We start from the raw sequence: 115,343 nt of genomic DNA on the forward strand, positions 1-115,343 counted from the left end.
TCGAAGTAAGAATCCAAAGTCTGGTCGTTCACCAGGTCGCACCCTTTAAAGGTGACGACCTGGTTTTTCTTCAAACGACTCTTGATACCATCCAGGATGGTAATTGTCTGTCGTGGAGTACCATTATAGTTTCCCCACATCATCGGTTCGTTATCCACATTTGGTCCGATGAAAGCAATCTTCTTTAGCTTTTTATCGAGAGGTAATACCTCATTATTGTTTTGGAGCAGCGTCATGGTCTGCAGAGCCATATCGAGCGAGAGCTGGCGATGTGCCTTGCTGCAAAGCACAGATACAGGAATCTTCGACCATGATACTATCTTGTTGTCATCCATCTCACCCAAGTCGAAACGACCTTCGAGCAGACGAATCACATGCTTATCAACTTCTTCTTCAGTCAGGGCACCATACTTCACAGCCTCAGGCACTGATTTATATACATAATTAAATCCACATTCTACATCGGTTCCAGCCAATACACCCTTAGCTGCTGCATTTCTGGCATTGCTCGAAACCTTATGGTTCTCCCAGAAATCAGTAACAGCGCCACAGTCGGAAACTACCAGGTACTTGAATCCCCACTCATCCCTGAGAATCTGCTGCAAAAGGCGGGTGTTGCCGCAGCATGGTTCATCATCCCAACGCTGATAGGCACACATCACCTCACGCACCTTGGCATCCTGCACAAGTGATTTGAAGGCGGGCATATAAGTTTCCCAAAGGTCGCGCGGTGTAACATCGGTAATATTGTCTGTATGGCGAGCCCATTCTGGTCCGCTATGAATTGCATAGTGCTTGGCACAAGCCCAGAGTTTGCGGTATTTCGTATCTTCAGGTCCCTGCAATCCGCGCACCACGGCACATCCCATCCTACTGGTAAGATAAGGATCCTCACCATAGGTTTCCTGTCCACGTCCCCAGCGAGGATCACGGAAGATATTCACGTTTGGAGTCCAGACAGATAAAGCATGGAAACGGGTTACATCTCCTCCCTTCTGCTGCAGTTCATTCCATTTGGCACGCATCTCATCAGATGTTGCATCAAAGACTCTATACACCATTCTGTCGTTAAACGAAGCTGCCATTCCGATAGGTTCCGGAAAGACGGTTACATCTCCCATGTTCGCCACACCATGCAGTGCCTCGCTCCACCACTGGAATCTCTTGATTCCCAATCGTGGGATAGCCGGCGAATCATCCAGCATCAGAGAAGCTTTCTCTTCCAAAGTGAGACGACCACATAAATCTACCGCTCTCTCATGAGCCGAGAGGGCTGGATTCTGATAAGGAAACTGCTGTGCAGAAACATTGCCGGAGGACATAGTTACCACAAACATCAAAGCTGCGTATATAACATTCTTGTTCATTGTAATTACTATTAAGCTATTAGTATATTAAATTGTTATTTGTGCTGCAAAGATAAACAAAAAAGCAGAATACTACTTTATTACAAGTATCAAATACTTTATATAATGTAACACTTACAGCTGTATCTTTACAGCTTTTCCGTCATATTCCACACTCTTGCTTGCCTGCATAGGCTGATCGCCCGCACCACTATTGGTATCCACCAGTACGATATGGAATCTGCGATGCTGGAGCATTCCCTTATAGCTGCCCTTGCGTGGAGCGATGCTCAGAGTTCTGTCAGCTTCATTCCAAACAAACTGGATTTCCGAGAATTTACCCTTCTCATAGTTGTAGTTGTCGCCCTCATCCTCATAGAGCGTAAATTTACCATCAGCACCAGGATAGACACGAATTTCCAGCTCATCCCAAGGTTTCTCTGAACTATACAGCACTTCAGGACCGAATGGCAGGATGGTACCAGCCTTGATGAACACAGGCATGATGTCGATAGGACAAAGGCGTTGGATATCCTGACCGCCCTCATACTGGGTGTTTCTCCAGAAATCATACCATTTATTACCCTTTGGCAAGTAAACATTCACAGGCGCAGCTGCCTTCCTTACATCAGGATAGATGGTATGTCCCTTCTTCTCCTTATCCTTCCAGGTGTATAAAGGATCGGTTACCGGCTTCACCAGGATGTTGCGGCCGAAGAGATACTCATCGTTCAGACGGGAAGCCTTCTTGTCTGCCGCATAATCCATTACCAAAGCACGCATCATGCTTCCGCTATTCTGTACACAGTCGCCAGCCGTACTGTAGATATAAGGCAAAAGGCGATAGCGCAGCTTGATGGCCTTAATCATAGCATCATAAGCCCAGTCGCCCTGCTTTCCGAATTCATACAGTTCGCTTACCATCGGCGAAGAACAGTGGTTGCGCATCAATGGCATGAAGGTTCCCCACTGCATCCAGCGGGTCTGCAATTCCTGAATGGCTGGATTCTTTGGATTCTGTTCAAACTCCCAGTAGAAGAAACCACCCAGGTCGGTGTTCCAGAATGGGATACCGCAGAGCGAGAAGTTCAAGCCCGATGGAATCTGATTCTTCATCTCGTCCCAGGAAGCCACCACATCACCGCTCCAGCAGATGGTGCCATAATGCTGAATACCGAGACTGCCGCTTCGAGTCATCTGGAGCGAACGCTTTGTGTTGCCCTTCATCGCTCTCTGGTGCTCGTAGATGCTCTTGTTGTGCAACAATGGGAAGGCGTTCTTCACGCCCAACCATGAACCATCGAAGGTCTGATAGTTCTCATCGCCCGGCTTCTCAAAATGGTCTGGCTCCGTAGAATCGGTCCACCAGGCATCAAAGCCCATCTGGTAGAGATGAGTAAGATACTTCCAGTAGAGGTTGCGAGCCTTCGGATTGAAGACATCGTATGGCATCACGCCACTGTTTCTTGGCCACGTTTCAAAAGGAAGGAGGGCATTCATCTTCTTCAGTTCACGATACTGCTCTGTCCAAGGACCGAAACTTGCCCAGATGGAAATCATCAGATGGGCATCGTTCTTATGAACATACTTCACCATCTCTTCCGGACTCTTCAGGCGGGGTTCTCCCTGTACCTTCATCTGCTTCATATCGGTAGGAAGATACTTGGCATAGGCTGGGTCGCCCACCTTATTTATATAGTATGGGTTCTGGAACTTCATCGCATTCCAGTTGGAGTCGCATCCCCAATACTGCCAGTCCTGTACGATGGCATCAGTAGGAATCTTCAGTTCGCGATACTTGTCCAACACGCCAGCCAGTTCATCACTGGTCTTATAGCGCTCACGGCATTGCCAGAAGCCCATCGCCCATTTCGGGAACATGGTAGCCTGTCCGGTGAGTTCACGGATGCTGGCGATGACTCCATCTTGCATACCATCCTTATACATGAAATAGTAGTCGGCGCAGGTTCCCACTTCACTGGTAAAGGAAGTGCATGATGGCTGGTTGCCATTATTCTTGGATGCTACGATATCATTGAAATAGGTTTTTCCTGCATTGTCCCAGTAAAGACCATAGCCCTTCTCACTGGTGAAATAAGGGATGGCGATATAAGTATTATTGTTCCAGAGTACGATATTCTGTCTACCACGCTGATTCATGTAAACATCGCGCAACTGTCCCAGACCATAGATGGCCTCGTCATCAGCAAGACGGAAGTCCTGCTCTATACGGTACTTGCCCTTGTTGGCTTCATCCTTGCGAGCTTCCAGACGGGTCTTCGTATCAGTAAGCAGCAGCTTTCCATCCTTCGAAAGGAAGCGGATTTCGCCAGTCTGCTGATTCAGTTCAACGGAAATAAAACTAGAATTGATTTTTACAATATCACCGTTTTCCTGTATTTGAACGCCCTTCATCTGCTGAGGTTTCAAGATGACAGAATAGCTTTTCTTCTGAACAGGAGCACCAAGTCCGGCATCAGATTTCAAGATGCGGACGATGGATGGAGAATAGAATTCGATGGTTACATTCTGCTGAGCCACCTGACGGGTGATAGACTTGGCAGCCGCACCTTTCTGGGTGCCTGCCACCTTTACATTCTTGGCGCTGAGTTCACTTGGAAGGCCAACGACAGCGATGCCCAAAAGGGCAATGAAAGATAAATTCTTTAGCATACTTCTGTTTATTTTATTAGAGGGTTTATGATTGGGACGCTTCTCGATTGTCAAATCATCATGAATTTATTGTTGTCTGAAATTCCATTTAGAATTATCGCTATTGAAATCGAAAGGAGCCAAGCCTGGGGTACAATCGCCGAGTGAAACCAATGCCAGTTTCTCTTCAGTGCCTGGCACTGCCTTAGGCATGATGCGATAGGTACCATCGGTGAGCTGTTCGATACGCCAAAGCTGGGCATCTTCACCCGTAAACTCAGGTTTGGCAATGACATCATGCAGAGCGGTTGCGGTAAGATAGCGAGTAGTGCCTTCTATGCAGATTTTATAATAAGGACCACCCAGATAACCACCCTTTCCGGCAGGCATGATACTCCACTTCTGATGAGGACGGAACATATAATCGTTCATTCTTACCTTTACCTCGCCCTTAGGCCATTCTGTCTCTACCTCCTTCAAGGTCTGAGGCTCAATATTCTTCAGAGGCTTGGTCGGCTTAATCCAGAAAGGTTCGATATCCCGCTGCATTCTCACGAAATCTACGGCAATCTCCAGGGCATAGCCTCTTCGTTCCGATTCTATCTCGTAGGTTCCGGCATGAAATTCATCACCAGCCACAGGCCAGTCGTTCTTCCACAACAAAGGACGGATGGCCAACACGCTTCGTCCTCCCTGTCTGAAATCAGACTCATAGTGGAACGACATCTTTTCTACACCCTCTTCCTCAATATAGCGGCCGAAGTGACCGGGACCCGTCTTCAGATTGTTGGCAGCAATCACCATTTTTCCACCGCCCTGCAACATCTCTCTGCCCACATTATCTACGTATGGACCGGTTATCTTTCGCGAACGTCCCACAACGATATTGTAGGTAGAATTAGGACCATCGCAACAGGTGCCATGGGTGCCGAGAAGATAATACCAGCCGTTGCGGTAAATCAAATCAGTAGCCTCGCAGTCGATGGCGATATTGACGGGTTCGTTGCCTTCCATCCGCTTACCAGTCTTCGGATCAAGTTCTACCAGACGGATAAATCCGAAATAGGTACCATAGCTGAGCCAGAGTCTGCCGGTAGTAGGGTCGAGCAACAAGCCCGCATCAATGGCATCACAGTCTTCATCATCCAATGAAGAAGCTACCACCACCGGTTCAGTATATTTGAAATCAGGCGATTTCGGATCAAGCGTTTTGTTCCACATCGTCAGGACATCACCGCGATGACTGCCTCCCAATCCACCGCCCGTAGCACTGTAGGCTACAAGATAACGGTCGCCAATCTTCAACACATCAGGAGCCGCTCCTCTGCCGGGACGAACAGCACCACCCTGCCAGGTCCAGCCATCCTCCGACCAGATTCCACCTTCACCCGTTCCAAAGGTATAATACTTTCCATCACACAGGGCAATGGTAGAAGGGTCATGAATGAAAGGTTCGCCCACCTGGGCTTCTGCCTCGTAAGCAGAAGAAGACAACAAGGCAACCAAAGCAGCGGCATAAAGTTTCTGCTGAGCAGCAACCGGGCTAAAATATCTGAAAAATATATTGTTCTGTTTCATAACTTTCTTTATTGATTGCACTACTTCACGTGAATAGACAGGTTTCTGACAGGCTTGCCCTGTCCGTCGATGAATCGGACACAGAAGTCGCTCATACCAGGACCATTGATTACTGCACCACGAAGAATATTCCTACCTTTCTTCAAGGTAAGCTTCTTGGAAACCACATCATCGCGAACCATTCTTCGGTCGCCTTCGAGCATCACCGCCTCCTCGCCATTGAGCCACCACATGGAAGCACCATTCGAGCCAACAGACAAGCGGACGTCTTTCATCTCCTCAGGGCAATCGATAATGGTAACCGCCCAGAACAAGACACCATACTTGGGCTTCTTAAACGAAGTAGCAAAACGGAAGAGCTTCACATTAAACAGTTTACTGTCCAGCGCATGCCATTTCAGTTTTTCCTTGCCCACCTTCACGACGGCTCTATCCTTAGGAACTGTTTCCATCTGTTTAGGGAAATACTGCGTATGGAATATCTCCTTCAGATAAGAATCTGTAAAAACGACATTGCTCTTGACCGGCATAGAGATTGGCTCCAGGAGCAACCATCTCTGAATAAATCCAGCCGCATTAGGCATGGCAGCCTGCTTGCCGACTGGTCCGAAATAAGGATTGATGTCTTCAGGTAAATTCCTATTTTGGGCATCCGCAGAGGAATGTCCAAAAAGGAATATACATAAACAAAACAATCTAACTATTTTATTGAAAATATTGTACATAGACTATTCATTATTATTGAGGTTCGATAATCTGATAACGGCCACTCAGATGCATGAAGGCGAAGAGACGCAACAGTCCGTCGTAATAGCCATCGAAGAAACCTTCCTTGTCTGGCTCATGCTTGGCATTCCAGAAATGACTGACGAATTCCCTGCCCTTCACATGATTGCTGACCAATGAAGCCGCAGCCGCTGTAGCAACAAAACCGATAGAATGGCGGAGTGCCTTAGGAGCTGTACCTGCCGGCAGAATATCTTCTACCATCGTTCCATCTACATTATACTGGTCCAGGAAAGAATCAATGCCCTTACTATACAGGAAGTTCTGCAGCGTATTGGCATATTCCTGCTGCCACTCCTTATCCTTGCAAGCCCAGGAATAATCGAGCGCTATGTTCATTGGCACTCGCCATGAGTCATAACGGAATGCATCACCCAACAACCGACCGGTCTTCATCAGACTGCCATCATAGTTGCAATAGTCCGGGTTCAAGCCCGTCTTCTCATTGATACACTTATGCAGGAACTCACGGCTTTTCTCTGCACACTCCTTCCAGAACTGGGAACGTCCGTCGTTAGCCCATTTCGCCCAAACCTCGTAAAAGGCAGGGAGATGGTAAGAAGGGTCGGTAAACTTCCCGCCCCAATGATCGGGCGTAAAGGTGATGAGCTGATGTTCAAGATTGATGAGCGGAGCTGTGCGGTCCATTCCCGCCTTCTGCATGCTGCAATCCAGAATATGCTGCGCTTCCTTCAGATAGTTGATGCCCGTATCATTGCCCCATCGGTTGGATGCAAAGATGAGCGAAGTTACGAAATAGAGTTCACCATCCGATGCGGCTCCCTGCGCATTTCTCGTTCCATCAGTCTTGCAGCTCCATGCGAAATAGCCCTTATAAGGTCCTTCCTGATGCTGCATGTATTTCTTGCTCCATCGCCAGAGGCGGTCGAAGATGTCCTTCTTGTCAAACTGCACGGCAGCCATCATTCCATACGACATGCCTTCGGTTCTCACATCATTGTTCTTTATATCGCTGACATATCCCATGGAATCGCCCACCTCGAAATAAACCTTGTTCTTACCGTAGAATACATCATTGAACACTTCGTTCACCTTCCTGTCAATATCAGCCTGCTTATAGCCCATCTCGGCAAAGAGATTACGATACTGGTGAGTTTCAAAAGCTCCCTTTTCCCAAGGCAACGCATCGAAGCCCAGCCAGTCTACCTCTACGTCGGCACCACTCTGCAAGGATACGTGGAGAGCATGAACGCCCTGAGGAGCATGAAGCACCTGGGCACGGATATTCTTCCAGACAGCCGACTTTGGAATCTTCACCTTAGCGATGATATTACCCTTCTTGCCATCGGCTCTGACTACGAGCACACCGCCCTTTGAAGACTTGGCACGAACGGTGATTTCTTCCACCTTCTCATTACCGAAATCCACCTTATTATATATAAGGGCAGTATTCGATTTAGAAAAGAGAGTCTTCCAGCCGGCAAAGCAGTTGTTCTTATCCAGATATTCAATACCAATACCCTTGCCTTGCAGCGCAGAATAGCGGTCAATCTGAATATGCGAACGAGCGTTCGTCAATCCCACACCTCTTAGCGTAGGTATCACCTTCTGTATCGTTCCATCGGGATTGAAGTTCAGAGAGTCGATTCGCACCGAGCGGTTCTTGTCAAACTTAGGCGAATAATCATTATGATGATAGAAGAGATACCACTGTCCCTGATATTCCACGATGCTATGATGATTGGTCCAGCACTTCGTAGGTGACTCATCCATGATGATACCCTTGAATGTGAAAGGTCCCATCGGATGGTCAGCCATGGCATAAGCCAGCGTTTCGGTTCCATCCTTTTCACGTACCCAAGGGAAGGTGAAATAATACTTGCCGTTACGCTCGAAGGCAAATGGTCCTTCCTTGAATCCCTCAGGCAATCCCTCTACCAGTTTGGGTTCCGAGGCAAGTTCCGTCATGTTTGGTTTCAGCTTAGCCATGTGCAATCCTGCTCCAGCCCAGTAGATATAAGCCTGTCCGTCCTTATCTATCAGCACACAAGGATCTATGCCGTGCACACCCTCTATGGGTTTCCACATCGGCATAAACGGTCCTTCAGGCTGGTCGGCAACCGCCACACCTATTCCGAATCCCTTCTCCTCCCCTTTCGGAGCGGCAGGGAAATAGAAGTAATATTTTCCGTCTTTCTCTACACAGTCAGGAGCCCACATCGTATAACTGTCGTCCTGTACCCAAGGTACTTTATCCTGCGAAACGATGACTCCATGATCCTGCCACTCCGTAAGATTAGTGGAAGAGAAAACGTGATAATCTGCCATGCAGAACCATTCCTTCAGTTTCTCAATAGGACTCGGAATATCATGAGAAGGATAAAGATATACCTTCCCGTTGAATACGCGAGCCGTAGGATCAGCAGAATACTGTCCGCTGATAATCGGGTTCTGAGCCGAAGCTCCTGTCGATAACGCCAGCATCAAGGCACACATCCATGTTTTCATACGTAAATTCCTTTAAAGAAGAAAAAAGGGAGTGCTTTTTTTCAAAACACCCCCTAATTGTCAAACAATCTATAGTTCTTTAAACTTAAAACACTATATTAACAAAACAACTTCATGATTACCAACCAGGATTCTGCTTTAGGTTAGGATTCTTATCCATCACGGTCTGTGGATAAGGGAAGAACTCATGCTTGCCCTTCTTGAAACCTACCTTGAAATTAGTCTCAGGAGTGTTGGTCGTATAGAAACGGCTGTTTGCTTCTGTTCCATGCTCCCAAGTTACATTCTGGTCGTCTGCCTTTGGAGCTCTGAAAACCTTATCAAACAAATGTGGCACGACTGTACCAGCCTTAGTCAAACGCTCAATGGCCTTTGTATCATTCCATCGCATGATATCGAACCAACGACAGCCTTCAAGCCAAAGCTCATATGACTTTTCTTTCTTCAACACATCCATATCAACAGTTTCACTGATTGTCTTGGAACCAGCACGTTTCTGAATCATGTTGATATATTTCTTAGCTTCAGCCTGATCGCCTGTCTGAAGACAAGCCTCTGCATAATTGAGTAAAACCTCAGCGTAACGCATGACAAGATAATTATTCAAGCGAATGTTATCACCATATTTCTTGCCTTCAGTATCAGAAGCTCTCATTATTTGCTTGAACGCCAACCAGGTAGAGTTGCCGTAGAGTCCCTGAACAGGGTCATTGATGCCAATCTTGTTACTGGTTTTCTTCTGCTCGTCAGTCATATTATCGATTTCATCCTTGCCGTAAGACATATGATAAACCGCATCATCAATATGCTTTAAAGTAGCCTTCAAGCGATAAGAGTCACCATCATTTTTATAGAACTCGTCACCAAACCACTGAGGCACGCCAAGGCCACCCCAGCCATCAACACCGCCACAATAAACCTTGTTAGGAGAAACAACAAAGTGATCAGCACGCCAATCCCAATAGTTGGTTTCCATCCAGCTAGAACGCTGAATCATACCACCCCAATCGGTCTTACCTGCATTATACTCGAAGTTGACTTCAAATACCTTCTCCTCGTTGGCATCACCCTCGATATGGAAGTTGTCAGCATATTTCTCACCAGGAACAAGATCATACTTGCCCGAGTCTATAACCTTTTTAAGGGCAGTTTTAGCCTTGTCATACTGACCGGCAAACAAATAAGTCTTTCCGGCAAGAGCATATGCAAAGCCCTTGGTTACCTTCACTGCTCCATCCTTGTCATCCTTACTTTTACGCTCATCCAAATCGTTGGCAGCATTCTCACATTCCTGCGCAATCCACTCTATCAACTGTTTGTGATCCATAGGATGCTCAGGATCCTTATCACAATTAAAAGGCAGTGCAGAAGCATCCAGAACATGAGTTACCAATGGTGGAGTACCCCAGAGATTAGCCAACAGGAAATAATCATAAGCACGAAGCACACGAGCCTCTGCGGCACAACGTTTCTGCACAGCGGTAGTAGCATCGGCAAAGTGATCGAGTACAAGGTTACAGGCATATACAGAGTGATAGAGGCCTGTGTACATAAACTTTGGCACCTCAGCCTCAGCATCATAATAGAACTGATTGAGCATGATACCAAACGTATTATCACCAGAGTTGGCACCTGCTGCCAACACATCGTCTCCACACTCATTGACTATCAGTTTCAATGGAGTATAAATACCTGGGCCACCACCATCGTGGTTACGTCCCATCACATTACACATAAAGCTTTCGTATGCAGCAACGAGGGCTGACTCTGCATCAGCATCGGTCTTATAGAAGCTCTCGGTAGGTATTACACCCTTCTGCTCAATGTCAAGCTGATCCTCACAAGATGTAGTGAGCGTCATTGTTCCTGTGGCAGCAAGAGCCAATATTGTTGAAAATAATATTTTCTTCATTGTTTTTGAATATTAAAGGTTAGAATGTTACATTGATACCAAATACCACCTTCTTGGAAGTTGGATAAGTACCATTATCAAAACCACGAGAGGCGCCACTGTTGATAGAAGCGGTCTCCGGATCAGCACCAGGATACTTGGTGATGGTGAAGAAATCATCCAGTGAGCAATATACACGAAGATTGCTGATACCTGCCACGCTAGTGATAGCCTTTGGCAATGTATAGCCCAACTGAATCTGCTTGATCTTGAAATACGAGCCACTGAACACTGCTGCATCAGAACTGAAGAACTTCCAGTCTGTAGAAACCTTTTTCATATCAGGATACTTAGCATTGGTGCGGTCTGCTCTCCAAGAATCCTTCCAGTAGGTATCAATTCCATTGATCAACGGACGGTCTGCAGAAACCATCAAGTTGTAAATCTTGTTGCCAGCAGAGCCTGTTCCAAATACGGTGAGGTCAAAGCCCTTATATTCTGCATTAAGAGTAATACCATAAGTAAACTTAGGAATACCTGAGCCCAAATCCTGCTTATCTTCATCGGTTGGAGCTGAAGTTGTTTCGCCATTCTTATTATAATAGAGAGCGCTACCATCTTCGGCTACACCTGCATACTTGTAACCACGGAAATACCATACCTGATGGCCAGCCTCGAATGTAGGCTTAAGCTGGTTATTGAATCCATCAATACCTATTTCGGTCAAACGGCTTACAAGGTTAGAAACCTCCTTCACCTCATTCTTCAGAGTTGAACCATTTACGGTCACACTATACTTAAAGTCCTTGATGTGATCTCTCCAACCCAACTCGAAATCAAGACCAGAGTTAAGTACCTTACCTGTATTAACAACTCTCTTGTTTACACCAATCTCTGGAAGAGGAGCGATTTCAATCAAGAGGTCCTTGGTTGTCTTACGATACCAGTCTAAGCCCAAAGTCAAGCGGTCGTTAAGGAATCGCGCATCAAGTCCAAGGTCAATCTGCTCTGAAGTTTCCCACTTCAAGTCTGGGTTAGCAAGTCCAGAAGGCTTAGAACCAAAAGTCAGCTTACCATCTCCAATAGAAGGATTATACTGATAGAAACTCTGATTAAGAGCTAAGGTAGAAGCATAACGATAATTGTTCAAGATATTGACGTTACCATTCTGACCCCAAGAACCACGAAGTTTCAAGAAAGAAATGGCATCACGACTTATATTGTCCTTGAAGAACTTCTCATTGCTGATAGCCCATCCTGCTGAAACTGATGGGAAATTACCCCAACGTGCCTTCTTTGAAAGTTTTGATGTATCGAAAGCATCACGACGGAAGTTAACCTGCATGAAGTAACGGTTGTCATAGCTGTAAGATACACGACCAAAGTAAGATAACTCTGTAGCATCTGAAGGAGCGTTACCTACATTCTTGGTTGCATTAGCCAACAAGTAGTCGATGTAATGGAAGTTTGGCTCATAAGATGTGAGTATGTTACCTCCTGTAGAACTGATGGAACTATTGTCCCAATGATTCTTGGTAAACGACATACCTGCCATGGCACCAATAGTGTGCTTGCCGATTGTTGTCAAATAGTTGGCAAAGTTCTCCCACTGATAGTACAAGCCATTATTGGTTTTCGCTTCAATGGTATAGTTTTCACTATGTGCCATAGATGATAACCAATATGGAGTCTCGTAGTTATGATAGTTACTCTGAGTGATACGATAACCTAAGCGAGAAGTAAATGTAAAGCCCTTGAATGGCTTGATATTGGCAGCAACGGTACCACGTACATTGATACCAGAAGTCCATGTGTCATGACGGTCGCGCTGATAGAGAGGGTTACCAGTAGCATCATCTACATATTTAGAAGTACCATAGTAGTCATTGTTATGGCTTGGATCTCTTGGAACTGGGCCACCGGCTTCTACCTGGGCCTTCATGCCAGGAGCCAAATCCTCCACATTACTGATATAAGCTGGAGTCAAAGGATCGATAGAAACCACAGAGTTCAGCAATGAACCATAACCTTTAGTTACACCTTTGGTCTTCCACTTTTCAAAAGATGTATTAGTAGTCACGTTCAACCACTTATAGATATCATAGTCGGCATTGATCTGACCAGTGAAACGCTTATAAGTATCCTTGCTACCTTTAACGATACCATCATTGTTCAGGATATTCAAGCTGGCGAGGAAACGGCCCTTGCCATTGCTTGCCTGCACGGTGAGGCTATGCTGATGAGCCAGACTGTTCTCAAATACCTCGTCATACCAGTTGGTGTTCTGACCATTATAGTTGTTCTTCTTCAGAAGTTCATCGGTCAAGTCGCCCAAATACTTGTGATACTCGATATACTCAGGAGCATCAAAGATTTCAGCCTTCTTTCCCAACGACTGGATGGTGAACTTGCTGCTGTAAGAAATCTGTGCCTTACCGCCATTGGCAGCACCCGTCTTGGTTGTGATGATAACGACACCATTACCCGCCTGCGCACCATAGATGGCAGCAGAAGCGGCATCCTTCAATACCTCCATGCTCTCGATCATAGATGGATCCAGGTACTGGATGTTATCCACCTTCAGACCATCGACAATGAGCAACGGACCGATATTACCACTATTGGAAGAATAACCACGGATACGGATATCGGCAGCCTCACCCGGACCACCCGAGTTGATAATCTGCACACCGGCAGCCTTACCCTGGAGGGCAGCACCGGCATCGGTAGCTGACAAACCCTTGATGTCATCGCTCTTGATAGATGCAACTGCACCAGTCAGGTCGCTCTTCTTCTGAACGCCATAACCGATGACAACGACATCATTAAGAACTTTTGAATCGTCCTTCAAGGTAATGGAAAGTGTTTTACCAGCCTCAGCTTTCACGGTCTTAGGCTCCATACCCACATAGGTAATTGTCAATGTTGCATCAGGTGCAGCATCAATGCTAAACTTACCGTCCAAGTCGGTAACAACACCCAGTTTGCTACCATCTACTTTAACAGTAGCACCAATCACAGGTTCTCCACTTGGATCAGTCACTATACCTTTTACTATGCTCTGAGCCGAAACTCCCAAAGGAAGCAAACAGAGCAGGAATAGCAATACAAACGGCTTTTCAATCATTCCTTAATTCCGCAACACTATAGTTTAACATTATTTATAAGTGCCTGAGCAACAAAAAGTTGCCCAGGATTTTGCCATGTCAGAATTTTCACTTACCTTAGTGTTGCGAAAAGAAGACAAGCAAAACTCTAATATGACATGGCAAAGATACAAATAAAATCTGAGAAACTCACTCCTTTTGGAGGAATTTTTTCTATTATGGAGCAATTTGATGCTCTTTTAGCTCAAACCATAGATTCCACCTTGGGATTGAGATGCACTATGTTTGGTTATCAATATAGCGAAATTCTACGCTCTCTGATGTGCGTATATCTTTGTGGCGGCTCATGTATTGAGGATGTTACAACTCACTTGATGAAACATTTGTCTCTTCATCCAACTCTTCGCACTTGCAGCGCAGACACCATATTGCGTACTATCGAAGAACTGACTTGTAAGAACATCACCTATAAATCTGCTTCTGGCAACTCCTATGATTTCAATACTGCAGACAAGATGAACTGCTTATTGATCAAAGCCCTGCTTGCTACTGGTCAATTGAAATCCGGTCAAGAGTATGATTTTGACTTTGACCATCAGTTCATTGAAACAGAGAAGCATGATGCAAAACCAACCTACAAGAAGTTCCTGGGCTATAGTCCAGGTGTGGCAGTCATTAACGACATGATTGTCGGTATTGAAAATAGAGACGGCAACACAAACGTGCGCTTCAACCAAAGAGAGACTTTGGAAAGAATCTTCAAGCGACTGGAGGCATCAGAAGTATATATATCCCGTGCCCGCATGGATTGCGGCTCATGCTCGGAGGAAATCGTAGATATGGTAGAGGCTCATTGCAGGCATTTTTATATTCGTGCCAACAGATGCTCTTCCTTCTACGATTCCATGTTTGCCTTGACTGGATGGAAAACTGTTGAAATCAACGGTATTGAATTTGAGCTGAATTCCATCCTTGTTGAGAAATGGAAAGGAAAACCGTATCGTCTTGTCATACAGAGACAAAGGCGAATAGATGGAGACCTTGACATTTGGGAAGGCGAATATACCTACAGATGTATACTGACTAACGATTACAAGTCGAGTGCAAGAGACATCGTGGAATTCTACAATCTTCGTGGTGGCAAGGAACGCATCTTCGATGACATGAACAATGGCTTTGGCTGGAATCGATTGCCAAAATCGTTCATGGCACAGAATACTGTATTCCTGCTTATGACAGCTCTCATCAGAAACTTCTACAAAGCTATTATGCAGAGATTGAAAACCCATGAATTTGGATTGCGTGCCACCAGCAGAATCAAGACCTTTGTGTTCAAGTTCATCTCTGTTCCTGCAAAATGGATTAAGACGTCACGTAGGCATGTATTGAACATTTATTCAGACAACTATGCTTATGCCAACCTGTTCAAGACAGACTTTGGTTAAAGGCCATGCTTTTCTGGTTAAACCGGCGTATTACCTCAAGTCGCTTTATGGGGTAAGGGAATTTTGTGTCTGCGACATTTCTGTTGTGCAAGAAATATGTACAATAAAATGAATTTTGTCGCTTTGCAAGCAAAATCCCACTAAACCCTATAGGTTGCGGATTTGAGGTCATTTTAAAATTTATCATCTTAAAAATAGATTAATAGTTATACTTACTTGTCAGTTGCTAAATACTACATTATTATATTCTACATCCTAAATTCTCAAAAATTTCATTAAAGATGCTGAAACACGTCGCAAAAATAGATAAAAACATTAAAACGCATTTTACCTCAAGTAACAAATACTTTATCAAACATAACATCTACCCCAAAAGAAACAAAATGAAACATATTCTGAGACCTGAGAAAAAAGAATCACCTTATTATATAACAAAGGGAAAAGTTATTGATATATGAGACAAAGCACGTATGGAAATCTTTTCATAACTTTGCAAACAGAACAGAAGATGAAAATCAATCTAATAATTTAATTAAATATAAACTATGAAGAGATTATCAATCTTAGCATCGATGCTCGCGATGGCGTGCCTACCTATGATGGCACAGAAAACGGGCAGTAAGATTCAGGAAAAGCCTGATCCTAATTTTCAGATTTATCTCTGCTTCGGACAGTCGAACATGGAAGGAAATGCGGCTATCGAAGACATCGACCGAACCGGCGTGAACCCGAGATTCCAGGCTATGTATGCCGTGGATGATAAAAAGGCGGGATGGAAGAAGGGACAATGGCACACCGCCGTGCCGCCACAGGCAAGACCCTCTACAGGACTGACTCCTGTTGACTATTTCGGAAGAAAGATGGTGGATAACCTGCCAGACAGCATCAAGGTGGGAACCATCACCGTGGCCGTGGGCGGAGCCAGCATCGACCTCTTCGATAAGCGTACCTATAAGGCTTATCTCAAGAAACAACCCGACTGGATGAAAAACTTTGCATCCCAGTACAACGGAAATCCATACGCCCGACTGATAGAACTGGCAAAAATAGCCAAGAAGCAGGGTGTTATCAAGGGCATCCTCCTGCATCAGGGCGAAACCAACAACGGCGATGCCAACTGGCCTAACCGTGTAAAGACTGTTTATAACGACATCTTGAAGGATTTGAATCTGAAGGCAGAAGACGTACCTCTGCTCGTAGGCGAAACCGTACAGAAGGATATGGGCGGAAAATGCTGGGCACATATCGCCATCGTTGATGATATTGCCAAGACCATTCCTACAGCCCACGTCATTTCTTCAAAGGGCTGTCCACAACGTGGCGACGGTCTCCACTTCATCGCAGAAAGCTACCGCACCATGGGCAAGCGCTATGCAAACATGATGCTCGCCCTGCAGGGAATCATTCCAGACAGCAACTATCCGCGTGTAGATAAGGACCGCAGAGCTTATGTAAAGCTCCATGCTCCTGAGGCAAAGAAAGTAATCTTCGACATCTGCGGCAAGCAATATGAGATGAAAAAGGATTTGGATGGCGACTGGTACGGCGTGAGCGATCCGCTGGTAGTAGGATTCCACTACTATTTTCTGAATGTAGATGGCGTGCAGGTAGTTGACCCTGCCAGCGAAACCTACTTCGGCTGCTGCCGTGAAGCAGGCGGTCTGGAAGTTCCAGAAGGAGCAGAAGGCAACTACTACCGTCCTCAGCAGGGCGTAGCCCACGGTCAGGTTCGCTCAGTATCTTACTATGCAGCCTCTCAGAAACAGTTCCGCCGCGCCATGGTTTACACCCCTGCCGAATATGAAACCAACACCACCAAGCGCTATCCTGTGCTCTATCTGCAGCATGGCATGGGCGAAGACGAAACGGGCTGGAGCAAGCAGGGAATGATGCAGCACATCATGGACAACCTGATAGCAGAAGGCAAGGCTGAGCCTATGATTGTGGTCATGGAGAGTGGCGATGTAAAGAAGCCTTTTGTTGCCCGTCCAGGCAAGAATGTAGATGAAGAGCGCAGCCACTATGGAGCTTCTTTCTATGATGTGATTATCAAGGATCTGATTCCGATGGTTGACAAGACATTCCGCACTTATACCGACCGCGAGCATCGTGCGATGGCAGGATTGTCATGGGGCGGTTGCCAGACATTCAACACGGTATTGCCTCACATGGATAAGTTCTCTGCCCTTGGCACCTTTAGCGGTGCACTCTTTGGCGTGGATGTAAAGACCTGTTTCAATGGAGTTTTTGCCGATGCAGAGAAATACAACAAGAACATTCATTATATGTTTATGGGCTGCGGTTCGGAAGAGAACTTCGGTACCGAGAAGATGGCACAGCAGTTGAAGGAGCTGGGCATCAAGCTCGATGTTTATGTATCACCAGGCACTCATCATGAGTGGCTCACCTGGCGCCGCTGCTTCAAGGAATTTGTTCCTCACCTCTTTAAATGGTAAACAAACTATCAGACACAATAAATCCCAGAACTGCTTGGAAGAGCGATTCTGGGATTATTTATATACTTCTTGCCATTGAATTCCCGCACTGAAATTACGTCACGACGTATCTTTTACTACGTCCGGACGTAACTTTTGCTGCGTCGGGACGTAGCAAATCCCTCAAAAACACCGTTATTTTGCTGATTTTATGCCAAAAGTGGTAATAGGTGGCAATAAGGTGACAATAAAAACACCCCTTATTGCCACACGTTATCCTCTAATAATCAAAGAGTTAAGTATAAGTGTGACAAATGTGGCATTAAATTAGAAAAAAATACACATGTAATACTACAGGATACTGATATAGCTCAGTCAGCTAACTCAAGTAGTTCAATCAGCTAACCCAAGTAGTTCAGTAAGCTAACTCAAGTAGTTCAATCAGCTAACTCAAGTGACTCAATCAGCTGACGCAGATATCTCGACAAGCCGAAGGATACGTCTCCGTTAGCCTACGGAGTCGTATCCGTAACCCAACGGAGTCATATTCTTAACCCAATGCAGTCATATTCTTAACCCCACGCAGCCATATCTGTAGGCAAACGGAAGCACATCATGGCAAACTATCAGACATAATAAATCCCAGAACTGCTTGGAAGAGCGATTCTGGGATTTTTTATACCATTTGTTTAATATTTATATTATATAGATTAATTCGTTACTGAAGTTTCGCATGTAAGCCCCACACGCCCTTTCAGGGCGTGTGGGTAATTTCAACCGTACAGGTCGAAAAGTTTTAGAAAAAGTTATCAGATAGTATTGGGGATAGCAAAATCTTTACTTTTTTACCTTTTTACTTTTTTACCTTTAAAAATCCCAGAAATCTCTTGCAGATATGAAAATAAAGTCGTAACTTTGCGGCATGGATTTTTAATACAGATGATTATGAAGCAGGTAGAAGAAAGATACATCAGCTTGCTGACCGACTTCGGTTTCAAGCGAATTTTTGGAACAGCAATGAACAAGGATTTGCTCATTTGCTTCCTCAACAGCTTGTTTAATGGCAGACAGGTTGTGAAGGACGTGAAGTATCTGAACCCAGAGCACGTAGGAGATGTCTATACTGACCGCAGAGCCATCTTTGATGTATATTGCGAGGGCGAAAACGGTGAGAAGTTCATTGTAGAAATGCAGAATGCGTACCAGACGTATTTCAAGGATCGCGCCCTCTTCTACTCCACCTTCCCTATCCGAGAACAGGCGCCCAAGGGGAATGAGTGGGATTTCAAGCTCAATCATATCTATACCGTTGCCCTGCTCAACTTCAGCATGAACGAGGATGCATTCGACAAGGAGAAAATCCGCCATCATGTGCAGTTGTGCGACACTGCTACCCACAAAGTATTTTACGACAAGCTCGAATATATCTATGTAGAGATTTCCAAGTTCAACAAATCCCTGGAACAACTGGATACGCTCTACGAGAAGTGGCTCTATGCACTGAAGAACCTCTATAAACTTACCCAGCGCCCTAAAGAACTGTGCGACAAGGTCTTCGACCGCCTCTTCGAGGAAGCCGAAATAGCCAAGTTTACTCCGCAGGAAATGAGGGAGTATGAGACCAGCAAGATGGCATATCGCGACATCAAGAATTCCGTAGACACTGCTAAGCGTGAAGGCAAACAAGAAGGTCTTGCGGAGGGTATAGAAATAGGCAGGGAAAAGGGCATGAAGGAAGGTATGGAAAAAGGTATGGCGAAAGGCATGGAGAAAGGTATGGAAAAAGGTAGAGCAGAAGGCAAGCATGAGGCCTACACAGAAACAGCACAACGATTGCTGGCAATGGGACTTTCTGCCGAACAGGTTTCCAAAGCTACCCAGCTACCTTTGGAAATCATTAAGAATCTGAGCAATACATAAAAAATATAATAGCGGAGATATTGATGACAAATATCACCATAATAAATCCCAGAACCGCATGGAAGAGCGATTCTGGGATTTTTTATACCATTTGTTTAATATTTATATTATATAGATTCTACATCATCGTACACATTATTATATATAGTACGATGCGAGCATTGTAAAACGTCTCATCTATTACTTGATAACCATCTTTTTACCATTCTTGATGACAACGCCCTTATAGTTCTTACCTACCTGCTGACCAGCGAGGTTGAAGCACTTGCCATCCTTAGCTACCTCAAGATTCTCTACCTTAGAAATACCGGTAGGTGTATCAACCAACCAGGCACCGAGCACAGAAACCTTTGCTGGATTATTTTCTTGGTCGGTATACTGGATACCCACGTTCTTGATGACAGCACCTTCCTTGGTGGTGAAAGTAACCTCATCGCTGCCTCCGAATGAAGGCCACTCATGACTATCATCCTCGTAATCTACACACATCTGAACATTTGGGGTTGGCTCAGCCAATTTCACCTTGACTGTAACATTACTCTTGCCAGCCAAGCCATTGATAGCAAGCTGCTGCCACAATTTATCGAAAGAAACTATACCCTTATACTTATAAGCAACTGTGTTATCAGTACCAGCCCAATCGGTGAAGGAGGCATAAACCTGCTTTTCAGAATCGTCGGCACCCACCAGAGTCAGCTTCTTCACCTTCAGGTTCACCTCCTCTTCATCGGTATGCTGCACGCTTACACCTACGATGTAAGGATGCTCCTGGTCGAAAGAAAGCTCAAACTTCTTGGTAGTTCCATCGCCCACAGCACGACCATAAGCAGGAGTAGCCTCACCTTCAGCATCAGCAGAAGCCTTCCAAGTATAGTTTACTTGGCAGTTGGCAGGAAGCGGATCTTCGAACTCGAGGATATACTTAGGATAATCTGCAGAGTTGACATTGCAAGCAAACTCTGCTGCTCCATACATCTTGGAGATAGTGAAATCATAAACATCAGCATCGTAGGCAAAACCTGCATTCCAGCCACCACCCAAAACAAGAGGAGTCTCTGTCTGAGCATTCACACTTACAGCCATGAAAGCTGCTACAATCAAAGTAAATAACTTTTTCATAAGCTTTACAATTTGTTATTAAGTTAATAAATCCAGTTATAAAATTGAGAAGTTTCTCAAATCTGATGGCAAAAGTAACAGAAAAGGCTGAAAAAGACTTTGCGGGGTGTAACAATTACTTTGTGAGAAATACCAAATAGGTTTGATAGCCAACATTATAACGAAAATGATACACCATCAAACCTATTTGAAGAGGAAATCAGGAAAAGTCAAAGATACCAAATATTCCAGATTCCCCAAATGTTTTTGCCCAAAATGTTCCAGATTCCCCAAATGTTTTTACCCAAAATATTCCAGATTCCCCAAATGTTTGGTCAAAACAGAGGAAAAATATACAGATTTATCAACATCATTACGTTTGAGCAGCGTTTACATAATTTATGGAATATTCCCTCATAAAAGTATAGTAAGAAACGAGAAAAACAACAAACAAACGTTAAAAACAACATTTAAACGTGCGGAATGTGTTTTTTTAATCACCTTCCGCACGTTGTAAGCAATATTTTTAGTAATTTTGCAGCGAATTCCCTCATAAAAATGTATGGACAGCAAGCTGATTCCCTCATAAAAATGTAGGAAAAGCAACAATATTCCCTCATAAAAATGTAAACAGCATGAAAAGAGAAATATATAACAAACTAAAAGAGTGGCAGTTATCTAGCAATAGAAAACCACTCATTATGTACGGAGCAAGACAAGTAGGCAAGACGTACATCATCATAACCCTGTAGCCACAAGGCAAATACAACAGAACATCTTGGCTGCATACGAAGCCGACATCAGCAAACATACTGCAGAGCAAACTCAAAGAGTGAGAATGGTCTGGGAATCCATACCTGCTCAGTTGGCAAAGGAGAACAAAAAGTTCATCTATGGCGCAGTGAGAAAGGGAGCAAGAGCCAAAGACTTTGAGATAGCGATACAATGGCTCATAGACGCAGGGCTCGTACACAAGGTAGAGCGAACTAGAGATGTCAAAGTGCCTTTGAAATTCTATGCCGACATAGACGCATTCAAGCTATATTTGCTAGATATAGGTCTCTTAGGAGCACTTACACAGACCCCATCCGACCAGATTCTCATAGGCGACAACGTATTCAGCGAATACAAGGGAGCATTCACCGAGAACTTTGTCCTCCAACAACTGAAAACACTGGTCAATCTACCTATATATTATTATAGCAAGGACAATTCCACCCAAGAAGTAGACTTCATAGCCCAGGCTGGCAGCAAAATATTGCCAATAGAGGCAAAGGCAGAAGATAATGTAAAAGCCAAGTCATTGGCAGCATTCATAACCCACGATTTCGCTTCCTATCACCTGAAAGGCATCCGCTTCTCCATGTTAGGCTTCAGAGAGCAAGACTGGATGGAAAACGTTCCCCTCTATGCAGCCAGAGCCTATGTGAAAGATTTTGGCACGAAAACGCACTTTTTCTCGAAAAAAAAGTGAGAAAAAGTGCGTTCTCGTGCCATTTTAAGCAAAAAGGTTGACCGTGTCATCACAACACAGCCAACCTTAACGACTAACATCTTTTTTCGGTTAATCTTTGTATGATAAACCTAAAACTAATGTCTTTTAGAGTAATTACTTGGCGTTGTTCCAATATTCAGGAGCACCAAGACCTGCTGCAAAGCCACCATAGGTGTGCTTGCGATAATAATCCAAATCCCAGAGACCTACTGGCAAACCAGCACGCCAACCACTATTGGCAGGACTGTCAGTAGCACACCACTGGCAGATACCCCACTGCTGATTCTCAGGAACAATCTCAAGATACTTCTTGACGATAAACTCGTAGTAAGCACGCATTTTCTCGTGCTGTTCCTCGGTCATATCAGTAGTATTTACAAGGTTGCCGTCCTTATCCTCTAAGCCCATATCCAACTCAGAGATACGAACCAACTTATGTGAATCAACCATCAGGTGGAGCATGTTCACGTAAGCTTCCTCATTTTTCTTCTGCTTAGCAGGATCCATGTTGTAAGTAACGTGCATCTGACTGCCAATACCATCAATCTTGGTAACGCCGTCCTTCTCCCACTCCTCAATCCAGTGAATCAAGCTCTTGAGCTTCTTATTCTGGTCGTAAGCAGTTTCGAGGTTATAATCATTGATGAAGAGCTTCAACTCATCAGGATTTCCACCAGCATCAGCAAAGCCCTTGCGAGCTGCAGCTACAGCAGTGCGAACATAATCAAGGTCACCCAGGTAATCCTGCCAGTAGAAATTGTTCTTGGCATCATCGGCAGAAACTGTACCACGTGTGGCAGACTGGAGAGGGTAGAATTCGCTACCATCTTTACCAGAGATAGCCTCGTTCACAACATCCCAAGCCTTCACCTTGCCCTCGGTAGCTTCCATCATGCCGTAAATCCAATTCTGCAAAACAGGAGTAAGTGCTTCCTTCTTTTCCTCATCTGTAAGAGGAATGGTATTTGAAGACTTCGTGTAGTAAACTTCAAAATCATCAATATAGAGGGTACCCGCATATTTACCGATATTCAGCAGCAGGCGCAAGGCATTGTCACCATTACATGTGGTAGTCACATCAACTTCCTTCCAATCAGTTGTAACGTTGATGGTAGGGAAGTCACCACAGCCTTGGTATCCTTCAGGATTCTGGAATACAGCACCAAATTCACCAGCTACAGAACCCTTGATTTTCATCTTCAAGTGATAGGCTTTACCATTCTCAAAAGCGAAACCTGGTTCATAGTTAACTTGTGAATCCCAAGGATTCGCCTTGGCTGCGTTGTTACCAACCTCATAAACACCATTTACAATCTTTGGCGCATTATCCATACCCCATCCACCAAGGTTCTTACCATCATCAAAGGTAAGATGCCCAACACTTACAGGGATTTCAACCACTTGACTTTCGGCCACTTCTTTAATTTCTGTAGTTACCGTATGCCAGGAATAAGGTTTATTACAAGGAACTTCGTCCCCTTTTATGTCACCATTTACGATCAAATTATTGGTAGAACCTTCTTCACAAAGACTTAAAGACTTGATGTCCAGTTCACCGCCCAGTTTACCTGCAGCAAAAACAAAGTTCTCATAATTGGCTGCCGGAGTAAAGTTAACGGTATATTCATTCCATTTAGTACCTACTGAAATCGAGCCTAAATCTGCATCACCTGGGGCTGCCCATAGAATTAAGTCAAAAGGAGCAGTAGCTTTTGCATTCATTTTAAAGACATACTTTTTCCCTTTAGATAACTGAGCAGGGAAATATAATTGAGCATCCCAATGATTACCAGCCTCTGCATTCTTAATGACCAAGCAACGTGTGACATTAGAAGAAGGAGGTAACTCCTTATCTGCAATCAGTTGATTGAGATACTTGTTAGGCTGCTGAGCATGCCAAGCCAAGGTATGGCCATAAACCGAAAGGCCTGCATCGGTAGCATTCTTAACATATTCACTTACTTTATCAAAATTCATGCTACCATCATCAGCAACACAAGAAGACATCTTCATGGCGTTGCCGGCTACAGTCTCGTTAAAGTTGCTGTTGGTCAAAGCATACACCAGTTCCTTCTTGTTATATTCATCTACAGCAGTTCCGATTCCGAGGTGGAAGTTTGGACGGTCCTTGATGTATTCCTTCAAGGCATCATACTGCTCCAGATAACCATACTGCGCTTCCTTATCAGGACGTACGGTCTCGAAATTCTGGTCGAAGTGGTCTGCACAAGAGGCCAAAAGCATGGCCCCGAGTGCAGATACTAATATTTGTTTATTCATAACTTATGCGATCATTAATTATTATAGGTATAAGAGAACTCCTCTAAAGTTACTCCACTACGCCACCAGACGAGTTTCTCGTTCAAACTCTTCTTTACACCACCAGCGAAGGTGATTTCGGCGTTGAGTTCCATCAGGTCACGATCCTTGTTATTCCACGAATGGATACCATCGTCAGCCCAAGAGCCTGAGCCTGTAGCCGTAACACCATCGGTGAGCGAAGTGATGGTACACTTTTCGTTGGCATCGAAGGTGAGCAGGAGGTCTGCCTTGTAGATGGTACTGCCCTCCTGGAACTCTACTGAATAAACAGAGCTGTTCAGGGTGCGGGTAGTAATCTGAACCTGTGAAGCCTTCTCGATGTTGTCGGTGCTTGTATTGTGATTTGTCAACCACCAGCCACTATACTTGTTCTGATACTTCACGCAGTACATCACGTAATCCTTAGGAGCTGTTTCCCAGATGGATGCATTGGTACGAGAGCCTGTAGCACCTTCTTTCAGAGTACCGGCAGAGATTCTGTCGAAGCCCTGCTGATCGGTCATCACCAGAGGAATCACGTAGGTATTCTTCACGGCATCAGGGTCGTTGAAGAAAGCATCAGTCAGCTGCACTACTGTCTCACCCGTCATTCCACCCTTGAAATCGAGTTTGTTGGTAGAAAGAGAGTAATATTCTGCAGGCATTGCCTTTACAGGAGTACCATCGGCAAAAGTAAGATGATCGCACAGACTGTTATCCACAGCTACGTTCACATAACCTTTTCTTCCATTGTAAGAGCCGGCAAAAGTTGCCTTGATTTTGCATTTATGCTCCTTATCGAGAGAGGTATCGTATTCATCATCGCCCAAGACGATGGTACGAACCGGACTCTGATAAACGAACATGGCAGTGGTTCCACCCTCGTAATCATCGAAAGCCTGGTCTCCATTCTCACATGCCGTGAAAGAAGCCATCAGTGTCAGAAGGGCTGCCACCATTTTGATATATCGTTTCATAATCATTAGTCTTTATTTATAATATTAGCCGTTTATTATTTCCAACCATCGTTCTGCTTGAGGTTGCTGTATTTCAGAATCTCAGAGTATGGGATAGGACCATAGTACATATAGTCTGAATAGTTGCGTACCTCAGCGTCGAAAGTCTTGTAGATGTATTTGCCTGTTGTGGCATCTGTCGTGATGTTGATACCCTTGGCAGCCTCATTGAGATTAGCGAGATTAACCTTCCAGCGGCGCAAATCCCAGAAACGATGGTTCTCGAAGCAAAGCTCCAGGCGGCGCTCGTTGCGGATCAGCTCACGCATCTTGTCCTTGTTCTGTGCGCACTCCTCCAAGTATGGATCCTCGCCAAACTCGCCAAGTCCGGCACGCTCACGGATTGCCTTGATTACATCATAGGCAGAATAGTTGGCACCGCCCACATTTGCCTTAGGACCCTGAGCCTCATTGGCAGCCTCAGCATAGTCGAGCAAGATTTCCGTAGTACGGATACGAGCTGGCAGATGCTTCTGCTTGGTTGCAGAGCTTGGGTTGAGGTTCACATCAGGACGGAGCAACTTGCGGAGATAATAACCAGTCTTGGTTGATTTTCCATTCTCCTTGTTCAAGCCATCCAGAGTCTTGGAATCGGCAGCTGTATTTACCACTCCATCAGTAGCACCGATTTTATCGCCATTTACAAGAATGTAGGCAGCGAGACGTGGGTCACGGTTCTGATATGGATTCTTGGCATCGTATTCTGCATTGGCATCAGTAATAGGATAACCGTTTGCCATAGGGAACGCATCCACCAGGTTCTGGGTTGGATTGATCTTACCGCTACCATAGAGCGAAGGAGGATAGTTATCTGTCTCCAGAGTGTTGCTTTCATCAACGTTTCCACGCCAGATAATCTCCTTAGGATTCTCGGATGTAGCACCCAAACCGTCTATGAGCGACTTATTGCAGAACCACTTCCATCCGTCAAGATCCACTGCATCCAAACCACCAAACTCGCTCAGGCAGTTGGCAGCATATTTGGCAGCATCCTCATAAGAGGCTACTTCGGCAGATTTATAAGCAGGAGAAGCGGCGAGGATGGCGAGCTGAGCCTTGAAAGCCGAGATGATGCGACCGTCAATCTTGCCACGATGGTTGGTACCGAAGGCACGATTGTACTCTGCATTGGTAGCACCCTTCTGGGCATACTTGGCAGGAACCTTATCCTCATCCACATCGGCATACTGCTCAGGCAAATACTTCAGAGCCTCATCAAAATCAGACATAATCTGATCGTAGCACTCCTTGAAGGAGTTACGTGGAAGATTGAAATCAGACTTTGAATCTTCTGAAGAAAGATGGATAGGCACACCCATCAACTGACCATCTACCATTCCGGCATGAGCACGGAGCAGGTACATCATGTGTAAGCCACGCAAAGCATAGGCATTACCCTTGTAGTTGTCGCAATACATCTGATTGAGAATCTCACTTGAGTAAGACCACTCAACCTTATCGCAGTTTTCCAACATCAAGTTGCAGTACTGGATGGCATGATAACGTCCATCCCACTGTGAAACTGGGTTCATATTGGCAGCCCAAGAACCTGTAGCCATCTTCTTATGGTTGAAATAGTCGCCTGAGTTTTCGTTGGTGACAGCATCATCTGTAGCCACATCAGTATATGGAGAGGTGCTATATGGCAGAGCCAGGTAAGCATTGTCAAGAATACCACGGGCAAACGTAGGATCCTTATACATCTCGCTGATATCTTGGTTATTTTCCAAGGCAGGCTCAAACAGGTCGTCACAAGAAGTGAGCGATACTAAGACTGCACTTATCAATAATAATCTTGATAATTTCATAATTTTAATTCTTTAATTAATTCTAGAATGAAACCTTAGCACCGATGCTATAGAAGCGGTTCAATGGTGCCGAGCCTGAATTGTTAACATTCATCTCCATGAGCTTGCGCTCCTTGGCTATGGTGAGCAGACTGTTGCCGTTGACAAAGAGCTGAAGTCCGCGTACGAAACTCTTCATGAACATCGCCTTAGGGAAGTCGTAGCTCAACTGCACCTTCTGAAGGTCGATGCGGTCGGTAGAGTACATCCAGAAGTCTGATGTCTGATAGTTATTCGTACCTGCCTCTGTGGTCAGACGTGGGAAGGTGGCTGTGGCTGCAGTCTCCTTGGTCCATCTGCCTCGCATCTCTGCTGTATATTTGGCACTACCGCCTACCCAGAAGTAGGTGGAATTCTTCACGGCATGAGCACCGAAGTTTCCTGTGCCGAGCATGAAGAGGGTGAAGCCCTTATATTTCAGAGTGAGGTTCATACCGATAGTGGTAGGAGTTCCATACCAGCCACCCTTGCCCAGGTAAACCTGGTCCTTGCTATCGATAACGTTGTCGCCGTTCTGGTCCTTGTACTTCAGGTCACCCGGACGGATGGTTCCGCCGATAATCTGAGTTGGAGAGTTCTTAATATCATTCTCATCCTGGAAGAAGCCCAGGCACTCATAACCCCAGATAGCATCGAGTGGCTGACCCTGGCGATACTGATAGGTATCAGCATACTGCGAATCATCTCGCTTGGTTGCCTCGGTGGTGTAGTAAGTTACGTTGGCTCCTACTCCGAAACCGAAATCACCAAACTGCTTCTTGTAGTTCACAGCAAAGTCGAAACCGCTGCGCTTGTCCTCATTAAAATTAATGTAAGGAACGAAAGAAGACTCAGGATAGTAGCTGAACAGATAGCTAGGCACCTGATTGCGAGCCTCCAGAATTCCGTTGGTCCACTTAGAGAGGAAGTAAGATGCATCGAAACTCAAAGCCTTGTTGAGCACCTCTGCATGAACCGTGGCAGAAATTTCCTTGCGGTGCAGGTAGCTGAGTTCGTCATTGCTACCACGCTTAGACTGCATAGCTGAGTGACCGGAACCACCATTCCAATCCCACCAGCCACCGCTCTGATAGGTTCCGAGATACATGTAGTAATCGTCGATACCCAAATCGGTCTTCATATCGGTGTAGCTTGCGCTGAGGGTCAGATCATCGAAGAATGAATTCTCCATAAACTTCTCCTTAGAGAGGCGCCAGCCCAGAGTGACAGATGGAGATACACCCAATCGCTTGGCTGATGGCAACTTGGCAGACCAAGGTGTAGCCAGAGCGAAATCGGCATAATACTTATGATCATAGTTATAAGAGAGCTGCAAGCCCAGGTTGGCGTTGCTCACCTTATGATACTCTGCAGACTTACTCTGCTGATAACCGTTGGCCACCAGCATGGCACTTACGTTGTGCACATCGTTGAAGGTGCGGTTGTAATCGAAGTGCGCATTGAATGCGATGGTCTGGTTATCGGTAGAACCAGAGATATTCTGAGCACCCGATTTCTTGTCCACCGTACCATTGTTGTTCAAACCTACAATAACATCCTTGCCGTTGTAGTTAGCCCATGTAGGCTGGAAGGTGGCGTAGGAATTGTTGAACGATGTTGTGTATGCCGTAGCATAGTCGATGGCTACCATGGTGTGGAAACTCAAGCCCTTGAGTACAGAAGAGAGGTCGAAGTTCAAACCTGCATCAAACTGGAACTGACGGCTGTGATAGACATTGGTACCCGAAGCATAAATATCGCCGAACACATTGGTGAGGTCGGCAGAAGAACCACCCAGGAAGTACTTGCCATCAATGATGTTGCTGGTAGCCCCAATCATAGTCAGCGCCGACTTGGCATTAGGGTCAATCATTTCCACAGGAATCAGCGGAGCCACACGGTTAGGGCGGAAGGTGCGAGCCTGCTCCCAGTAGCTGCTATTGTTAGTGTTAGCCGACTTAGCCCCGTAGAAGGTAGCATTCGCATTTACGTAGGCATTGATGGTGCTGCTCAAGGCGAAATCCACATTACCTCTTACATTGAATCGGTCGGTATAGTTCTTCTTAGCCTCGCCGAAGTTCAAGTTGTCACCGTTGCGATAGTAACTCACGTTGGCATAGAAGCGCGCCTTCTGGTTGCCACCTTCTATTTCGGCAGAAACCTCCGAGCGGTTGAACGCCTTCTTGATGTAATCAGAAGAATAGAAGTCTACGCTAGGATAGCGATATGGATTCTTTCCGGATGCATAGTTGTAGATGGTCTCTGCAGAATATGGCAGGTTGTTTACATCACCGCCATCATTGAGGAAAGCCTCGTTGTAGAGAGTCATGTACTCAGCCGAACCGAGATACTCAGGGAAAGCCTTGGCTACGTTCCAGCCCGTATTGGCATTCACCTTTACCGACAAGCCATCGTTAACCTTACCACGCTTGGTGGTAATGAGAACCACGCCATTGGCAGCCTTGCTGCCATAGAGTACTGTAGCCTGGGCTCCCTTCAGAAAAGAGATATCCTCAATCTCGTCGGGGCGAACATTACTGGCTTCACGTGGCACACCGTCGATGAGAACGAGTGCATCGGAATAACCCCACATACCACTGCCATTATAACCGGATACATAACCCTGCATGTTGTCAAGGCTGTAGGTATTATAGTTTTTCTCTGTCAATTCTCTGACGTTGACGGTGCTCACGCCACCGAGCACATCGCTCTGGTACGCCTTCTTGAACGCCACGTTAACCATTGCGCTATCAGCAGATTCCTGAGCCGAAGCAGGCAACTGTGCCAGAAGTGCAGTAACCACTGTCAGAGCAGAGTATATTGTTTTCTTATTATTTTTCATATATAATATGATTATTTCTAAGTTTATGCTTTTTATATATCACATCTCCGGGTGATTACCATCCAGGATTCTGACCAAACTCAGGATACAGATAAACATCGCTTTCCTTGAGTGGCAAGAGATAGTGTTTCTCTGAGAAGTCGCGGGTCACGATGGTCTTCTCGCTCCATCCTGTCACCTCGGCATCACGTGGATCGTTCTTGGTATAATCGAAATTACCTACACGTTTGAATTCCTGTGAAGTCTTGATATTATAAGGATATTCTGTGAGAAGCAACCAGCGCTGCAGGTCGTTCCAGCGGAAGCCCTCAAAGGCAAGCTCTACGGCACGCTCGCGGCGAACTTCGTCCATAAACTTCTTCTGGTCGTTCATAAACTTATCTGCCACATGACCAGCTCCTACTCTATCGCGAAGCACATTGATTGCTTCAGCAGCGGTGAGGTTGAGCTTTGAGCTCTTGTAGTTGGCTCCCTGAACGGCAGCACCAGCCTCAGCATACATCAGATAGAGGTCGGCAAGACGCATGTAAGGAAGGTCGCACTGCAAGGCACCACCCCATTCGTACATGCCATCATACTTATTTGCCTGGTGAGGAACCAGCTTCTGAGTATAGTAACCAGTGCGGCATCCCTGACTTGAAGAATTTCGCAATTCACTACCAGAATACATTGGCATATACTGCAATGCTGCAACCTTTGGTTCCTTTACTGCATCAATGGTTGTATTGATATACTTAAAACCATCGAAGACGATGTCATGATAGAAACGTGGATCACGATCCTTGAATGGATGCTTTGGATCGAATCCGGAATCAGGATCATTCAAAGGCAGACCATTAGCCATACCATAATAGTTTACATAGTTGGCTGTCGGCTGGTGAATCACAGCATCGTGTTGTACGATATCTTCCATCTTAGGTCCCCAAAGTTTGGTGAAGTTCCAGTTTGATGAATTCTCGCCAATATATGGACCGCGCATGATTGCCTCTGTAGAACCTGGTTGTTTCCAATTCTTACCTGTAGTACGGAAGATATCAGAAAAGTTGTTTGTAGAACCAGACTTTGCTACATGATTATAAATATCAGAGTAGTCATAGGTACACAATGCATATGGAGTTTTGCCTGAATTTACCTGAGCAATAGCCTCTGCCAAAGCATCAGCAGCCTTTGTGGCAAGCTCTGTATTATACTTATAGGTATCGCCATTCTTGGAAGCCCCCATCTCTGCACCGATATTATTCAATGGAGAAGAAGCCCAAAGCAACACTTTACCTAAGTAGCCCAAAGCGCAAACTTTTGTAATACGAAGTTCATTCTTGCCCAAAGTTTTCTTACCTATAGTTGTCTTGTCCCAATCATTAGGAAGTAACTCTGCAGCAGCCTTAAAATCTTCGGCACATTTCAATGCGCACTCCTGATAAGAAAGACGAGGCAAAGTCAAAGCTGATGCACCATCCAATACGGTGTCTACGTATGGCATACCGCCAAAGAAAGCTATCAACTCCTCGTGCCACCATGCACGGAAGAACAACAACTGTCCCTTGATGAAGTTCTTCTCTTCCTGGGTACAGTCGGTCATCAGGTCAAGGTTAGCAAGACCCAAATTACACTTGCGGATGCAATACCAGGCATGCTCCAAAGAATGAGCAAATTTATTGGTTGAAGTCGGATCAAGGAACTCACCAGGATTTCCATAAGTTGGTCTGTGCAAGAAACTTTGATTATTGTCATACCAGTTACGGTAGTCGCCTAAATCAAAATGAGCAGTCACATGATCATCTCCCAAGCCAGTATTCATGATTTCATCTTCACCCCAGTTGAATGAGGTACAATACATATTCGACTCCTTACTTGGAATACAGTTGTAAATTTGCTCCACATATCCCTGGAAATTGGTGAAGTTCTTGAACGCTTGTTCTGCACTCACGTCTGTATCAGGGCTCTTATCTAAGTAATCTGTACAAGAAGCAAATCCGCAAGTGAGGCTCAGCGCACAAAATATTTTTACTAAATTATTTTTCATTTGTTATGCATGTTTAAAGATTAAACTTGACACCGAAGTTCACACGCTTCATTGTAGGGTAAGCTCCATAAGCTCCACCGTTACTAGAGAAGTTTGACTCTCGGTCGTCTGGCATTCGGGTCCAGAGCCAGAGGTTGTTACCACTTACGTAAACCTTGAGGTTGTTCAAACCGAGTTTCTTGATCCAACCGCCGTTCCAGGTATAGGCTATCTCTATGTTCTTCAAGCGAATGTAAGAACCATCGCAAAGATATTGAGTGCCATAGTAAGCCGCATTCGACATTGGCTTAGAGTTGAAACGTGGAGTGATGACATCGCAGTTGTTGTGATTGTCGCTCCACCAGGTTCCCTGGTCATAAACATTGGCAAGCATTGGGTCAACCAAACTAATCATGGTTACGTCACGGGTTACGTTGGTTACACCATAGAACTGAGCGAAACAGCTGAAGCCCTTGTACTCATAACCGATTGTTGCATTGTAGGAGTTCTGTGGAGTACCGGTATAACCGTAAGGAACTCTATCGTTCACATTATCCACCTTACCGTCGCCATTGAAATCTACGATGTAGTAGTCACCTGGAAGACGCTGGCCATCGTTGGAATCCATCTTCGGAGAACCATATATATCATCATAGTTCTGGAGAATACCCTTATCAAGGAAGGTGTAAGTCTGGTTGATAGCATGACCTGCAGCCTTGCGGTAAGATGGGAGCAACGCCGCATCATCCTTGATTTTTACCTCATTTACAGCATGGGTCATATTGAAATTTGCCCAGAGACGCATCTTGTTGGCAAAAACCTTGTTGAACTTCACTTCCAACTCATAACCGCTGGTAGTTACTTTACCCAAGTTGGCTGTAGGAGCAGTCTGACCGAAGTAAGAAGGAACGGAACGATCTGAACCACTAACCAGAATGTCTGAACGAGTATCATGGAAGAAATCCACAGCACCAGTAATCAAACCACCCAAAAATCCATAGTCAATACCGAAGTTTACCTTCTTCACTTTCTCCCAATGTACGTTAGGGTTACCTACTGCTGACTCACGATACCATGTATAAATAGACTCCTTATCACTGGAAGTCGTACCCAACTGAGTCTTGCCGCCATATGCCCACTGAGTCATATAGAGGAAGCGGTCTCCTACATTATCATCACCGATTTCACCATAAGATGCACGGAGTTTCATCATATCCACTATTTTATGCTCTCGCAAATATTTCATGAAAGGCTCCTCCGATATCATCCATCCTAGAGCTCCAGAGCTAAAGAAGGCAAAACGGTTATCTGGAGAGAACTTCTCTGAACCGTTGTAAGCACCATTATACTCGAAGAAGTAACGGGAATTCCAATCATAAGTGGTACGGAACACCCAGTCTTCACGATAAGAAGGAATCATGTAACCTGTTGCATATTCCTGGCGACCGAAAAGTCCCATGGCGCTTACGCTGTGCTTGCCAAAACTGCGAGCCCAGTTGAGCTGAGCCTGATAGTTCAGGTTGCGCTGTGTAAGTTTATTGTCAACCTCACCACCATTCACGGTCCACTGGTTTCCCATAGCATAATCGAACTTATCGTATGCTTCGTATGGCTTCTTGTAAGAAACGGCTCCTGTATGAGGATCTATCCACTTCAGCTGAGGATCATGGTTCATATCATTAATACCACGATTCTTCTCTACAAAAGTATTGTCCCACGAAATCATACCTCGTGCAGAAAGTCCCTTGGTAATGAAATCAAGTTTCTGTTCCAACACGAAATCAGTAGTGATGCGAGTAGTGGTAGAAGTCATGGTACCACCCAAAGAAACCTGCTGGGCAGAGTTGGTTACATTAGTAGATCCTGGCAAATATCCCCAAGAGCCATCGCTATACTTAGGCAAGAAAGCATCTGGAGAAATATTATATGCACCAGCCCATTGCTGGCTGACCTGCCAATCGCTATAACCATCAGAACTATTTACCCAAGGAGCCTTGCGCTGACCGTTGGAACCGGCAAGATTCATCTTGAACACGGTGGTCTTTGTGATGTTGAAGTCGAGATTAGAACGAACATTCACACGATTGTAGTCATAACCTGAACTATAGTTACGACCATTGCCGAAATCCTTATAAAGGTCACCCTCGCTCACGAAATCCACACCTGCAAAGTACTTCACAACCTTGGTACCACCCGATACATTCACATTGGCATTGTATGACATGGTGTAATCCTTGAAGAGTACATCCTGCCAATCTACGTTCGGATAACGCTCACGCTGCTCCAGTGTAGTCTGGTTGCGATAGTTCTCGATGAAACTCATCGGTTCCATCTTGTCGAAACTGCCTGGAGAAATGTTCAACTCATGTTCGATAGCCTTGTTGCGGGCAATAAGCGCATCGTAAGAATCATATTTATCAGGCAACTTTGAAGGAATCTTCATTACAGCATTGGCAGTAACGCTAATCTGAGCCTTGCCTTCAGAACCACGCTTGGTGGTAATCAGGATGACACCATTCGCACCCTTCACACCATAAACGGCGGTGGCAGAAGCATCCTTCAATACAGAGATGGTAGCCACAGACTGCATATCAACACTTGACATTGGTCGTTCAATACCATCCACCAAAACGAGAGGAGAAGAGTTGTTCCAAGAAGAAGCACCACGAATCTGAATCTGAGGTTCCTCTTCACCCGGCATACCACTGGATGCAGTGGTAACAACGCCAGGAAGGTTACCTGTCAGAGCTGCTCCGATATCACTGATACCCGCAGCACGCTCCAGCGTTTTTCCTGTGGTCTGGGTGATGGCACCCACGACAGAAGCCTTCTTCTGCTGACCATAACCAACGACTACAACTTCGCCGATGGCGTTGTCGTCTTCAAGAGTAAGTTTGAACTCTCTCTTCGTACCAATCTTTACTTCCTTGGTCTTCATACCTACGTATGTAAATACGAGGATAGAATTCTCAGAAGGAACACTGATGCTGAAATTACCATCTAAGTCGGTGACCGCACCGACGCTGGCATTACCTTTCACTTTTACAGTGGCACCTATCAGAGGCTCACCTGTACCGTCAACAAGATTACCCTTGACCTGGATATTCTGTGCCTGAGCATTCAGGCTGCAGAAAGCTCCCACCAAGCATAAGGCTGCTGTCCGTTTCATTGTTAACACTTGTTCAATCATGTTCTATTCATTTTTGATTTATGCTTTAAAAATTTAGGCGTGCACAAAAACTGTTTATTCACGGCGGCAAAGGTATGGATTTCTTTCGAAACATACTTTGCGTGGTGTAACAGAAAGTTTATCATTTCAGAAAAACCTTGCGAGAACGTATTTTTCCATTACTTAACAGTTGTTTTATTATATAAACACCTGCAGTTGGCTTTTCAACTTCTTTTCCTTCTATATTATAATATAAGGTGGAAACCACGTCTGCTTGAGTTTCTGTTTGTTTAATTCCTGTTGTATTTTGTTTCAAATACCATTCCTTGTACCATTTAAAGCAAGCTTCGCCGCAAGCCTCGTCTACTCCCTTGAACGCAGGCTCCACAACCTTGTCCTTGAGATAAGTGTCGATGTCGAAGTAGAGTCCTGAGCCTTGAAGCGTCATGCTGATATTGCCCAGTTTGTCGTGGATATACTTCCATCCTTCACCAAAACCTGATGTGGTAGCGGTGCCCCAAGTGCCATAGTTGCTCTCCACCCAGTTGCCCTGCTCGTCCTTGTGACCTGAGCCTGGCTTGTATGGGCTCCAGTCTATCTCGGTCACGATGATAGGATTGGTCTTCGCCACTGGCACAGCATCCAGGAATGCATTGTAGAATTTCTCCTTGTTGGTATTGTCATTGTTGCCCGAGCCTGAGCTATACCAGCCTGGATAGCAGTGAACGGCATAACCCAGATTGTTTTGCGAGTCTACTATCGGATGCTTTACATAGTCACGATAGTTTTGCTGCCAAGTGGTGCCCGGCACCCAGATGATGCCATTGAATCCATCGCGGCGAATCCTGGTCACGACAGGCTGGAAGAATTCCTTCATAGCTCCATTGTCAGAACTGCCATTCCACGTGATGGAGATTGGCTCGTTGGCTAGCTCAATGGAAATCTGTCCGGAATGTTCCTGGATATATGGATCGGAAGCAAACTCATGCCATATATTGAGAAGATAATACAGATAGCACTTCCTCTTGGTGGCGGAATTGTTATATTCCTCTACTGTGAGCTTTGGAGGGCAAACCCCAGGAGGGCGAACCACTACATAAAGTCCGTGTGCCAAAGCCTGCTTGATGAGCGGAATATAGAGTGACTGGAGATACTTCCTATAATAAGGTAAGTAAAACTTGGTGATATTTGCCTCGCCAGTAGTCTCGTGACCATTATTTTCATAATAGCTCATATAGCCAGAGTTCAGGCTCTCGGTACCCGCAACCCAGCAAGGATCCATGTGCAGACGGAACACATCACAGTAAGCGCCCTGTGAATGATCGGTGATGGCAGTAAAGATCTTCTCGAAATAATCGAGACAAGGCTTCACATCAGCATCCGTATAGTCAGCCTTCCACGCCTGCCATCTCCAATTGTTGAAGTAACGGTTTGGTGTATCCATCACACCATGCAAGACAACGGTCTTACCATTGGCATCCATCAGGTTCTTACCCTGCACACGGAGTGCCGGCAGATTATCTGCAGCCAGCCCCGCCATTGACAGCATAACCATAGCGAGTGATATTAACAATTTCTTTCTGTTCATTGTTACAATTATTTTTAGATTTATCATTTATTGTCAGTCACCTTATTATATTATGAAGAATTGCCAGGTTCTAGTTTACAGAAAAGGATGCTGGTCTTTTAAAATAGAATGGCGCGTAATCACTACGCACCAATCCCGAAACCAATTAATCATGATTCTATATAAAAACCATAATATCAAAATCTTTTAGAAATTCTAAACCTATTCTACAAACTATTATGTATAAACCTAACTAACCTAAATATACTAAATATATACAACTTAAAAACCGATGCAAAGATACTTCTAATCTATCATATATACTTTATAATAAGTAACCAATAGTTTTTCTCTCGTACCACATGTAACATTATCTTTACCCTACGTAACATTTTAACATCTTTTTTAATATATTCTCGTAAAAAACATACCTTATCATGCATTATTCTCCCATTAATTTTGTATTTTTGCAAACGAATATAAAAAAGCCAAAAAAGACAATGAAACCAAGAATCATGATGATTTCCATGAAATCAAATCTCAGAACAATGAGATACATCGGTCTTTTACTGATGTTTATCTTCTGTCTCACTGCGCAGAACATGATGGCGCAGCGAGGAAAACTTTTCAATTCAGACAACCAGCTTTCGAGCAACCTTGCCACTCAGGTGTTCCAGGATTCAAATGGTTTTATTTGGATTGCCACCCGTAACGGCTTGAATATCTATGATGGCTATAACTTTATGGTCATCAGAAAAGCCTACAACAACAGTAACGGGCTCAACAGCAACTATATCAACTGTATAACACAGGATGAAAAGGGGCGTATTGTGCTGGGAACAAACAAATCGCTACTTATACTTAATGGTAAAAGGTTCTGCAACGTACCTATGCTCGATTCAAGAAATAAGCCTATAAACACTTACGTTACCCAGGTAAGCCGTTTGCACAATGGCGATATTGCTGTCGTTACCTCCGGTTACGGCATCATGACCAAGAAAACAGATGCAAACGCCTGTTACACCATGAAAGGAGAAGTGGAGAACCTGAAATACATACATAAGATTCTGGAAGACAAACAAGAAAGGCTCTGGATTATCCTGGAAAACGGAAAGCTGTTACGGAAAGAAAAGAACGGCAAGCTTGTTTCACGCATCATGGGAACAGAGCAACTTAACACACAAGATATCAGGCAAGACGACAAGGGCAACATTTATCTTGCTACCAAGAATGAAGGTGTTTACCTTCTCAAGGCTGGTTCAACCGCCTTCACCAAGATAGCCGGCATTGGCAATCTTCCTATTGACAACATCTATATCAGCCGCGACCAGCGCTTGTTTATCGGTTGCGATGGTATGGGTATCTTCGTGTATAATCCTGTAACAGGATTCTTGCAAAATAATCCTCTGTTCTGCCATGAAGTAAATCTTGCCAAGAGCAAGATTACCAGCATTATAGAAGATTCTACGGGAAACATCTGGGTGAGTATGCTCCAGAAGGGCGTATTCATGCAGTCGCAGGCTCAATGCGATTTCAACTATATGGGCTACCGTTTGGACAGCCGCAACGTAATAGGCGAAAACAGCATCACAAGTCTGTGTGCCAATCAGGGCGATCAAGTCTGGGTGGGCACCGACAAGGATGGTCTTTACCTCTTTGACATAAAAACCGGTAGCATCAAGAGCCATTTATTAAACAACACCACGGTACTGGCACTCTGCAAAGACAAGAAAGGCAGAACATGGGCAGGAACCTATACTGACGGCATCGGATTGATAGATGCGGGGGGATCTTTCCATCCATTCAGCCTAGGCATTGGCAACCAGGCGGGCATCTTTGATATCAAGGAAGACCCGCAGGGCAATGTATGGTTTGCTACCATGGGCAAAGGACTTTTCCGCCTTTCTCCAGATGGAAGCATCAAGCATTGGAAAACACAAGATGATGCCGACAACAACCTGAAAAAAAACAGTATTCCTAATGATTACCTCATAAATCTTAGCATCTCAAAAGATGGTAAGCGGGTTTTCGTAGCCACTTCTGTGGGTCTGGCTTGCTATGACCAGCAAAAAAACAGCTGGACTTCCACTTTCGGTGGCGTCAACTGTCTGAGCAAGGGCAGTTTCTCTCATTGCGTTTATTCTGACAGCAAGAACCGCGTATGGTTTGGCACTGAAGACGGCGCAATCTGCTATGATCCGAAGAAGGGATATGCGCATCCGAAGATTTATAACACTGAACTTGGACTTTCTGACAACAGCGTAACCAGCATCATAGAAGATTACAAGGGCAGAATCTGGATAGGAACTACCTGTGGTTTAAACCAGATAGATACAGAAAAAGGTACCATCAACAAGTACTACTCAGACAATGGCTTGCAGAGCAATGAGTTCAGCGATGCAGCAGCCTGCACGCTCTGGGGAGGAAAGATGCTGGTGATGGGCGGAACCGGCGGTATCAACTGGTTTGATACGGACAAGGTGAAACAGCATCCTTGGCAGGCAAAAGTTACCATATCAGGACTTTTTTTGGGCAACGAACCTATATACCAGGATATGGAATCGGGCATCTATACTATCACCGACAAAAGTGCCTACAACAGCGACAAGTTCTCCTTATCTCATGAAGACAACACCTTCACCATCCACCTGTCTACTCTTACATATAATAATGTAGAGCAGATCAGTTACGCCTACAGCATCAATGGTGAGGATTGGCGAACCATACAGTCTGGCATGAACGAGCTGTCATTCTCACACATGCCAGCAGGTACCTATAAGTTCCGTGTCAAGGCTATCTGCAACGGATACGAAACACCTGTCAAGGAGTTCTCCATCATCGTTCACCCAGCCTGGTACGCCAGCATCTGGGCAAGAATCTGCTATCTGCTTGCCTTCCTGGGGCTCTGTCTGCTCTATGTCAAGCACCGCAAACGCAAGATGGAAGACCAGCTCATATTGCAGCAGCATATCCATGCGGAAGAGATGGGCGAAGCAAAACTGAAGTTCTTCATGAACATCAGCCACGAAATCCGTACCCCATTGACCCTTATCCTCACTCCGCTGTTCACGCTGATTAAGGAAGACAAAGACGCTCACCGTCAGGGCATCTACGATATGATGCGCAAGAACTCGGAACGAATCCTGCACCTGATTAACCAGATGATGGACCTGAGAAAGATTGACAAGGGACAGATGGTGATGCACATGAGCGAAACCGATATGGTTGCCTTTATTGGCGATGAATACAAACTCTTCTGCCAGCAGGCGATAGCCAAGAGCATCCACTTCACCTTTGAGCACGAAGATGAAACTCTCCCGGTATGGATAGACCGCGACAACTTTGACAAGGTATTGATGAATGTCCTGTCAAACGCCTTCAAGTTTACTCCTGCAGGCGGCAGAATCCGTATCACCCTCTCCCACTCGCCTCATCATGTCCGCATCGCCATCAAGGACAGCGGCAAGGGCATTCAGGAGGAAAAGCTCGAAACGATTTTCCAGCGCTTCTATCAGAGTACCACCGCTTCCAATGACCGGAATGTAGGTACGGGAATCGGTCTCGACCTGACCCGCTCGCTCGTGGAACTGCACTACGGAACCATTACAGCCGCCAACAACAAGACACTTGATGAAGCCGACTGGAAGGAAGGAAGCCAGTTCCTCATCACGCTGCCTCTGGGCAACGAGCATCTGAAACCGGAAGAAATGATAGATGCACCGGAGCCACAGACTGCTGAAGACATCAAGGAACTGGAAGAAAACATGGAGGAAGGAAACGAAGAGAATGCTGCCGATACAGCCAATGACGCCGAAGAAGATTTCAAGAGCAAGGTAAAGAGCACCATCGCTGTGGTAGAAGACGATGAGGCAATACGTAATTTCCTGAAGACCCAACTACAGGAAACCTACAATATCCTTACCTTCTGCAACGGAAAGGAGGCGCTGCCGGAGATTATCAAGCAGAAGCCAAGCCTCGTTATCTCAGACATCATGATGCCAGAAATGGACGGCAATACGCTCTGTACCAAGATCAAGAACAATGTGAACACCAACCACATTCCAGTGATTCTGCTTACAGCGATGAGCAGAGAGGAAGACCAGCTGACCGGTTTGCAGTCGGGTGCCGATGCCTATGTGGTGAAGCCGTTCAATATGGACATTCTGCGCCGCACCATCATCAACCTGCTCAACGTGCGCCGTACTTTGAAAAACAAGTTTATGGGCAACGAGAGACAGAGCGACAGGCAGCTCGCGATAGAAAAAGACCTGTCGCCAAAAGACCAGCTGATGGAACAGGTGATGAAGGTAATCAATGATAACATGGGCAATGAGGACCTGAGTGTGGATATGATTGCCCGCGAAGTAGGACTGAGCCGTGTGCATCTGCACCGCCGAATGAAGGAACTGACCAACCAGACGCCACATGCCTTCATCCGCAATACCCGTCTGCAATATGCCGAAAAGTTGCTGAGTCACTCTAATAAGACGATAACAGACATCATGTATGCCTGTGGTTTCTCCAACCCAGCCAGCTTCAGCACCATGTTCAAGAACTTTTATGGCTCTTCGCCTCGCGATTATATGCAGGCACACCGGAAAATCTAGCCTTTTCACTGCTAAAAGGCCAGATGTTTCCCAAAATAAAGTATTTGTTACAAATAGAGATGTTTATGATACGCCTCGCAAAGTGTTGGTAACATTCTGTGGGGGTATATTTAAAAGGAAAGCGGTAACTTTGCAGCAGAATTCTGAATACATGTTTCAGCCATGAGTTCAGATACTCATTCTGTAATTTTAAACCCAATAATAAAATGAAGAAAATTGCAATCTTATCGCTTTCCCTGACGCTTGCAGCCGCTGCACAGGCGCAGACAGCTGAGTTTGACTATTTCAAGTATGCGGGCAATGACGCTCGCTTCAATGTTGAAATCGACAAGACTCACCAGTATTACAACCCAGTACTGGCTGGTTTCTATCCAGACCCATCACTCTGTCGCGTAGGCGACACCTACTATCTGGTAAACTCTTCGTTTACCTTCTTCCCAGGTGTACCTCTCTCAACCAGTAAAGACCTGGTCAACTGGCAGCCTGCCGGTCATGTGCTCACCCGCCAATCACAGGTTCCATTGAAGGGCCAGCACGTATCAGGCGGTATCTTCGCACCAGCTATCAGCTATAACAAGAAGAACAAGACTTTTTATATGATTACCACCAATGTGGGAGCCGGCAACTTCTTTGTAAAATCAAAAGATCCTTCCAAAGGCTGGAGCGAGCCTATCTATCTGAAGAAGATTGACGGCATCGACCCTAGCTTCTTCTTCGATGACAACGGCAAGGGATATATCGTGCACAACGGTCCGGTAGTTGGCGGTGCCGATTACGAGGGTCAGCGCTCTATCCGCTGTTTCGAATTCGATGTGAAGGGCGACAGTATCAAGGGTGACTTCAAGGAGATTCTGCGTGGCGGAACCCATGTAGAGGCGCGTCCTATCTGGATTGAGGGTCCTCACCTCTTCAAGAAGGGCAAGTTCTATTATCTGATGTGCGCCGAAGGTGGTACAGGCGGATGGCACAGCGAGGTTATCCTGCGTGCCAAGAATCCGATGGGACCATGGGAGGAATGCCCTAACAACCCTATTCTTACCCAGCGTACCGGTCTCGACCCTAACCGCAAGGACCCAGTATCAAGTGCTGGTCATGCCGACATCGTAGAAGATGGCAAGGGTAACTGGTGGGCTGTATTCCTGGCTTGCCGTCCTTATGAAGAGGATATGTACAACACAGGTCGCGATACTTATCTCCTGCCGGTAACCTGGAAGAATGGATGGCCAGAGATTCTTGCCAAGAATACACCTATCTCTAGCGTTGGAGAGAAGGCTGGCTTGAAACCTGCAGAAAAGAATGAGTTCTCAGGCAACTTCTCTTATGTGGATAACTTCGATGCAGATAACAATAAGGTAGGTCTGAAAGAGTTGAATCCACGCTGGATGTTCCTCCGTGACTTCGTTGACTGTTACAAGGTAGAAAACGGCAAACTGAAGTTCAATCTCCTGCCAGGCAATATCTACAAGCGTGAGCCGATGTCTGCCATCTGGGCACATCAGCAGCACGGAACATTCACAGCAGAGACTGAAATCAACTTTACTCCTCGCAACGACAAGGATATCGCAGGCTTGGCACTTCTCCAGAAGGAAGACCACAACTTCGTATTGGGTAAGACCATGAAGAATGGCAAGCTGATGATTACCCTGACCCGTGCCGAGAAGAACAACGTTACTATCGCCTCTGCTCCTATCAAGGGAGGTAAGCTGAAGCTGAAGGTAGAAGGTCATGACAGATATTATGATTTCTATTATGCCGAAGAAGGCGGCAACTGGCAGCTTCTTGCCAAGGGTGTAGATGCATCTAACCTGAGCACCCAGAAGAGCGGCGGCTTCCTCGGTGCCTGCATCGGTCTCTATGCTTCTTCCAACAAGGAATAAGGATTTGAGAAAAGATTAACGTTTTAGGAATAGATAATTAAAGAAAAGGTTGATACCTCGCGTTTTGCCTGGTATCAACCTTCTTCTTTTATTTATTCTTCACAATATCCAATGTCATTTTTCCTACCCAGATGGCGCTCTTGCCGTTCTGGTCGACTGGCACCGGTTTGCCATCGAGATTATTCAGATACTCCAACTGCTTGAAGTAGGTATGGCTATGACCGCCCAGTATCAGGTCGATGTCACGGGTGGCTGGGGCTACCTCGGAATCGTCGATGCCATCAATCTTCCAGCCCAGGTGGGAGATACAGATGATGACATCACACTTCTCTTTCTTCTTCAATATCTCTGTCATTTCCTTTGCCTTGGCGATAGGATCGAGATACTTGATGCAGCCATAGTTGGCTTCGATTACCAAGCCGGCAAGTTCCGGACACAAGCCGAAAACGCCAATCTTCAGTCCCTTGCGCTTGATAATGGTATAAGGCTTTACGACATTTGCCAGTTCGGTACCGGTGAAATCATAGTTGGAGCAGACGATAGGAAACTTCGCCATCTTGAAGATGCGCACCATGTTGTCTATTCCGAAATCGAACTCATGGTTGCCGATAGTAGCAGCATCATATTTCATCTCGTTCATCAGTCCTACTTCCACATCTCCCTTGAAGAGAGAGTAATAAGGTGAACCCTGTGAGAAATCGCCACTGTCAAAGAGCAGCAAGTCGGGATTCGCCTTACGCTCCTGACTGATCATCGCCACCCTACGCAGGAAACCGCCACGATTGGCTGTTGCCGTATCTGCGAGATTCGGATTGATGGGCATTACGCATGAATGCGTATCGTTGGTATGGAGCACTACGAGCTGCTTTACCACCTTTGCCTCTTTCTTAGCTTTAGCCTGAACGGCTGCCGGCTGCATCATGAAGGCTGCCAGAGCCAGACCTATATATAATAATGTATGTTTCATCAGAATTATCAACTATAAACTATTAACTATTCTACCACGCAGCGGCCTTCAATCTTAGATTCCACCACCTTGCCCTGTGCCTGCATCTCACGGAAATAATTCATGATGATGTAGCGCACATTGTTCTCTTTCTGCTTAGGAGCAAAGACATCGGTTCCGCTCTTGAAGGCTACGAGCTGGTCATTACCTTCGGCAAGATAATCGAGGGTTGCAACGCGGTAACTCTTTTCCGGATCAACAGGTTCACCGTTCAGCGTAACGCTCTTCAGCTTGCCCTCCTTGGTGATAACCATTCTTACGGCATGGCTCAAGCCTTCGCCGCCACGATGAGCTATCTGCTGGAAAAGCTCCAGAACCTTATCGCCCTTCAGGGTCAGGAAACAGATCTTGTTCTCGAAAGGAGCCATATCGTTCACATCGCCTACAGTAACCTTGCCCTTGGCAAGATTGGAACGGATGCCACCCATATTGTAAACAGCGAAAACAGGCTGTTCTTCAAACTGCTTGCCACCCCATACCAGGATGTCACAGAGCAAGTTACTGAGTTCGCTCTCCGGACGGTGGCGGGGCATATCATGAGCAATATGACCTACAACAGGCCCCATGATACTGTCTACCTTACTCTTATAAGGAGCGATAAACCTGGCAGCCTCAGCATCAGGCTGTGCATCCCATTTCTGATCAACCAATATTCGGGTTCTCTCCACCTTCGCCACCTTGTATTTCTGGGCGAAAGCCGGACTTGCCATCAGCAGCATGACTGCCGAAGCAAGGTAAATCTTGATACTATTTTTTTTCTTCATACTTAATACAGTAAATACTTGTAGACCGCAAAGATACAAAATAAATCGGCGAATTCGGCAAAATCGGCAAGAAAATTCCATTGCAGAAGTAAAGAAATCAAAAAAACAAAGGGAAAAAGTGAAGAAAGTGACTGAAAATTTGCGAGATACAAGAAAAAGTAGTAACTTTGCACCCGCTTTTCGGCGTAACCGCTGTTGTCTGGGCAGAAGTGTTGTCCAAGTCCATGTTGCGTTGGAACGACAAACAATTTTTAATTTTATACAAAAAATGGATTTGATTAAAGTTGCTGAAGAAGCATTTGCAACCGGCAAGAAGTTCCCTGAGTTTAAGGCAGGTGATACTATCACAGTCGCTTACAAAATCGTCGAGGGTACTAAGGAGCGTATCCAGCTCTATCGTGGTGTTGTTATCAAGATCTCTGGTCATGGTGACAAGAAGCGTTTTACAGTTCGCAAGATGTCTGGTACTGTAGGTGTTGAGCGTATCTTCCCTATCGAGTCACCAGCTATCGATTCTATCGAGGTGAACAAGCATGGTAAGGTTCGTCGCGCTAAGTTGTATTACTTGCGTAAGCTTACTGGTAAGAAGGCTCGTATCGCTGAGAAGAAGACTGTAACTAAGGGTGCAGAATAATTTTTCTTAGGAGACCTAATCAGAAAAAAATAAAGGGAATCTTGTCTCACGACAGGGTTCCCTTTTTATATCTACAATTTTAACAAAAAACGTCAAACCAATCATGGTTGACAGCTAAACCAACCATGTTCTATTCTTTTATTTTTCGCCCGCATCATAATTCACGAGCCCATCCTCCGTGCCGTGCAAAGCACCTTGGAAATCATCCCAACTCTGGAATCCGGCGAGCAGCGCCAACTTGTCCAAAGTCTGGCGGGAAGGCTTCTCCTTCCCTTTCAATACATCCCACATTTTGTGGAAAACATGTGCCTTGCCAACCTTCTTTTCTATGTGTTCAGCAAGGACTTTCAAATCCTGTTTCATAACAATCCTCTCATATTTACTAACTGGGAGCAAAAGTACAGAAAAAGAATGAAACAGAGTTCATTTTTCCCGACTTTTTTATGTTTTGGGATAAAAAAAATGCTTTATATCATAAAAATGCTGTTTTTTAGGGCTTTTTACGAAACAGAAGTCCAATATCTCAATCATTTTTTGTAACTTTGCGCCAAATTCCAAAATACATTTCTTAGAAGATGAAAGAATTAGCACTTAAGTACGGATGTAATCCAAATCAGAAACCTTCTCGCATCTATATGGATGACGGAAGGGAACTTCCTATCGAAGTGATCAACGGCCGTCCTGGCTACATCAACTTCCTGGATGCCTTCAATTCCTGGCAATTGGTCAAGGAACTCAAGGCTGCTACAGGAATGCCTGCTGCCGCTAGTTTCAAACACGTTTCTCCTGCCGGTGCAGCTATCGGCTTGCCTCTGAGCGACACATTGAAGAAGATTTACTTCGTTGATGATGTCAACTTTGAGCTTTCTCCATTGGCTTGTGCCTATGCTCGTGCCCGTGGTGCTGACCGCATGTGCTCTTATGGCGACTTTGTTGCGCTGAGCGATGTATGCGACGAGGCTACAGCCCTCCTCATCAAACGTGAGGTAAGCGATGGTGTCATTGCTCCAGGCTATACCCCTGAAGCTATCGAGGTTCTGAAGGAGAAGCGCAAGGGTACCTACTGCGTTATCAAGATTGATCCTGACTATGTGCCAGCTCCTATCGAGCGCAAGCAGGTGTTCGGTGTTACCTTCGAACAGGGACGCAACGAGGTGAAGCTTGATGATCCTGCTCTCTTCGAGGATGTTCCTACCAAGAACAAGACTTTCACTCCTGAGGCTAAGCGCGATCTGATTATCTCGCTCATCACTTTGAAGTATACTCAGAGTAACTCTGTATGCTACGTAAAGGATGGTCAGGCTATCGGTATCGGTGCCGGTCAGCAAAGCCGTATCCACTGTACCCGTCTGGCTGGTTCTAAGGCTGACGAGTGGTGGTTGCGCCAGTGTCCTAAGGTGATGAACCTGCCTTTCAAGGAGAAGATCCGTCGTGCCGACCGCGACAATACCATCAATGTCTATATCTCTGATGAGTGGGAAGATGTATTGCAGGACGGCGTTTGGGAGCAGTTCTTTACAGAGAAGCCTGAGCCATTGACCCGCGAGGAGAAGAAGGCTTGGATTGCACAGAACAAGGGTGTATCTGTAGGTAGTGATGCTTTCTTCCCATTCGGCGACAATATTGAGCGTGCTCATAAGAGTGGTGTTGAATACATAGCAGAAGCAGGCGGTAGTATCCGTGACGATCATGTTATTGATACCTGCGACAAGTACGGCATCGCTATGGCGTTTACTCACGTTCGCCTCTTCCATCACTAATTTAAGTGAAGAGTGAAGAACGAAGAGTGAAGAATTCAACGGCTTTACTTATCATAAAGTTCAAAGTTCAAAATTCAAAGTTCAAAGTATATGAGTGACATTGACGATATTATCATGGGCGGTATGGTCTTCAAAGGCGGTGGTGGTCCTAAGAAGGATGACGACGACAAGGTGAAGACCAAAGCCAAGAAGAAAAAGTACATAACGGGTGCTCACGGTAGTGGCTCTGCCCGTCAGAAGGCAAAGTATCGCCAGCAGAGAGCCAATCGTAAATCCCAGAAGAAGAAATAATACTTCTCTATCATAAATACATGTTTCGCCCGTGTGCTGTATGATAACAGCGCACGGGCGAACTGTTTTCTGATAGCGGGAGCCATGAATAGAGTACTGGCAAGCGAAAGACAGCATACTGGTATAAGTAAGACAGCCCACTAGCAAGCGTATTGCCAGTGGGCTGTTCTTCTTAAACAGTCATCAAATTCCAAAGGAAAAGCGGTAGAAGTAACGGACATCGAAAAACTCTTCACTCTTCACCTTTTCTTCGGGAACCCCTGTGTTTATCGGGGTTTCGAGGGGTGAAGAGTTACTTCTTACTCTTCACCCACTCTTCACCACTCTTCACCCGGACAGCCTCAAGAGAGTTTGCGTTTCTTGCACTGGTCCTTTTAGCGGATTACAAATCCGCCGAAACAGAAACAGATTGGAGCCGAAACGGCTAGGGTGAAGAGTGGTGAAGAGTGGGTGAAGAGTGTTCAAACACTCTTCACCCCTCGAAATGCCGATAAACACTAGGGTTTCCGGCCGAAAGGTGAAGAGTGAAGAGTAAAACGGCTATCGGTTCTTTACACTCTTAACGCCCCTGCCCTTCGTTAGATGAAGGGTTACAGGCTTCAATTGATGCTTGCCGTGGTCATAAATGATGGCTGGGTCCAGTCGTCTACCGCCAAAGCTAACCTCGAAATGGAGGTGCTCTGTGGTAGCCCTACCGGTGCGACCCGTCAAACCGATTACCTGACCAGCCTTTACCTTATCCCCCTTCTTCACCTTGTTTTTGCTCTGATGACTGTAGAGCGTCTCGAAACCATAAGCATGCCTGATACGGATGCAGTTGCCGTAACCATAGAAGGGTCCTGATGCAACGACCGTACCGTCAAATGCTGCCACAATCTCATCATTCGGGCGCGTCTTGAGATCCACACCCGAATGGCGGCGCTTGCCACCATAAGGACTGATTACCTTGGCACCCGGCAAAGGATAAGCCCAGGCTGTCTTTTCTATCTTTTCCAAATCAAGTTCGAAAGTATTGGTAATGGTAAACGGATCATGAACCTCATCAGGGTCGAGCGTCATTCCATCTCCTATTCCACCCTTTTTCTTGCCAGATGCCTCCTTGCCAGCCTCAGCATTTCTTCCTACAGAAGAATCCTTGCCGCCGATAACCGAAACGATGACACGGGCACCCTGCTTGCGGAACTGCACCGTCTGGCGGCGCAACTTATGCGATTTCAGTTCTACGAAAGTTTCCGGATTCAACCTACCGCCATTCACCATAATAGAGAAGTCACAATAAGTTTCACCCTCCTTAGAGCCTACAATGGCAATCGTCTGTCCGGCATCCACATGCTGTCCCACCTTAACCAGGTTCTCAGCATTGTTGGCATAAACGGTTTCCAGACCGCAATCGTGGCGCACCACGATGACATTACCCAACGATTCCGACTTTCTGGAAAGTCGCACATAACCTTCGAGCATCGCCTTGACAGCATCGCCTTTAGAGGTAGAGATACGCAACACATTATTGTTCAGAAGGGTTGCTTTGCCCACAGGAAGCGGGAAGGAATATTCCTTAGCACGGAATATCTCAAAGTCTACATTAAATGCCTGACTCTGGGCAAAGAGACCGGGTGTTGCAATACTCACCTGCTGCTGTTCGGCTGCCGTGAATACATTTTTAGCGGGCATAAAGCTGCTCAGCGAGAACACCATGAGTCCTGCCACAGCCAATAGCCGCAATCCTTTTTTCATTCTTTTCATTATTTACTTTTTCTTTCTGATTTTCAAAATATTCTATAAACTATAAACTATTAACTGAAAAACATCCATTTCTCCCTCTCCGTTCTTACAGAAAAGGAAAAATGGATGTTATCTTGAAAACTATCTGATACTTACCTGCTACCAGGCTTTTACTTCAACAAGATGCCTGTATAGATTCTGCCACTCTCGATACCCAGCTTTCTGGCAGAGAAGTACTCATCGCTGTGGGCAAAGGTACAGATGCCACAATCCTGGATATTCTCTTCGGCCACTCCACAATGCAGAAGAATCTGTTTGTTGCAGAGCGGAAGATTGAGATGCCATTTCAGCGGCTGCACGATATTACCCTCAGCAGCCAGGCGCTCACGCTCAACAGGATCAACCGAGAAGGCGGCATTAGGACGCTGCTCGGCAATCTCTTCCATAGGGAAAGCTGCCTGCTCGAATGCCTCGTAAACTTCATCGCCCACCTCGAAATGGTCGAGCGAAATGCCCGGACCTATCACCGCCTTCAACTTCTTCGGGTCGGTAAGATAGGTAAACGCCATCTCCTGAATGGTTTTATGCACGATGCGAGCCAGCGTACCACGCCAGCCGGCATGGATGGCAGCCACAGCATGATGCTCCTCATCATAAAGAAGCACAGGGATACAATCGGCAGTAGAAACACCGATACATACACCTTTCTGGTCAGTCATCACGGCATCTACACCTTCGAGCACCATCTTGCGGATATTCTCAGGCATGGTGAGAAACTCGCCGGCAATATTGCGCACCTCTACTCCATGCACCTGATGGGGCATGATGATATGGTCGGTAGTGACACCGAGCTCAGCAGCCAGACGCTTGCGGTTCTCTGCAACATGCTCGGCAAAATCGCCGCAATATTCGTTGATATTAAATTCACCATAGTTGCCCTGGCTTACTCCTCCCTTGCGGGTAGTAGAGAAAGCCATGACACCAGCGGCTATATTATATTCCTTTATCATTTAATGTTAAGTGTTAAATTAAGCTTACGCTCACGAAACAAATGAATTTTTCACTCTTCGTTCTTCACTCTTCACTTAAATCTACTCATATTCGAAATCATCGAGGTCGTCAACATCCTCGATTTCATCCTCATCAATATATTCTACTACATCCTCGCCCTCTGCAGCCAGTTCCTGCTGGAAGCGAGACATATCCTTGTCACGGTGAACAAGCGTATCTTCGGCAGTAATCTCCTGAAGCTTGTTGCTCTCAGAATTGAGTTCCTTCCAGAGCACGTCCTTCAGTTCCTGAATCCCCTGTCCGGTAACAGAGGAGATGAAGACCACCGGAAGATCGGTAGGCAAAGTTTCCTTGAGCATTTCAATCAGTTCTTCGTCGAGCAGATCACACTTGGTGATAGCCAGCACGCGATGCTTGTCGAGCATCTCAGGATTAAAGTTCTTCAGTTCACCCAGCAATACTTCATATTCTTTCTTGATGTCGTCAGTATCGCCAGGAACCATGAAGAGCAGCAGAGAGTTGCGCTCAATATGGCGGAGGAATCGCAAGCCCAAACCTTTTCCTTCGCTCGCGCCCTCGATGATGCCAGGAATATCAGCCATGACAAAACTCTGGTGATCGCGATAATCTACGATACCCAGCGATGGTTCGAGCGTAGTAAACGGATAGTTTGCAATCTTAGGACGGGCACTTGATACGGCACTCAGCAAAGTTGACTTACCGGCATTAGGGAAACCTACCAGACCTACATCGGCAAGGAGCTTGAGCTCCATGATGATGGTCATCTCCTGCATAGGTTCGCCCGGCTGTGCATAGCGAGGAGCCTGGTTGGTAGAAGTGCGGAACTGGAAGTTGCCCAATCCGCCACGACCGCCCTTGAGGAGCAGAACTTCCTGCCCGTCATAAGCCACATCGCATACAAACTTGCCTGTTTCGGCATTATATACCACGGTACCACAAGGCACATCGATATAAATATCCTTGCCATCGGTTCCATGACACTTATCACGGCCACCATTTCCACCATGCTCGGCAAAGAAGTGGCGCTGATACTTGAGGTGCAGCAACGTCCAGTAGTTATGGTTGCCGCGGAGATAGATGCTTCCTCCACGTCCGCCGTCGCCACCGTCAGGACCGCCGTTAGGCTGGTACTTTACGTGGCGCAGGTGCATGGAGCCCTTGCCACCCTTACCAGAGCGGCATTGTATCTTTACGTAGTCTACGAAATTGGATTCAGCCATTTTTATATTGTAATGTTAAATGTTAAATGTTAAGTGTTAAATTATCCCGAAAGGAATATTCCGTGTCAACATCAGGCTAGGTTTTCCCCGAAAGGCGTACGCCCAACTTAACATTTAACACTTAACATTATATCAATTAGAGATTGTCGATTACATTGCAAACACGTGCGAAGATCTCATCTACAGTACCGAGACCCTCAATGTGGTGATGAATGCCTTCCTTCTCATACCAGTCGATGAGCGGAGCAGTCTGTGTATGATAAACATTAAGACGCTTCTTGATAGTCTCCTCGTTATCATCAGAACGGCCGCTTTCCTTACCGCGGTTAATCAGGCGAGCCATCAGCTCATCCTCAGGAACAGCCAACTCAATCATCGCAGCAATCTTATGACCACGCTCAGAAAGCATCTTCTTCAGAGCCTCAGCCTGTGGAGTGGTACGTGGGAAACCGTCGAAGATTACACCAGCGTGATCCTTACCGAAGCTATCGTATACACTTGCGAGGATGTCAATCATCAACTCGTCTGGAATCAACTGACCATTGTCGATATAACCCTTAGCTGTCTTACCAAGTTCTGTACCGTTCTTGATTTCGTTACGAAGTACATCACCTGTAGAAATGTGACCGAGACCATACTTCTCGATCATCTTGTCGCTCTGTGTGCCTTTACCTGCACCTGGAGCGCCGAAAATTACGATATTTTTCATTTTTACCTTAATATATATATAAAATATTTATGTTGTGTCAGAAACCTAGTTTATACTGTTAAACCATTGCTTTCCTTTGGGAGTCATAACAAATAACAAGAATACTATAGCAGGGATTCCTACCATAGCCAAAATAATGTATGTACCCAAAAAAGGAATATCTAAAAGGCAATTAAATGCCATCAAACTTAAATTTTCCATTATTTTTTCTTTTTATCGTTATCTTTTTTATTCTTCCTAATATAAATACCTGCTATAAACAATATAATTGCTATTAATCCGCTGATAACATACAACATCCAACGAACATCATTGAGATCCTGCATCATCGAAGTAACAAATACAGCAGTCAAGAAGTACTTGGAGACATCCAAGCAATAATCACTAATTTTCTCCCACATGCTTCACCCCCTATTCTTCTACAATGGTGTAGATGTCGCGGAGGTTTCTGCCTTCTTGGTCATAATCCAATCCATATCCCACGATGAAATCGTTAGGGATTTCCATGACGGTATAGTTGATATCCAGGTCAACCTTCAGATTGCCCGGTTTTACGAGGAGCGAACAAATTTCGATGCTGGCAGGATTTTTATTCTTCAGTTCATCTATCATGTGAACCATGGTGAAGCCTGAGTCTACGATGTCTTCTATGATAATCACATCGCGGCCTTCCAAATCCTGGTTGATACCCATAAGAGTCTTCATACTGCCTGTAGAGCTTGTACCTTCGTAAGAAGCATACTTCACAAAAGATATTTCGCTAGGTATCGTAATCATTCGCATCAAATCGGCGGCGAAGATAAACGCACCATTCAACACTGCCAGAAAGACAGGTTTCTTGCCTGCATAATCCTGGTTGATACGATCGGCCACGACCTGTACTTTCTTCAGAATCTCAGCCTCAGGAATCGATGTCTTGAAGCTCTTATCCTTGATCTTTACTATGCTCATAGTCTGTTCTATAATAATATTTTCTGCAAAATTACGAAAAAAACATGAAACTTCGTGCTTTCATCAACTATTTTTTGTACTTTTGCATGAAAATAACCGTTTATCTGCATGAGTTGACAAATTATCACGACAGTTCGCGCAGATAATACTAAGATTATCAGATAATATGAAGATTTTCACAAGCGCTCAGATTCATGAGTTGGATAAATACACCATTGAGCACGAACCTATCAGTTCGCTCAACCTGATGGAACGTGCAGCCAAAGCGCTGACACGCGCCATAGAAGAGGAATGGTCTAACCGCACTCCAGTGGTTGTTTTCGCCGGTCCGGGAAATAACGGCGGCGATGCGCTTGCTGTGGCGAGAATGCTCAGCGAGGATGGATATGATGTAAGTGTATACCTCTTTAATGTACAGAACAAACTGTCGGCAGACTGTCTTGCCAACAAGAAGCGTCTGCTGGATGCAAAGAGAGTGAAATTTACTGAGATTATCACTAACCTGGACCCTCCTAAGCTCAATGCAGAAACGCTGGTGGTAGACGGACTCTTTGGTAGCGGACTCAACAAACCATTGGCTGGCGGATTCGCCGCGATGGTGAAATATATCAACCAGAGTCCTGCCAAGGTAGTAAGCATCGATATCCCTTCGGGACTGATGACCGAGGACAATTCCTATAATATCCATGCCAACATCATCCGTGCCAGTCTGACCCTTACCCTGCAGCAGAAGAAACTGTCGATGCTGATGGCGGATAACCAGCAGTACCTGGGCAGACTGCGCGTGCTCGACATCCGACTTTCCCAGGAATTCATCCAGAACACGGAGTGCCGGTGCCGCATACTCGAAGAGAACGACATCCGTCCGCTCCTGAAATCGCGCAGCGACTTTGCCCATAAAGGCAGCATGGGTAATGCGCTGCTCATAGCGGGAAGTTACGGCATGAGCGGCGCTTCGGTATTAGCCACCAAGGCTTGTCTGAGAACCGGTGCGGGCAAGGTAACAGCCCATACCCCAAAGCGGAATTATGAAATCATGCAGATTTCGGTACCTGAAGCGGTAGTGCAGATGGATGCAGAAGAAACCATATTCAGCGAACCGGTAGATACAGAGATGTTCGATGCGCTAGGCGTAGGTCCAGGATTGGGACAGAACGAGACAACAGCCATCGCCCTCATCGCCCAACTGCGCCGTGCTACCTGTCCGCTCGTCATTGATGCCGATGCGCTCAATATTCTTTCCAGCCACAGGGCGTGGATGCAGCAGTTGCCAAAGAATATCATCATGACACCTCATCCGAAGGAGTTCGACCGGCTTGCCGGCAATGCGAGCAGCAGCTGTACCGAAAGACTGATGAAGGCAAGCGAACTGGCTGAACGCCTCCAGGCATACATTATATTAAAGGGACATTATTCTGCACTCTGCCACCCCGACGGAAAGATTGACTTCTGCAGTACGGGCAACAGCGGTATGGCTACAGCAGGCAGCGGTGATGTGCTGACAGGTATCATCACCGGTCTTCTGGCAAGAGGATACAAACAGGAAGATGCCTGTCGCCTGGGTATGCATCTTCATGGTCTGGCTGGCGATCTTGCTGCCAAAGATCTGGGCAAAGAGAGCCTCATCGCCAGCGACATTATCCAGTATCTTCCGAAAGCATTTCTCAGATTGGAAGAATAATTATCAAGAAATAAGAATATCCATAAAAGTCAGGAGTTCTCGGCTTCTGACTTTTTTACTTGTTTCTGCGCATCATAGAACCTTACTTCCAAGGTTCTCCTCAAATCATCGCGACGGTCCATATTCAACTTTTTGCGAATATGGCAACGCTGGCTGGTGATATTTGATTCACTCTTATTGAGTTTTGCACAAATTTCCTTTAAAGTACGCCCCTGAAGAATCAGCTTGCATATTTCCTTTTCGCTGAATGTAAGCCCATCACAAACCTGATCCCATGCCATTCTATTCAATTCTTCATTAAACAGATGTTTAGAAGCATGGGTAATAATCTTCTGCCGGACATCAGGAGTCAGACGCTTCATCAGGCTTTCTGCTGCTTCCGGTTCATTATCCTTCAAATCGGCAAGCATATTCAACGCCTTGTTTTCAACCCGAGCCATCCGTTTCGGCTGGCGCAATCCCTTGGTTACAATACTCATATTATATACTGCCACATAAACCAGCATCATGAAACCCAGGAAAACAGTCTTCAGACTGAACAGAGCTGGCATAAGCGGAATGCTGAACAGGTATATCAGCAATATCGGTATCATACCCACCGTAATGATGGTACAAGTCTTATACAAAGCTTGGCTTAACGCTGTAATAGCCAGGATAAAGACGACAAACAGGTTGCAGACAACGCTCAAATTATCATCAGCCAAACCGAAATTGATGCAAAATACGCTATCAAGAGCCAGTTTGGCGAACATCAGAAAGTAAAGAGAAGAGATACCCTTCACGAAAGCTATCTTCCGTTTCCAAATCAGGAACTGCAGGATGCAGAACACGAATGTATGCAAACAGCAAAGGCTTAAGCCATAAGATTCTTTCATCACCAGAAAGAGCATAATATGATAAGGTATGATGATCAGCTCGCTTATCGTCAGAAGTAGAAAGGCGATAATGCGTCGGCGGTCTACCACACCACAATATAGAGGGCATAAATGATGCTCTACCCTCACAATCAGGTTTACCATGTCATTCTTCAGTTTCATTTCGTTTTGGTAATTTTCTTAAATCTTACTTATACTTTCGTAAGTCAAACGGCTCTTTTTCTAGGAAATTGCCATTTTTTAGGGACTTATTGATTTCGGCTGCAAAATTACAAATTATATCAGAAAAACTTGTTCAAATATCAGAAAATCGTACAACTTTAACGATTTTAAGCATAAATCAGCGTACTATTTTTATATTAAAAACCTTGCCACTTTCAATTTAATTTTGTAATTTTGCACCTGTTAGTAATATCATTAATTCCAATATAAAGATGATGGCAAGATTCATATTCCTCAGTTTCTTCATGCTGGTTGGAGCCTTAGTCCCAACCAAGGCTCAGAACAGTTTCCCATACCCTGCTCTGCCAGACAGCCTGCGAAGCGTAGAGCAACGTGCTGCATACCTGAGCGAGCACTATTGGGACAACTTCAACTTTTCCGACACCCTGGAACTGGCAAACAAGGAGATGGCAGAACAGGGCTTTGTCAACTTCATCGATATTCTGGCACGTTTCGACCAGGAAATAGCCCAGAAGGGGATTACAGCCTTTACAGCCAAAGCTTACCAGCAGAAAACATCCAAAGAGAAGTTTGAAAGCCTCATCGAGCATTATTATGAGAACCCTGAGTCGCCCATGCGCAACGACAGGGTATATGCCCTATTTCTGGAAGACATGGCTAAATCGCCATACTTCGATGAAACCGAGAAAGAAAGAATAGAATTTAATCTGAAACAGGCAAGAAAAAACTTGCCTGGCACACAGGCTATCAATATCAGTTTTATGCTGGAAGACAGCAAGCCTCATCAGTTGAGCGATTACCGGGAAAAGAAGGTTATCTTATATTTCTACGATCCTGACTGCGAGAACTGCCACAAGATATCAGCATGGCTCGACAAACAGACAATACCAGCCGGCATCAGTCTGCTCCGCATCGTTGCAGATAACCGATTGAGCACGATTTACGGGTTCAAAGCCATGCCAACCATTTACCTGTTGGATAAAGAGAATAAGGTGATATTAAAAGACTGTACACCTGAACAGCTCATGGAAACGCTAAGGGGAAATGAAAACAACAGATAGTATAATCGCGAAAAAAAGATAAAACAAAAGCGGGAACCCTTTCGGATTCCCGCTCATATCTTGTGTTGTAAAATCTCGAAGATTAGTCGAGGTTAGCCAACTTGTTGTCAGAATGAAGAACATCCTTGATCTTGTGGCTATAGAGGTCAACCATGTACTCACGAGCCTTACCGCAGTACTGACGTGGGTCGAAGTACTCTGGGTGAAGAGCCAATGTCTCACGAACACCTGCTGTGAAAGCAAGACGAGAGTCAGAGTCGATGTTGATCTTGCAAACAGCGCTCTCAGAAGCCTTAGTCAACTGCTCCTCTGGGATACCAACTGCATCTGGCAACTTACCACCGAACTTGTTGATGATATCAACATACTCCTGAGGAACTGAAGAAGAACCGTGGAGAACGATAGGGAAACCAGGAAGCTGCTCCTCAACTGCTGCCAATACGTCGAATGCCAATGGAGGAGGAACGAGGTGACCAGTCTTAGGGTCACGTGTGCACTGCTCTGGCTTGAACTTGTAAGCACCGTGAGAAGTACCGATAGAGATAGCCAATGAATCAACACCTGTACGTGTAGCGAAATCAACAACCTCCTCAGGCTTTGTATAGTGAGACTCCTCAGCTACTACGTCATCCTCAACACCAGCGAGGACACCGAGCTCACCCTCTACAGTTACACCGAACTGATGAGCGTAATCAACAACCTTCTTTGTCAATGCAATGTTCTCCTCGTATGGAAGTGCAGAACCATCGATCATTACAGAAGAGAAACCGAAATCTACACAGTCTTTACATGTCTCGAAGCTATCACCGTGATCGAGGTGAAGAACGATCTCAGGATGGTTGCAACCCAACTCCTTTGCATACTCTACAGCACCCTCTGCCATGTAGCGGAGCAATGTAGGGTTAGCATACTTACGAGCACCCTTAGATACCTGAAGGATAACTGGTGACTTCAAGTTTGAAGAAGCCTGGATGATAGCCTGGAGCTGCTCCAAGTTATTGAAGTTGAAAGCAGGAACGGCCCAACCGCCCTTGATAGCTCTTGCGAACATGTCCTTAGTGTTCACAAGACCGATTTTCTTGTAATCTACTGCCATAATTTTACTTAATTTATTGTTTAATGAAACATTCTTTTTTTTCTTATATATAATAAGGTGTAGAACTTATGAGGCTCTTTCCTTACCGAGTGCAAATTTACCTTTTTCTTTTGAGACAACAAAATGATAATTCGATTTTTCGTGTTGCAATCGAGTTAAAAAAGTTAATTCCGCACCAATACCCTACAAAACACAAAGCTTTTGCTAAACGCAGTTAGCAATTTAACATCTTTATATTTACATCTTTCTGTCCAACCGCCAGTTACTTCTTGGCAAGTTTATATTCACGAGCCGCATAAGCCAGAACGATGACAAATCCTATGAGCGGTACCAGGAAAGGAAGTGTGAAATGAGTACGGTCGGCGATGAGTCCCATCAACAGAAAACCGCAACCTCCTATTGGCGTCATCATCAGAAGTGAAGAGGCAGTCTTGGTAAGGTTGCCCAAACCCGTGAGGGCGATACTGAAGATGGTAGGGAACATGATGGCCTCGAACATATAGTTGCAAAGCAGGGCTACCAGCGATAGCTTACCCAGATTTGACAGGACTAAAAGTATACAGACAACACACCCCACAGCGCAGATCAGCAACATCGTTGTTGCCTTGATTCGGCGCATAATCCAGGAACCGAGGAATCTGCCTACCATAAAGAATGCCAGCGCACAAGTCAGGGCTACGGAAGCCGTGCGGTCGTCCATCCATTTCATGCCCGTAACGAAATTGATGAAGTAGGAATTGATTGAAATCTCTGCCACTTCATAGCTCAGCAAAGCCAGAAGTCCAAACACGAACATCTTGTGATGAGAAAAGAGTTTGCTGATATTAGAACCGGCTGCCTCATCTTCTGCTGTTGCCACATGACTGATTTCCGGTAAATCTACACGTGAGAAGACCAGAGCTATCACTAGCACCAGAATACCCAAAATGGTATAAGGCACCACCACATTGCCGCCCTCTTCGGTATGGTTGAAAAGGAACTGACCGATGCAAAGTGTGGCGAAAATGCCACCCAGTCCATTAAACGACTGCGATAAGTTCAGTCGGCTGGTAGCTGTTTCCTTGGCACCCAGTTCGGTAACATAGGGATTGGCGGCTGTTTCCAGAAACACCAAACCGCACCCGATAATGAAAAGGCAGAGCAGGAATGCAGAGAAACTGCCCACCGCAGCACCCGGGATAAAGAGCAAAGCGCCAATACCAAAAAGGAGCAGACCGAAGACTACGCCACGGCGATAACCATACCGGTTGATAAAGAAGCCAGCAGGTATTGCCATCAGGAAATAACCCAGATAGGTAGTAACCTGAATAAGGGCGGAATGAGTAATACTGATGTGCAGAGCATTCTGGAAGTGCTTGTTGAGCACATCCAGAATGGCACGAGCGAAGCCCCACAAAAAGAAGAGCGACGTAATGAGAATGAATGGGACAAGATATCTCCTGTCGGTTGTCTGATTTGTATCTGTCTGTTGTTCTGTTAACATATTCATAAGGCATTCATTTTAGCTGGGAACAAAGGTAAGGCTTTTCGATGGAAATTCCAAACTTTCCCAGGATTATTTGTTGTTTATATCAAATAAAATTGTCTTTACTATCAGATGAAATCTCCGTTCATAGACGCTGAACGGCGGTTCAACGTCGATGAATGGCGGTTCAACGTCGCTGAACGGACATTCAACGTCGATGAACGAAGATTTTATTCTACTGTAAATACATCTTTAACTAGAAATAGAACGTTTCTGATGGCTATTCAGAAACAACTCTTCCCGTCATTCCTTCGGAATCAAGACGGCTCCTTCCTGCTTCTTACCATCCATCAGAATTCTCATCGGGTGCTCAAAGCGCACATGGCGGACATATTGCGTCTCCTCTACAGCCGGCATGGCATCCAGGATTTCCTTATTTACAAAGCCGCCTTCACCTGTATTTGTATCTACCGTAAAGTATCCCACGCCAAAAGAGGTGAGGTTCTGGAAGAAGTGAGTACCCTGACTAGGATCGATATTGTAATTCTTCAGAGCCACCTCTACGATAACCCGGGCTGCGCTGATATGCGGCCACTTCACAGGTACACCCAGATAATGGTCGCTGGAACCCCAACGGCCAGGACCTATCAGCACATAGTTCTTGCCGTCAGCAAGGAACTTGCGGTTGATTCGTTCTATATCATCGGCTACATAAAAATTATTCATCGCAGAGAAGTGGTCATCATACTTCACATAAACTACATCAACCACATCTTCGCTGATGCCATGACCCAGCGAATTGTGCGAACGCAACAGGCAGTCGGAATCAGGGATAGCCTTCACATCTTCATCAAGCATCTCCTTGGCATCGACGATAGGACGAATCTGAAGAAGATAGAATTCGCAGCTCCTGTCATTATTGATATTGCAGGCAAACTCTATCTCCACAGGTCTGCGCATAGCCCCTGCTCCATACTTCATCGACATCTGCAGTATCTCTGGCAAAGGCACTACTCCATGCTGGAGCACACTTGAGAAAGTTATCAGTTTGCGGCCATTCTCATAGACTCCATCATTGATGACCTGATCGTACGGATCGAAAGTAGATGCGATATAGGTAAGGCTCTGGTCTTCTACGGCATCCTTCACCCGGAGTTTAAGAATATTAAAGCCATCATCCACCTTGAAATCATTGCCCACATGCTTCATATCCAGCGCATAGAACTGGGTCTGGGTGTCGCGCAGAGCCAGCTCGGTTTCCGATGTCTGGAGCACCTGATTCGGATGGTAAGGACAAACACGAAGGGTCTGACCTCCATCTACGATATATTTACCCAAGCCCAAGGCTAGACTGGCTATACCCTCTTCAGCCTCTTCATCACCTATCGGATAATAATTGAGCGAACGGAGCACACCGCTCATGGTAGGATAAAACCTTGTACCATAGTCTTTGCCCACAACCTGCTGCAAGATAACAGCCATCTTTTCCTGATCGATGACATTGCTCGTTGCGGTCATGTAAGCCTTCGAGTCGCGATAGAACACAGAAGCATAGACACCCTTGATGGCACAGGCCAGCATCTGCAGCATCTGATACTTATCTTCCAGATACGGAATCATATAGGTAGAATAGATACCGGCAAACGGCTGATAGTGGGCATCTTCGAGCAGCGAACTTGAACGGATTGCGATAGGACTCCTGGTTGCCTCAAAGAAGGTGAAGAAGTCGGCTATCAGCGAATCGGGCAGCTGGGCATGCAGGAAGTGCTTCAGAATCTCATCGTCGCTAGCATCACTCAAAGCTATCGGATAGAGATTGTTGCTCATCATGAACTCGTCGAAGATATCGGTACAGAGCACCACGGTCTTCGGAATCTGCACGGTGGCATTCTCATACTGGTTGAACTCAGGGTGACGCTTGATGACATTGTCCAGGAATGCAAGACCTCTACCCTTTCCGCCCAGGGAGCCTTCTCCGATACGGGCAAAGTGGGCATACTTGTCAAACTTCATGCGGTCGAAAACAGCCACTACACCGATGTTTTTCATGTGACGATACTGCACGATGGCATCGAAGATAATCTGTCGGTGAGCATCTACATCCTGTAATTTTTCCCAGGTAACATGCTTCAGGAAAGCTGATACAGGGAAGATGGCACGAGCACAAAGCCAACGGCTCATATGGTTGCGGCTGATATGATAGAGCATGGAATCGTTAGGAATATTGAAGATGTTATCCTGCAATTCCTTCAAACTATGAATGCGCATAATCTCCTCATGAGTCTTAGGATCACGGAATATGAAATCGCCAAAGCCCATGTGCTCTTCCATCAGACGGCGAAGATCTACGCTCATCTTCTTCGAGTTCTTGTCAACAAAGCGGAAACCTTCTGCCTCTGCCTTCGCACGGTTCTCACTTTCAGAACTTTCTATGATAAGCGGAACGAAAGGATCGTTCTCCCTGATATAACGGAAGAGTTGCAAACCTGCATCTGGGTACTTCTCGCGACCGAAAGTATCCGTACGATGCTTAGGCTTCTCTTCAGGCAGCACTTCATTACCAAAAGCTTTGGCAGCACTCTTTAACGGGAAACGTGCATCGCTGATTACACCCAACGTGTTATCAGAATACTTATCATACAGTTTCTGGGCTTCCTCGTAAGTACGAGCCAAGACCACCTTAGGACGGCCACGCATACGCATGGTAGCCGCATGCCGGTTCAGAGCCTCCTGAGAAAAATTCTTGCTCTGCTCCAATATATAATTATAAAGATTAGGCAATATAGAACTATAGAAACGGATAGAATCTTCTACCAGCAGAATCATCTGCACGCCTGCTTCCTGTATGTCATGTTCAAGATTCATCTTATCCTCTATCAGCTTGATGATAGAAAGAATAAGATTGGTGTTGCCAAGCCAGCAGAAGACATAATCGAAGATACTCAAGTCTTCATTCTGCATACGCTTGGTAATACCATGAGAGAAAGGCGTAAGAACAACACAATGGATATTGGGAAACTTACCCTTGATGTCGCGCGCTACGTCGAAGGCATCATTATCAGCATTGCCAGGCATGCAAATCACCAGATCAATGACGGTAGAACGCAGCACAGCAGCAGCCTCTTCGGTAGTAGAAACCTGAGTAAAGGTTGGCGGATAGCGGAGCCCCAGCTCCATATATTCATTATATATCTTCTCTTCGATACGTCCATCATCTTCAAGCATGAACGCATCGTAAGGATTGGCTACAATCAGTACATTGTAGATACGGCGCATCATCAGATTCACAAACGATACGTCTTTCAAGTAGAATTTATTCCACTCCTGAGGTATATTATTTTCCATAAATGAAGTTAAAGTTTGTGCAAAGATACTGATTTTCTGAGATTTACTTGCATCTTTCAACATTTTTTTTTATATTTGTGCCATAAAATATGAAGATATGGTTACAAAATCTTTCATCACAGCCATCTTGGCTATATTCAGCCTGGTTCCATGCTACGGACAAAAGCACCAGCACGGCAAGGCATCATATTACTCTAAAAGAGCAACAGGTGCCCGTTCTGCAAGCGGCCAGAGAATACATCATGACAGTTTAACATGCGCACATCGGTTTTATCCCTTCGGAACGCACCTCAAGGTTACAAACCTTAGCAATGGCAAGAGTACTATCGTAAAAGTCATCGACAGAGGGCCGTTTGGAAGAGGTAGAATCATTGACCTATCATGGAAGGCTGCAAAAGAAATTGGTATGATTGCACAAGGCGTAGCTTCTGTAAAAGTTGAAATGGTGGAAAACCCGATTCCTTACAAGCCAGAGGACACAAAATTGCCTAAGGTTGATTTCGAAGTGGCTGAAACTGTATATGAATTTCCAAACAAGTGGGGAACCACTGACAGGAATAAGGAAAATCATCACAGCAGTAAAAAAGAAACAAATAAAATTACTTCAAAGGTAATAAATAAAACAGAGCACCATAAAAGCAAAGAGGTAACCAAGGCTGAATTTAAAAAGCACAATACAGATAAAGCAAAAGGTAAAGAGGGTGTGTCATAAGTTTATGATTCACCCTCTTCTTGTTGTTGGATGAGATAGGATATGTTGTTGGAAGAGATAGGATATGTTATTGAGACAGTCAGTATCTTCGGCCGCACAACAGCTGTTGTGCGCTTGCATAACAGCTGATATGCGCATGCATAACAGCTGATGTGCATGCGTTGGTCAACTGTTATGCGCCAACTATTATCCAGACTTATGACACACCCTCTTTACCTTTTTATATATAACAGAATCCTAAAATGAGATACTATCACACATTTCATTTTCATACCGGAATGTTATCTGGATTTTGTCGGAATATCAAACTGATTAACCTTAGAAATCGTCTTACCGCCTTGTATAACTGAAACACAGAAACAAGCTGTACCATTCTTCAAACGGTTATCAGTCTTGACCATTGCTGTATATCGAATCACATGGCCAGGAGCAATACTTTCTACATGAACACTTGGAGATATGAAAATATGCTTATTGCCGGTAGTCTCAATAACGGTAGGAACTACATCAAATAAAGTGTGAGGTCCGTTATTTCGGATTTCAAAAATAACCTTGGCTGTTTCATTCCGATTCAAAGTATTGTCCTCATTTGAATCAACAAAACGAGCATTCATTATTTCCAAAGATGAGGAATAAGCATAATTCTGACCAAGTTTTTCCAGTGTAGAACTAGGAATAGTGGCAACAGGCTGCTGAGCACTATAACTTCCGGTATAATCCCTATCATTGAAATCATAAATCCTATCATCACCAGAATTAGTTGAATCAAAGATTTCGTCATTGGAATAAACAGGTGAAGATTGCTGATAAACTCCATCCTGATAAGAGTGATTATCACGGTGTGATCTATCTCGATAAACAGATTCTCTTTGCTGCTGGGACTTCTGGTCAGCCTGACTACCTACTGCCGCTCCAACGGCAGCACCGCCAGCCATGCCAATAATAGTACCCATATCAGACCCCCTAGGACCACCAGACAAGCCACCAATAGCAGAACCAAGAATAGAACCAAATGTGGCACCAGCATAAGCACCACTTCCCGTATAAGTATCGCAGCTACTCAACAGCAAAGAAGAGCAAGCTACAAAAAACATAATCTTTTTCATCTTCATTAAGCTTGAAATTTCTGGTGCAAAGATACAAAGAACTTAAAGAATAAAAACAAAAAAATCCCTAATAATGATTAGGAAAAACCCTAAAAGAGCAAAAAGTTTTGATTAGAGACAAAAAAAGCGCCCTTGTCAAGACAAGGACGCTAAATTTATCTGAGATGATTGAAAATTATTCAGCCTTTGGAGCCTCCTCAGTTGCAGGAGCCTCAGTCTCAGCTACAGGAGCCTCTTCAGCCTTTGTTGCCTTACGACTACGACGAGTTTTCTTAGCAGCAGCCTTCTGAGTCTTAGCCATATTCTCATCAAAGTCAACGAGCTCGATGAAAGCAATCTCAGCTGCATCACCCTGACGGGTACCCAACTTGATTACGCGAGTGTAACCACCTGGACGGTTAGCTACCTTCTCAGCTACCTCACCGAAGAGAGCCTTAACAGCATACTTATTCTGAAGATAACGGAAAACTACACGACGTGAAGTTGTAGTATCGTTCTTAGAACGAGTAATCAATGGCTCAACATACTTCTTAAGAGCCTTTGCCTTTGCGAGGGTCGTAGTGATTCTTTTGTGCTCGCTCATGATAAGTGATGAAGCCATGTTAGCCAACATCGCGTTACGATGAGAAGCAGTACGACCTAAATGGTTGAATTTCTTATTATGTCTCATTTTTTGTTTTTACTTTTTGGACTACGAACCTTTAAGATTCCTTGTCTAATTTATACTTTGAAATATCAGTTCCAAAAGACAGATTCAGACTCTCGAGCAAATCATCAAGCTCTGAGAGCGATTTCTTACCAAAGTTGCGGAACTTCAAGAGGTCAGTCTTGTTAAACTGAACCAAATCACCAAGAGTCTCAACATCAGCTGCCTTCAAGCAGTTGAGAGCACGAACACTAAGATTCATGTCTACGAGACGAGTCTTAAGCAACTGGCGCATATGAAGAACCTCTTCATCAAACTCCTGATTACTCTCCTGATCCTGTGTCTCAAGAGTAATCTTCTCATCAGAGAAGAGCATGAAGTGATAAATAAGAATCTTCGCAGCCTCTTTCAGTGCATCCTTTGGACTAATGGAACCATCAGTTGTAACTTCAAGTACGAGCTTATCATAGTCGGTCTTTTGCTCAACACGATATGGTTCAACAGCGTACTTTACGTTACGAATAGGGGTGTAGATGGAATCGATTGGGAGAACGTTAACGTCAGTGCAGAATTGACGATTCTCATCAGCAGGAACATAACCGCGTCCCTTATTAATAGTCAAATCGATCTGCATCGAAGCTTTGGCATCTAAATGACAAATCACCAAATCAGGGTTTAACACTTCAAATCCAGTCAGATACTTACCGATATCACCTGCTTTGAATTCTGTAGAATTCTCAACGGTGATACTAACTTTCTCATTCTCGAATTCTTCTACTACTTGCTTGAATCGAACTTGTTTGAGATTCAAGATAATGTTAGTAACATCTTCCTTTACACCAGGAACTGAAGAGAACTCATGCTCAACACCCGCAATGCGGATAGTGTTAACAGCATAACCCTCCAATGATGAAAGGAGAATGCGGCGCAAGGCGTTACCAATGGTAACACCGAAGCCAGGCTCCAAAGGACGGAATTCAAACTTTCCGAACTGGTTATCAGCCTCTAACATTACTACTTTATCAGGTTTTTGAAATGCTAATATCGCCATTAATGTAATGATTTATTTAGAGTACAACTCAACGATTAACTGCTCCTTAATATTCTCTGGGATGTCGGCACGCTCTGGCTTGTGTAAGAACTTACCGCTCTTTGAATTATCGTCCCACTCAATCCATGGGTACTTGCTATGATTGAAACCTGCAAGAGCTGCTTCGATAACCTCGAGAGACTTAGACTTCTCACGAACACCAACAACCATACCAGGCTTAACTGCGAATGAAGGGATATTAACTACCTTACCATCAACAACGATGTGCTTGTGACCAACCAACTGACGCGCAGCAGCACGTGTTGGAGCGATACCAAGACGGAATACAACGTTATCAAGACGGCACTCGAGATTCTGAAGAAGAACCTCACCAGTAATACCATCAGCCTTAGCAGCCTTATCAAACATATTACGGAACTGACGCTCTAATACACCATAAGTGTACTTAGCTTTCTGCTTCTCTGCCAACATGACACCGTACTCAGACATCTTACGACGACGGTTGTTGCCATGCTGTCCAGGAGGGAAGTTTCTCTTGGACAAAACTTTGTCAGCGCCGAAGATTGGCTCACCAAAACGACGCGCAATTTTAGATTTCGGACCTATATATCTAGCCATAATATTATATAAATGCTATATTGTTTGTATCTTAATTAATAATGCTAACCTCAAGCGTTATACACGACGACGCTTTGGAGGACGGCAACCATTGTGTGGTAATGGAGTTACGTCAACGATTTCAGTAACCTCGATACCTGCACCGTGAATAGCACGGATAGCAGACTCACGACCATTACCTGGACCCTTAACATAAGCCTTAACCTTACGAAGACCAAGATCAAAAGCGACCTTTGCACAATCCTCAGCAGCCATCTGAGCAGCATAAGGAGTGTTCTTCTTAGAACCACGGAAACCCATCTTACCAGCAGAAGACCAAGAAATGATCTGACCCTCATTGTTAGCAAGAGATACAATAATGTTATTGAATGAGCTATGAACGTGAAGCTGACCGATAGCGTCAACGCGTACATTTCTCTTCTTAGATGTTGCTTTTTGCTTTGCCATAATTAATTTCCTCCTTCAGAATTACTTAGTAGCCTTCTTCTTATTAGCAACAGTCTTCTTCTTACCCTTACGTGTACGAGCATTATTCTTTGTGCTCTGACCGCGAACTGGAAGACCATTACGATGTCTAACTCCACGATAGCAACCAATATCCATCAGTCGCTTAATGTTCATCTGGATCTCTGAACGGAGATCACCTTCAACTTTGAACTCAGCGCCGATAATTTCACGGATCTTAGCTGCCTGATCATCAGACCACTCGCTAACCTTCAGGTCACGGTTTACACCGGCCTTATCCAATATCTTTGCTGAACTACTTCGACCAATACCGTAGATATAGGTCAATGCGATTTCGCCACGCTTATTCTGGGGCAAATCTACTCCAACAATTCTTATTGCCATTGTTTAAATAAATAATTAAAAAATTAATACCTTTCGTTTAAAGCGGTGCAAAAGTACAACTATTTTTTGAAATAACGGCACTTTTACAATACTTTAACATTAGCCCTGACGTAATTTCATCTTAGGGTTCTTCTTGTTGATAACGAACAGACGACCTTTACGACGAACGATCTTACAGTCAGCTGAACGCTTCTTTAATGATGCTCTTGTCTTCATAACCTTATATATGATTATTATTTGTATCTAAAAACAATTCTACCTTTGGTAAGGTCATATGGACTCATCTCCACCTTTACCTTATCACCAGGTAAAATCTTGATGTAATGCATTCTCATCTTACCAGAGATATGAGCTGTGATGTCAACTCCATTCTCTAATTCTACTCGGAACATCGCATTTGACAATGCTTCAACAATTGTTCCATCTTGCTCAATAGCGGCTTGTTTTGCCATAATATAAATATTTGTCCTTCTTAATGTTAAACTTCTACGAATGAAGATAAAATTGTGCTTTATCTTTTCGAGCAACTTTGTGCCATCACTATCAGATAAAAATCATAATTAGATGACATATTAGCGGGAAAAGGCTCTCCAAGTGGATGAGGAATTACCTATCCAAATGGAGAGTCGTCTCACATAATATAGTAAATTCAAGTCAGCTTTACTTTAAGATGAAGTAAAACTGCACTCTGAATAATTTCATCTTCTGTCTTCAGAAATTTCTCATTTCAAAAGAAAAAGATTAATATGCAGCAACACCACCCTGACGCGTATGGCCTGAATTCAAAAGACCATCATAGTGGCGCATAAGCAAATGACTCTCGATTTGTTGTAATGTGTCAATGACAACACCAACCAAAATCAATAGAGATGTACCTCCAAAGAATTGAGAGAAAGCTTGCTGTACATCGAGAAGTCCTGCTAATGCAGGCATGATTGCAATAAACGCAATAAATAACGAACCTGGTAAAGTAATACGAGACATTACGGTATCAATGTACTCAGCTGTATCCTTTCCTGGTTTTACGCCAGGAATGAAACCATTGTTACGTTTCATATCCTCAGCCATCTGAGTAGGATTCAATGTAATAGCTGTATAGAAATAAGTAAATGCAATAACCAAGATTACATAAACAACATTATATAGCAAGCTACGATTATCCATCAACTGCTGAACAACACTACTAGCATTTTCAGACTGATAGCGAACTATTGCCAATGGAATAAACATTAAAGCCTGTGCAAAGATGATAGGCATTACGTTAGCTGCAAAAAGCTTCAAAGGAATGTACTGACGCGCACCACCATATTGCTTATTTCCAACCAAGCGTTTAGCATACTGAACAGGAATCTTACGTGTACCTTGTACCAAAAGTATTGAAGCACAAACTACAGCATAAAGGATAAGAATCTCTACAATGAACATGATAAGACCACCACCTGAAATTGCCTGCAAACGAGAAGTTACCTCCTGAACGAAAGCCTGTGGCAAACGGGCGATAATACCAATCATAATAATAAGAGAGATACCATTACCTACTCCCTTGTCTGTGATACGCTCACCTAACCAAAGGATAAACATACTACCTGCAGCCAAGATAATTGTTGCCGGTATCATGAATACCGTCCAACTAATACCTGTGGCTAGAGCATTGGCAGCCTGCATTTTCAAATTCAAAAGGTAACTAGGAGCCTGAAAGACCAAAATGGCCACAGTCAGGACTCTAGTATACCATTGTATTTTTTTGCGGCCGCTCTCGCCCTCGCGCTGCATCTTCTGGAAATAAGGTACAGCAATAGCAAGAAGCTGCATAACGATTGAAGCTGAGATATAAGGCATAATTCCTAGTGCAAAGATAGATGCATTGGAAAATGCACCACCAGAGAACATGTCCAATAGCGACATAAGACCGCCAGAGGTCTGCGACTGAAGTTTTTCCAACATGCCCGGATTGATACCTGGAAGTACCACAAACGAGCCAAAACGGTAAATAGCCGTAAACAGAAGAGTAATGAGGAGTCTCTGGCGGAGATCCTCTATCTTCCAACAGTTCTTTAGTGTCTCAATAAACTTTTTCATTTACTTAGATTATAGTTGCGTTACCACCTACTGCCTTGATTGCTTCTTCGGCAGTTTTTGAGAAAGCATTAGCTTCAACTTCCAATTTTGCTTTAAGTTCACCGTTACCGAGAACCTTTACAAGCTCCTTGCCGTTTGTGAGGCCAGCAGCCTTAAGTTCCTCAATACCGATTTTAGTAAGGTTCTTTGCTTCAGCAAGAGCCTGAAGAGTTGAAAGGTTTACTGCGAAGTACTCCTTATGGTTGATATTCTTAAAACCAGCCTTTGGAACACGACGCTGCAATGGCATCTGACCACCTTCAAAACCAATCTTTCTCTTATAACCAGAACGAGCCTTGGCACCCTTATGACCACGTGTTGAAGTACCACCGAGACCAGAACCTGGACCACGACCAATACGACGACGTGAATGGGTAGAACCTGCAGCAGGTTTCAAATTATTTAATTTCATAATCGTTCCTAATTTAAAAAGATTAATTAATCAACTACACTTACGAGGTGATGAACCTTACGGATCATACCACGGTTGCTAGGAGTATCCTCTACCTCAACAACCTGAGAAATCTTGTGGAGACCAAGACAAGCGAGAGTACGCTTCTGATCTACTGGAGCACCGATTTTACTCTTAATCTGCTTGATTTTAATTGTTGCCATATTCGATTTTTCCTAATTAACCGTTAAATACTTTATCCATACTGATACCACGCTCACCTGCTACAGTATAAGCATCACGCATCTCTGCAAGAGCTGCGATAGTAGCCTTCACAAGGTTATGGGCATTTGAAGAACCCTTAGACTTAGCGATGACATCCTTGATACCTACGCTCTCAAGTACTGCACGCATAGCACCACCGGCCTTCAAACCAGTACCGGCTGCAGCTGGCTTAATAAGAACCTTAGCACCACCAAATGAAGTTTCAACCTCATGAGGTACAGTACCCTTGAGTACAGGAACCTTTACCAAGTTCTTCTTAGCAGCTTCAGTACCCTTTGCGATAGCAGCAGTAACCTCACCTGCCTTACCAAGGCCGTAGCCGATTACGCCATTACCGTCACCTACAACGACGATAGCAGCGAATGTGAAAGTACGACCACCCTTTGTAACCTTAGTTACACGGTTGATAGCAACCAAGCGATCCTTAAGTACTTCTTCGTTATTTACTTTTACTTTATCCATTGCCATAATCGTTTAAAATTTAAGACCACCATTACGAGCACCTTCAGCCAACTGCTTTACACGACCATGGTAAAGGTAACCATTACGGTCGAAAACTACTGCCTCAACGCCAGCAGCCTTAGCCTTCTCAGCAATGAGCTCGCCAACCTTAGTTGCCTGCTCCTGCTTAGGCATCTTCTCCAAACCGAGTGAAGAAGCTGATGCAAGTGTAGTGCCTGTCAAATCGTTAATAACCTGAGCGTAAATCTGCTTGTTAGAGCGGAATACACTAAGACGTGGACGCTCAGCTGTACCGTTCACACTCTTGCGAATGCGGAACTTTATCTTAATTCGTCTTTCTACTTTCTTTGTTGTCATAATCGTAAATAATTAAAATTACTTAGCTGAAGCACTCTTACCAGACTTTCTGCGAATAACTTCACCCTTAAAGAGAATACCCTTACCTTTATAAGGCTCAGGCTTGCGGAAAGAACGAATTTTTGCACAAACGAGTCCCAACAACTGCTTGTCGCAAGACTCCAATGTCAAGATTGGGTTCTGGTTTCTTTCAGACTTAGTCTCAACCTTAATCTCCTTAGGCAACTGGATGAAAATAGGGTGAGTGTAACCCAAAGCAAACTCAATGATATTACCCTGGTTAGAAACACGATAACCAACACCTACCAATTCCAAAACCTTTGTATAACCAGCGCTTACACCAACAACCATGTTGTTAACGAGAGAGCGATACAAACCGTGGAAAGCCTGCTTCTGCTTAATATTTACAGGACTATTTTCATCGATTTCAAAGCTAATCTGACCATCTGCATTATTAAACTTGATAGATGGATCAATCCACTGAGAAAGTTCACCCTTAGGGCCCTTTACTGTACAAACATGAGAAGTCTCATCATAGTTTACAGTAACACCTGCAGGGATACTAATTGGCAATTTTCCTATTCTAGACATATAAAAGCCTCCAATTAATAAATATAGCAAAGAACCTCGCCACCGATCTTAAGATCAGAAGCTTCTTTGTCTGTCATTACACCTTTGGATGTAGATAAGATTGCAATACCTAATCCGTTAATAACTCTTGGCATGTCCTTGTAACCGGTATACTTACGCAAACCTGGAGTTGACACGCGCTTCAAACACTTGATAGCGTTTTGCTTTGTAGTTGGGTTGTACTTCAAGGCAACCTTAATTGAGCCCTGAGGACCATCCTCTACAAACTTGTAATTGAGGATGTAACCTTTCTCGAAGAGGATCTTAGTGATCTCTTTCTTCAAGTTAGACGCAGGAACTTCTACAACACGGTGATGAGCCATGATTGCATTTCTGAGTCTTGTCAGATAATCTGCTATTGGATCTGTCATAAAATATAAATGTTTAATTAATCGGGACTACCCCGACAATATTAAATAAAAAAATATTCTTACCTTTGAAAGGATTACCAGCTAGCCTTCTTTACACCTGGAATCAAACCAGCAGAAGCCATCTCACGGAACTGGATACGAGAAATACCGAACTGACGGATATAACCCTTTGGACGACCAGTAATCTTGCAACGATTGTGAAGACGGATTGGGTTTGCATTCTTAGGGATAGCCTGAAGCTTACGAGCTGCCTCGTATGCTTCGGCTGGATCATTAGAAGTTGCAATAATCTTTTTCAGTGCTTCGCGCTTTTCAGCGTAACGAGCTACAAGCTTTGCACGCTTAACCTCGCGAGCTTTCATTGATTCTTTTGCCATATCTCTTAATCTTTATTTGCGTTCTTGAATGGAAGACCAAAAGCCTTCAAAAGAGCAAAACCTTCTTCATCAGTCTTAGCTGTTGTTACGAAGGTAATATTCATACCCTGAATACGATCGATCTCATCGATATTAATCTCAGGGAAGATAATCTGCTCTGTGATACCTAATGTATAGTTACCACGACCATCAAACTTGCTCTCAATACCCTTGAAGTCGCGAATACGAGGAAGAGAAACACGAACGAGCTTCTCTAAGAACTCGTACATACGCTCACGACGCAATGTTACCATAACACCGATAGGCATCTTCTTACGAAGCTTGAAGTTTGCAATATCCTTTTTAGAATATGTAGCAACAGCCTTCTGACCGGTGATAGCAGTAATCTCATTGATTGCTACATCAACAATTTTCTTGTCCTGAGTAGCATCACCAAGACCCTGATTGATGACAATCTTCTTCAATACTGGAATCTCCATAGAAGAAGAGTAGTTGAACTGCTTCTGAAGAGCAGGAGCGATTGTCTCCTTATATACTTTCTTTAACTGTGCTGTATCCATTACTTGATTTCCTCCCCTGACTTTTTAGCGATGCGAACAACGTTTTTACCCTCATGCTTGATAGCAACACGAGTAGCCTTGCCACTCTTAGGATCAATCAAACTCAAATTTGAGATATGAATAGGAGCCTCCTGCTTAACAATACCTCCCTGAGGATTCTTAGCAGATGGCTTAGTGCTCTTAGAAACCATGTGCACACCTTCTACGATAGCACGGTTCTCCTCAACGAGGACCTTAAGCACCTTACCAGTCTTGCCCTTATCTGCACCGGCAATAACGATAACGGTATCGTCTTTCTTAATATGTAACTTACTCATTACTTCTTACTTTTTAAATATTAAAGAACCTCAGGTGCTAAAGAAACGACTTTCATATTTACTGCACGAAGCTCACGAGCAACAGGACCGAAGATACGGCTACCACGAAGCTCACCTGCATTGTTAAGCAATACACAAGCGTTGTCATCGAAACGGATGTAAGAACCATCTGCACGACGAATTTCCTTCTTTGTGCGAACAATCAAAGCCTTTGATACTGCACCCTTCTTCAAATCACTTGATGGGATAACGTTCTTGACTGCAACAACAATAACGTCACCAACGCTAGCGTAACGACGGCCTGTACCACCGAGAACTCGAATGCAAAGAGCCTCACGAGCACCGCTGTTATCACATACTGTAAGTCTTGATTCAGTCTGTATCATAATTACTTAGCTTTTTCAACAATTTGTACTAATCTCCATCTCTTTGTCTTAGACAGAGGACGAGTCTCCATGATCATAACTGTATCACCTACGTTAGCCTCATTATTCTCGTCATGTGCATGGTACTTCTTTGTCTTCTGGACAAATTTACCATAAATAGGGTGCATCTCCTTGAACTTAGCTGCAATAACAATGGTTTTATCCATCTTGTTGCTAATAACAACACCCTGTCTTACTTTTCTTAAATTTCTTGTTTCCATCTGGACCATTATTATTTGTTAAGTTCTCTCTGACGAAGTTCAGTTTTCATACGTGCAATATCACGACGAGCAACCTTAATCTCTGATGGATTCTCAAGTGGAGTTACATTATGATTGATCTTCTTCTTGTTCAAAGCATCAACAGCTGCCTCCAACTTCTCAACCAATTCTTTGGTCTCGATATTTTTAATTTCTGCAATCTTCATAATTAAGCGTTTTTATCGTAATCACGTCTAACAATAAACTTAGTCTTAACAGGAAGTTTCTGAGCGCAAAGGCGAAGACCTTCTTTTGCAATATCGAAACTAACTCCTTCAACTTCGAAGAGAATTCTACCTGGTGTAACAGGTGCAACCCATCCTGCTGGATCACCCTTACCTTTACCCATACGGACATCAGCAGGCTTGCGAGTGATTGGCTTATCAGGGAAAATTCTAATCCAGACCTGACCTTGACGGTTCATATAGCGGTTCAATGCTACACGAGCTGCCTCAATCTGACGACTATCGATCCACTTTGATTCAAGAGTTTTGATACCAAAAGAACCGAAAGCCAATTGTGTACCTCTGTGAGCGTTGCCTTTGTTGCCACGACCATCTTGAGGTCTTCTATATTTAACTCTTTTTGGCTGTAACATGATAGCTTTCTAAAATTTAACGGTTATTGTTTCTTTTACGATTACCACCACGGTTGTTAGAGCGACCGTTACCACGGTTGTTGCTCTTATTGTCCTGTGAGAAGTTTGGAGTAAGATCAGCCTTACCATAAACCTCACCACGGCAAATCCAAACCTTAATACCAAGCAAACCTACCTTTGTAAGTGCCTCGCACTGGCAGTAGTCGATGTCTGCGCGGAATGTATGAAGAGGAGTACGACCCTCTTTGTACATTTCTTTACGTGCCATTTCAGCACCATTCAGACGACCTGTAATCTGTACCTTGATACCCTCAGCACCAGCACGCATGGTGTTAGCAACTGCCATCTTGATAGCGCGACGATAAGCAATCATGTGCTCAATCTGAGTCGCAATATTCTTACCAACGATAGTAGCATCAAGTTCAGGCTTTTTAACCTCGAAGATGTTGATCTGAATATCTTTCTTATAAAGCTTCTTCAGCTCTTCCTTCAACTTATCTACATCCTGACCACCTTTACCAATGACAATACCTGGACGGGCTGTACAAATAGTAATGGTAACAAGTTTCAATGTACGTTCGATAATAATACGAGAAATGCTTGCTTTAGCAAGACGCTCGTTAAGATACTTACGGATTTTCTGATCCTCAACGAGGTTATCACCGAAGTTCTTACCACCGAACCAATTTGAATCCCAACCACGGATAACACCAAGTCGGTTACTAATCGGATTAACTTTCTGTCCCATTCTACTTAATTATTTTTCGTCATTAGTTTTTGCATCAACAAAAAGAGTTACATGGTTAGAACGCTTACGAATTCTATAACCACGACCCTGTGGTGCAGGTCTCATACGTTTCATTGTAACGCCTTCGTCAACGAAGACCTTACTGATATAAAGCTCACCGTCTTCAGCCTTGCGATTATTCTTAGCTTCCCAGTTAGCGATAGCTGAACGAAGTAATTTCTCTACATCAGCTGATGCCTGCTTCTTAGAGAAGCGAAGTACTCCGAGTGCACGGTTAACCTCCATACCACGAATCATGTCTACTACATAGCGCATCTTACGTGGAGAAGAAGGAACGCCTACCAACTTTGCGAAGTACAAGTTTTTACGGGCTTCTTTCAATTTCTCAGCCGCAATATGTTTTCTTGCTCCCATTATTTACTTAAATTTTAAATGGTTTAACCCTTAGCTTACTTTCTGTTACCAGAGTGACCGCCAAAGCGACGTGTTGGAGCAAACTCTCCAAGCTTGTGGCCAACCATATTCTCTGTAACATAAACAGGGATAAATTTGTTACCGTTATGAACTGCAACAGTATGTCCTACGAAATCAGGAGATATCATTGAAGCTCTAGCCCATGTCTTAACAACATTCTTCTTGCCACTCTCGTTCATAGCGAGAATCTTCTTCTCGAGAGAAACGTTGATGTATGGACCTTTTTTAAGTGAACGACTCATAATTTACTCTTTATTTTTTGTTAGCTCTTTCGATAATATACTTGTTAGAAAGCTTCTTAGGTGCGCGAGTCTTAAGACCCTTAGCGTACAAGCCCTTACGTGAACGTGGGTGACCACCACTCTGGCGACCTTCACCACCACCCATTGGGTGATCAACAGGGTTCATAACAACACCACGGTTGTGTGGACGACGACCCAACCAGCGAGAACGTCCAGCCTTACCAGACTGTTCAAGAGCGTGGTCAGAGTTACCAACACTACCAACTGTAGCTTTACAAGCACTCAAAATCTGGCGTGTTTCACCAGAAGGGAGCTTAATTACACAATAACTGCCCTCACGAGAAGTCAACTGAGCAAAATTACCAGCCGAACGAACCAACAAAGCACCCTGACCAGGACGCAACTCGATGTTGTGGATCACTGTACCTACAGGGATGTTTGCCAAAGGAAGACAGTTACCAATCTCAGGAGCAGCATCTGCACCTGACATCAAAGTAGCGCCTACCTGAAGTCCGTTAGGAGCAATAATGTAACGTTTTTCACCATCAGCATAGTAAAGCAATGCGATACGAGCCGAACGGTTTGGATCGTACTCGATTGTCTTAACAACTGCTGGAACACCATCTTTCTCACGTTTGAAGTCGATTAAACGATACTTCTGCTTGTGACCACCGCCAATGTAGCGAACGGTCATCTTACCGGTGTTGTTTCGACCACCGGTAGAACGTTTACCGTAAACGAGAGACTTCTCTGGCACGGATGCAGTAATATCCTCGAACGTGCCAATAACTTTGTGTCTTTGACCCGGAGTAACCGGTTTTAATTTACGTACTGCCATTTTTTATTTTAAATATTGCTGTAAAAATCAATTGTATCGCCCTCCTTAAGAGTAACGATTGCCTTCTTGAACGCATTCTTCTGACCCTTAACAAGACCAGCCTTTGTATAACGGGCAGAGCGCTTGCCAGCGTAACGAATAGTGTTCACGTCAACTACTGTAACATTATACAGACTCTCAACTTCCTTCTTAATCTCGAGCTTATTAGCCTCAGGACGAACAACGAAGCCATAGCGGTTAGGCTGCTTGTCTGTAATCTTGGTCATCTTCTCAGTAACCAATGGTTTGATAATAAATGCCATATTCTAATATCTCCTTTTTACTTTGTTAAGATTTGGTCGATAGTCTCGAGCGACTTTTCTGTAATCACTACAACATCAGCATTCAAAACTTTATACGAATTGACGTTTGATGCGAGGATAACTTCAGCACGCTGCAAGTTACGAGCAGACAAATATACGTTTTTATTTGATTCTGGCAAAACAAAGAGCACTTTTTTGCCCTCAATTTTGAGATTCTTAATAATACTTAAGAATTCTTTAGTCTTTGGAGCCTCAAATGTAAAGTCTTCCAACATTACAATTGCGCTTTCCTGTGCCTTATAAGACAGAGCAGACTTACGAGCAAGAATCTTTACTTTTTTGTTGAGCTTGAAGCGGTAATCACGTGGTTTAGGACCAAAAACGCGAGCACCACCTACGAGTACAGGTGAGTTAATATCACCACGGCGAGCACCGCCGCCGCCCTTCTGACGACCAAGCTTACGAGTAGAACCGCTCATCTCGCTTCTCTCCTTAGACTTAGCTGTACCCTGACGCTGGTTAGCGAGATACTGCTTTACGTCAAGATAGAGAACGTGATCGTTAGGCTCAATGCCGAAGACTGCATCATTAAGAGCTACCTTGCGGCCGGTCTCCTGACCTTTGATATCTAATACGCTAACTTCCATTATTTCTCAATTAAAACAGTTGAACCTTTGCATCCAGCGAAAGAACCCTTAACAATAAGAAGATTCTGCTCTGGAATTACCTTTAACACCTGAAGGTTCTGAGTTGTAACTCTGTCACCTCCCATTTGGCCGCCCATGCGCATACCCTTGAATACCTTTGCAGGGTAAGAACAAGCACCAATAGATCCCGGCTTACGAGCGCGGTCATCCTGACCGTGAGTAGACTGACCTACACCACCGAATCCGTGACGCTTAACAACGCCCTGGAAGCCTTTACCCTTTGATGTACCAATTACATCAACGAACTTGCAATCGTTGAAGATTTCAACTGTAATTGTGTCACCGAGGTTGTACTCCTCATCAAACTTGAACTCGGCCAAGTGCTTCTTAGGTGTTGTGCCTGCCTTCTTGAAGATTCCCATCATAGGCTGAGAAGTACGCTTCTCCTTTGCCTCTTCGAAACCTAACTGATAAGCCTTGTAACCATCCTTTTCTACAGTTTTCACCTGGGTTACAACACAAGGACCTACTTCGATAACAGTGCACGGAATATTCTTACCGTCGGCACTGAAAACGGATGTCATTCCGATTTTCTTTCCAATTAATCCTGGCATTTCAATTTAATTTAAATAATTAGACTTTGATTTCTACTTCTACACCACTTGGCAATTCAAGCTTCATCAAGGCATCAACTGTCTTAGCTGTTGAGCTGTAGATGTCAATGAGACGCTTGAAATCTGAGAGCTGGAACTGCTCGCGAGACTTCTTGTTAACGAAAGTACTGCGGTTTACAGTAAAAATACGCTTGTGTGTTGGCAATGGAATAGGACCACTAACGATAGCGCCTGTTGCCTTTACAGCCTTCACAATCTTCTCAGCTGACTTGTCAACCAACTGGTGGTCGTAAGACTTCAGCTTAATTCTGATTTTCTGACTCATTTTTAAAATTAAGTTATTATTATATGAATTATTTAGTCTAATGGAAGAAGAGGTACGCTGCTTAAGAGTCATTCGCTAAGCAGCGCCTCATCTTACCGTTATTCTTTGTTATTAAAGAAGTTCTGCGTGACCCTTAACCTCCTCCAACACAGCCTTAGCAATTGTTGAAGAAAGAGGTGCATGATGATCGTACTCCATAGAACTTGTTGCACGACCTGAAGTGATAGTACGCAAAGCTGTTACATAACCGAACATCTCAGCCAATGGAACCATTGCCTTTACGATGCGAGCACCGCTACGACCTTCTTCCATACCCTGAACGAGACCACGGCGCTTGTTCAAGTCACCGATTACGTCACCCATGTTCTCTTCTGGAGTAACAACCTCTACCTTCATGATAGGCTCCATCAAAACTGGACCAGCCTTAGGGCAAAGTACCTTGAATGCCTGATGTGCTACCAACTCGAATGACAACTGGTCAGAGTCAACTGGGTGGAAGCTACCATCGGTCAAAGTGACCTTCAAACCTGTCATTGGGAAGCCACCGAGTACACCATTTGACAAGCAATCAGCGAAGCCCTTCTGTACAGATGGGATGAATTCCTTAGGAACGTTACCACCCTTAACCTCGTTGATGAACTGCAAGTCGCCTTCCTTGTAATCCTCGTCCTTAGGACCGATGGTTACATCGATACAAGCGAACTTACCACGACCACCAGACTGCTTCTTATAAGTTTCACGGCTCTGAGCTGTCTTAGTGATAGCCTCCTTGTAGTTAACCTGAGGCTTACCCTGATTACACTCAACCTTGAACTCACGCTTCAAACGGTCGATGATGATATCCAAGTGGAGCTCACCCATACCAGAGATAATTGTCTGACCGCTCTGCTCGTCTGTACGAACTGTGAAGGTTGGATCCTCCTCAGCCAACTTAGCGAGACCATTATCCATCTTAGCGATGTCTGCCTGGCTCTTTGGCTCTACTGCGATAGAAATCACAGTATCAGGGAATGTCATAGACTCCAATACGATTGGGTGTTCCTCGTCACAGAGTGTATCACCTGTACGGATATCCTTGAAGCCTACACCTGCACCGATATCACCAGCATCGATAGACTCCATTGGGATTTCCTGCTTAGAGTTCATCTGGAACAGACGGCTGATACGCTCGCGCTTGCCAGAACGTGGGTTGTAAACATAAGAACCAGCAACGACCTTACCTGAGTAAACGCGGAAGAATACCAAGCGGCCCATGAATGGGTCAGTAGCAATCTTAAATGCGAGAGCAGATGTTGGTTCATCCTCAGATGGTTTGCGATCCTCTTCCTCCTCTGTATCAGGGTTAGTACCGATGATATTTGGAGTATCCATTGGTGAAGGCAAGAATGCACATACATAGTCGAGCAATGGCTGAACACCCTTGTTCTTGTATGAAGAACCGAGCAACATTGGGCAGCACTCCATAGCACAGCAACCCTTACGGATTGCAGCAAGAAGCTTTTCTTCTGGAATATCCTTACCATCGAGATAAAGTTCCATAACCTCATCATCGAAGTTTGCAGCACCCTCAAGGAGCTTATCACGCCACTCAGCAGCCTCGTCAGCCAAGTCTGCAGGGATATCCTCTACATCATACTCAGCACCCATAGTTTCATCGTGCCAAAGGATAGCCTTCATCTTGATGAGGTCAACTACACCTTTGAAGTTCTCCTCTGCACCAATAGGAATCTGAACAGCAATTGGATTAGCACCCAAGATATCCTTCATCTGCTGAACTGTCTCGAAGAAGTTAGCACCAGAACGGTCCATCTTGTTTACATAACCGATACGAGGTACATTATACTTATCAGCCTGACGCCATACTGTCTCAGACTGTGGCTGAACACCATCAGCTGCAGAATATGTAGCAACAGCACCATCAAGTACACGGAGAGAACGCTCAACCTCAGCAGTGAAGTCTACGTGTCCCGGAGTATCGATCAAGTTGATTTTATAAGACTTACCGAGATAGTTCCAGTTGCAAGTTGTAGCCGCAGAAGTGATAGTAATACCACGCTCCTGCTCCTGAGCCATCCAGTCCATTGTAGCAGCACCATCGTGTACCTCACCAATCTTATGAGTCTTACCTGTATAGAACAAAATACGCTCAGAAGTTGTAGTCTTACCAGCATCGATATGCGCCATGATACCGATGTTACGAGTCAAATGTAAATCGCGATTTGCCATTTTCTTTTAACTATATTATATATTAAATTAGAATCTAAAGTGAGCGAACGCACGGTTAGCCTCAGCCATACGATGCATATCCTCCTTACGCTTAAAAGCACCACCCTGATTATTAAAAGCATCCATAATCTCTGCAGCAAGCTTATCAGCCATAGTCTTACCACCGCGCTTACGTGCAAAAAGAATAAGATTCTTCATAGAAATACTTTCCTTACGATCAGGACGAATCTCTGTAGGAACCTGGAAGGTTGCACCACCGATACGACGGCTCTTAACCTCTACCAGAGGAGTAATATTATCAAGTGCCTGCTTCCAGATTTCAAGAGCAGACTTTTCCTCGTTAGACATCTTAGCCTTTACAATGTCAAGTGCATTGTAGAAAATCTCATAAGATGTATTCTTCTTTCCATCATACATCAAATGATTTACGAACTTTGAGACCTTCTGGTCATTGAAGACAGGATCTGGAAGAATCACTCTCTTCTTTGGTTTTGCTTTTCTCATTTTAAATAAAACTTTTTTTCAATTCTGCATGGGGCTGTATAATGTTCTTCAACGCCCGCACCCGAGCATTTACTCAACCTGATTACTTCTCCAGCAAAACTTATATTAAATATTTTACCCCAACTCCCGACCTTCTCCGACCGTGAGTCTGCGGTTTTGTCTAAAATTTAAGAAGCTATATTACTTCTTTGCCTTAGGACGCTTAGCTCCGTACTTAGAACGACGCTGTGTACGATTCGCAACACCTGCAGTATCAAGTGTACCACGGACAATGTGATAACGTACACCAGGAAGGTCCTTTACACGACCACCGCGAACCAAAACAATTGAGTGCTCCTGCAAGTTGTGACCCTCTCCTGGAATATAAGAGTTTACTTCCTTTGAGTTTGTCAAACGTACACGTGCAACTTTACGCATTGCTGAATTAGGCTTCTTAGGAGTTGTTGTATAAACACGAACACAAACACCACGACGCTGAGGACAAGAATCCAAAGCTGGTGACTTGCTCTTGTCTACAAGAACTCGTCTGCCTTTTCTTACTAACTGTGAAATAGTAGGCATAATTTTACTTTTAAATTTATATATTTATTTTTATTTATTGTCTTATTTCGATGTAAGCCACTACTTTATAGAGCCTTTTCGGGGTGCAAAGGTACGATTTTTTCGGCAAACCACCTAAATATTAAGGAGACTTTTAAAAAAGGAGGGTTGGTTTTAACTTTATATAACTATTAAAAACGAATATTATAAAGAAAAAGCGGAATTTAGCAGAGAATTTAGTCTTAGTATGTATGCTGTAGTACATTATGCCTCACCTTTTGGTGTGCCGAATGGAGCGATTGTACGTTCTTGCTCATCAGACAACTCAATTTTACCGAAGGACTGCTCGTAGTTATAAATATTACTCTGCAATGCCTGGAGCAATCGCTTAGCATGCTCAGGTGCCATGATAACACGACTCTTGATCTGAGGTGCAGGCATGCCAGGAAGTGCACATGCGAAATCCAAGATGAAGTCTGAACTAGAATGTGTAATCAGTGCCAAGTTAGAGTATGTACCCTCTGCAACTTCAGGGCTGATGCCCATCTGGAACTGATTCTGCTGCTGTTGATTATTCTTATTTTCTTCCATAATTTTACTAAGTTAATAGGATTAAACTTTAAATGATAGTGCAAATTTACACATAATATCTGAAAAAGACGAATAATTTGCCACATATTTTTCAAAAAAAAAACATCATAAGACAACAGAAGGGGGAAATCCTTATTATTTTCTTTTTTCATCTGTTACAGATAATAAAAGGGTGCGCCATAAACTTATGACGCACCCTCATTATACCTATTTATATATAGTACTCTATTCTACGATTATTCTCCTATTGGAGAATCAGCATAGTCGAGCACATTTTTCTTATTAGCCTGCATACGCTCATATTCTTCTTTAGAGCCTACGATGAGCTTATCCCACTGACGAAGACCAGTACCTGCAGGAATCAAGTGACCACAGATTACATTCTCCTTCATACCCTCAAGGTAATCAACCTTACCACGGATAGCAGCCTCATTCAAAACCTTAGTAGTTTCCTGGAATGATGCAGCACTCATAAAGCTCTTAGTACCAAGAGCAGCACGAGTAATACCCTGAAGGATCTGTGTAGAAGTTGCAGATACGGCATCACGAACCTGTACAAGTTTCAAGTCGCGACGCTTCAATGCAGAATTCTCATCACGCAATCTACGAGCCGTTATGATCTGACCAGGTTTGAGACTTTCACTATCACCACCGTCAGTAACAACCTTCTTACCCCAGATACGATCATTCTCTTCTGCAAAGTCAAGTTTATCAACCAACTCTTGCTCCAAGAAGGTAGTATCACCTGGATCGTCAATACGAACCTTACGCATCATCTGACGTACCACAACCTCAAAATGCTTATCATTAATAGCCACACCCTGAAGACGGTAAACGTCCTGAATCTGGTTAACAATATACTCCTGAACAGCGGTAGGACCCATGATGGCGAGAATATCGCCAGGAGTTACACTACCATCAGAAAGAGGAGTACCAGCACGTACAGCATCATGTTCCTGTACCAAGATCTGCTTAGAAAGAGATACAAGATACTTCTTCTGATCGCCAGTCTTAGATGTTACGATGATCTCACGGTTACCACGCTTTACCTTACCCATAGTTACCTCACCATCGATTTCAGATACAACAGCAGGGTTAGAAGGGTTGCGAGCCTCAAGAAGCTCAGTTACACGAGGGAGACCACCAGTGATATCACCTGCACCACCTACAGCACGAGGAATCTTAACCAAAACCTCACCGGTATTAATTGTCTGTCCATCCTCAACAGCCAAGTGACCACCTACAGGGAAGTTGTATGTACCAAGGATTTCACCATTAGCATCGATAACATCACAAGATGGAACCATTGCCTTATTCTTGGAATCGGTGATAATTTTCTCCTCCAAACCTGTAGTCTCATCGACCTCAGCACGATAAGTCTGATCCTTCTGAACGTCATTGAACTTCAATGTTCCGGCATACTGGCTGACGATAACGGCGTTGAATGGATCCCAACGGGCGATAACGGTATCCTTCTCTACGATTTCACCCTCCTTGTGATACAATGAAGAACCATAAGGAACATTCAAAGTTGCAAGAACGATGTTTGTATTAGGATCCACGAAACGAATTTCAGCCAAGTGGCTTACTACCTTTTCGCATTTGATATCGTTTCCTTCCTCATCTTCCTCTACGAATGGTACTGTACTCAACTCATCAAACTCGATACGAGACTTATTCTTCGCAGCAATCTTAGCATTGGCAGCAGCATTAGATGCAATACCACCGGCGTGGAATGTACGGAGAGTCAACTGTGTACCAGGCTCACCAATAGCTTGAGCAGCGATGACACCAACGGCTTCACCCAACTGTACCATACGGGCCGTTGCCAAGTTACGGCCATAGCACTTCATGCAGACACCCTTTTTGCTCTCACAGGTGAGAACCGAACGAATTTCAACACTCTCGATAGGAGATTCATCAATAGCCTTTGCCTTAGCCTCGGTGATTTCTTCACCAGATTTGACAATCAGTTCACCAGTTGTTGGATGAATAACATCATGCACAGAAACACGACCCAAAATACGCTCATAAAGAGATGAAATAATCTCATCACCATTCTTTAAAGCTGTACAAACCAAGCCACGCAATGTACCACAATCCTCTTCGGTGATAATAACATCGTGAGAAACGTCTACAAGACGACGAGTCAAATAACCAGCATCGGCAGTCTTCATAGCTGTATCAGCAAGACCCTTACGGGCACCGTGAGAAGCGATAAAGTATTCCAATACAGACATACCCTCCTTAAAGTTAGAAAGGATAGGGTTCTCGATGATCTGCGCGCCCTCTGCACCAGCCTTCTGAGGTTTAGCCATCAAACCACGCATACCAGACAACTGCTTAATCTGATCCTTAGAACCACGGGCTCCGGAATCAAGCATCATGTATACGGCGTTGAATCCCTGGTCAGCTTCGGTCATCTCCTTCATCAAGATATTACCCAAATCTGTATTTACGTGAGTCCACGCATCAATAACCTGGTTGTATCGTTCCTTGTTGGTGATGAAACCCATATTATAGTTATTGGTAATTTCCTCAACCTCCTTGCGACCGCGCTCAACAATAGCTTCCTTCTCTGGTGGAATAATAATATCACCAAGGTTGAATGACAATCCTGCGACATAAGCCATACGATAACCTAAGTTCTTGATTCCATCAAGGAATTCACAAGCCTTAGCCATACCAACAGCCTTGATAACATTAGAAATCAAACCACGGAGGGTTTTCTTGGAAATCACATCATTGAAGAAGCCAACTTCATCAGGAATGATACCATTAACGATAACACGTCCAACAGAAGTTTCTACCATTCGTTTCTGGATTGTACCATCAACCAAGTCGTCAACTACAACCTTAATCAAAGCATGAAGATCACATCGGCCCTCGTTACGAGCAATCAATGCCTCTTCAGGACCATAGAATGTCAAGCCCTCACCCTTTGCACCTGGACGAATCTTAGTAATATAGTAAAGACCAAGCACCATATCCTGAGAAGGAACGGTGATAGGCGCACCATTAGCTGGGTTGAGAATGTTATGACTCTGGAGCATCAGGATTTGAGCCTCCAAAACAGCCTCATTGCTCAATGGAAGGTGAACAGCCATCTGGTCACCATCGAAGTCGGCGTTGAACGCTGTACATGCCAATGGATGCAACTGAATAGCCTTACCCTCAATCATCTTAGGCTGGAATGCCTGGATACCGAGTCGGTGAAGCGTAGGGGCACGGTTCAACATAACCGGATGACCCTTCATTACATTCTCAAGAATATCCCAGATAACTGGCTCGCGACGATCAACAATCTTCTTGGCACTTTTTACAGTCTTTACGATACCACGCTCTATCAACTTACGGATGATAAATGGTTTGTAAAGCTCTGCAGCCATCAGTTTTGGAAGACCACACTCACCCATCTTCAACTCTGGACCTACAACGATTACAGAACGGGCAGAATAGTCAACACGCTTACCCAGCAAGTTCTGACGGAAACGCCCCTGCTTACCCTTTAAAGAGTCAGAGAGTGACTTCAAAGGACGATTGCTCTCACTCTTAACAGCAGAACTCTTGCGTGAGTTGTCGAACAAGCTGTCAACAGCCTCCTGCAACATACGCTTCTCGTTACGGAGAATAACCTCAGGAGCCTTGATCTCAACCAATCTCTTCAAACGGTTGTTACGGATAATCACACGACGATAGAGGTCATTCAAGTCTGATGTTGCAAAACGACCACCATCCAATGGTACCAACGGACGAAGCTCAGGTGGAGTTACAGGAATAATCTTCATGATCATCCATTCTGGCTTGTTAATACCTTTACTAGCACGGAAACCTTCTACAACTTGCAGACGCTTCAGAGCCTCAGTTTTACGCTGCTGACTTGAATCGTTATTTGCGCGATCGCGGAGTTCGTATGACAAAGAGTCAAGGTCTACATTCTGGAGCAACTGATAAATTGCTTCAGCACCCATTTTTGCGATAAACTTATTAGGGTCCGTATCGTCCAAAAGTTCATTGTCACCATTAGGATCATACTGGTCAAGAAGAGCCATATATTCATCTTCTGACAAGAGATCAAGTTTGTGAGAACCGTTCAATTCAAGACCATCAGCATCAGTCTTTCCCTCAAGAATACCAGGCTGGATAACTACATACTTCTCGTAGTAAATGACAGCATCAAGTTTCTTGGTCGGCATACCTAAAAGGTAACCAATCTTATTTGGAAGAGAACGGAAATACCAAATATGAGCAACAGGTACGACAAGCTCAATGTGACCAGAGCGTTCACGACGAACTTTCTTCTCTGTAACCTCTACACCGCATCGGTCGCAGACGATTCCCTTATAACGGATACGCTTGTACTTGCCGCAGGCGCATTCATAGTCCTTAGTAGGACCAAAAATACGCTCGCAGAACAAGCCATCACGCTCCGGCTTATATGTACGATAATTAATGGTTTCCGGTTTAGTAACCTCACCATACGAATTTTCCAAGATCTCCTCTGGCGAAGCGAGACCGATGGTAATCTTCGTAAAATTATTCTTTACCTTTGTATCTTTTTTGAAAGCCATGTTTCTATATATAAATTAGGGGTTCTCAAAATTAATCAAGTTTGATGCTCAAACCAAGGCCACGAAGCTCATGGAGCAATACGTTAAGTGACTCAGGAATACCAGGAGTTGGCATTGGATCGCCCTTTACGATTGCTTCGTATGCCTTGCTACGTCCTACAACATCATCTGACTTAACAGTCAGGATCTCCTGCAAAACGTGGCTTGCACCGAATGCCTCGATAGCCCAGACCTCCATCTCTCCGAATCGCTGACCACCAAACTGTGCTTTACCACCAAGTGGCTGTTGTGTAATCAAAGAGTATGGACCGATAGAACGAGCGTGCATCTTATCCTCAACCATATGACCTAACTTCAAGAAGTAAGTCATACCAACAGTAGCTGGCTGGTCAAACTGCTCTCCAGTCTCACCATCATAAAGGTAAGTTGAGCAGAAACGTGGCAAGCCTGCCTTATCTGTCCATTCAGAGAGATCATCCAATTTAGCACCATCAAAGATAGGAGTAGCAAACTTTACACCCAACTTTTTACCTGCAGCACCCAAGATACACTCGAATATCTGACCAAGGTTCATACGTGAAGGCACACCCAATGGATTCAATACCATATCAACAGGACGACCGTCAGCCATAAATGGCATATCCTCCAAACGAACTACCTTAGACACAATACCCTTATTACCATGACGACCGGCAAGTTTATCACCAACCTGGATCTTACGCTTCTTAGCAATATATACCTTAGCCAGCTGAAGAATACCTGATGGAAGTTCATCACCAATAGTGATTGCAAACTTACGACGCTTTAATTCAGCATCAAGTTGCTTATACTTGCGGATATAGTTCATAATAAGTCTCTGAATCAAGCCATTGGTATGCTCATCCTTAGTCCACTTATTAGACTGAACACCATCATACTCCAAATTCTTCAAGGCTGTAGCAGTAAAGGTACTGCCCTTGGTGATAATCTCAGCACCTGTATAATCCTTTACACCCTCAGAAGTCATACCTTCTGTAAGCGTAAGTAACTTGTCTACGAGGATATCCTTCAAGTCATCACCCTTTGCCTCATACTCCTCATCAATCTTAGCAAGAATAATCTTATCCTGCTTCTTTGACTCACGGGTCTTGATAGCACGAGAGAACAACTTCTTGTCAATAACAACACCGCTCAATGATGGATTTGCCTTCAATGAAGAATCCTTCACATCACCAGCCTTATCACCAAAGATAGCGCGAAGCAACTTCTCTTCTGGTGAAGGATCACTTTCACCCTTAGGCGAAATCTTACCAATCATGATATCACCTGGTTCAATTCTTGCACCAACACGCACGATACCATTATCATCAAGATCCTTTGTAGCTTCCTCGCTGACATTAGGGATATCAGATGTGAATTCCTCTACTCCACGCTTAGTTTCACGGACATCAAGAGAGTATTCGTCAACATGTACAGATGTCAATACGTCATCACGAACCATACGTTCAGAAATAACAACAGCATCCTCATAGTTATAACCCTTCCAAGGAATATAAGCTACAAGCAAATTACGGCCCAAAGCCAACTCACCGTTTTCTGTCGCATAACCCTCAGTCAGGATATCACCCTTCTTTACACGCTGTCCCTTATTACAGATAGGACGCAAGTCGATAGTCATATTCTGGTTGGTACGACGGAACTTAGGAATACGATACTCCTTCAAAGCTGGTTCGAAGCTTACAAACTCATCGTCTTCTGTGCGATCGTAAAGGATACGGATAGTTGTAGCATCAACATATTCGATAACGCCCTCACCTTCAGCAGTAACCATAGTACGTGAATCCTCACAAACTTGCTTCTCAAGACCAGTACCAACTATTGGTGCATCATTATGAAGCAATGGTACAGCCTGACGCATCATGTTACATCCCATCAACGCACGGTGACCATCATCATGCTCCAAGAATGGAATCAAACCTGCGGATACAGAAGCAATCTGCTGTGGAGAGACGTCAACATAATCAACTTGATCCGGACCTACAACAGGATAATCAGCATCCTGACGACACTTTACTACATCACGAATGAAAGAACCATCAACAGTCAAAGGCGCATTACCCTGACCGATAATCTTAGACTCTTCATCCTCAGCAGTCAAGTATACAACATCCTCATTAGCCATATCGACCTTGCTATCATTCACCTTACGGTAAGGAGTAACAATAAAACCAAGATCATTAATCTTTGCATACATACAGAGAGAAGAAATCAAACCGATGTTTGGACCTTCAGGACTCTCAATAGGACAAAGACGACCATAGTGTGTATAATGTACGTCACGAACCTCGAAACCGGCACGCTCACGAGACAAACCACCAGGACCTAAGGCAGAAAGACGACGCTTATGAGTTACCTCAGCCAGAGGGTTAGTCTGATCCATGAACTGTGACAATGGATTAGTTCCAAAGAAAGAATTGATAACACTAGAAATTGTCTTAGCATTAATCAAATCTGTTGGAGTAAACACCTCATTGTCGCGAACATTCATACGTTCACGGATAGTACGGGTCATACGTGCCAAACCAATAGAGAACTGGTTAGCCAACTGCTCACCTACAGTACGAACACGACGATTAGACAAGTGGTCGATATCGTCAACTGTTGCACTAGAGTTGATCAGCTGAATAAGATATTTAATGATCTCAATAATATCTTCCTTAGTCAAGACACGAACATCAATGTCAGTATCAAGATTCAATTTCTTATTGATACGATAACGACCTACCTCACCCAGATCATAACGCTTATCGGAGAAGAACAGGTTTTGGAAAACCTCACGTGCACTTGCGTCATCTGCAGGATCAGCATTACGCAACTGACGATAGATATAGTTAACAGCTTCTTTCTCTGAGTTACTTGGATCCTTTGCCAAAGTATTGAAGATAATAGTAAACTTGTTGGCAGCTTCCTCATCCTTATGAAGCAGAACAGTCTGCGCTCCACTCTCAACAATCTCCTCAATATTATCAGCAGTAAGTTCAGTCTCACGCTCCATGATTACTTCATTACGCTCGATAGATACTACTTCACCAGTATCCTCATCAACGAAGTCCTCATTCCAACTCTTCAAAACACGAGCAGCAAGCTTACGACCAATAGCAGCCTTCATATTCTTCTTGTTAACCTTCACCTCCTCGGCGAGATCAAAAATCTGAAGAATATCCTTATCCTGTTCATAACCAATAGCACGCAACAATGTGGTTACAGGCAATTTCTTCTTACGATCGATATATGCATACATTACATTGTTAATGTCAGTTGCAAATTCAATCCAGCTTCCCTTGAAAGGAATGATACGAGCAGAATAAAGCATGGTACCATTTGCATGAACACCCTGGCTAAAGAACACACCAGGAGAGCGATGAAGCTGAGAAACAACAACACGCTCAGCACCATTAATCACGAAAGTACCATTATCGGTCATATATGGGATAGTCCCAAGGAACACATCCTGAATAAATGTACCGAAATCCTCATGATCAGGATCAGTACAATACAGTTTCATCTTAGCCTTCAAAGGTACACTATATGTAAGACCACGCTCCAAACACTCATCAATAGAATAGCGAGGAGGGTCGATATAGTAATCCAAGAACTCAAGAACGAAATTGTTACGTGTATCGGTAATAGGGAAGTTCTCAGAGAACACCTTATACAAACCGTCATTCTTGCGTTCCTCAGGCGGAGTATCCAACTGTAAGAAGTCCTTGAAAGACTTTAACTGCACATCGAGGAAATCCGGATATGGATACGGATTATGCACGCTGGCAAAATTTACTCTGTTATCAACAATTTTTGTAGCCATTAGAAGTTATTAAATGGGTTTTATTAATAATATAATAAAAGACACAAAAAGGTTAGGACTCACCTACTTGGAGAATCCTAACCATTTATATAAAAAATGTATTACTCTAATTACTTGAGCTCTACCTTAGCACCGGCCTCTTCGATAGCCTTCTTAAGGTTCTCAGCCTCGTCCTTAGCTACACCTTCCTTGATTGTAGAAGGAGCACCGTCTACGAGATCCTTAGCCTCTTTCAAACCGAGACCACAAGCCTCCTTAACAGCCTTTACAACCTGGAGCTTAGCGCCACCAACCTCAGCGAGGACTACGTCGAATGTAGACTTCTCCTCAGCTGCAGCTGCACCACCAGCAGCAGGACCAGCAGCTACAGCTACAGCTGCAGCAGCAGGCTCAATACCATACTCGTCCTTGAGGACTGTTGCCAACTCATTAACTTCCTTAACAGTAAGATTTACTAACTCTTCTGCAATAGCTTTGATATCTGCCATTTTATTCTAAATTTTATTTTTGTTTATACTATAATTAATGATAACATTGTGATTGATTACTCAGGACGCTCGCCCAATGTCTTAAGCACACCATGAATAGTGTTGCTTCCTGATTGAAGAGCTGAAACAACGTTCTTTGCAGGTGACTGGAGCAAAGCAACAATCTCTGCGATAACTTCGTTCTTGCTCTTGAGAGCTGAAAGTTCTGCAAGTTTGTCTGCGCCAACGTAGAAGCTTTCCTCTGCATAAGCAGCCTTCAGTGTTGGAACACCTTCCTTGTCATATTCCTTCAACAACTTAGCTGGTACATTAGCTGTATTGGCAAACATTACAGCAGTAGTACCCTTCAAGCAGCCATAGAGCTCAGAGAAATCGATATCTGAAGCCTCGAACGCCTTGTGAAGCAAGGAATTCTTAACAACAACCATCTTAATCTCGCTCTGGAAGCACTTACGACGGAGTGCGCTTGTCTTCTCAGCATTCAATCCTGTAACATCTACAAGATAGAAATGAGGAAACTCCTGCAACTTCTGTCCAAGTTCAGCGATAATAGTATCTTTAACTTCTTTCTTCATTTTACAAAACTTTTAGAGTTATTCAACTGATTTAGGATCAATCTTGATACCCTTACTCATAGTGCTAGAAATAAAGATACTCTTGATATATGTACCTTTAGCAGCAGCAGGCTTCAGCTTGATAACTGTGTTGATGAATTCCTTAGCATTTCCATAGATCTGCTCAGGAGTCATGCTAACCTTACCGATTGAAGTATGGATAATACCAGCCTTATCAACCTTAAAGTCAATCTTACCTTGCTTAACTTCCTTTACTGCCTTAGCAACATCCATAGTTACAGTGCCACTCTTAGGGTTAGGCATCAAACCACGAGGACCGAGTACACGACCCAAAGGACCAATCTTACCCATACAAGAAGGCATTGTGATGATGACATCAATATCTGTCCAACCACCCTTAATCTTCTCAACGTATTCGTCAAGACCTACATAATCAGCGCCTGCTTCCTTAGCAGCAGCTTCCTGATCAGGAGTACAGAGTGCGAGCACACGAGTAACCTTACCTGTTCCGTTTGGCAATGAAACAACGCCACGAACCATCTGGTTAGCCTTACGTGGATCAACACCTAAGCGTACATCAATATCAAGAGATGCATCAAACTTGGTAGTGGTAATTTCCTTTACCAACTCTGAAGCCTCCTTCAATGTGTATGCCTTCCCTGCTTCAACCTTATCAGCTACTGATTTTTGATTTTTTGTCAGTTTACTCATTTTTCTAATTGAAGTTTTAAATTATTTACCAGGGAAGTCCCCTTTTACAGTAATACCCATACTTCTTGCAGTACCAGCGATGAGCTTCATAGCTGATTCTACAGTAAAGCAGTTCAAGTCCTTCATCTTATCCTCAGCGATTACCTTTACCTGATCCCAAGTAAGAGAAGCAACCTTCTGACGATTAGGCTGAGCAGAACCTGACTTGATTTTGGCAGCCTCTTTCAATTGAACTGCAGCAGGTGGAGTCTTGATAATAAAATCAAAAGACTTGTCAGTATAATAAGTAATAACTACTGGCAACACTTTACCTGCTTTGTCCTGGGTACGGGCGTTGAATTCCTTGCAGAATCCCATAATATTAATACCCTTAGAACCCAATGCAGGTCCTACTGGAGGTGAAGGATTCGCAGCGCCACCTTTAATCTGTAATTTGATTAATCCAGCAACTTCTTTAGCCATTTCTTTGTTAATATTTAAAATTGAAACTTATAAGGAATAACAATCTCGTAACAGAATCCTATTCCTTTTCTACTTGCATAAAACCTAATTCCAACGGAGTTTTACGTCCGAAGATCTTAACCGTAACTTTCAGCTTATGTTTTTCAGCATTAACCTCTTCAACGATTCCGCTGAAACCACTGAATGGACCTTCCATAACCTTAACGGTATCATTAACCAAGTAAGGACAATCAAGATTCTCCTCAAACTCAGTCTCCTCTGCAGAACCCAGCATACGATTGATATCGCGCTGTGGAACTGGTGTTGGTTCATCCAAACCTCCAAGGAAACCCAAAACATTAGGGAGGAAACGCAACGTATGCGCTACATCACCCTTCAGTTTGGCCTCCACAAAAACATAACCTGGAAGAGAGACCTTTTCTTTAACTACTCTCTTTCCATTACGCACAGTTGCATGCTTCTCAACTGGAATCAACACCTGAGAAACATTTGCTGCTAGTAAGTCATTGTGCTTCATTTCAGCTTCGATGTATTCTTTCACCTTAGCTTCTTTACCACTAACGGCTTTAAGCACATACCATTTATTTCCTGCGTCTGCCATTTCCTTAAAAAATTAACCTGGATAAACTACACCCATAAAGGCTTTGAAAATAGAATCCATCGCGAACACAACAAGTGCAATGACTAGGGAAGCAGATAATACAACCATTGCACTATGAGTAAGTTCGGCACGTGATGGCCAAGTAGTCTTATGCGCAAGTTCATCGTAACATGCCTTGCAATAATTTACTATTTTATTCATATTATCTTCTATTTAGCACGGGTTGAAGGGCTCGAACCCTCGACACCTGGTTTTGGAGACCAGTGCTCTACCAACTGAGCTAAACCCGTAGATAGACCCCCTCTCCCGTAGGAGGGGGAGTCTGTTATATATAGCAAATTAGATAAATCTAAATTACTTGATATCGTCGAGAATTGTTGTAATCTGACCAGAACCTACTGTACGACCACCCTCACGGATAGCGAAACGAAGACCCTCGTTCAAAGCAACCTTGTAGATCAACTCTACCTCAATCTCTACGTTATCACCAGGCATTACCATCTCAACTCCCTCTGGAAGCTTGATCTCACCTGTACAGTCCATAGTACGGAGATAGAACTGAGGACGATACTTGTTACCGAATGGAGTGTGACGGCCACCCTCTTCCTTCTTCAATACATAGATAGAAGCCTTGAAGTGATCGTGAGGAGTAATAGCACCTGGGTGTACAACTACCATACCACGCTTAACCTCAGCCTTATCGATACCACGGAGAAGCAAACCTACGTTATCACCAGCTTCACCCTCAGCAAGAATCTTACGGAACATCTCAACACCAGTAATAACTGACTTCTTGTCCTCACCAAGACCGAGCAACTGAACTTCGTCACCTACCTTGCAACGACCTGTCTCAATACGACCTGTAGCAACAGTACCACGACCTGTAATTGAGAATACATCCTCGATAGGCATCAAGAATGGCTTATCAATCTCGCGCTCTGGCTCCTGAATCCACTCATCAACTGTATCCATCAAAGCCTCAACAGACTTAACCCACTTCTCAACACCATTCAAAGCACCGAGAGCAGAACCACGTACAATTGGAGTATCCTCCTCGTAACCATACTGCTCGAGGATCTCACGAAGCTCCATCTCAACGAGCTCAAGCATCTCCTCATCGTCAACCATATCGCACTTGTTCAAGAAAACAACCAAACGAGGTACGTTTACCTGACGTGCAAGAAGTACGTGCTCACGTGTCTGTGGCATAGGACCATCTGTAGCAGCACAAACCAAGATAGCACCATCCATCTGAGCAGCACCAGTAACCATGTTCTTTACATAGTCAGCGTGTCCAGGACAGTCAACGTGTGCATAGTGACGCTTTTCTGTTTCATACTCAATGTGAGCTGAGTTGATAGTGATACCACGCTCTTTCTCCTCAGGAGCATTATCAATCTGATCGAATGACTTAACTGCCTCAGATGTACCGAGCTTCTCGTTCAATACCTTAGAGATAGCAGCGGTCAGAGTAGTCTTACCATGGTCAACATGACCAATTGTACCAATGTTAACATGCGGTTTGGTACGCACGAATTCTTCTTTAGCCATAGCTTTTCTTTTTATTTATATAAATGAATAATCTGTTCCTCTACCATCCTAAGCATCTAGAACGATAGAGCTGTAACTGAGAGTTGAACTCAGGACCTCTTCCTTACCAAGGAAGTGCTCTACCACTGAGCTATTACAGCAAGTTAATAAATTGAGCGGAAAACGGGGCTCAAACCCGCGACCCCCAGCTTGGAAGGCTAGTGCTCTATCAACTGAGCTATTTCCGCTTATCAAAGAAAGTGGGTAGTGATGGATTCGAACCACCGAAGGCATAGCCAGCAGATTTACAGTCTGCCCCATTTGGCCACTCTGGTAACTACCCAAACTTTTCTTTTTTCTGAGCCTCTTGTCGGATTCGAACCAACGACCCCGAGATTACAAATCACGTGCTCTGGCCAACTGAGCTAAAGAGGCAATCTTTACAGCCGCAATACGGCTAAATTTCCATCTACCGGAAAACGGCTGCAAAGATACAACTATTTTTTGAATCAACAAAATTTTTTCGAGTTTTTTTTATCGATTCCTTGATTTTTCTTTAAATTTGGTCAATTGAACCTTCATTGAGTCCACTGCCTGGTCAATTCCTTCCTCAAAAGTGTCACATGTCTTTTCTACGAACAACTTGGTTCCAGGAACAGCAACTTCCAGATGAACTTCCTTATTCAAGGCAGTAGCAGGCTTCACGACCTTTAATTGCACCTCTACTTTCTGTATATCTTCAAAAGTTTTTTCTAACTTGGCGACTTTCTTTTCGATAAACGCCTGTAACTTCTCGGTAGCGTCGAAGTGAATCGACTGAATCTTAATTTCCATAGTTACCTCCATTTTTAAAAGGTTACGCCCGAGGATGGGCTTCAATATAAACTCGTTTCAACTGCTCAAACGTTGTATGCGTATAAATCTCGGTCGTCGAGAGTTTCGCATGTCCTAACAGCCTTTTCAAACTTTCTATTCCAGCACCATGATTCAACATTGCAGTAGCAAACGTATGTCTCAACACGTGCGGACTTTTCTTTTTCAACGAGCAAACCCTTGCGAGGTTCTCCTTCACGATTTCTCTGACTTGAGCCGGACTCATCCGTCCGCCCTTATCCGCAAGCAAAAGAGCTCCAGACCTAACCATCACTCTTTGTGCTCTTAGAGCCAAATATTCCGAAAGAGCATTTTTAAGCTCGTCACCAAAAGGAACTATACGTTGTTTGTTTCCCTTACCCGTAATCTTTATCTCTTTTTTGATAAAGTTCACATCGTCAACATCAAGTCCTATCAACTCTGACAATCGCATCCCCGTCTCATAGAACAATATTATAATAGTACGTGCGCGTACATTATTATAATCATCGCCCCACATTTTCCTGTCAAGCAACTCATCCATCTCATTTTCTTTCAAGAATTGAGGTAGCGGTTTACTCTCCTTAGGTCCTTTGAGGCTATGAGCGGGATCCGACTCCACATAATGTCTAACTAAAGCAAACCGATAGAACATTTTCAAAGCACTCAACCGGCGATTAACCGAGGTTGCCTTATTTCCTGCATCTATCATATGCTCCATCCAGTTGCGAATCATATCAGAATCAACAGATTCCCAAGTGAAGGATTCAGACAAGTTCCTAGCATACTGCTCAAAGAGTTTCAAATCTTCGCGATAGTTTTCTACCGTCCTCTGCGACCTGTTCAGTTCAGAGCGCAAATATTCCAAGAACTTATCTATACTCAACATAACGTCGTACCTTTTTCATTTCGGCAACGAAGTTACGAAAATTATTTTAAACTACCAAATTTTTTGAGGATTTTTTACTTTTATTCCTCGTTTGCACGCAACTGCTGTACGTAGATGGCGTGTTCCATCTTGAGACGCTTCAAAACAGAAGGCTTATCATACTGCTGACGAGCACGAAGCTCCTTAACAACACCTGTCTTTTCGAATTTTCTCTTAAACTTCTTGAGAGCTCTCTCGATGTTCTCACCGTCTTTAACTGGTACAATAATCATTTTTTTGCTTTTAATTTATTATGTTAAACTTATGTTATTCAATGCGAAATATGGCAATGCCACAATTTGCGGGTGCAAAATTACATCTATTTTATCAAACTACCAAGTTTTTCTTCAACTTTTTACTCTAAAATGTTCATTTTATGGGTTTTGTAGCATTTTCAAGCCATATTTTCTCCTCTTCATCAAGGAAAGGAGACAATTTTTCATAAACCGAATGATGATAAGCATTGAGCCAGTCAATCTCTTCAGGCAACAACATATCAACATCTATAGGAGTGGTATCTATAGGACAAAGAGTAAGAGGCTCTATCTGCAGGAATTTGCCGAACTCAGTAGACATGTAGTCTGAAATCAGCACCGTATTTTCTATTCTTACGCCGAACTTACCAGCCAGATACAAACCAGGCTCATCAGTCAAGGTCATTCCAGCTCTCAAAGGTGTAGGCATCCACTCCATTCTTATTTGATGAGGGCCTTCGTGCACACAGAGATACGAACCTACTCCATGGCCTGTACCATGCAAGAAATTATATCCTTCACGCCACATACACTCTCTTCCCACAGCATCCAACTGTGTTCCTGATGCACCATCGGGGAATTTAACCAATTCCAACTGAATATGCGCTTTCAGAACCAAGGTATAAATATGCTTCATCTCTTCAGATACAGGTCCCAAAGCAATGGTACGGGTAATATCAGTAGTACCATCCTGGTATTGAGCGCCAGAGTCTATCAGGATCAAGCCTTCCGGTTTCAGAACGACATCTGTTTCAGGAGTTGCCTCATAATGGACAATTGCTCCATGCTGCGCATAGCCGGCAATCGTATCAAAAGAAATATCTCTGAACAGTTTCTGTTCGGCACGTAGCGATGTTAATTTCTCATCAATGGAAATTTCTGTTTGTCCGCCAGCCTCAATAGCAGGTTTCAGCCACTTCAAGAACTTAACCATAGCAACACCATCTTTAAGCATCGCACTACGGTAGCCCTCTATTTCTGCTTCATTTTTCACAGCCTTCATAGCCGGAATAGGAGAAGCTGCAGCAACAATTTCCTGGCATTTTACAGTTTTCCACAGATAATAGCTCGTTTCATCTCCATCTAACAGGATATTATATTCCGAATATGATTCAAGGCATTTTTCCACCTTATTATAATTATAGAGAGAAACCTGATTGTCTTGAAGATACAGTTTTACTTCAGGAGATAATTTATTATCATCCACGAAAAGAGAAACTTTATCGCTCTCAATCAACAAATAACTTACAAATACAGGATTGCAATGAACATCTGTACCTCGAAGATTCAAAGTCCAAGCAATATCATCCAAAGCAGAAACGAGCATACCATCTGCATGAAGTTCTCTCAAAGACTTACGGATACGGACCACTTTAGAGGCTAGCGTCTCTCCAGCATATTCCAACGGTTGAATTTCTACAGGATTAGCAGGAAGCGAAGGACGATTCTCCCAAATCTGTTCCAAAGGGTCCAAATTAGTTCTAAGCGTAATTCCACCGAGTTTACGGAGAGAATAGCTTAAATCTTTAACATAATTATAAGAGTTGACCATGCCATCAAGTCCAACCTCAGGAGATTGTACATCCTGCAATTCTTTTCCCAACCATTCTGCAATAGTAGGCGTACCTTCCATTTTCAGCCTCATCAGCTGATATTCAGTATCTTCCAACTGTTCTTCCGCAGCCAAGAAGTAGCGGGAATCAGTCCATAAAGCAGCCGATTTCATTGTAACGACAGCAGTACCAGCCGACCCGTTAAAACCAGAGATCCACTCTCTACCTCGCCAATGGTCGGCAACATACTCGCTCTGATGAGCATCTGTACTAGGGAAGATGAAAGCAGAAAGATGTTCACGCTTCATCAACTCCCTCAATCTAGCTAAGCGTAATTCGATTTCATTCATAATTCTTATGCAATTTAATGTTTAACTTAACTCAAAATAATGCATTTTGCTAATTAGAGATTACAAAGATAACATTTTTAAGAATTAACAACAAATTTAAGCGCAAAAATATGCACGATTTACATTACTTTTTATTAATTTTGCGGTCGGAAAGTAAAAAGAAGGAGTTTTACAAACTTTATTCCAGATACATTCCGCTATTTTTCAGGAGAAAAAGATTATAAACATTTAAATAAGAATTGTAGTTATGAATTTTTTAACAAATGACAAACTCGTTATCGTCGGTGCAGGCGGTATGATCGGTTCTAACATGGTACAGAGCGCTTTGATGCTCGGTCTTACTCCAAACATCTGTCTTTATGATATCTTCGAGCCAGGTGTACATGGTGTTTTCGATGAGATTCAGCAGTGCGCATTCCCAGGTGTTAACGTAACTTATACAGTTAACCCAGAGGAGGCTTTCACTGGTGCTAAATATATTATTTCTTCTGGTGGTGCTCCTCGTAAGGAGGGTATGACTCGTGAGGATCTTCTTAAGGGTAACTGCAAGATTGCTGCAGAATTTGGTGACAACATCAAGAAGTACTGCCCAGAGGTTGAGCACGTAGTTGTTATCTTCAACCCAGCTGACGTTACAGCTCTTACAGCACTTATCCACTCAGGTTTGAAGCCAAACCAGTTGACATCACTCGCAGCTCTCGATTCTACTCGTCTGCAGCAGGCTTTGGCCCTCGAGTTCGGTGTACAGCAGGATAAGGTTACTGGCGCTCACACTTATGGTGGTCACGGCGAGCAGATGGCTGTATTTGCTTCTCAGGTTAAGGTTGACGGCAAGCCATTGGCAGAGATGGGTCTTTCTGACGAGCGTTGGGAAGAGATCAAGCACCACACAGTACAGGGTGGTTCTAACATCATCAAGCTCCGTGGCCGTTCTTCATTCCAGAGCCCAGCTTACAACGCAGTCAAGATGATCGAGGCTGCTATGGGTGGTGAGAAGTTCACTTTGCCAGCAGGTTGCTATGTAAACTGCGACAAGTGCGGTTTCAAGAACGTAATGATGGCTATGCCTACTACTATCGACAAGACTGGTGTTCACTTCACAGAGCCTACAGGTACTGAGGAAGAACTCGCTAGCCTCGCTAAATCTTACGAGCACCTTTGCAAGATGCGCGATGAGATCGTAGAGCTTGGCATCGTTCCTCCAGTAGCTGAGTGGAAAGAGATGAACCCTAACTTGTAATTCTCCGCTTCGGATTTTTAGAAGTTAACTCGATAAGGGCTGAATCGTGAAAATGCTTCATGATTCAGCCTTTTTTCATTTATTTTTCCCCTATAGCGACCATTTATCACCAAATACGCCATATCGTTACATTTTTCAGTAAATCAGGTTATACGAGTTTGGCATTATTTTTGTAATTTTGCACACAGAAATAACAAATTAAAAAGGATAATAGAAAATATGGAACTGATAAAGAACAAATCATTCGGAGGCGAGCGCCCTCTTTTTGGTGCTCACGATGTGCGTTTAGAAGATATTACGATTACAGACGGCGAATCGGGCATCAAATGCTGCCAAAACATAGAATGCCACCATTCCAAGTTTTATGGCAAATACCCTTGGTGGCATGTGGACGGTTCTCTTATCACAGACTGCTACTTCGCCCCAGAAAGCCGTTCGGCCATCTGGTATAGTGATAATATGGTGATGAAAGACTGCACCATCGATGGGCCTAAGTTCTTCCGCGAAATGAAGAATCTGGATTTGGAGAACGTAAACATCACAGATGCTGATGAGACTTTCTGGAAGGTAGATGGCTTGAAACTGAAGAACGTAAAACTCCACGATGGAACTTATCCATTCATGTTCTCCAAGAATATCTATGTAGACGGACTTGAGAGCGACTCTAAATATGTATTCCAATACTGCAGAAATGTGGAGATTCACAACGCAAAGATTACAACCAAGGACAGTTTCTGGGAATGCGAGAATGTAACCGTCTATGATTCGGAACTGAATGGTGAGTATCTGGCCTGGCACAGCAAGAACATCAAGTTCGTACGTTGCCACATCAGCGGCGAGCAGCCTCTCTGCTACATGGACCATGTAACTCTGGAGGATTGCACCTTTGATAAGGAATGCGACCGTGCCTTCGAGGATTGCACCAACATCGATGCGCAGATTAAGGGAAGTATCACCAATATCAAGAACCCTATCTCCGGAAGAATCGAGGCAGACGAAGTGGGAAGCGTAACATATACTGAGTTTGCCAAAGCGCCAAAGGGTGTATGTGAAATCACAGATAAATCGAAATAGTTTAAGAGGTAATTACAGAAATGACAACAATCAAGTAAATTACTTATTGTTTCCATAACTAATTATTCTTACACTTAACTGAAATCTCCGTTCATAGACACTGAACGGCCGTTCAAAAGCTTTGAATGTACGTTCAATGTCTTTGAACGGAGATTCAAAGTCTATGAACGAAGATTTCAATTAGGAGAAAAAGAGAATCATCCTATATAAATAAGAGAATTATCCTATATAGATAGAAGAAACAACATAGATAGAAAACAAATATGAAATACAATTTTGATGAAATCATCGAACGTCGTGGAACCAACTCATACAAATGGGATTTGGTGAAGGAAGACGGCGTTATTCCGATGTGGGTAGCAGATATGGACTTCCAGACAGCTCCCTGCATCATCGAAGCCCTGCAGAAGCGCGTAGCTCATGGCATCTTCGGCTATACCCTCGTACCTGATTCTTATTACGAGGCTATCATCAGCTGGTTCTCCCGCCGCCACCAGTGGAAGATAGAGAAAGACTGGATTCTCTATACTCCAGGCGTTGTACCAGCCATTTCTTGCTGTCTGAAAGCCATCTGCATGCCTGGCGAAAAGGTATTGGTACAGACACCTGTCTACAACTGCTTCTTCTCCTGCATTACAAACAGCGGCTGCGAAGTAGTAGAAAACGAACTGAAACGTGTGGGCAACTGCACTTATGAGATAGATTTCGAAGACTTCGAGCGCAAATGTGCTGATGAGAAGACCACAGCCTTCATCCTCTGCAATCCTCACAATCCAGCCGGAAGAGTATGGAAGAAAGAGGAACTTGAGCGAATGAACGACATCTGTCTCAAGCACGGGGTAAAGGTCATCGCAGATGAAATTCATTGCGAGCTCATCATGCCAGGCTATCAGTATACTCCATTTGCCAGCATCAGCGAAGCTTGCCGTGACAACTGCGTGGTATTGAATTCCCCTTCAAAGTCATTCAATATTGCAGGACTTCAGATAGCCAACATTATCTGTCCGGATGCAACATTGCGCCGCCGCATCAACCGTGCCATCAACATCAACGAGGTTTGTGACGTAAACCCATTCGGCGTTATCGCTCTCCAGGCAGCTTACAATGAGGGAGAAGAATGGTTGGATGAATTGAACCAATATCTCTATGAGAACTATCAGGCAGTAAAGGAATTCTTCAATACCGAATTGCCACAAGTTCGCGTTACCCGCCTTGAAGGCACCTACCTGGTATGGCTCGATATCCTGCCATTCGAACTGTCAAGCGACGAGGCTTATGAAAAGCTGATGAACGATGGTAAGGTATTCGTCAACAGTGGTACGATGTATGGCAGAAAGGCTGGTCAGGGCTACCTGCGCCTCAACATCGCCTGTCCTCGCAAGACCCTGATGCAGGGCCTGATTCGCATTGCTCGGGTTCTCAGCCAGTATATGGATGAAGAGGATTTAAGCGGATGTCCTGCATAAAAGGCGAAGAAAGAGAAAATATTTCTAAATAAAATGTTTAAAACAAGATAAGATGGAAAATGAAGTTTTGAAAGCCATTAAGGAGAGAAGAAGTATTCGTCGCTTCAAGGCAGATCAGATTACCGACGAAGAGTTGAAGACGGTATTGGAAGCCGGCACATGGGCAGCAACAGGTCATGGCACACAGGAGCCTTTCATCATCGCCGTTCAGACCCCTGAGATTTGCGCCCAGCTTCGCAAGATGAACGCAGAAATCATGGGTGTAGAAAGCGACCCTTACTATGGAGCGCCAACCATCGTTATCGTTCTAGCACCAGAAAGCAACGTTAACGGTGTGAAAGATGGCAGCCTCATCCTAGGCAATATGATGCTTGCTGCCCACTCTATCGGCCTTGCATCTTGCTGGATTAACCGTGAAGACGGCATGTTTGCATCAGAAGAAGGCAAGAAGTTGATGAAAGACTGGAATCTTCCAGAAGGTTTGATGGGAGTAGGAGCCTTAGCCTTGGGTTATGCTTCTGCGCATCCTCATACCGTAAAACCAAGAAAAGAGGATTACTACCGCATTATCAAATAAAGGCAGGATGCCTGGTTTACGGCACATACATATACAAGAAAAGGTCTCATGAAAAAAAATATTCATGAGACCTTTTCTTGTATAGGATACTATAAATTACAACTTTACACTTGCCAAGACCTTATCTGTAGCGCCAGCCAAATGAGCTACGAAGGTGCCAGCCTTATCGCCAGCCTGTTTCAGGAAGGTCTCATCATTCATCAGAGAACTCATCAAACCTGAGAAATCCTCATAGGTATTGATTTCAAAACCTCCACCCGATTTCAGCAAGCCCTGAGCCTCCTGAAACTTTTTATTGTTCGGACCAAAGATAACCGGCATATTCCATACGGCAGCCTCCAAGGTGTTATGAATACCTACACCAAAGCCACCACCGATATAAGCCACATCACCATAGTTGTACATACTGCTCAACAATCCGAAACAATCGATGATCAAGACATCAGCCTCCGCAGCTTCTTCAGGAGTAGTTTGCGTATAGCGCACCACCTTCTTGTCCTTTATCAGAGAAAGAATCAACTTCAGATGCTCTTCAGCGATGACATGAGGAGCAATCAGCAGGCGCCAATCCTTATGCTCATTAAAGAAAGGTATAAAGACATTCTCATCTGGTGGCCAAGAGCTACCGGCAACAAATACCTTGAAATCATGATGAGGTACATCCGCAGACTGAGATGAAGCCACTCCTGTTCTGAAAGCCTCGCAAATCGGCAAATGCTTGGCAGCCTCCTTTATCTGGAGAACACGGTCGAAACGGGTATCTCCTACCACATCCACAGCCGTGATGCCGATACCTTTGAGCAATTGCTTACTCTCTTCGTTCTGTACGAAGAAACGGGTAAAGCACTTCAGCACTCCAGCATAGCTTCTGCCGTACCATTTGAAGAACACCTGATCCTCGCGGAAGATACTGCTCACGCTATAAGTAGGAATGTTGCGATGTTTCAGAATATGAAGGAAATTAGACCAGAACTCATACTTGATGAAGAAAGCCATCACAGGACGTACCAGTCTAAGGAAACGGATGGCGTTCAACCGAGTATCCACCGGCATATAACAGATGATGTCAGCTCCCTCATAGTTCTTGCGCACCTCATAACCTGAAGGAGAATAGAAGGTAAGCAGAATCTTATACTGAGGATAGTCCTTGCGGATACGTTCCATCAAAGGTCGTCCCTGTTCAAACTCACCGAGCGATGCAGCATGAAACCAAATGTACTTACCGTTAGGATCCACCTTCTGCTTCAATATTTTGAAAGCCTCACGCTCACCACGCCACATCTTGCGCACCTTTTCATTAAACAGACTTGCAATGGCTATGCCCCAAAGGACAAAATATATTACGATATTATAGATCATGATATTTCTTTATATTGGTTACTATCTATAAATACGTGAACTCTCTGAATAGCCTTCAGCAATATGCTGCAGAAAGCCATTCAGAGAGAAATTATTGTGAATTAACCCAAAACTTCGATTGCCTTGCGAAGACGGCGCAGAGTTTCCTCCTTGCCAAGGAAGGCAGAGATATCGAACATACCCGGGCCCTTACCCTCACCTACGAGAGTCAGACGGAATGCGTTCATCACATCACCCAGCTTATAGCCCTTATCCTCTACCCATTTCATCACGACAGGTTCCTGACCTTCGATAGAGAAATCCTCAATACCTTCAAGCACATCAGCAAGTTCTGTCATCTGCTGTGCAGAATATTCCTTCCAGCGCTTCTTGGCTGTCTTAGCATCATACTCTGTAGGAGCAATGAAGAAGAAAGAACACAATGGCCACAATTCATAGACAAAGTTCACACGATCCTTCATCATGTGTACCACCTGCTTTACGCGGTCCAGAGTTTCCTCTACACCATTGTTGGCAACAATAGGGGCAAAGAGGTTAGCTATTTCATCATCGCTCTTCATCAGAATGTATTCGTGGTTGAACCAGATTCCCTTCTTGAAGTCGAACTTGGCACCAGCCTTAGAGCAACGTGAAATATCAAAAGCCTTCACCAGTTCATCAAGAGAGAAGATTTCCTGTTCTGTACCAGGATTCCAGCCGAGGAGCGCCAGGAAGTTGACTACAGCCTCTGGGAAGTAGCCACTCTCACGATAACCGGAAGAAACCTCGCCAGTCTTAGGATCATGCCACTCAAGCGGGAATACCGGGAAACCGAGGCGGTCGCCATCACGCTTACTCAGCTTACCTTTACCTTCAGGCTTAAGAAGCAAAGGAAGATGCGCAAAACGAGGCATGGTATCTTCCCAACCGAAAGCCTTATAAAGAAGTACGTGCAAAGGCGCACTAGGCAACCACTCCTCACCGCGGATTACATGAGAGATTTCCATCAGGCGGTCGTCTACGATATTTGCCAGGTGATAAGTTGGCAATTCATCAGCACTCTTATAAAGTACCTTATCATCCAGGATATCGCTCATTACCTTCACGTCACCACGAATCATATCGTTCACGTGAATTTCCTGTCCCGGTTCAATCTTGAAACGTACAGTATACTGCTTTCCGTCAGCAATCAGTTTATCAACCTCTTCCTTAGAAAGAGTCAGAGAGTTGCGCATCTGCATACGAGTATGAGCATCATACTGGAAATTCTGGATTTCGGCACGTTTCGCTTCCAACTCCTCAGGAGTATCAAAAGCAATATACGCCTTATCATTATCCAGGAGCTGCTGAACATACTGCTTATAGATATCACGACGTTCACTCTGGCGATAAGGTCCATGCTCCCCACCGAAACTTACACCCTCGTCAAACTGGATACCCAGCCACTTGAAAGATTCCAGGATATATTCTTCGGCTCCAGGCACGAAACGATGAGAATCTGTATCCTCAATACGGAACACCAGCTCACCTCCATGTTGGCGAGCAAACAAATAATTATACAGAGCGGTACGAACACCGCCAATGTGCAATGCACCCGTTGGACTAGGGGCAAAACGCACCCTTACTTTTCTATCTGCCATGTCTTTTTATAGCTATTTTCAAATTTTTCTGCAAATTTACATCTTTTTTTGCGATTTTAGCCGTTTTTTTTCGTATTTTCGCACTGTAAAACGAAATAAGTAAGAAAAAAGTAGGAAAATGAGCATATTTAACAACCCAGAAGAGAACTATTGGCGCAATTTCGCCACAAAAACGGTTTTGATATTAATTACCGTTGCTATCATTGTTTGGTTCCTTCCTCGCAACGAAGGAAGGATGTTCCGGTACGATGTTGGAAAGCCATGGATGTATGGTTCCGTCATCGCAAAATTTGACTTTCCGATCTATAAGACCGATGAAGCCATCAAGCGTGAACAGGATTCGCTGATGAAGCAATTCCAACCTTATTATTCTGTCAATGAATCCATCGGCAGCGAACAGGTGAGCCGTTTCCTGCACGACTTCAGCCAAGGTGTACCAGGTTTGCCAAAAGAATATGTGGGACTCATAGCCCACCAGCTTCAGCGCCTTTATCAGACCGGCATCATCGCTACCACGGAATATAATCGTATCTACAAAGATTCTACCAGTATGATACGAATTATCAACGGAAAGAATGTGAAGAGCGTACCTATCGGTTCGTTCTACTCTACTATTGCCGCTTACGAACGCATCTTCTACGATGAGAAACTGGCAACCCAGCGACAGCTTTTATCCCGTTGCAACCTCAATAATTATGTTGAAGCTAACGTCATATACGATAAGGAAAGAAGCGAGGCAGAGAAAGCCGACATGATGAGCAGCATTCCACTGGCAAGCGGAATGGTGATGAGCGGTCAGAAGATTGTGGATCGTGGTGAAGTGATTACAAACAATACCTATCGGGTGCTCAATTCATTCGATAAGGAGATGAAGCGCCGCAGCTCTACTCAGGAAGAACTGACAACCACTATCATCGGACAGGTACTGTTTATCTTCATTCTTGTCATGCTGTTTACCTCTTATCTCTCACTTTTCAGAAAAGACTATTTTGATAAGCCGCGCAGCATTACCATGCTTTATGCGATGATTACGCTGTTCCCTATCTTTGTGTCACTCATGATGAAACACAATTTCTTCAGTGTCTATATCATCCCATTTGCCATGGCGCCTATCTTCGTACGTGTGTTTATGGACTCGCGTACTGCCTTTATCAGCCACGTTACGATGATCCTCATTTGTGCAGCAGCAGTAAAGTACCAGTACGAGTTTATCATCGTACAGCTGGTAGCTGGCCTTGTTGCTATTTACAGTTTGCGTGAACTCAGCAAGCGTTCGCAGATATTCATCACAGCCCTGTTGGTAACTATAGCCAGCGGTGTAGTATATCTTGCCCTTCAGTTGATGCAGGACAACCAGGTGTTCAACGTAGATGCCAGCATGTATACCTACTTTACCGTAAACGGCATCTTCCTGCTACTCTCATATCCGCTCATGTACATTATAGAAAAGATGTTTGGATTTACATCTAATGTTACACTTTTCGAGTTGTCAAATACCAACAAGGGATTACTTCGCAACCTGAGTGAGATTGCTCCAGGCACCTTCCAGCATTCTATCACCGTAGGTAACCTGGCAGCAGAGATTGCCAACCGCATCAGAGCCAACAGTCTCCTGGTACGTACCGGAGCACTATATCATGATATCGGTAAGATGACTAACCCTGTTTTCTTCACAGAGAATCAGGCGGGCGTTAATCCTCACGACCAATTAAGCGACCTTGAGAGCGCACAGATTATCATAAGCCATGTTTCAGAAGGTCTGAAGATGGCAGAGAAGGTTGGTCTGCCAGGCATCATAAAGGATTTTATCACTACTCATCATGGAACGGGCATCACCAAGTATTTCTATATTAATTACTGTAATGCTCACCCTACAGAGGTGATTGACAAGTCACAGTTCCAATATCCTGGTCCGAACCCATTTACCCGCGAACAGGCCATCCTGATGATGGCAGATACGGTTGAAGCGGCTTCGCGCTCTCTGAACGAATATACAGAAGAAAGCATCAGTAACCTCGTCAATAAGCTCATCGACGGACAGGTGGCAGATGGTTTCTTCAAGGAGTGCCCTATCACGTTCCGAGACATCGCTCTCGCTAAACAGGTACTCATCGAACGACTCAAGGCTATTTACCATACCCGTATTTCGTATCCTCACTTGAACGTAAGACAGAATGCCGGCAAAAAGACGAGTCAGGAGTCTAAAGAACAAGAGTAAAGATACACTTCGTAAAGTTCTTATGCCGTAAAGCGTATAAGCGGATATACAAAAAGGTAAAACATAACCAATAAAAGCTCTTTTTCTTGCACAGTTTTTAAAATCTGTGCAAGAGAAAGGGCTTTTTGCGTTAATATGTTTTAAATATTTAATAAAACCAATAGCGAAATAGAACATTATAATTACCTTTGCGGACGTTTTAATTTAATATTATTAAGATGAAGAAACTAAAATTAGTTAGTTTAGCCATTGCGATGGCTTGTGCAACCCCATCTTTTGCAGGCGGTTTGCTCACTAACACCAATCAGCATGTTGCATTCAACAGAATGATGAGCCGTGAGGCTTCAATTGGTATCGACGGCGTTTATTACAATCCAGCCGGAGTTGTATTCATGGGTGAAGGTCACCATCTCGCCATCAACTGGCAGTTGGCTTACCAGACACGTAGCATTGAAAATGATTATGCTCTGTTCACAAACAATGTGAACAATCCAATTACTCCTCGTACATTCAAGGGTGAGGCTTTTGCGCCTGTCATCCCTTCATTCCAGTATGCTTATAATAAAGGTAGATGGTCACTCCAGGCTAGTTTCGCCCTCACAGGTGGCGGTGGCAAGTGTACCTTCGATAATGGTCTTGGCTCTTTCGAGAAGATCGTAGCTGAGACAGCAATGGCTGCTTGCGGTTTGGCAAGAACTGTTGACAATGTATTGGGCAATACACTTGGACAGCCAGGAATGCAAATGTTTACAACCGACCAAGCTTTCGGTCAGAAAGGCGAATATAGTTACAATAGCTATATGCATGGCCGTCAGTACTATTACGGTCTCTCTGTAGGTGCTGCATATAAATTCAGCGACAACTTCAGCGCATTTGCAGGCGTGCGTGGCGTTTATGCTTCAACAAACTACTATGGATATGTTGAAAACATCAAGGTAGGCAACATGCCTCTTTACAAGGTACTCGATCCTAACAAGGAAAATGCAGCCAACATTGAATTGAGCTGTGATCAGAGCGGCATCGGCTTTACTCCTATCATCGGTGTGGACTTCAAGACTGGCAGGTGGAACTTCTCTGCAAAATATGAGTTCAAGACTCGTATACGTTTGAAGAACAAGTCTGTAAATCAGGCTCCTAGTATCAGTGCTCTCCCAGACAACTTGTCCAGACAGATGGTTGGAACATTGACTCAGGTGTTCACAAATAAGGGTATGACTCCAGAGAAAGCTCAAGCTGTAGCTACAAATACTACTCAAGCAGTTTTGACTAACGGTGATGTACTAAAGACAATGGCTGGCTTGAAGACTCAGTTCGATACAGAGCTCGAAGAGGCTATCGGTGAATATGAGGATGGCAAGAAGATTGCTGGTGATATTCCTGCTTATCTGGCACTCGGTGTTGGCTACAGCCCTGTAAATGCAGTACGCGTAAACGTAGGTTTCCACTGGTTCGATGACAAGCACGCTACATCTTACAACAACCGACAGGAAAAGTTAAAGCGTGGTACATTGGAGTACAACGCAGGTGTCGAGGTAGATGTAAACAAGAAGATTACCTTGAGTACAGGTTGGCAGAATACCAACTATGGCTTGAGCGATGAATATATGGATGACAAGTCATTCGTTGTTGGTTCCAACTCTGCAGCTATTGGTGGTGTTTATCACATCAATAAGAAGATGGATTTGAACGTGGCTTACTTCCACACCTTCTATCAGCACAAGAAGACTTCAGAGAATGTAAAACTAATAGGAAAGACCTACAGTACAGACTACACACGTAACAACAACGTATTCGCAGTAGGTCTTGACATCAACTTCTAAACATAACTACAATTATCATAATTAAAAGGCTACCCGTTCTTGCAACAAGTAACGGATAGCCTTTTTCATTTTATTTACCAATCTTATTTTCTTCCATTCTGCCAGAGAAAAGCATGGACAGGGACTACAATGGGTCTACATCATAATAAATCTGCAGAGCTCCATATCTCGGATCCTTTCCCATCTGTTGCTGAGCAAACTTCAGATATTCTCTCACCTTCTGCTGATCAATACCATTTTCCAGTTTGATAACAATCTTTCGAATGTTCATCGTCTTAACCCTTGCCACAGCAGGTTTATCGGGTCCCAATACACGCCCGCCAAACCAGCTTCTCAGCGTTTTGCTGAGCTCATGGCTAGCCTGTTCGCATACCTTATCATATTTATGTTTTACATAGACATTAATCAGGTGGAAGAAAGGTGGATAATGAAAAGTTCTTCTCTCCTCCAGAATACCCTGATACAAGCCTTCATAATCATTATGCACCACCTGTCCGATTACAGGCAAGGTAGGATTCTTGGTCTGTAGAATCACCAAGCCACGCTTACCTTTTCTTCCAGCTCTACCACTCACCTGTGCCATCATCATGAAAGCATGTTCGTAGGCTCGGAAATCAGGATAGTTGAGCATCGAATCAGCATTCAAGATACCTACTACACTCACCTTATCGAAATCAAGACCCTTAGAAACCATTTGCGTGCCTATGAGAAGATTCGTCCTGCCTTCAGAGAAGTCTGCGATAAGACGTTCGTAGGCATTTCGTGTACGTGTTGTATCCAAATCCATTCTGGCAATCTTGGCTTCCGGAAAGATTTCCGCTATCTGGTCTTCTATCTTCTCGGTACCAAAACCACGTCCCATGATTTCCGTACTGCCACAGTTAGGACATTCCGTAGGAACCGGATAAGTGTAACCACAATAATGGCAAGTCAGCAGGTTAATGCTTTTGTGTAACGTAAGCGAGACATCACAGTTCTTACATTTCGGCACCCAACCACATACCTTACATTCAACCATCGGCGCAAAACCACGACGATTCTGAAAGAGAATTGCCTGTTGCCCATTCTTCAAAGCCTCTCTTACTGCAGCCAAAAGTTGTGGAGAGAAAGGACCGCTCATCATCTTACGGCGGCGCAAGTCTTTTACATCTACCACCTGAATTTCCGGCAGCTGAACACCTTTGTATCTTGTTTTCAGTTCTACCAGTCCATACTTGCCTTGCTGCGCATTATAATAACTCTCCATCGAAGGCGTAGCCGTACCCAATAATGTCTTTGCCCCATACATCTTGGCAAGCACTATGGCAGCACTTCTGGCATGGTAGCGCGGAGCAGGATCCTGTTGTTTAAAGGAAGTCTCGTGCTCTTCGTCTATGATGACGAGTCCCAAATTCTTAAAAGGCAGGAAGACGGCACTTCTTGCACCCAGGATTACATCATAGGGATGATCAGAGAGTTGTTTCTGCCAGATTTCTACACGCTCAGCATCACTATATTTAGAATGGTAGATGCCCAGCCGGTCGCCGAAAACTCTATGAAGGCGCTCCATGATTTGTACGGTCAGAGCGATTTCCGGCAGAAGATAGAGCACCTGCTTGTGTTCCTCGATGGCTTTTTTGATGAGATGGATGTAGATTTCCGTCTTTCCGCTGGATGTCACACCATGAAGCAATACAACATCCTTTTTCATCATTTGCATCAGGATACCATTATAGGCATCTTGCTGAGCCAAGGAGAGAGGTTTAATCAAGTCAAGATGAGATTCTCCATTCGTATTCAATCGTCCTATTTCCAATTCGTAAGTAAAGAGGATTCCTCTATCAATAAGCGCCTTGACAACAGCAGCTGTACAATGGCTCTCATTCATCAGTTCTTCCTTGGTCACTTTTTTTATACCTTCCCTAGGCGTATCTCCATCAAGACTGTCCCAATGCGAGAGACTCAGAAAGGTGGTTAAAGTTTTGGCTTGCTTCAAGGCTCTTTGCACCAAGTTGAGCGCTACATGAAGTGCCTGCTCACTACGGTACGTACTGGCAAGTTCTACATAGAGTTCCATCTTGGGCTTGAATTTCTCTGTAGATTTCAGTCCACCAGGCATGGCAGCATTATAGACATCGCCTAAAGGAGCCATATAATAATAGCCAATCCATTGCCACAATCTCATCTGCTGAGGCAACAGCGAAGGCGTATTGTCAAGTACCGCCTCGACAGGTTTGCAGGAGAATGCAGGCTTATCATTATGCAGCCGGGTAGCCATTGCGATATATTTCTTACTTTTACCAAGAGGAACCAGCAAGCGTACCCCAGGCACAACTTTCCCTTCCATCCCATCAGGGACAGAATAAGTAAAGGTTCCGTCGAGCGGAAGGGGTAATATCACATCTACATACTTCATTTCTAATATTCTTTAACCTTGAAATATCCACCATTCAGACTTTCGACTTGCAAAGTTAGCAAAAAAAAAGCAGATACCCATCATCGGATACCTGCTTTTATATATTTTAAGATGTACTAGGCGAGACCATACGATGTTCTCACCCATAATCTGGCCTGTTCTTTTGCAAGATTAGAACCAATAACCCAAAGCAATCTGCCAACTGTTATTCTTACTGTTACCTTTAATAATATTGTTGCTTACATCTGTCCAGGTTGCATCAGCAGTCTTACCGCAAGCGATGTTATAGTTTGCAGAAAGCTGGAGATGGCTCATCAGGGTAACACCCAGACCTACGTTTACACTGAAGTTAGATTTCTTCAGAGAATAACAGCCTGATTTATCCCACTTGAAGTTCTTGTCGCCAACGTTGATACCCCACTGTGGACCAGCGAAAACGAAAACATTAGCCAAGCTACTCAAACCGAAGCCATAACGTACGTTTACAGGAATATTAAGAGATTTCTGAGTCATTGTTGTCTCTACATTCTCAGCAGAAACCTTAGCTTCCTTCTGATCGTACAAGGCTGCAGCATCAAAGCTCAAGCCAACAATAGGTATAGTAACCTTTACCATTGGACCTACAAAGAAACCAGTCTTGTTAGATGCATCGAATACATCGTTACTCAAAGACATGTTAGTAACATCCAAACCGCCCTTCAAACCAAACTTAATCTGGGCATTAGCATTTGTAGCAAACATCATGGCTACTACAACCATTAATACTGATAAAACTTTCTTCATTCTATATTTACTTTAATTCTTATATAATTTAATGACGTTCTCTACGAACCGTTACCCTAGCCGAGCCACCAGTAGAAACGTTACTTCCTCCTGATCTGCGTTTTTTAACAGTAGAAGTCTTAGCTGGTTTAGATGCAGAACCACTTCTTCTGTTACGGCTTTTCTTCAGAGTCTTGGCATCCATATTCTTTTCTGCCTTGGCAATACTGTCAAGAGAATCCTTCCGAGCCTGATTACCCCAGATATTCTTCTCAAAGGCTTCCAACTCAGCTTCTATGCGTTTCTGTTCCTTCGCCATAGCCGTATCCGAAGGACAGTATTGTGCCAGGGTATTGCCCTGCATATTATTGGTCTTGTAGATTTTACCCTGATACAGATTCTTGGTAAAATAATCTTCTGCACTCATCACAGCAGCATTGTTCACATTACTGGTCATCAGCTGCTGCTTAGCCAGGAAAGGAGCCAGATCATCATACTTCACCCAGAAGAGCGGATACTTGTTTCCTACATCGCCAAAGTCATCATTACGGGTCATGATAGGGCACAAAGCCAATACCTTGGTATGGAAAGAAGCTGTTTTCTGGTCATAATAAGAAGTCTCCTTCACATAGTACGCCTTCACTTCTGCTGACGGAATATCGCTGTCATCAATATGCACCTTTCCG

At 44.2% G+C, this 115,343-nt stretch carries 98 protein-coding genes and 5 tRNA genes (2 of these 103 cut by a window edge); 18 read left to right on the top strand and 85 right to left on the bottom strand.

Going from position 1 to position 115,343, the window contains the following annotated elements; translation table 11 throughout:
* From xyl3A to ONT08_RS03690, 7 genes are all read right to left on the bottom strand, one after another.
* Nucleotides 1-1,367, bottom strand: the 5' portion of a protein-coding gene (xyl3A, locus tag ONT08_RS03660) for a xylan 1,4-beta-xylosidase (RefSeq protein WP_264959267.1). The gene continues 1,240 nt to the left of window position 1, outside the view; the window shows 1,367 of its 2,607 coding nt (coding positions 1-1,367); it begins with the start codon at nt 1,365-1,367; the stop codon falls past the left edge of the window.
* A 114-nt stretch (nt 1,368-1,481) separates the two neighbouring features.
* Nucleotides 1,482-4,019 carry a glycoside hydrolase family 31 protein gene (locus ONT08_RS03665; RefSeq protein WP_264959268.1) on the bottom strand — a complete coding sequence of 846 codons (2,538 nt, stop codon included), beginning with the start codon at nt 4,017-4,019 and terminating at the stop codon, nt 1,482-1,484.
* A gap of 66 nt (nt 4,020-4,085) precedes the next feature.
* Complete coding sequence (locus tag ONT08_RS03670) at nt 4,086-5,576, bottom strand: family 43 glycosylhydrolase (protein ID WP_264959269.1); 1,491 nt, start codon at nt 5,574-5,576, stop codon at nt 4,086-4,088.
* 20 nt (nt 5,577-5,596) lie between these two features.
* Nucleotides 5,597-6,301, bottom strand: a complete 705-nt coding sequence (locus ONT08_RS03675; RefSeq protein ID WP_264959270.1) for an acetylxylan esterase — start codon at nt 6,299-6,301, stop codon at nt 5,597-5,599.
* Nucleotides 6,302-6,314: 13 nt separating this feature from the next.
* Complete coding sequence (locus ONT08_RS03680; RefSeq protein WP_264959271.1) at nt 6,315-8,831, bottom strand: glycosyl hydrolase family 8; 2,517 nt, start codon at nt 8,829-8,831, stop codon at nt 6,315-6,317.
* Nucleotides 8,832-8,949: 118 nt separating this feature from the next.
* Entirely contained in the window at nt 8,950-10,743 is a 1,794-nt protein-coding gene (locus ONT08_RS03685) for a RagB/SusD family nutrient uptake outer membrane protein (RefSeq protein WP_264959272.1), read from the bottom strand.
* A gap of 19 nt (nt 10,744-10,762) precedes the next feature.
* Nucleotides 10,763-13,849: a SusC/RagA family TonB-linked outer membrane protein gene (locus tag ONT08_RS03690; RefSeq protein WP_264959273.1), complete on the bottom strand. Its 3,087-nt coding sequence runs from the start codon at nt 13,847-13,849 to the stop codon at nt 10,763-10,765.
* Nucleotides 13,850-13,987: 138 nt separating this feature from the next.
* Here ONT08_RS03690 and ONT08_RS03695 point away from each other — a divergent pair, with 138 nt between their 5' ends.
* From ONT08_RS03695 to ONT08_RS03705, 3 genes are all read left to right on the top strand, one after another.
* Nucleotides 13,988-15,274, top strand: a complete 1,287-nt coding sequence (locus ONT08_RS03695; RefSeq protein ID WP_264959274.1) for an IS1380 family transposase — start codon at nt 13,988-13,990, stop codon at nt 15,272-15,274.
* Between the two features lie 545 nt (nt 15,275-15,819).
* Nucleotides 15,820-17,730, top strand: coding sequence for a sialate O-acetylesterase (locus tag ONT08_RS03700; RefSeq protein WP_264959275.1), 1,911 nt, complete (start codon nt 15,820-15,822; stop codon nt 17,728-17,730).
* A gap of 924 nt (nt 17,731-18,654) precedes the next feature.
* Nucleotides 18,655-19,629 (top strand): Rpn family recombination-promoting nuclease/putative transposase, encoded by a 975-nt coding sequence (locus tag ONT08_RS03705; RefSeq protein ID WP_437183616.1) that lies wholly within the window; start codon nt 18,655-18,657, stop codon nt 19,627-19,629.
* A 180-nt stretch (nt 19,630-19,809) separates the two neighbouring features.
* Here ONT08_RS03705 and ONT08_RS03710 read toward each other — a convergent pair whose 3' ends face one another.
* Entirely contained in the window at nt 19,810-20,748 is a 939-nt protein-coding gene (locus ONT08_RS03710) for a hypothetical protein (protein ID WP_264959277.1), read from the bottom strand.
* 757 nt (nt 20,749-21,505) lie between these two features.
* On the opposite strand from ONT08_RS03710, the gene ONT08_RS03715 reads away from it, so the two are divergent.
* Nucleotides 21,506-22,201 (top strand): DUF4143 domain-containing protein, encoded by a 696-nt coding sequence (locus ONT08_RS03715; protein WP_264959278.1) that lies wholly within the window; start codon nt 21,506-21,508, stop codon nt 22,199-22,201.
* A gap of 135 nt (nt 22,202-22,336) precedes the next feature.
* On the opposite strand, the gene ONT08_RS03720 is transcribed toward ONT08_RS03715, so the two are convergent.
* From ONT08_RS03720 to ONT08_RS03750, 7 genes are all read right to left on the bottom strand, one after another.
* Nucleotides 22,337-24,502, bottom strand: a complete 2,166-nt coding sequence (locus ONT08_RS03720) for an endo-1,4-beta-xylanase (RefSeq protein ID WP_264959279.1) — start codon at nt 24,500-24,502, stop codon at nt 22,337-22,339.
* A 14-nt stretch (nt 24,503-24,516) separates the two neighbouring features.
* The gene (locus tag ONT08_RS03725) at nt 24,517-25,500 is read right to left on the bottom strand and encodes a DUF5627 domain-containing protein (RefSeq protein WP_264959280.1); all 984 of its coding nucleotides are present in this window, start codon (nt 25,498-25,500) and stop codon (nt 24,517-24,519) included.
* A 35-nt stretch (nt 25,501-25,535) separates the two neighbouring features.
* On the bottom strand, nt 25,536-27,347 hold the full coding sequence (locus ONT08_RS03730) for a RagB/SusD family nutrient uptake outer membrane protein (protein ID WP_264959281.1): 1,812 nt from the start codon (nt 27,345-27,347) through the stop codon (nt 25,536-25,538).
* 22 nt (nt 27,348-27,369) lie between these two features.
* Entirely contained in the window at nt 27,370-30,207 is a 2,838-nt protein-coding gene (locus tag ONT08_RS03735; RefSeq protein ID WP_264959282.1) for a SusC/RagA family TonB-linked outer membrane protein, read from the bottom strand.
* A 55-nt stretch (nt 30,208-30,262) separates the two neighbouring features.
* On the bottom strand, nt 30,263-32,230 hold the full coding sequence (locus ONT08_RS03740; RefSeq protein WP_264959283.1) for a RagB/SusD family nutrient uptake outer membrane protein: 1,968 nt from the start codon (nt 32,228-32,230) through the stop codon (nt 30,263-30,265).
* Nucleotides 32,231-32,243: 13 nt separating this feature from the next.
* Nucleotides 32,244-35,378 (bottom strand): SusC/RagA family TonB-linked outer membrane protein, encoded by a 3,135-nt coding sequence (locus tag ONT08_RS03745; RefSeq protein ID WP_437183615.1) that lies wholly within the window; start codon nt 35,376-35,378, stop codon nt 32,244-32,246.
* Between the two features lie 142 nt (nt 35,379-35,520).
* Entirely contained in the window at nt 35,521-36,966 is a 1,446-nt protein-coding gene (locus tag ONT08_RS03750) for a glycoside hydrolase family 5 protein (RefSeq protein ID WP_264959285.1), read from the bottom strand.
* A gap of 479 nt (nt 36,967-37,445) precedes the next feature.
* Between ONT08_RS03750 and ONT08_RS03755 the strand changes: the two genes are divergently transcribed.
* Entirely contained in the window at nt 37,446-41,552 is a 4,107-nt protein-coding gene (locus ONT08_RS03755) for a hybrid sensor histidine kinase/response regulator transcription factor (RefSeq protein WP_264959286.1), read from the top strand.
* A gap of 206 nt (nt 41,553-41,758) precedes the next feature.
* Nucleotides 41,759-43,429 (top strand): glycoside hydrolase family 43 protein, encoded by a 1,671-nt coding sequence (locus ONT08_RS03760; RefSeq protein ID WP_264959287.1) that lies wholly within the window; start codon nt 41,759-41,761, stop codon nt 43,427-43,429.
* A gap of 88 nt (nt 43,430-43,517) precedes the next feature.
* Here the strand turns inward: ONT08_RS03760 and ONT08_RS03765 are convergent, their stop codons facing one another.
* A complete protein-coding gene (locus ONT08_RS03765) occupies nt 43,518-44,351 on the bottom strand; it encodes a bifunctional metallophosphatase/5'-nucleotidase (RefSeq protein ID WP_287579183.1) in 834 nt (277 codons plus the stop codon).
* Between the two features lie 71 nt (nt 44,352-44,422).
* Nucleotides 44,423-45,199, bottom strand: coding sequence for a 5'-nucleotidase C-terminal domain-containing protein (locus ONT08_RS03770; protein ID WP_264959289.1), 777 nt, complete (start codon nt 45,197-45,199; stop codon nt 44,423-44,425).
* Between the two features lie 268 nt (nt 45,200-45,467).
* Here ONT08_RS03770 and rplS point away from each other — a divergent pair, with 268 nt between their 5' ends.
* Nucleotides 45,468-45,833, top strand: a complete 366-nt coding sequence (gene rplS, locus ONT08_RS03775; protein WP_118086221.1) for a 50S ribosomal protein L19 — start codon at nt 45,468-45,470, stop codon at nt 45,831-45,833.
* Nucleotides 45,834-45,971: 138 nt separating this feature from the next.
* Here the strand turns inward: rplS and ONT08_RS03780 are convergent, their stop codons facing one another.
* On the bottom strand, nt 45,972-46,196 hold the full coding sequence (locus ONT08_RS03780; protein ID WP_022122172.1) for a hypothetical protein: 225 nt from the start codon (nt 46,194-46,196) through the stop codon (nt 45,972-45,974).
* A gap of 212 nt (nt 46,197-46,408) precedes the next feature.
* Here ONT08_RS03780 and ONT08_RS03785 point away from each other — a divergent pair, with 212 nt between their 5' ends.
* Together ONT08_RS03785 and ONT08_RS03790 are read left to right on the top strand one after the other, a co-directional pair.
* A complete protein-coding gene (locus tag ONT08_RS03785) occupies nt 46,409-47,593 on the top strand; it encodes a phosphoribosylaminoimidazolecarboxamide formyltransferase (protein ID WP_118086222.1) in 1,185 nt (394 codons plus the stop codon).
* Between the two features lie 90 nt (nt 47,594-47,683).
* Entirely contained in the window at nt 47,684-47,884 is a 201-nt protein-coding gene (locus ONT08_RS03790; protein ID WP_006848784.1) for a hypothetical protein, read from the top strand.
* A 540-nt stretch (nt 47,885-48,424) separates the two neighbouring features.
* Here ONT08_RS03790 and ONT08_RS03795 read toward each other — a convergent pair.
* The 6 genes from ONT08_RS03795 to hpt all read right to left on the bottom strand — a co-directional run bounded on the left by ONT08_RS03795 (nt 48,425) and on the right by hpt (nt 53,518).
* Nucleotides 48,425-49,618 carry a peptidoglycan DD-metalloendopeptidase family protein gene (locus tag ONT08_RS03795; protein WP_264959290.1) on the bottom strand — a complete coding sequence of 398 codons (1,194 nt, stop codon included), beginning with the start codon at nt 49,616-49,618 and terminating at the stop codon, nt 48,425-48,427.
* Nucleotides 49,619-49,776: 158 nt separating this feature from the next.
* Nucleotides 49,777-50,616, bottom strand: coding sequence for a peptidoglycan editing factor PgeF (gene pgeF, locus ONT08_RS03800; RefSeq protein WP_118201462.1), 840 nt, complete (start codon nt 50,614-50,616; stop codon nt 49,777-49,779).
* Between the two features lie 81 nt (nt 50,617-50,697).
* Nucleotides 50,698-51,858: a GTPase ObgE gene (gene obgE, locus ONT08_RS03805; RefSeq protein WP_006848787.1), complete on the bottom strand. Its 1,161-nt coding sequence runs from the start codon at nt 51,856-51,858 to the stop codon at nt 50,698-50,700.
* 136 nt (nt 51,859-51,994) lie between these two features.
* Nucleotides 51,995-52,567, bottom strand: a complete 573-nt coding sequence (locus ONT08_RS03810) for an adenylate kinase (protein ID WP_022122168.1) — start codon at nt 52,565-52,567, stop codon at nt 51,995-51,997.
* A 200-nt stretch (nt 52,568-52,767) separates the two neighbouring features.
* Complete coding sequence (locus ONT08_RS16475; RefSeq protein WP_089543892.1) at nt 52,768-52,968, bottom strand: DUF6722 family protein; 201 nt, start codon at nt 52,966-52,968, stop codon at nt 52,768-52,770.
* A 10-nt stretch (nt 52,969-52,978) separates the two neighbouring features.
* Nucleotides 52,979-53,518 (bottom strand): hypoxanthine phosphoribosyltransferase, encoded by a 540-nt coding sequence (gene hpt / locus ONT08_RS03815; RefSeq protein WP_117586720.1) that lies wholly within the window; start codon nt 53,516-53,518, stop codon nt 52,979-52,981.
* A gap of 166 nt (nt 53,519-53,684) precedes the next feature.
* Here hpt and ONT08_RS03820 point away from each other — a divergent pair, with 166 nt between their 5' ends.
* A complete protein-coding gene (locus ONT08_RS03820) occupies nt 53,685-55,199 on the top strand; it encodes an NAD(P)H-hydrate dehydratase (RefSeq protein ID WP_254973715.1) in 1,515 nt (504 codons plus the stop codon).
* Nucleotides 55,200-55,228: 29 nt separating this feature from the next.
* On the opposite strand, the gene ONT08_RS03825 is transcribed toward ONT08_RS03820, so the two are convergent.
* On the bottom strand, nt 55,229-56,236 hold the full coding sequence (locus tag ONT08_RS03825) for a transcriptional regulator (RefSeq protein ID WP_264959291.1): 1,008 nt from the start codon (nt 56,234-56,236) through the stop codon (nt 55,229-55,231).
* 275 nt (nt 56,237-56,511) lie between these two features.
* Here ONT08_RS03825 and ONT08_RS03830 point away from each other — a divergent pair, with 275 nt between their 5' ends.
* Nucleotides 56,512-57,318 carry a DUF5106 domain-containing protein gene (locus ONT08_RS03830; RefSeq protein WP_264959292.1) on the top strand — a complete coding sequence of 269 codons (807 nt, stop codon included), beginning with the start codon at nt 56,512-56,514 and terminating at the stop codon, nt 57,316-57,318.
* 82 nt (nt 57,319-57,400) lie between these two features.
* Here ONT08_RS03830 and ONT08_RS03835 read toward each other — a convergent pair whose 3' ends face one another.
* The 3 genes from ONT08_RS03835 to ONT08_RS03845 all read right to left on the bottom strand — a co-directional run bounded on the left by ONT08_RS03835 (nt 57,401) and on the right by ONT08_RS03845 (nt 63,224).
* A complete protein-coding gene (locus ONT08_RS03835) occupies nt 57,401-58,414 on the bottom strand; it encodes a class II fructose-bisphosphate aldolase (RefSeq protein ID WP_117586715.1) in 1,014 nt (337 codons plus the stop codon).
* Nucleotides 58,415-58,676: 262 nt separating this feature from the next.
* On the bottom strand, nt 58,677-59,903 hold the full coding sequence (locus tag ONT08_RS03840) for a sugar MFS transporter (protein WP_254973719.1): 1,227 nt from the start codon (nt 59,901-59,903) through the stop codon (nt 58,677-58,679).
* A 279-nt stretch (nt 59,904-60,182) separates the two neighbouring features.
* A complete protein-coding gene (locus ONT08_RS03845; protein ID WP_264959293.1) occupies nt 60,183-63,224 on the bottom strand; it encodes a PEP/pyruvate-binding domain-containing protein in 3,042 nt (1,013 codons plus the stop codon).
* Between the two features lie 97 nt (nt 63,225-63,321).
* On the opposite strand from ONT08_RS03845, the gene ONT08_RS03850 reads away from it, so the two are divergent.
* Nucleotides 63,322-63,936: a septal ring lytic transglycosylase RlpA family protein gene (locus tag ONT08_RS03850; protein WP_264959294.1), complete on the top strand. Its 615-nt coding sequence runs from the start codon at nt 63,322-63,324 to the stop codon at nt 63,934-63,936.
* Nucleotides 63,937-64,217: 281 nt separating this feature from the next.
* Here ONT08_RS03850 and ONT08_RS03855 read toward each other — a convergent pair whose 3' ends face one another.
* The 52 genes from ONT08_RS03855 to ONT08_RS04110 all read right to left on the bottom strand — a co-directional run bounded on the left by ONT08_RS03855 (nt 64,218) and on the right by ONT08_RS04110 (nt 100,127).
* A complete protein-coding gene (locus ONT08_RS03855) occupies nt 64,218-65,042 on the bottom strand; it encodes a glycine zipper family protein (RefSeq protein ID WP_264959295.1) in 825 nt (274 codons plus the stop codon).
* 175 nt (nt 65,043-65,217) lie between these two features.
* Nucleotides 65,218-65,712, bottom strand: a complete 495-nt coding sequence (rplQ, locus tag ONT08_RS03860) for a 50S ribosomal protein L17 (protein ID WP_118200391.1) — start codon at nt 65,710-65,712, stop codon at nt 65,218-65,220.
* A gap of 31 nt (nt 65,713-65,743) precedes the next feature.
* On the bottom strand, nt 65,744-66,739 hold the full coding sequence (locus tag ONT08_RS03865) for a DNA-directed RNA polymerase subunit alpha (RefSeq protein WP_118152793.1): 996 nt from the start codon (nt 66,737-66,739) through the stop codon (nt 65,744-65,746).
* A gap of 12 nt (nt 66,740-66,751) precedes the next feature.
* Nucleotides 66,752-67,357, bottom strand: a complete 606-nt coding sequence (gene rpsD, locus ONT08_RS03870) for a 30S ribosomal protein S4 (RefSeq protein ID WP_006848811.1) — start codon at nt 67,355-67,357, stop codon at nt 66,752-66,754.
* 57 nt (nt 67,358-67,414) lie between these two features.
* Nucleotides 67,415-67,804, bottom strand: coding sequence for a 30S ribosomal protein S11 (rpsK, locus tag ONT08_RS03875; RefSeq protein ID WP_022122153.1), 390 nt, complete (start codon nt 67,802-67,804; stop codon nt 67,415-67,417).
* A gap of 21 nt (nt 67,805-67,825) precedes the next feature.
* Nucleotides 67,826-68,206 carry a 30S ribosomal protein S13 gene (gene rpsM, locus ONT08_RS03880; RefSeq protein WP_006848813.1) on the bottom strand — a complete coding sequence of 127 codons (381 nt, stop codon included), beginning with the start codon at nt 68,204-68,206 and terminating at the stop codon, nt 67,826-67,828.
* A gap of 99 nt (nt 68,207-68,305) precedes the next feature.
* Nucleotides 68,306-68,422 carry a 50S ribosomal protein L36 gene (gene rpmJ / locus ONT08_RS03885; protein ID WP_006848814.1) on the bottom strand — a complete coding sequence of 39 codons (117 nt, stop codon included), beginning with the start codon at nt 68,420-68,422 and terminating at the stop codon, nt 68,306-68,308.
* A 17-nt stretch (nt 68,423-68,439) separates the two neighbouring features.
* Entirely contained in the window at nt 68,440-68,658 is a 219-nt protein-coding gene (gene infA, locus ONT08_RS03890; RefSeq protein ID WP_006848815.1) for a translation initiation factor IF-1, read from the bottom strand.
* Nucleotides 68,659-68,947: 289 nt separating this feature from the next.
* Nucleotides 68,948-70,285 carry a preprotein translocase subunit SecY gene (secY, locus tag ONT08_RS03895; RefSeq protein WP_118200389.1) on the bottom strand — a complete coding sequence of 446 codons (1,338 nt, stop codon included), beginning with the start codon at nt 70,283-70,285 and terminating at the stop codon, nt 68,948-68,950.
* 4 nt (nt 70,286-70,289) lie between these two features.
* Nucleotides 70,290-70,736 carry a 50S ribosomal protein L15 gene (gene rplO, locus ONT08_RS03900; RefSeq protein ID WP_006848817.1) on the bottom strand — a complete coding sequence of 149 codons (447 nt, stop codon included), beginning with the start codon at nt 70,734-70,736 and terminating at the stop codon, nt 70,290-70,292.
* Between the two features lie 26 nt (nt 70,737-70,762).
* Complete coding sequence (rpmD, locus tag ONT08_RS03905; protein WP_006848818.1) at nt 70,763-70,939, bottom strand: 50S ribosomal protein L30; 177 nt, start codon at nt 70,937-70,939, stop codon at nt 70,763-70,765.
* A gap of 16 nt (nt 70,940-70,955) precedes the next feature.
* Nucleotides 70,956-71,468 carry a 30S ribosomal protein S5 gene (gene rpsE / locus ONT08_RS03910; protein WP_006848819.1) on the bottom strand — a complete coding sequence of 171 codons (513 nt, stop codon included), beginning with the start codon at nt 71,466-71,468 and terminating at the stop codon, nt 70,956-70,958.
* A 6-nt stretch (nt 71,469-71,474) separates the two neighbouring features.
* On the bottom strand, nt 71,475-71,819 hold the full coding sequence (rplR, locus tag ONT08_RS03915) for a 50S ribosomal protein L18 (RefSeq protein WP_022122151.1): 345 nt from the start codon (nt 71,817-71,819) through the stop codon (nt 71,475-71,477).
* An 18-nt stretch (nt 71,820-71,837) separates the two neighbouring features.
* On the bottom strand, nt 71,838-72,410 hold the full coding sequence (gene rplF / locus ONT08_RS03920; RefSeq protein ID WP_117694704.1) for a 50S ribosomal protein L6: 573 nt from the start codon (nt 72,408-72,410) through the stop codon (nt 71,838-71,840).
* A gap of 14 nt (nt 72,411-72,424) precedes the next feature.
* A complete protein-coding gene (gene rpsH, locus ONT08_RS03925; protein WP_006848822.1) occupies nt 72,425-72,820 on the bottom strand; it encodes a 30S ribosomal protein S8 in 396 nt (131 codons plus the stop codon).
* Between the two features lie 74 nt (nt 72,821-72,894).
* On the bottom strand, nt 72,895-73,197 hold the full coding sequence (rpsN, locus tag ONT08_RS03930) for a 30S ribosomal protein S14 (protein WP_006848823.1): 303 nt from the start codon (nt 73,195-73,197) through the stop codon (nt 72,895-72,897).
* 5 nt (nt 73,198-73,202) lie between these two features.
* Nucleotides 73,203-73,757: a 50S ribosomal protein L5 gene (gene rplE / locus ONT08_RS03935; protein ID WP_264959296.1), complete on the bottom strand. Its 555-nt coding sequence runs from the start codon at nt 73,755-73,757 to the stop codon at nt 73,203-73,205.
* The gene (rplX, locus tag ONT08_RS03940) at nt 73,757-74,074 is read right to left on the bottom strand and encodes a 50S ribosomal protein L24 (RefSeq protein ID WP_006848825.1); all 318 of its coding nucleotides are present in this window, start codon (nt 74,072-74,074) and stop codon (nt 73,757-73,759) included. The genes rplE and rplX overlap by 1 nt, the downstream gene beginning before the upstream one ends.
* 20 nt (nt 74,075-74,094) lie before the next feature.
* Entirely contained in the window at nt 74,095-74,460 is a 366-nt protein-coding gene (gene rplN / locus ONT08_RS03945) for a 50S ribosomal protein L14 (RefSeq protein ID WP_006848826.1), read from the bottom strand.
* Nucleotides 74,461-74,462: 2 nt separating this feature from the next.
* A complete protein-coding gene (gene rpsQ, locus ONT08_RS03950) occupies nt 74,463-74,729 on the bottom strand; it encodes a 30S ribosomal protein S17 (RefSeq protein WP_006848827.1) in 267 nt (88 codons plus the stop codon).
* A gap of 2 nt (nt 74,730-74,731) precedes the next feature.
* Complete coding sequence (gene rpmC, locus ONT08_RS03955) at nt 74,732-74,926, bottom strand: 50S ribosomal protein L29 (RefSeq protein ID WP_006848828.1); 195 nt, start codon at nt 74,924-74,926, stop codon at nt 74,732-74,734.
* 2 nt (nt 74,927-74,928) lie between these two features.
* A complete protein-coding gene (gene rplP, locus ONT08_RS03960) occupies nt 74,929-75,357 on the bottom strand; it encodes a 50S ribosomal protein L16 (RefSeq protein WP_006848829.1) in 429 nt (142 codons plus the stop codon).
* Between the two features lie 16 nt (nt 75,358-75,373).
* Nucleotides 75,374-76,105: a 30S ribosomal protein S3 gene (gene rpsC / locus ONT08_RS03965; RefSeq protein WP_006848830.1), complete on the bottom strand. Its 732-nt coding sequence runs from the start codon at nt 76,103-76,105 to the stop codon at nt 75,374-75,376.
* Between the two features lie 9 nt (nt 76,106-76,114).
* Nucleotides 76,115-76,519, bottom strand: a complete 405-nt coding sequence (gene rplV / locus ONT08_RS03970) for a 50S ribosomal protein L22 (protein ID WP_006848831.1) — start codon at nt 76,517-76,519, stop codon at nt 76,115-76,117.
* Nucleotides 76,520-76,554: 35 nt separating this feature from the next.
* Nucleotides 76,555-76,821, bottom strand: coding sequence for a 30S ribosomal protein S19 (gene rpsS, locus ONT08_RS03975; RefSeq protein WP_006848832.1), 267 nt, complete (start codon nt 76,819-76,821; stop codon nt 76,555-76,557).
* 10 nt (nt 76,822-76,831) lie between these two features.
* A complete protein-coding gene (gene rplB, locus ONT08_RS03980; RefSeq protein ID WP_006848833.1) occupies nt 76,832-77,659 on the bottom strand; it encodes a 50S ribosomal protein L2 in 828 nt (275 codons plus the stop codon).
* An 8-nt stretch (nt 77,660-77,667) separates the two neighbouring features.
* On the bottom strand, nt 77,668-77,961 hold the full coding sequence (rplW, locus tag ONT08_RS03985; RefSeq protein ID WP_006848834.1) for a 50S ribosomal protein L23: 294 nt from the start codon (nt 77,959-77,961) through the stop codon (nt 77,668-77,670).
* A gap of 17 nt (nt 77,962-77,978) precedes the next feature.
* Nucleotides 77,979-78,608: a 50S ribosomal protein L4 gene (rplD, locus tag ONT08_RS03990; protein ID WP_022122146.1), complete on the bottom strand. Its 630-nt coding sequence runs from the start codon at nt 78,606-78,608 to the stop codon at nt 77,979-77,981.
* Nucleotides 78,608-79,222, bottom strand: coding sequence for a 50S ribosomal protein L3 (gene rplC, locus ONT08_RS03995; RefSeq protein WP_022122145.1), 615 nt, complete (start codon nt 79,220-79,222; stop codon nt 78,608-78,610). Before rplC ends, rplD begins: the two co-directional genes overlap by 1 nt.
* Before the next feature lie 19 nt (nt 79,223-79,241).
* Nucleotides 79,242-79,547, bottom strand: coding sequence for a 30S ribosomal protein S10 (gene rpsJ / locus ONT08_RS04000; protein ID WP_006283658.1), 306 nt, complete (start codon nt 79,545-79,547; stop codon nt 79,242-79,244).
* A gap of 111 nt (nt 79,548-79,658) precedes the next feature.
* A complete protein-coding gene (gene fusA, locus ONT08_RS04005; RefSeq protein ID WP_264959297.1) occupies nt 79,659-81,773 on the bottom strand; it encodes an elongation factor G in 2,115 nt (704 codons plus the stop codon).
* Nucleotides 81,774-81,800: 27 nt separating this feature from the next.
* Nucleotides 81,801-82,277, bottom strand: coding sequence for a 30S ribosomal protein S7 (gene rpsG / locus ONT08_RS04010; protein ID WP_264959298.1), 477 nt, complete (start codon nt 82,275-82,277; stop codon nt 81,801-81,803).
* Nucleotides 82,278-82,457: 180 nt separating this feature from the next.
* Nucleotides 82,458-82,838, bottom strand: a complete 381-nt coding sequence (gene rpsL, locus ONT08_RS04015) for a 30S ribosomal protein S12 (RefSeq protein ID WP_006848839.1) — start codon at nt 82,836-82,838, stop codon at nt 82,458-82,460.
* 243 nt (nt 82,839-83,081) lie between these two features.
* The gene (locus tag ONT08_RS04020) at nt 83,082-83,408 is read right to left on the bottom strand and encodes a DUF3467 domain-containing protein (RefSeq protein WP_118085885.1); all 327 of its coding nucleotides are present in this window, start codon (nt 83,406-83,408) and stop codon (nt 83,082-83,084) included.
* Between the two features lie 236 nt (nt 83,409-83,644).
* A complete protein-coding gene (gene rpoC, locus ONT08_RS04025) occupies nt 83,645-87,979 on the bottom strand; it encodes a DNA-directed RNA polymerase subunit beta' (RefSeq protein ID WP_117727213.1) in 4,335 nt (1,444 codons plus the stop codon).
* A gap of 31 nt (nt 87,980-88,010) precedes the next feature.
* Nucleotides 88,011-91,823, bottom strand: coding sequence for a DNA-directed RNA polymerase subunit beta (rpoB, locus tag ONT08_RS04030; RefSeq protein WP_264959299.1), 3,813 nt, complete (start codon nt 91,821-91,823; stop codon nt 88,011-88,013).
* A gap of 110 nt (nt 91,824-91,933) precedes the next feature.
* Entirely contained in the window at nt 91,934-92,311 is a 378-nt protein-coding gene (gene rplL, locus ONT08_RS04035) for a 50S ribosomal protein L7/L12 (protein ID WP_006848843.1), read from the bottom strand.
* A gap of 56 nt (nt 92,312-92,367) precedes the next feature.
* Entirely contained in the window at nt 92,368-92,886 is a 519-nt protein-coding gene (gene rplJ / locus ONT08_RS04040) for a 50S ribosomal protein L10 (RefSeq protein WP_117586710.1), read from the bottom strand.
* A gap of 18 nt (nt 92,887-92,904) precedes the next feature.
* Nucleotides 92,905-93,597, bottom strand: a complete 693-nt coding sequence (gene rplA, locus ONT08_RS04045) for a 50S ribosomal protein L1 (protein WP_117586709.1) — start codon at nt 93,595-93,597, stop codon at nt 92,905-92,907.
* 21 nt (nt 93,598-93,618) lie between these two features.
* On the bottom strand, nt 93,619-94,059 hold the full coding sequence (rplK, locus tag ONT08_RS04050) for a 50S ribosomal protein L11 (RefSeq protein WP_006848846.1): 441 nt from the start codon (nt 94,057-94,059) through the stop codon (nt 93,619-93,621).
* A 58-nt stretch (nt 94,060-94,117) separates the two neighbouring features.
* Nucleotides 94,118-94,660 carry a transcription termination/antitermination protein NusG gene (nusG, locus tag ONT08_RS04055; RefSeq protein WP_006848847.1) on the bottom strand — a complete coding sequence of 181 codons (543 nt, stop codon included), beginning with the start codon at nt 94,658-94,660 and terminating at the stop codon, nt 94,118-94,120.
* A gap of 12 nt (nt 94,661-94,672) precedes the next feature.
* Nucleotides 94,673-94,861, bottom strand: a complete 189-nt coding sequence (gene secE, locus ONT08_RS04060) for a preprotein translocase subunit SecE (RefSeq protein WP_006848848.1) — start codon at nt 94,859-94,861, stop codon at nt 94,673-94,675.
* A gap of 16 nt (nt 94,862-94,877) precedes the next feature.
* Nucleotides 94,878-94,950, bottom strand: a tRNA-Trp gene (locus ONT08_RS04065).
* Nucleotides 94,951-95,014: 64 nt separating this feature from the next.
* Entirely contained in the window at nt 95,015-96,211 is a 1,197-nt protein-coding gene (gene tuf / locus ONT08_RS04070; RefSeq protein WP_117586707.1) for an elongation factor Tu, read from the bottom strand.
* Nucleotides 96,212-96,279: 68 nt separating this feature from the next.
* Nucleotides 96,280-96,351 (bottom strand) — tRNA-Thr (locus ONT08_RS04075).
* Between the two features lie 14 nt (nt 96,352-96,365).
* Nucleotides 96,366-96,438 (bottom strand) — tRNA-Gly (locus ONT08_RS04080).
* A gap of 13 nt (nt 96,439-96,451) precedes the next feature.
* Nucleotides 96,452-96,533, bottom strand: a tRNA-Tyr gene (locus tag ONT08_RS04085).
* Between the two features lie 18 nt (nt 96,534-96,551).
* Nucleotides 96,552-96,625, bottom strand: a tRNA-Thr gene (locus ONT08_RS04090).
* A gap of 99 nt (nt 96,626-96,724) precedes the next feature.
* A complete protein-coding gene (hpf, locus tag ONT08_RS04095) occupies nt 96,725-97,024 on the bottom strand; it encodes a ribosome hibernation-promoting factor, HPF/YfiA family (protein ID WP_022122138.1) in 300 nt (99 codons plus the stop codon).
* Nucleotides 97,025-97,046: 22 nt separating this feature from the next.
* Nucleotides 97,047-97,931 carry a site-specific tyrosine recombinase/integron integrase gene (gene xerA / locus ONT08_RS04100; RefSeq protein ID WP_181985896.1) on the bottom strand — a complete coding sequence of 295 codons (885 nt, stop codon included), beginning with the start codon at nt 97,929-97,931 and terminating at the stop codon, nt 97,047-97,049.
* 80 nt (nt 97,932-98,011) lie between these two features.
* Nucleotides 98,012-98,203, bottom strand: a complete 192-nt coding sequence (rpsU, locus tag ONT08_RS04105; RefSeq protein WP_006848852.1) for a 30S ribosomal protein S21 — start codon at nt 98,201-98,203, stop codon at nt 98,012-98,014.
* A 136-nt stretch (nt 98,204-98,339) separates the two neighbouring features.
* On the bottom strand, nt 98,340-100,127 hold the full coding sequence (locus ONT08_RS04110) for an aminopeptidase P family protein (protein ID WP_264959300.1): 1,788 nt from the start codon (nt 100,125-100,127) through the stop codon (nt 98,340-98,342).
* Between the two features lie 247 nt (nt 100,128-100,374).
* Here ONT08_RS04110 and ONT08_RS04115 point away from each other — a divergent pair, with 247 nt between their 5' ends.
* The 4 genes from ONT08_RS04115 (at nt 100,375) to ONT08_RS04130 (ending at nt 104,484) form a co-directional block, all read left to right on the top strand.
* Nucleotides 100,375-101,367, top strand: a complete 993-nt coding sequence (locus tag ONT08_RS04115; RefSeq protein ID WP_117586705.1) for a malate dehydrogenase — start codon at nt 100,375-100,377, stop codon at nt 101,365-101,367.
* A gap of 219 nt (nt 101,368-101,586) precedes the next feature.
* Nucleotides 101,587-102,441 carry a DUF3737 family protein gene (locus tag ONT08_RS04120; RefSeq protein ID WP_117586704.1) on the top strand — a complete coding sequence of 285 codons (855 nt, stop codon included), beginning with the start codon at nt 101,587-101,589 and terminating at the stop codon, nt 102,439-102,441.
* Nucleotides 102,442-102,704: 263 nt separating this feature from the next.
* Complete coding sequence (locus ONT08_RS04125) at nt 102,705-103,907, top strand: MalY/PatB family protein (protein ID WP_117586703.1); 1,203 nt, start codon at nt 102,705-102,707, stop codon at nt 103,905-103,907.
* Nucleotides 103,908-103,959: 52 nt separating this feature from the next.
* Entirely contained in the window at nt 103,960-104,484 is a 525-nt protein-coding gene (locus ONT08_RS04130) for a nitroreductase family protein (RefSeq protein ID WP_264959301.1), read from the top strand.
* A gap of 96 nt (nt 104,485-104,580) precedes the next feature.
* Here the strand turns inward: ONT08_RS04130 and ONT08_RS04135 are convergent, their stop codons facing one another.
* Nucleotides 104,581-105,840, bottom strand: coding sequence for a 3-deoxy-D-manno-octulosonic acid transferase (locus tag ONT08_RS04135; RefSeq protein WP_264959564.1), 1,260 nt, complete (start codon nt 105,838-105,840; stop codon nt 104,581-104,583).
* 104 nt (nt 105,841-105,944) lie between these two features.
* Nucleotides 105,945-107,462, bottom strand: a complete 1,518-nt coding sequence (gene gltX / locus ONT08_RS04140; RefSeq protein ID WP_264959302.1) for a glutamate--tRNA ligase — start codon at nt 107,460-107,462, stop codon at nt 105,945-105,947.
* Between the two features lie 118 nt (nt 107,463-107,580).
* Between gltX and ONT08_RS04145 the strand changes: the two genes are divergently transcribed.
* Together ONT08_RS04145 and ONT08_RS04150 are read left to right on the top strand one after the other, a co-directional pair.
* Nucleotides 107,581-109,680 (top strand): HD family phosphohydrolase, encoded by a 2,100-nt coding sequence (locus ONT08_RS04145; RefSeq protein WP_117587700.1) that lies wholly within the window; start codon nt 107,581-107,583, stop codon nt 109,678-109,680.
* A 218-nt stretch (nt 109,681-109,898) separates the two neighbouring features.
* Complete coding sequence (locus ONT08_RS04150; protein ID WP_264959303.1) at nt 109,899-111,500, top strand: OmpP1/FadL family transporter; 1,602 nt, start codon at nt 109,899-109,901, stop codon at nt 111,498-111,500.
* 124 nt (nt 111,501-111,624) lie between these two features.
* Here the strand turns inward: ONT08_RS04150 and priA are convergent, their stop codons facing one another.
* From priA to gldN, 3 genes are all read right to left on the bottom strand, one after another.
* Nucleotides 111,625-113,895 (bottom strand): replication restart helicase PriA, encoded by a 2,271-nt coding sequence (gene priA / locus ONT08_RS04155; RefSeq protein ID WP_119235787.1) that lies wholly within the window; start codon nt 113,893-113,895, stop codon nt 111,625-111,627.
* Between the two features lie 171 nt (nt 113,896-114,066).
* Complete coding sequence (locus ONT08_RS04160) at nt 114,067-114,678, bottom strand: porin family protein (RefSeq protein ID WP_118085880.1); 612 nt, start codon at nt 114,676-114,678, stop codon at nt 114,067-114,069.
* A gap of 28 nt (nt 114,679-114,706) precedes the next feature.
* Nucleotides 114,707-115,343, bottom strand: the 3' portion of a protein-coding gene (gene gldN / locus ONT08_RS04165) for a gliding motility protein GldN (RefSeq protein ID WP_264959304.1). 422 nt of this gene lie beyond the right edge of the window; 637 of the gene's 1,059 nt are visible here — the last part of the coding sequence; its start codon lies beyond the right edge, outside the window; its stop codon occupies nt 114,707-114,709.

It is taken from the genome of Segatella copri, from assembly GCF_026015465.1.
In the GTDB taxonomy this organism is placed as follows: Bacteria; Bacteroidota; Bacteroidia; order Bacteroidales; family Bacteroidaceae; genus Prevotella; species Prevotella copri_E.

Excerpts from the sequence above, each read along its gene's own strand:
- rpsQ (WP_006848827.1), bottom strand. The coding sequence starts at position 74,729 with ATGGTCCAGATGGAAACAAGAAATTTAAGAAAAGTAAGACAGGGTGTT.
- ONT08_RS03795 (WP_264959290.1), bottom strand. The coding sequence starts at position 49,618 with ATGAAAAAAGGATTGCGGCTATTGGCTGTGGCAGGACTCATGGTGTTC.
- rpoB (WP_264959299.1), bottom strand. The coding sequence starts at position 91,823 with ATGGCTACAAAAATTGTTGATAACAGAGTAAATTTTGCCAGCGTGCAT.
- rplA (WP_117586709.1), bottom strand. The coding sequence starts at position 93,597 with ATGAGTAAACTGACAAAAAATCAAAAATCAGTAGCTGATAAGGTTGAA.
- rplE (WP_264959296.1), bottom strand. The coding sequence starts at position 73,757 with ATGGATACAGCACAGTTAAAGAAAGTATATAAGGAGACAATCGCTCCT.
- rpmJ (WP_006848814.1), bottom strand. The coding sequence starts at position 68,422 with ATGAAGACAAGAGCATCATTAAAGAAGCGTTCAGCTGACTGTAAGATC.
- rplR (WP_022122151.1), bottom strand. The coding sequence starts at position 71,819 with ATGACAACAAAGAAAGTAGAAAGACGAATTAAGATAAAGTTCCGCATT.
- rpsJ (WP_006283658.1), bottom strand. The coding sequence starts at position 79,547 with ATGAGTCAGAAAATCAGAATTAAGCTGAAGTCTTACGACCACCAGTTG.
- ONT08_RS03700 (WP_264959275.1), top strand. The coding sequence starts at position 15,820 with ATGAAGAGATTATCAATCTTAGCATCGATGCTCGCGATGGCGTGCCTA.
- rplF (WP_117694704.1), bottom strand. The coding sequence starts at position 72,410 with ATGTCTAGAATAGGAAAATTGCCAATTAGTATCCCTGCAGGTGTTACT.
- rplC (WP_022122145.1), bottom strand. The coding sequence starts at position 79,222 with ATGCCAGGATTAATTGGAAAGAAAATCGGAATGACATCCGTTTTCAGT.
- ONT08_RS03710 (WP_264959277.1), bottom strand. The coding sequence starts at position 20,748 with ATGAAAAAGTTATTTACTTTGATTGTAGCAGCTTTCATGGCTGTAAGT.
- ONT08_RS03785 (WP_118086222.1), top strand. The coding sequence starts at position 46,409 with ATGAAAGAATTAGCACTTAAGTACGGATGTAATCCAAATCAGAAACCT.
- ONT08_RS03690 (WP_264959273.1), bottom strand. The coding sequence starts at position 13,849 with ATGATTGAAAAGCCGTTTGTATTGCTATTCCTGCTCTGTTTGCTTCCT.
- ONT08_RS03670 (WP_264959269.1), bottom strand. The coding sequence starts at position 5,576 with ATGAAACAGAACAATATATTTTTCAGATATTTTAGCCCGGTTGCTGCT.
- ONT08_RS03760 (WP_264959287.1), top strand. The coding sequence starts at position 41,759 with ATGAAGAAAATTGCAATCTTATCGCTTTCCCTGACGCTTGCAGCCGCT.
- rpoC (WP_117727213.1), bottom strand. The coding sequence starts at position 87,979 with ATGGCTTTCAAAAAAGATACAAAGGTAAAGAATAATTTTACGAAGATT.
- ONT08_RS03820 (WP_254973715.1), top strand. The coding sequence starts at position 53,685 with ATGAAGATTTTCACAAGCGCTCAGATTCATGAGTTGGATAAATACACC.
- ONT08_RS03810 (WP_022122168.1), bottom strand. The coding sequence starts at position 52,567 with ATGAAAAATATCGTAATTTTCGGCGCTCCAGGTGCAGGTAAAGGCACA.
- gltX (WP_264959302.1), bottom strand. The coding sequence starts at position 107,462 with ATGGCAGATAGAAAAGTAAGGGTGCGTTTTGCCCCTAGTCCAACGGGT.
- hpt (WP_117586720.1), bottom strand. The coding sequence starts at position 53,518 with ATGAGCATAGTAAAGATCAAGGATAAGAGCTTCAAGACATCGATTCCT.
- rpsM (WP_006848813.1), bottom strand. The coding sequence starts at position 68,206 with ATGGCAATAAGAATTGTTGGAGTAGATTTGCCCCAGAATAAGCGTGGC.
- ONT08_RS04125 (WP_117586703.1), top strand. The coding sequence starts at position 102,705 with ATGAAATACAATTTTGATGAAATCATCGAACGTCGTGGAACCAACTCA.
- ONT08_RS03675 (WP_264959270.1), bottom strand. The coding sequence starts at position 6,301 with ATGTACAATATTTTCAATAAAATAGTTAGATTGTTTTGTTTATGTATA.
- ONT08_RS03780 (WP_022122172.1), bottom strand. The coding sequence starts at position 46,196 with ATGAAACAGGATTTGAAAGTCCTTGCTGAACACATAGAAAAGAAGGTT.
- pgeF (WP_118201462.1), bottom strand. The coding sequence starts at position 50,616 with ATGATAAAGGAATATAATATAGCCGCTGGTGTCATGGCTTTCTCTACT.
- rplX (WP_006848825.1), bottom strand. The coding sequence starts at position 74,074 with ATGAGTAAGTTACATATTAAGAAAGACGATACCGTTATCGTTATTGCC.
- priA (WP_119235787.1), bottom strand. The coding sequence starts at position 113,895 with ATGAAGTATGTAGATGTGATATTACCCCTTCCGCTCGACGGAACCTTT.
- ONT08_RS04110 (WP_264959300.1), bottom strand. The coding sequence starts at position 100,127 with ATGAATGAAATCGAATTACGCTTAGCTAGATTGAGGGAGTTGATGAAG.
- rpsC (WP_006848830.1), bottom strand. The coding sequence starts at position 76,105 with ATGGGACAGAAAGTTAATCCGATTAGTAACCGACTTGGTGTTATCCGT.
- ONT08_RS04020 (WP_118085885.1), bottom strand. The coding sequence starts at position 83,408 with ATGGAAGAAAATAAGAATAATCAACAGCAGCAGAATCAGTTCCAGATG.
- rplB (WP_006848833.1), bottom strand. The coding sequence starts at position 77,659 with ATGGCAGTACGTAAATTAAAACCGGTTACTCCGGGTCAAAGACACAAA.
- ONT08_RS16475 (WP_089543892.1), bottom strand. The coding sequence starts at position 52,968 with ATGTGGGAGAAAATTAGTGATTATTGCTTGGATGTCTCCAAGTACTTC.
- ONT08_RS03735 (WP_264959282.1), bottom strand. The coding sequence starts at position 30,207 with ATGAAAAATAATAAGAAAACAATATACTCTGCTCTGACAGTGGTTACT.
- ONT08_RS03835 (WP_117586715.1), bottom strand. The coding sequence starts at position 58,414 with ATGGCAGTAGATTACAAGAAAATCGGTCTTGTGAACACTAAGGACATG.
- rplS (WP_118086221.1), top strand. The coding sequence starts at position 45,468 with ATGGATTTGATTAAAGTTGCTGAAGAAGCATTTGCAACCGGCAAGAAG.
- ONT08_RS03755 (WP_264959286.1), top strand. The coding sequence starts at position 37,446 with ATGAAACCAAGAATCATGATGATTTCCATGAAATCAAATCTCAGAACA.
- ONT08_RS03825 (WP_264959291.1), bottom strand. The coding sequence starts at position 56,236 with ATGAAACTGAAGAATGACATGGTAAACCTGATTGTGAGGGTAGAGCAT.
- ONT08_RS03830 (WP_264959292.1), top strand. The coding sequence starts at position 56,512 with ATGGCAAGATTCATATTCCTCAGTTTCTTCATGCTGGTTGGAGCCTTA.
- rpsS (WP_006848832.1), bottom strand. The coding sequence starts at position 76,821 with ATGAGTCGTTCACTTAAAAAAGGTCCATACATCAACGTTTCTCTCGAG.
- ONT08_RS03730 (WP_264959281.1), bottom strand. The coding sequence starts at position 27,347 with ATGAAATTATCAAGATTATTATTGATAAGTGCAGTCTTAGTATCGCTC.
- hpf (WP_022122138.1), bottom strand. The coding sequence starts at position 97,024 with ATGGAAATTAAGATTCAGTCGATTCACTTCGACGCTACCGAGAAGTTA.
- ONT08_RS03840 (WP_254973719.1), bottom strand. The coding sequence starts at position 59,903 with ATGAATATGTTAACAGAACAACAGACAGATACAAATCAGACAACCGAC.
- ONT08_RS04150 (WP_264959303.1), top strand. The coding sequence starts at position 109,899 with ATGAAGAAACTAAAATTAGTTAGTTTAGCCATTGCGATGGCTTGTGCA.
- xerA (WP_181985896.1), bottom strand. The coding sequence starts at position 97,931 with ATGTTGAGTATAGATAAGTTCTTGGAATATTTGCGCTCTGAACTGAAC.
- fusA (WP_264959297.1), bottom strand. The coding sequence starts at position 81,773 with ATGGCAAATCGCGATTTACATTTGACTCGTAACATCGGTATCATGGCG.
- rplL (WP_006848843.1), bottom strand. The coding sequence starts at position 92,311 with ATGGCAGATATCAAAGCTATTGCAGAAGAGTTAGTAAATCTTACTGTT.
- nusG (WP_006848847.1), bottom strand. The coding sequence starts at position 94,660 with ATGGCAGACGCAGGAAATAAATGGTATGTGCTTAAAGCCGTTAGTGGT.
- ONT08_RS03765 (WP_287579183.1), bottom strand. The coding sequence starts at position 44,351 with ATGATGCAGCCGGCAGCCGTTCAGGCTAAAGCTAAGAAAGAGGCAAAG.
- rplW (WP_006848834.1), bottom strand. The coding sequence starts at position 77,961 with ATGGCATTTATTATCAAACCATTGGTTACTGAGAAGATGACCAAGATT.
- ONT08_RS04130 (WP_264959301.1), top strand. The coding sequence starts at position 103,960 with ATGGAAAATGAAGTTTTGAAAGCCATTAAGGAGAGAAGAAGTATTCGT.
- rpmD (WP_006848818.1), bottom strand. The coding sequence starts at position 70,939 with ATGGCAACAATTAAAATCAAGCAGATTAAGAGTAAAATCGGTGCTCCA.
- ONT08_RS03750 (WP_264959285.1), bottom strand. The coding sequence starts at position 36,966 with ATGAACAGAAAGAAATTGTTAATATCACTCGCTATGGTTATGCTGTCA.
- ONT08_RS03695 (WP_264959274.1), top strand. The coding sequence starts at position 13,988 with ATGGCAAAGATACAAATAAAATCTGAGAAACTCACTCCTTTTGGAGGA.
- rplN (WP_006848826.1), bottom strand. The coding sequence starts at position 74,460 with ATGATACAGACTGAATCAAGACTTACAGTATGTGATAACAGCGGTGCT.
- rplJ (WP_117586710.1), bottom strand. The coding sequence starts at position 92,886 with ATGAAGAAAGAAGTTAAAGATACTATTATCGCTGAACTTGGACAGAAG.
- infA (WP_006848815.1), bottom strand. The coding sequence starts at position 68,658 with ATGGCAAAACAAGCCGCTATTGAGCAAGATGGAACAATTGTTGAAGCA.
- ONT08_RS03855 (WP_264959295.1), bottom strand. The coding sequence starts at position 65,042 with ATGAAAAAGATTATGTTTTTTGTAGCTTGCTCTTCTTTGCTGTTGAGT.
- obgE (WP_006848787.1), bottom strand. The coding sequence starts at position 51,858 with ATGGCTGAATCCAATTTCGTAGACTACGTAAAGATACAATGCCGCTCT.
- ONT08_RS03740 (WP_264959283.1), bottom strand. The coding sequence starts at position 32,230 with ATGAAAAATAATTTAGTAAAAATATTTTGTGCGCTGAGCCTCACTTGC.
- ONT08_RS04120 (WP_117586704.1), top strand. The coding sequence starts at position 101,587 with ATGGAACTGATAAAGAACAAATCATTCGGAGGCGAGCGCCCTCTTTTT.
- ONT08_RS03680 (WP_264959271.1), bottom strand. The coding sequence starts at position 8,831 with ATGAAAACATGGATGTGTGCCTTGATGCTGGCGTTATCGACAGGAGCT.
- ONT08_RS03665 (WP_264959268.1), bottom strand. The coding sequence starts at position 4,019 with ATGCTAAAGAATTTATCTTTCATTGCCCTTTTGGGCATCGCTGTCGTT.
- rpsU (WP_006848852.1), bottom strand. The coding sequence starts at position 98,203 with ATGATTATTGTACCAGTTAAAGACGGTGAGAACATCGAGAGAGCTCTC.
- rpsL (WP_006848839.1), bottom strand. The coding sequence starts at position 82,838 with ATGCCTACTATTTCACAGTTAGTAAGAAAAGGCAGACGAGTTCTTGTA.
- rpsK (WP_022122153.1), bottom strand. The coding sequence starts at position 67,804 with ATGGCAAAGCAAAAAGCAACATCTAAGAAGAGAAATGTACGCGTTGAC.
- rplP (WP_006848829.1), bottom strand. The coding sequence starts at position 75,357 with ATGTTACAGCCAAAAAGAGTTAAATATAGAAGACCTCAAGATGGTCGT.
- rpmC (WP_006848828.1), bottom strand. The coding sequence starts at position 74,926 with ATGAAGATTGCAGAAATTAAAAATATCGAGACCAAAGAATTGGTTGAG.
- rplQ (WP_118200391.1), bottom strand. The coding sequence starts at position 65,712 with ATGAGACATAATAAGAAATTCAACCATTTAGGTCGTACTGCTTCTCAT.
- rplO (WP_006848817.1), bottom strand. The coding sequence starts at position 70,736 with ATGAAATTAAATAATTTGAAACCTGCTGCAGGTTCTACCCATTCACGT.
- rplK (WP_006848846.1), bottom strand. The coding sequence starts at position 94,059 with ATGGCTAAAGAAGTTGCTGGATTAATCAAATTACAGATTAAAGGTGGC.
- ONT08_RS03790 (WP_006848784.1), top strand. The coding sequence starts at position 47,684 with ATGAGTGACATTGACGATATTATCATGGGCGGTATGGTCTTCAAAGGC.
- tuf (WP_117586707.1), bottom strand. The coding sequence starts at position 96,211 with ATGGCTAAAGAAGAATTCGTGCGTACCAAACCGCATGTTAACATTGGT.
- ONT08_RS03845 (WP_264959293.1), bottom strand. The coding sequence starts at position 63,224 with ATGGAAAATAATATACCTCAGGAGTGGAATAAATTCTACTTGAAAGAC.
- ONT08_RS03850 (WP_264959294.1), top strand. The coding sequence starts at position 63,322 with ATGGTTACAAAATCTTTCATCACAGCCATCTTGGCTATATTCAGCCTG.
- rpsH (WP_006848822.1), bottom strand. The coding sequence starts at position 72,820 with ATGACAGATCCAATAGCAGATTATCTGACAAGACTCAGAAATGCAATC.
- ONT08_RS03770 (WP_264959289.1), bottom strand. The coding sequence starts at position 45,199 with ATGAAGAAAAAAAATAGTATCAAGATTTACCTTGCTTCGGCAGTCATG.
- ONT08_RS03685 (WP_264959272.1), bottom strand. The coding sequence starts at position 10,743 with ATGAAGAAAATATTATTTTCAACAATATTGGCTCTTGCTGCCACAGGA.
- rpsN (WP_006848823.1), bottom strand. The coding sequence starts at position 73,197 with ATGGCAAAAGAATCAATGAAAGCTCGCGAGGTTAAGCGTGCAAAGCTT.
- rpsE (WP_006848819.1), bottom strand. The coding sequence starts at position 71,468 with ATGGCAATGGATAAAGTAAAAGTAAATAACGAAGAAGTACTTAAGGAT.
- rpsD (WP_006848811.1), bottom strand. The coding sequence starts at position 67,357 with ATGGCTAGATATATAGGTCCGAAATCTAAAATTGCGCGTCGTTTTGGT.
- ONT08_RS04115 (WP_117586705.1), top strand. The coding sequence starts at position 100,375 with ATGAATTTTTTAACAAATGACAAACTCGTTATCGTCGGTGCAGGCGGT.
- rplD (WP_022122146.1), bottom strand. The coding sequence starts at position 78,608 with ATGGAAGTTAGCGTATTAGATATCAAAGGTCAGGAGACCGGCCGCAAG.
- rpsG (WP_264959298.1), bottom strand. The coding sequence starts at position 82,277 with ATGAGAAAAGCAAAACCAAAGAAGAGAGTGATTCTTCCAGATCCTGTC.
- ONT08_RS04145 (WP_117587700.1), top strand. The coding sequence starts at position 107,581 with ATGAGCATATTTAACAACCCAGAAGAGAACTATTGGCGCAATTTCGCC.
- secY (WP_118200389.1), bottom strand. The coding sequence starts at position 70,285 with ATGAAAAAGTTTATTGAGACACTAAAGAACTGTTGGAAGATAGAGGAT.
- ONT08_RS03745 (WP_437183615.1), bottom strand. The coding sequence starts at position 35,378 with ATGAAACGGACAGCAGCCTTATGCTTGGTGGGAGCTTTCTGCAGCCTG.
- ONT08_RS04160 (WP_118085880.1), bottom strand. The coding sequence starts at position 114,678 with ATGAAGAAAGTTTTATCAGTATTAATGGTTGTAGTAGCCATGATGTTT.
- ONT08_RS03720 (WP_264959279.1), bottom strand. The coding sequence starts at position 24,502 with ATGAATAAACAAATATTAGTATCTGCACTCGGGGCCATGCTTTTGGCC.
- ONT08_RS03705 (WP_437183616.1), top strand. The coding sequence starts at position 18,655 with ATGAAGCAGGTAGAAGAAAGATACATCAGCTTGCTGACCGACTTCGGT.
- secE (WP_006848848.1), bottom strand. The coding sequence starts at position 94,861 with ATGAATAAAATAGTAAATTATTGCAAGGCATGTTACGATGAACTTGCG.
- ONT08_RS03865 (WP_118152793.1), bottom strand. The coding sequence starts at position 66,739 with ATGGCGATATTAGCATTTCAAAAACCTGATAAAGTAGTAATGTTAGAG.
- ONT08_RS03725 (WP_264959280.1), bottom strand. The coding sequence starts at position 25,500 with ATGAAACGATATATCAAAATGGTGGCAGCCCTTCTGACACTGATGGCT.
- rplV (WP_006848831.1), bottom strand. The coding sequence starts at position 76,519 with ATGGGAGCAAGAAAACATATTGCGGCTGAGAAATTGAAAGAAGCCCGT.